104 protein-coding genes, 3 tRNA genes, 2 pseudogenes and 2 other annotated features (2 of these 111 running past the window's edge) are annotated in these 115,343 nt (G+C 40.7%); of the genes and pseudogenes, 9 read left to right on the forward strand and 100 right to left on the reverse strand.

Translation table 11 applies throughout. The annotated features are described in order from the left end of the window. The 18 genes and pseudogenes from CSV72_RS04570 to CSV72_RS04660 form a co-directional block, all read right to left on the reverse strand. Positions 1-638: pseudogene (locus CSV72_RS04570) on the reverse strand (S66 family peptidase) (it extends 394 nt beyond the left edge of the window). Between the two features lie 71 nt (positions 639-709). After that, entirely contained in the window at positions 710-1,060 is a 351-nt protein-coding gene (locus CSV72_RS04575; protein WP_099677329.1) for a hypothetical protein, read from the reverse strand. A gap of 29 nt (positions 1,061-1,089) precedes the next feature. Next, positions 1,090-1,344, reverse strand: coding sequence for a hypothetical protein (locus CSV72_RS04580; RefSeq protein WP_099677330.1), 255 nt, complete (start codon positions 1,342-1,344; stop codon positions 1,090-1,092). Between the two features lie 20 nt (positions 1,345-1,364). Beyond that, on the reverse strand, positions 1,365-1,850 hold the full coding sequence (locus CSV72_RS04585; protein WP_099677331.1) for a GNAT family N-acetyltransferase: 486 nt from the start codon (positions 1,848-1,850) through the stop codon (positions 1,365-1,367). A 201-nt stretch (positions 1,851-2,051) separates the two neighbouring features. Further along, positions 2,052-4,697: a valine--tRNA ligase gene (locus tag CSV72_RS04590; RefSeq protein WP_099677332.1), complete on the reverse strand. Its 2,646-nt coding sequence runs from the start codon at positions 4,695-4,697 to the stop codon at positions 2,052-2,054. Between the two features lie 53 nt (positions 4,698-4,750). After that, positions 4,751-4,969: a binding site (T-box leader), on the reverse strand. A gap of 227 nt (positions 4,970-5,196) precedes the next feature. Then, entirely contained in the window at positions 5,197-5,820 is a 624-nt protein-coding gene (locus CSV72_RS04600) for a hypothetical protein (protein ID WP_099677334.1), read from the reverse strand. 169 nt (positions 5,821-5,989) lie between these two features. Continuing rightward, positions 5,990-7,285, reverse strand: a complete 1,296-nt coding sequence (hemL, locus tag CSV72_RS04605) for a glutamate-1-semialdehyde 2,1-aminomutase (RefSeq protein ID WP_099677335.1) — start codon at positions 7,283-7,285, stop codon at positions 5,990-5,992. A gap of 1 nt (position 7,286) precedes the next feature. Further along, positions 7,287-8,267 (reverse strand): porphobilinogen synthase, encoded by a 981-nt coding sequence (hemB, locus tag CSV72_RS04610; protein ID WP_099662159.1) that lies wholly within the window; start codon positions 8,265-8,267, stop codon positions 7,287-7,289. After that, entirely contained in the window at positions 8,264-9,028 is a 765-nt protein-coding gene (locus CSV72_RS04615) for a uroporphyrinogen-III synthase (RefSeq protein ID WP_099677336.1), read from the reverse strand. Before CSV72_RS04615 ends, hemB begins: the two co-directional genes overlap by 4 nt. Further along, the gene (hemC, locus tag CSV72_RS04620; protein WP_099677337.1) at positions 9,021-9,950 is read right to left on the reverse strand and encodes a hydroxymethylbilane synthase; all 930 of its coding nucleotides are present in this window, start codon (positions 9,948-9,950) and stop codon (positions 9,021-9,023) included. Before hemC ends, CSV72_RS04615 begins: the two co-directional genes overlap by 8 nt. 15 nt (positions 9,951-9,965) lie before the next feature. Next, on the reverse strand, positions 9,966-10,796 hold the full coding sequence (gene ccsA / locus CSV72_RS04625; RefSeq protein ID WP_099677338.1) for a cytochrome c biogenesis protein CcsA: 831 nt from the start codon (positions 10,794-10,796) through the stop codon (positions 9,966-9,968). 221 nt (positions 10,797-11,017) lie between these two features. Next, positions 11,018-12,394: a glutamyl-tRNA reductase gene (gene hemA, locus CSV72_RS04630; RefSeq protein WP_099677339.1), complete on the reverse strand. Its 1,377-nt coding sequence runs from the start codon at positions 12,392-12,394 to the stop codon at positions 11,018-11,020. A gap of 130 nt (positions 12,395-12,524) precedes the next feature. Next, the gene (yihA, locus tag CSV72_RS04635) at positions 12,525-13,106 is read right to left on the reverse strand and encodes a ribosome biogenesis GTP-binding protein YihA/YsxC (RefSeq protein ID WP_099677340.1); all 582 of its coding nucleotides are present in this window, start codon (positions 13,104-13,106) and stop codon (positions 12,525-12,527) included. Continuing rightward, positions 13,103-15,424, reverse strand: a complete 2,322-nt coding sequence (gene lon / locus CSV72_RS04640; protein WP_099677341.1) for an endopeptidase La — start codon at positions 15,422-15,424, stop codon at positions 13,103-13,105. The genes yihA and lon overlap by 4 nt, the downstream gene beginning before the upstream one ends. 130 nt (positions 15,425-15,554) lie before the next feature. After that, positions 15,555-16,823 (reverse strand): ATP-dependent protease ATP-binding subunit ClpX, encoded by a 1,269-nt coding sequence (clpX, locus tag CSV72_RS04645; protein WP_099632945.1) that lies wholly within the window; start codon positions 16,821-16,823, stop codon positions 15,555-15,557. Positions 16,824-17,033: 210 nt separating this feature from the next. Beyond that, entirely contained in the window at positions 17,034-18,320 is a 1,287-nt protein-coding gene (gene tig / locus CSV72_RS04650) for a trigger factor (protein WP_099632944.1), read from the reverse strand. Between the two features lie 244 nt (positions 18,321-18,564). Next, positions 18,565-19,539 carry a tetratricopeptide repeat protein gene (locus tag CSV72_RS04655; RefSeq protein ID WP_158232151.1) on the reverse strand — a complete coding sequence of 325 codons (975 nt, stop codon included), beginning with the start codon at positions 19,537-19,539 and terminating at the stop codon, positions 18,565-18,567. Positions 19,540-19,853: 314 nt separating this feature from the next. Then, entirely contained in the window at positions 19,854-20,483 is a 630-nt protein-coding gene (locus tag CSV72_RS04660) for an SIMPL domain-containing protein (RefSeq protein WP_099677343.1), read from the reverse strand. Positions 20,484-20,625: 142 nt separating this feature from the next. Between CSV72_RS04660 and CSV72_RS04665 the strand changes: the two genes are divergently transcribed. After that, on the forward strand, positions 20,626-20,820 hold the full coding sequence (locus CSV72_RS04665) for a hypothetical protein (protein WP_099677344.1): 195 nt from the start codon (positions 20,626-20,628) through the stop codon (positions 20,818-20,820). Positions 20,821-20,858: 38 nt separating this feature from the next. Here CSV72_RS04665 and CSV72_RS04670 read toward each other — a convergent pair whose 3' ends face one another. Both CSV72_RS04670 and CSV72_RS04675 read right to left on the reverse strand, forming a co-directional pair. After that, the gene (locus CSV72_RS04670) at positions 20,859-22,166 is read right to left on the reverse strand and encodes a sensor histidine kinase (protein WP_099677345.1); all 1,308 of its coding nucleotides are present in this window, start codon (positions 22,164-22,166) and stop codon (positions 20,859-20,861) included. Continuing rightward, a complete protein-coding gene (locus CSV72_RS04675; protein ID WP_233191090.1) occupies positions 22,163-22,822 on the reverse strand; it encodes a response regulator transcription factor in 660 nt (219 codons plus the stop codon). The genes CSV72_RS04670 and CSV72_RS04675 overlap by 4 nt, the downstream gene beginning before the upstream one ends. 221 nt (positions 22,823-23,043) lie before the next feature. On the opposite strand from CSV72_RS04675, the gene CSV72_RS04680 reads away from it, so the two are divergent. Continuing rightward, positions 23,044-24,516 (forward strand): YfcC family protein, encoded by a 1,473-nt coding sequence (locus tag CSV72_RS04680; RefSeq protein ID WP_099677347.1) that lies wholly within the window; start codon positions 23,044-23,046, stop codon positions 24,514-24,516. A gap of 18 nt (positions 24,517-24,534) precedes the next feature. Beyond that, a complete protein-coding gene (locus tag CSV72_RS04685) occupies positions 24,535-25,635 on the forward strand; it encodes an NAD/NADP-dependent octopine/nopaline dehydrogenase family protein (protein ID WP_099677348.1) in 1,101 nt (366 codons plus the stop codon). A 307-nt stretch (positions 25,636-25,942) separates the two neighbouring features. Here CSV72_RS04685 and CSV72_RS04690 read toward each other — a convergent pair whose 3' ends face one another. From CSV72_RS04690 to CSV72_RS04700, 3 genes are all read right to left on the reverse strand, one after another. Continuing rightward, on the reverse strand, positions 25,943-26,569 hold the full coding sequence (locus tag CSV72_RS04690; RefSeq protein WP_099677349.1) for an HD domain-containing protein: 627 nt from the start codon (positions 26,567-26,569) through the stop codon (positions 25,943-25,945). A gap of 342 nt (positions 26,570-26,911) precedes the next feature. After that, positions 26,912-28,027, reverse strand: coding sequence for a peptide-methionine (R)-S-oxide reductase MsrB (gene msrB / locus CSV72_RS04695; RefSeq protein ID WP_099677350.1), 1,116 nt, complete (start codon positions 28,025-28,027; stop codon positions 26,912-26,914). A gap of 18 nt (positions 28,028-28,045) precedes the next feature. Continuing rightward, entirely contained in the window at positions 28,046-28,537 is a 492-nt protein-coding gene (locus tag CSV72_RS04700; RefSeq protein ID WP_099677351.1) for a redoxin family protein, read from the reverse strand. A gap of 414 nt (positions 28,538-28,951) precedes the next feature. Between CSV72_RS04700 and CSV72_RS04705 the strand changes: the two genes are divergently transcribed. Beyond that, positions 28,952-29,587 (forward strand): DUF1232 domain-containing protein, encoded by a 636-nt coding sequence (locus CSV72_RS04705; RefSeq protein ID WP_099677352.1) that lies wholly within the window; start codon positions 28,952-28,954, stop codon positions 29,585-29,587. Between the two features lie 23 nt (positions 29,588-29,610). Continuing rightward, positions 29,611-30,687: an LCP family protein gene (locus CSV72_RS04710; protein ID WP_099677353.1), complete on the forward strand. Its 1,077-nt coding sequence runs from the start codon at positions 29,611-29,613 to the stop codon at positions 30,685-30,687. A gap of 206 nt (positions 30,688-30,893) precedes the next feature. On the opposite strand, the gene CSV72_RS04715 is transcribed toward CSV72_RS04710, so the two are convergent. The 12 genes and pseudogenes from CSV72_RS04715 to CSV72_RS04765 all read right to left on the reverse strand — a co-directional run bounded on the left by CSV72_RS04715 (position 30,894) and on the right by CSV72_RS04765 (position 39,583). Then, complete coding sequence (locus CSV72_RS04715) at positions 30,894-31,868, reverse strand: quinone oxidoreductase family protein (protein ID WP_099677354.1); 975 nt, start codon at positions 31,866-31,868, stop codon at positions 30,894-30,896. A 13-nt stretch (positions 31,869-31,881) separates the two neighbouring features. After that, entirely contained in the window at positions 31,882-33,654 is a 1,773-nt protein-coding gene (locus tag CSV72_RS04720; RefSeq protein ID WP_099677355.1) for an acyl-CoA dehydrogenase family protein, read from the reverse strand. Positions 33,655-33,710: 56 nt separating this feature from the next. Further along, positions 33,711-34,487, reverse strand: a complete 777-nt coding sequence (locus tag CSV72_RS04725) for an SDR family oxidoreductase (RefSeq protein WP_099677356.1) — start codon at positions 34,485-34,487, stop codon at positions 33,711-33,713. A gap of 321 nt (positions 34,488-34,808) precedes the next feature. Beyond that, positions 34,809-34,873 (reverse strand) — tRNA-Arg (locus CSV72_RS04730). A 242-nt stretch (positions 34,874-35,115) separates the two neighbouring features. Next, entirely contained in the window at positions 35,116-35,307 is a 192-nt protein-coding gene (locus CSV72_RS04735) for a hypothetical protein (protein WP_099677357.1), read from the reverse strand. A gap of 406 nt (positions 35,308-35,713) precedes the next feature. After that, positions 35,714-35,787: transfer RNA gene (locus tag CSV72_RS04740), tRNA-Arg, on the reverse strand. Positions 35,788-35,845: 58 nt separating this feature from the next. Next, on the reverse strand, positions 35,846-36,244 hold the full coding sequence (locus tag CSV72_RS04745; RefSeq protein WP_099677358.1) for an SET domain-containing protein: 399 nt from the start codon (positions 36,242-36,244) through the stop codon (positions 35,846-35,848). Positions 36,245-36,466: 222 nt separating this feature from the next. Beyond that, a complete protein-coding gene (locus CSV72_RS04750) occupies positions 36,467-37,246 on the reverse strand; it encodes a DUF3885 domain-containing protein (RefSeq protein ID WP_233191078.1) in 780 nt (259 codons plus the stop codon). A gap of 72 nt (positions 37,247-37,318) precedes the next feature. Then, positions 37,319-37,534 carry a choline/carnitine O-acyltransferase gene (locus CSV72_RS04755; protein ID WP_158232153.1) on the reverse strand — a complete coding sequence of 72 codons (216 nt, stop codon included), beginning with the start codon at positions 37,532-37,534 and terminating at the stop codon, positions 37,319-37,321. Positions 37,535-37,545: 11 nt separating this feature from the next. Further along, positions 37,546-37,650 (reverse strand): hypothetical protein, encoded by a 105-nt coding sequence (locus CSV72_RS17265; RefSeq protein WP_369802881.1) that lies wholly within the window; start codon positions 37,648-37,650, stop codon positions 37,546-37,548. Between the two features lie 111 nt (positions 37,651-37,761). After that, positions 37,762-38,322: pseudogene (locus CSV72_RS17010) on the reverse strand (choline/carnitine O-acyltransferase). A 301-nt stretch (positions 38,323-38,623) separates the two neighbouring features. Continuing rightward, entirely contained in the window at positions 38,624-39,583 is a 960-nt protein-coding gene (locus tag CSV72_RS04765) for a ring-cleaving dioxygenase (protein ID WP_099677361.1), read from the reverse strand. A 190-nt stretch (positions 39,584-39,773) separates the two neighbouring features. On the opposite strand from CSV72_RS04765, the gene CSV72_RS04770 reads away from it, so the two are divergent. Continuing rightward, entirely contained in the window at positions 39,774-40,628 is an 855-nt protein-coding gene (locus CSV72_RS04770) for an Rv1352/Rv1906c domain-containing protein (RefSeq protein ID WP_099677362.1), read from the forward strand. A 45-nt stretch (positions 40,629-40,673) separates the two neighbouring features. Here the strand turns inward: CSV72_RS04770 and CSV72_RS04775 are convergent, their stop codons facing one another. The 17 genes from CSV72_RS04775 to CSV72_RS04860 form a co-directional block, all read right to left on the reverse strand. Continuing rightward, entirely contained in the window at positions 40,674-41,027 is a 354-nt protein-coding gene (locus CSV72_RS04775; protein WP_099632919.1) for a DoxX family protein, read from the reverse strand. Positions 41,028-41,196: 169 nt separating this feature from the next. Further along, positions 41,197-42,885: an FAD-dependent oxidoreductase gene (locus CSV72_RS04780; RefSeq protein ID WP_099677363.1), complete on the reverse strand. Its 1,689-nt coding sequence runs from the start codon at positions 42,883-42,885 to the stop codon at positions 41,197-41,199. A 106-nt stretch (positions 42,886-42,991) separates the two neighbouring features. Beyond that, positions 42,992-44,944, reverse strand: coding sequence for a hypothetical protein (locus tag CSV72_RS04785; RefSeq protein WP_099677364.1), 1,953 nt, complete (start codon positions 44,942-44,944; stop codon positions 42,992-42,994). A 272-nt stretch (positions 44,945-45,216) separates the two neighbouring features. Continuing rightward, complete coding sequence (locus CSV72_RS04790; protein ID WP_099677365.1) at positions 45,217-45,435, reverse strand: helix-turn-helix domain-containing protein; 219 nt, start codon at positions 45,433-45,435, stop codon at positions 45,217-45,219. Between the two features lie 15 nt (positions 45,436-45,450). Continuing rightward, a complete protein-coding gene (locus CSV72_RS04795) occupies positions 45,451-45,942 on the reverse strand; it encodes a DUF2975 domain-containing protein (protein ID WP_099677366.1) in 492 nt (163 codons plus the stop codon). A gap of 313 nt (positions 45,943-46,255) precedes the next feature. Then, positions 46,256-46,654 carry a VOC family protein gene (locus CSV72_RS04800; protein ID WP_099677367.1) on the reverse strand — a complete coding sequence of 133 codons (399 nt, stop codon included), beginning with the start codon at positions 46,652-46,654 and terminating at the stop codon, positions 46,256-46,258. Between the two features lie 71 nt (positions 46,655-46,725). Beyond that, positions 46,726-47,223, reverse strand: a complete 498-nt coding sequence (locus CSV72_RS04805) for an SRPBCC family protein (protein ID WP_099677368.1) — start codon at positions 47,221-47,223, stop codon at positions 46,726-46,728. Positions 47,224-47,376: 153 nt separating this feature from the next. Further along, positions 47,377-47,805, reverse strand: coding sequence for a VOC family protein (locus tag CSV72_RS04810; RefSeq protein WP_099677369.1), 429 nt, complete (start codon positions 47,803-47,805; stop codon positions 47,377-47,379). 122 nt (positions 47,806-47,927) lie between these two features. Then, entirely contained in the window at positions 47,928-48,320 is a 393-nt protein-coding gene (locus CSV72_RS04815) for a VOC family protein (protein ID WP_099677370.1), read from the reverse strand. A gap of 186 nt (positions 48,321-48,506) precedes the next feature. Then, positions 48,507-48,878 (reverse strand): iron chaperone, encoded by a 372-nt coding sequence (locus CSV72_RS04820; RefSeq protein WP_099677500.1) that lies wholly within the window; start codon positions 48,876-48,878, stop codon positions 48,507-48,509. A gap of 451 nt (positions 48,879-49,329) precedes the next feature. Beyond that, positions 49,330-50,874, reverse strand: coding sequence for an acyl-CoA carboxylase subunit beta (locus CSV72_RS04830; RefSeq protein ID WP_099677372.1), 1,545 nt, complete (start codon positions 50,872-50,874; stop codon positions 49,330-49,332). Positions 50,875-50,900: 26 nt separating this feature from the next. Then, positions 50,901-51,683, reverse strand: a complete 783-nt coding sequence (locus tag CSV72_RS04835; protein ID WP_099677501.1) for an enoyl-CoA hydratase — start codon at positions 51,681-51,683, stop codon at positions 50,901-50,903. Between the two features lie 13 nt (positions 51,684-51,696). After that, a complete protein-coding gene (locus tag CSV72_RS04840; RefSeq protein ID WP_099677373.1) occupies positions 51,697-52,602 on the reverse strand; it encodes a hydroxymethylglutaryl-CoA lyase in 906 nt (301 codons plus the stop codon). A 23-nt stretch (positions 52,603-52,625) separates the two neighbouring features. After that, positions 52,626-52,838 (reverse strand): acetyl-CoA carboxylase biotin carboxyl carrier protein subunit, encoded by a 213-nt coding sequence (locus CSV72_RS04845; protein WP_233190367.1) that lies wholly within the window; start codon positions 52,836-52,838, stop codon positions 52,626-52,628. A 26-nt stretch (positions 52,839-52,864) separates the two neighbouring features. Further along, positions 52,865-54,223, reverse strand: coding sequence for an acetyl-CoA carboxylase biotin carboxylase subunit (locus CSV72_RS04850; protein WP_099677375.1), 1,359 nt, complete (start codon positions 54,221-54,223; stop codon positions 52,865-52,867). A 97-nt stretch (positions 54,224-54,320) separates the two neighbouring features. After that, positions 54,321-56,288: an acetate--CoA ligase gene (gene acs, locus CSV72_RS04855; RefSeq protein ID WP_099677376.1), complete on the reverse strand. Its 1,968-nt coding sequence runs from the start codon at positions 56,286-56,288 to the stop codon at positions 54,321-54,323. A 42-nt stretch (positions 56,289-56,330) separates the two neighbouring features. Beyond that, positions 56,331-57,470: an acyl-CoA dehydrogenase gene (locus tag CSV72_RS04860; RefSeq protein ID WP_099677377.1), complete on the reverse strand. Its 1,140-nt coding sequence runs from the start codon at positions 57,468-57,470 to the stop codon at positions 56,331-56,333. A gap of 239 nt (positions 57,471-57,709) precedes the next feature. Between CSV72_RS04860 and CSV72_RS04865 the strand changes: the two genes are divergently transcribed. Continuing rightward, the gene (locus tag CSV72_RS04865) at positions 57,710-59,518 is read left to right on the forward strand and encodes a helix-turn-helix domain-containing protein (protein WP_099677378.1); all 1,809 of its coding nucleotides are present in this window, start codon (positions 57,710-57,712) and stop codon (positions 59,516-59,518) included. Between the two features lie 735 nt (positions 59,519-60,253). Here the strand turns inward: CSV72_RS04865 and CSV72_RS16850 are convergent. The 40 genes from CSV72_RS16850 to zapA all read right to left on the reverse strand — a co-directional run bounded on the left by CSV72_RS16850 (position 60,254) and on the right by zapA (position 104,076). Continuing rightward, a complete protein-coding gene (locus CSV72_RS16850; protein ID WP_199170052.1) occupies positions 60,254-60,664 on the reverse strand; it encodes an SRPBCC family protein in 411 nt (136 codons plus the stop codon). Positions 60,665-60,667: 3 nt separating this feature from the next. Beyond that, a complete protein-coding gene (locus tag CSV72_RS16855; protein WP_199170053.1) occupies positions 60,668-60,991 on the reverse strand; it encodes an ArsR/SmtB family transcription factor in 324 nt (107 codons plus the stop codon). A 334-nt stretch (positions 60,992-61,325) separates the two neighbouring features. Continuing rightward, positions 61,326-62,036: a dihydropteridine reductase gene (locus CSV72_RS04875; RefSeq protein ID WP_099677379.1), complete on the reverse strand. Its 711-nt coding sequence runs from the start codon at positions 62,034-62,036 to the stop codon at positions 61,326-61,328. Between the two features lie 126 nt (positions 62,037-62,162). Further along, positions 62,163-62,954, reverse strand: coding sequence for an ABC transporter ATP-binding protein (locus CSV72_RS04880; RefSeq protein WP_099632898.1), 792 nt, complete (start codon positions 62,952-62,954; stop codon positions 62,163-62,165). Between the two features lie 10 nt (positions 62,955-62,964). Next, positions 62,965-63,726, reverse strand: a complete 762-nt coding sequence (locus CSV72_RS04885; RefSeq protein ID WP_099677380.1) for an alpha/beta hydrolase — start codon at positions 63,724-63,726, stop codon at positions 62,965-62,967. Positions 63,727-63,742: 16 nt separating this feature from the next. Beyond that, complete coding sequence (locus tag CSV72_RS04890; protein ID WP_099677381.1) at positions 63,743-64,780, reverse strand: FecCD family ABC transporter permease; 1,038 nt, start codon at positions 64,778-64,780, stop codon at positions 63,743-63,745. Continuing rightward, positions 64,773-65,780: a FecCD family ABC transporter permease gene (locus CSV72_RS04895; RefSeq protein WP_099661197.1), complete on the reverse strand. Its 1,008-nt coding sequence runs from the start codon at positions 65,778-65,780 to the stop codon at positions 64,773-64,775. Before CSV72_RS04895 ends, CSV72_RS04890 begins: the two co-directional genes overlap by 8 nt. 11 nt (positions 65,781-65,791) lie before the next feature. Beyond that, positions 65,792-66,802 carry an ABC transporter substrate-binding protein gene (locus CSV72_RS04900; protein WP_099677502.1) on the reverse strand — a complete coding sequence of 337 codons (1,011 nt, stop codon included), beginning with the start codon at positions 66,800-66,802 and terminating at the stop codon, positions 65,792-65,794. 733 nt (positions 66,803-67,535) lie between these two features. Beyond that, positions 67,536-68,225 carry a 4'-phosphopantetheinyl transferase family protein gene (locus CSV72_RS04905; RefSeq protein WP_158232155.1) on the reverse strand — a complete coding sequence of 230 codons (690 nt, stop codon included), beginning with the start codon at positions 68,223-68,225 and terminating at the stop codon, positions 67,536-67,538. A gap of 50 nt (positions 68,226-68,275) precedes the next feature. Beyond that, positions 68,276-69,685: an MDR family MFS transporter gene (locus CSV72_RS04910; protein ID WP_099677383.1), complete on the reverse strand. Its 1,410-nt coding sequence runs from the start codon at positions 69,683-69,685 to the stop codon at positions 68,276-68,278. 2 nt (positions 69,686-69,687) lie between these two features. Then, positions 69,688-69,909: an MbtH family protein gene (locus CSV72_RS04915; RefSeq protein WP_099632892.1), complete on the reverse strand. Its 222-nt coding sequence runs from the start codon at positions 69,907-69,909 to the stop codon at positions 69,688-69,690. 3 nt (positions 69,910-69,912) lie between these two features. Beyond that, positions 69,913-77,088 (reverse strand): amino acid adenylation domain-containing protein, encoded by a 7,176-nt coding sequence (locus CSV72_RS04920; protein WP_099677384.1) that lies wholly within the window; start codon positions 77,086-77,088, stop codon positions 69,913-69,915. Positions 77,089-77,109: 21 nt separating this feature from the next. Continuing rightward, entirely contained in the window at positions 77,110-78,003 is an 894-nt protein-coding gene (locus CSV72_RS04925; protein ID WP_099677385.1) for an isochorismatase, read from the reverse strand. A gap of 24 nt (positions 78,004-78,027) precedes the next feature. Next, positions 78,028-79,644, reverse strand: a complete 1,617-nt coding sequence (locus CSV72_RS04930) for a (2,3-dihydroxybenzoyl)adenylate synthase (protein WP_099677386.1) — start codon at positions 79,642-79,644, stop codon at positions 78,028-78,030. Between the two features lie 44 nt (positions 79,645-79,688). Beyond that, positions 79,689-80,903 (reverse strand): isochorismate synthase DhbC, encoded by a 1,215-nt coding sequence (gene dhbC / locus CSV72_RS04935; protein ID WP_099677387.1) that lies wholly within the window; start codon positions 80,901-80,903, stop codon positions 79,689-79,691. Between the two features lie 18 nt (positions 80,904-80,921). Next, complete coding sequence (locus tag CSV72_RS04940) at positions 80,922-81,707, reverse strand: 2,3-dihydro-2,3-dihydroxybenzoate dehydrogenase (protein WP_099677388.1); 786 nt, start codon at positions 81,705-81,707, stop codon at positions 80,922-80,924. A 736-nt stretch (positions 81,708-82,443) separates the two neighbouring features. Further along, positions 82,444-82,517 (reverse strand) — tRNA-Arg (locus tag CSV72_RS04945). Between the two features lie 73 nt (positions 82,518-82,590). Next, positions 82,591-83,082, reverse strand: a complete 492-nt coding sequence (locus CSV72_RS04950) for a metallophosphoesterase (RefSeq protein ID WP_099677389.1) — start codon at positions 83,080-83,082, stop codon at positions 82,591-82,593. Then, positions 83,079-83,693, reverse strand: coding sequence for an XTP/dITP diphosphatase (locus CSV72_RS04955; protein WP_099677390.1), 615 nt, complete (start codon positions 83,691-83,693; stop codon positions 83,079-83,081). The genes CSV72_RS04950 and CSV72_RS04955 overlap by 4 nt, the downstream gene beginning before the upstream one ends. Continuing rightward, the gene (rph, locus tag CSV72_RS04960; protein WP_099677391.1) at positions 83,690-84,448 is read right to left on the reverse strand and encodes a ribonuclease PH; all 759 of its coding nucleotides are present in this window, start codon (positions 84,446-84,448) and stop codon (positions 83,690-83,692) included. The genes CSV72_RS04955 and rph overlap by 4 nt, the downstream gene beginning before the upstream one ends. Before the next feature lie 129 nt (positions 84,449-84,577). Beyond that, positions 84,578-85,366 (reverse strand): glutamate racemase, encoded by a 789-nt coding sequence (gene racE / locus CSV72_RS04965; protein WP_099677392.1) that lies wholly within the window; start codon positions 85,364-85,366, stop codon positions 84,578-84,580. A 9-nt stretch (positions 85,367-85,375) separates the two neighbouring features. Further along, on the reverse strand, positions 85,376-85,783 hold the full coding sequence (locus CSV72_RS04970) for a MarR family winged helix-turn-helix transcriptional regulator (RefSeq protein ID WP_099677503.1): 408 nt from the start codon (positions 85,781-85,783) through the stop codon (positions 85,376-85,378). A gap of 192 nt (positions 85,784-85,975) precedes the next feature. After that, positions 85,976-86,188 (reverse strand): helix-turn-helix domain-containing protein, encoded by a 213-nt coding sequence (locus CSV72_RS04975; protein WP_085428963.1) that lies wholly within the window; start codon positions 86,186-86,188, stop codon positions 85,976-85,978. A 75-nt stretch (positions 86,189-86,263) separates the two neighbouring features. Continuing rightward, a complete protein-coding gene (locus CSV72_RS04980) occupies positions 86,264-86,713 on the reverse strand; it encodes an acyl-CoA thioesterase (RefSeq protein ID WP_099677393.1) in 450 nt (149 codons plus the stop codon). A gap of 613 nt (positions 86,714-87,326) precedes the next feature. Further along, positions 87,327-88,121: a succinate dehydrogenase iron-sulfur subunit gene (gene sdhB, locus CSV72_RS04985; protein ID WP_199170054.1), complete on the reverse strand. Its 795-nt coding sequence runs from the start codon at positions 88,119-88,121 to the stop codon at positions 87,327-87,329. Beyond that, positions 88,118-89,872 (reverse strand): succinate dehydrogenase flavoprotein subunit, encoded by a 1,755-nt coding sequence (sdhA, locus tag CSV72_RS04990; RefSeq protein WP_099677395.1) that lies wholly within the window; start codon positions 89,870-89,872, stop codon positions 88,118-88,120. Before sdhA ends, sdhB begins: the two co-directional genes overlap by 4 nt. Positions 89,873-89,917: 45 nt before the next feature. Further along, positions 89,918-90,526, reverse strand: a complete 609-nt coding sequence (locus CSV72_RS04995) for a succinate dehydrogenase cytochrome b558 subunit (RefSeq protein ID WP_099677396.1) — start codon at positions 90,524-90,526, stop codon at positions 89,918-89,920. 420 nt (positions 90,527-90,946) lie between these two features. Continuing rightward, positions 90,947-92,749, reverse strand: coding sequence for an excinuclease ABC subunit UvrC (uvrC, locus tag CSV72_RS05000; RefSeq protein ID WP_099677397.1), 1,803 nt, complete (start codon positions 92,747-92,749; stop codon positions 90,947-90,949). Positions 92,750-92,801: 52 nt separating this feature from the next. Then, a complete protein-coding gene (gene trxA / locus CSV72_RS05005) occupies positions 92,802-93,116 on the reverse strand; it encodes a thioredoxin (RefSeq protein ID WP_029052960.1) in 315 nt (104 codons plus the stop codon). An 86-nt stretch (positions 93,117-93,202) separates the two neighbouring features. Then, positions 93,203-94,177, reverse strand: a complete 975-nt coding sequence (locus tag CSV72_RS05010) for an electron transfer flavoprotein subunit alpha/FixB family protein (RefSeq protein ID WP_099677398.1) — start codon at positions 94,175-94,177, stop codon at positions 93,203-93,205. A gap of 36 nt (positions 94,178-94,213) precedes the next feature. Then, on the reverse strand, positions 94,214-94,987 hold the full coding sequence (locus tag CSV72_RS05015) for an electron transfer flavoprotein subunit beta/FixA family protein (protein ID WP_099632877.1): 774 nt from the start codon (positions 94,985-94,987) through the stop codon (positions 94,214-94,216). A 23-nt stretch (positions 94,988-95,010) separates the two neighbouring features. Next, positions 95,011-95,784: an enoyl-CoA hydratase gene (locus CSV72_RS05020; protein ID WP_099677399.1), complete on the reverse strand. Its 774-nt coding sequence runs from the start codon at positions 95,782-95,784 to the stop codon at positions 95,011-95,013. Positions 95,785-95,810: 26 nt separating this feature from the next. Further along, the gene (locus CSV72_RS05025) at positions 95,811-96,395 is read right to left on the reverse strand and encodes a fatty acid metabolism transcriptional regulator FadR (protein ID WP_099677400.1); all 585 of its coding nucleotides are present in this window, start codon (positions 96,393-96,395) and stop codon (positions 95,811-95,813) included. 89 nt (positions 96,396-96,484) lie between these two features. Beyond that, positions 96,485-98,188 carry a long-chain-fatty-acid--CoA ligase gene (locus tag CSV72_RS05030; protein ID WP_099677401.1) on the reverse strand — a complete coding sequence of 568 codons (1,704 nt, stop codon included), beginning with the start codon at positions 98,186-98,188 and terminating at the stop codon, positions 96,485-96,487. A gap of 121 nt (positions 98,189-98,309) precedes the next feature. Then, positions 98,310-98,489 carry a hypothetical protein gene (locus tag CSV72_RS16690; protein WP_158232156.1) on the reverse strand — a complete coding sequence of 60 codons (180 nt, stop codon included), beginning with the start codon at positions 98,487-98,489 and terminating at the stop codon, positions 98,310-98,312. A gap of 132 nt (positions 98,490-98,621) precedes the next feature. Further along, complete coding sequence (locus CSV72_RS05035) at positions 98,622-99,035, reverse strand: DUF350 domain-containing protein (protein WP_029052954.1); 414 nt, start codon at positions 99,033-99,035, stop codon at positions 98,622-98,624. Between the two features lie 63 nt (positions 99,036-99,098). Beyond that, positions 99,099-101,456 (reverse strand): endonuclease MutS2, encoded by a 2,358-nt coding sequence (locus CSV72_RS05040; protein WP_099677402.1) that lies wholly within the window; start codon positions 101,454-101,456, stop codon positions 99,099-99,101. 16 nt (positions 101,457-101,472) lie between these two features. After that, the gene (gene polX / locus CSV72_RS05045) at positions 101,473-103,179 is read right to left on the reverse strand and encodes a DNA polymerase/3'-5' exonuclease PolX (RefSeq protein ID WP_099677403.1); all 1,707 of its coding nucleotides are present in this window, start codon (positions 103,177-103,179) and stop codon (positions 101,473-101,475) included. An 86-nt stretch (positions 103,180-103,265) separates the two neighbouring features. Beyond that, positions 103,266-103,805: a CvpA family protein gene (locus CSV72_RS05050; protein WP_099677404.1), complete on the reverse strand. Its 540-nt coding sequence runs from the start codon at positions 103,803-103,805 to the stop codon at positions 103,266-103,268. Between the two features lie 10 nt (positions 103,806-103,815). After that, positions 103,816-104,076: a cell division protein ZapA gene (zapA, locus tag CSV72_RS05055; protein ID WP_099677405.1), complete on the reverse strand. Its 261-nt coding sequence runs from the start codon at positions 104,074-104,076 to the stop codon at positions 103,816-103,818. A gap of 174 nt (positions 104,077-104,250) precedes the next feature. On the opposite strand from zapA, the gene rnhC reads away from it, so the two are divergent. Continuing rightward, positions 104,251-105,180, forward strand: coding sequence for a ribonuclease HIII (gene rnhC / locus CSV72_RS05060; protein ID WP_099677406.1), 930 nt, complete (start codon positions 104,251-104,253; stop codon positions 105,178-105,180). Between the two features lie 63 nt (positions 105,181-105,243). Here the strand turns inward: rnhC and pheT are convergent, their stop codons facing one another. From pheT to CSV72_RS05075, 3 genes are all read right to left on the reverse strand, one after another. Further along, complete coding sequence (pheT, locus tag CSV72_RS05065; protein WP_099677407.1) at positions 105,244-107,655, reverse strand: phenylalanine--tRNA ligase subunit beta; 2,412 nt, start codon at positions 107,653-107,655, stop codon at positions 105,244-105,246. A 12-nt stretch (positions 107,656-107,667) separates the two neighbouring features. Further along, positions 107,668-108,705: a phenylalanine--tRNA ligase subunit alpha gene (gene pheS, locus CSV72_RS05070; protein ID WP_099677408.1), complete on the reverse strand. Its 1,038-nt coding sequence runs from the start codon at positions 108,703-108,705 to the stop codon at positions 107,668-107,670. Between the two features lie 73 nt (positions 108,706-108,778). After that, positions 108,779-109,016: a binding site (T-box leader), on the reverse strand. 53 nt (positions 109,017-109,069) lie between these two features. Continuing rightward, positions 109,070-109,840 carry a TrmH family RNA methyltransferase gene (locus CSV72_RS05075; RefSeq protein WP_099677409.1) on the reverse strand — a complete coding sequence of 257 codons (771 nt, stop codon included), beginning with the start codon at positions 109,838-109,840 and terminating at the stop codon, positions 109,070-109,072. A gap of 82 nt (positions 109,841-109,922) precedes the next feature. Here CSV72_RS05075 and sspI point away from each other — a divergent pair, with 82 nt between their 5' ends. Next, positions 109,923-110,138, forward strand: a complete 216-nt coding sequence (sspI, locus tag CSV72_RS05080) for a small acid-soluble spore protein SspI (protein WP_099632866.1) — start codon at positions 109,923-109,925, stop codon at positions 110,136-110,138. A gap of 288 nt (positions 110,139-110,426) precedes the next feature. Here sspI and CSV72_RS05085 read toward each other — a convergent pair whose 3' ends face one another. From CSV72_RS05085 to CSV72_RS05105, 5 genes are all read right to left on the reverse strand, one after another. Continuing rightward, complete coding sequence (locus tag CSV72_RS05085; protein ID WP_099677504.1) at positions 110,427-112,049, reverse strand: long-chain fatty acid--CoA ligase; 1,623 nt, start codon at positions 112,047-112,049, stop codon at positions 110,427-110,429. Positions 112,050-112,273: 224 nt separating this feature from the next. After that, positions 112,274-112,732 (reverse strand): small multi-drug export protein, encoded by a 459-nt coding sequence (locus CSV72_RS05090; RefSeq protein ID WP_099677410.1) that lies wholly within the window; start codon positions 112,730-112,732, stop codon positions 112,274-112,276. A gap of 105 nt (positions 112,733-112,837) precedes the next feature. Then, positions 112,838-113,803: an ornithine carbamoyltransferase gene (gene argF / locus CSV72_RS05095; RefSeq protein WP_099677411.1), complete on the reverse strand. Its 966-nt coding sequence runs from the start codon at positions 113,801-113,803 to the stop codon at positions 112,838-112,840. Between the two features lie 147 nt (positions 113,804-113,950). Continuing rightward, on the reverse strand, positions 113,951-115,036 hold the full coding sequence (locus tag CSV72_RS05100) for a M42 family metallopeptidase (protein ID WP_099677412.1): 1,086 nt from the start codon (positions 115,034-115,036) through the stop codon (positions 113,951-113,953). 48 nt (positions 115,037-115,084) lie between these two features. Then, positions 115,085-115,343, reverse strand: the 3' end of a protein-coding gene (locus CSV72_RS05105) for a diaminopimelate dehydrogenase (RefSeq protein ID WP_099677413.1). The gene runs 728 nt beyond the window's last position; 259 of the gene's 987 nt are visible here — the last part of the coding sequence; its start codon lies off the right edge, out of view; the stop codon is at positions 115,085-115,087.

A 115,343-nucleotide genomic window follows, 5' to 3' on the forward strand; every position in this document is an offset into this window, starting at 1 on the left:
ATCAATTGTCCTTGCACAGTACCTGAGCCTTGAAGTAGTTCGTATCCAGTATTCTGATTCATCGTACGTCACGTATCCTTATTAGGCTCAATCCATTCCAACCGTTCGCTTGTCCACTTTTCAGCTGGTCGTATCTCACCAATGGTTTCATTAGAAAAAAGAGTTCGATTCACGATCTCAACCGTGTAGGAATCCATCTCAATATTTTCAGCGAAATCGGTTAATATAGCTGGTCCGTAGAATGACGATATTCCCGCTTTATGACAAAACAAATGAGATATCGTAACGTCAGAATAACCCATAAAAATTTTCGGATTTTCTTGTATTACGCTAAAATCGATATATGGAAGTAAGCGGATGCTGTCCTCTCCTCCGATATTCGCAATGATCCCTTTAATATTCGGATCCTTAAATGCAGTCATCAGATCTTCTGCACGCGCTTTCGGATTTTCATAGAGAAAGTCTGCTCCCTTTAAACTATTTGGCATCGGCACAACAGTTAAGCCGAATATATCTTCCAATCTCTTTACGCCTTGCTCATACCGCCACCTGATTTCTGGTTCTCCCGCTCCTCCCCACGATGGACTCACTGTTGCGACTTGATCACCACGCTGCAATTTCTTCGGTTTAATTAACATTCGATTTCCCCCTTTTTTCTATTTAGCATCCATTGCTATACCTTTTTTCGAGTACCTATTACGCTCAATTACTACTCACCCAGTTGCAGTAAATAGCGTTTCTCTACTTTCATATAGTCAACAATCAAAACATCGCCCCGTTCCTTCGATTCATAAATCTCAGCTCCAATCGGGATATGCGATGCCATCCCCCTTGAAACTTCCCCAAGCTTCGACCCCTTTGTGAATTTCCCCATATCAGACCAATCGATATTACTTTTGTATACTTTGCCTTCAAATTTCAGCCAATCCGCTTTTGGGTCCAACTTTACCATCTGTTTTTCTGTCAAATACCCACCTCGGTTTTGTTCAACACTATTGGTACAGCCAAACAATACAAATGACAAGCAGAGAAAAAGTAATAAAGTAGTGATCTTCCGCATAGTGAACCTCCCAATACCTGGCTTCTGCATTACATATTCATAGCTGTAAAGTAAATATACAAGATAAATAGTACCGGAATAAACGTGATAACAAATCCAAAAACTCGAATCTTTTTGCTTAACTGCAAAGCTAAGCCAACTACCCATACTACGATTAAACCAAGTATGGCAATATTATGAGTAGAATTCTCTCCCATTCCGCTAATTCCATAGCCTACAACACTATTAATCAGCACAAATAAACCAGTAAAAATATTTACTACAATGAACAGTATTCTATTCAAGCAAATCCCCCCTATTACTCTTAAAGAATCCATTTCATTTGAATCGTTTTCAACATATGGCCGTCAAAGTGATCATCATATTCTTTGACCGTCTCAAATCCTATCGCTTCATAAAACTTCCGCCCAACTAGATTTTCCTTTTCCACTTCGACGACAATTTCTCTCATCTCTCCCAGAACTTCAATCCCCTTTTGTATAAGAGCCGAACCCAATCCCTTCCCTTGTCGATCAGGATAAAGATAAATAGCACGCAGTTCGGATTTGTCGCCTGCATCTACCTGTGAAAAATCAGCAAATCCAACTACTTCATTTTCATCTTCTACAACAAATAGATTAGAATTTTGTAGACGGGTATTCATCATACTAGTACTATAAGCCGCATCCAAAAAGCAATCTTGAATCGCACGCGGAATCATCTCCTCATACGTAGCATGCCAACTCACTCTAGCAATATCCTGTACTCTCTCAATATCCTCACTTAACATCTCCCGAACAAAAAAACCCATAGAGCACTCTCCTAACATTCGTAATATCGTGATTCCAATTATACCCATTAGACTGGATGAATACTATATTTAAAATATAGTTTTAGCTTGGGGGCGTAAATGCCTATCTCTCTTCCCTTAATCCTCACCAACCCCAAACGACAAAAGCCCATCCTACAGCATCGCGCTGTCAAATGGGCTTTCAACTTCTTCATACTACCTTTAAATCTCCTTCAGTTCCGCAATACGACGTTCAACCGCCGCATACTTCTCCAAATAATCCTTCTCTTTCGCACGCTCTTCCTCAACAACTGACTCAGGCGCCTTCGCAGTAAAGCGTTCATTTGATAACTTGCCCTGAACCCGCTTCACTTCACCTTGCCACTTACCAAGCTCTTTCGTCAAGCGAGCCAATTCTTCCTCAATATCAATCAATCCCTCAAGCGGCAAATACAACTCTGCCCCCGTCACGACTGCCGACATCGTCTTACCTGGCGCATTCACCTTCACACCAATCGTCAATGTTTCTGGATTACAGAAGCGCACAAGATAGTTACGGTTCTCTTCCAGTACCGCAACCGTCTTCTCGTCCTTCGCCGAAATATACAAATCAACTTTACGACTCATCGGTGTATTCACTTCCGCACGAATATTACGTACTGCTTTGATAATATCCATCAACAATTTCATATCCGAAGCACGAGACTTGTCCATCATGGCAGCATCTACTTCAGGCCACTTCGCTACTGTGATCGACTCACCTTCATGTGGAAGGTTCTGCCAGATTTCTTCAGTAATGAAAGGCATTAATGGGTGCAATAAACGCATCGTCTGATCAAGAACATGCGCAAGAACCGAACGTGTCATTTTTTTGGCTACTTCGTCTTCACCGTATAGTGGCAATTTCGCCATTTCGATATACCAGTCACAGAAATCATCCCAGATGAAGTTATATAATGCGCGGCCCATTTCACCGAACTCATAACGGTCAGCTAAATTGGTTACCGAATCTATCGTTTCATTTAGACGAGTTAAGATCCATGCATCTGCAACAGACTTCTTACCTGATAAATCGATTTCTTCATACGTCATACCGTCCATATTCATTAAGGCAAAACGGGAAGCATTCCAAATTTTATTGGCAAAGTTCCAAATCGCTTCTACTTTTTCTGTAGAGTAACGTAGATCTTGTCCTGGTGAAGAACCGGTTGCTAGGAAGTAACGCAATGCGTCTGCACCGTATTGCTCGATTACGTCCATTGGATCTACACCGTTACCAAGAGATTTAGACATTTTTCGCCCGTCTTCCGCGCGTACTAATCCATGGATCAAGACATCCTTGAAGGGACGCTCTTCCGTGAATTCAAGTGCTTGGAAGATCATGCGGGACACCCAAAAGAAGATAATATCATATCCTGTAACAAGGGCATCTGTCGGGTAATATTTTTTGAACGTTTCACTGTCAACATCTGGCCAGCCCATAGTCGAGAACGGCCATAGAGCAGATGAGAACCAAGTATCCAATACGTCATTGTCTTGTGTCCAGTTTTCTTCATCGGCTGGTGCTTCTTGACCCACATAGATTTCGCCTGTTGTGTTGTGATACCAAGCCGGAATTCGGTGACCCCACCATAGTTGACGAGAAATACACCAGTCGTGGACGTTTTCCATCCAGCTCAAGTACGTTTTCTCGAAACGTTCAGGTACAAACGTTACTTTTTCTTCTTCATTTTTCTGAAGATTGATTGCTTGCTCAGCAAGTGGCTGCATATTGACGAACCATTGTGTAGAAAGGTAAGGTTCCACTACTGCACCGCTTCGTTCCGAGTGTCCGACAGAGTGCATATGATCTTCAATTTCAAATAGCACATTCATCTCTTGCAAATCTTTAACGATTTGTTTACGGCATTCGAAACGGTCCATGCCTTCATACTTGCCTGCTAATTTATTCATCGTACCGTCTTCATTCATCACCAACACACGTGGTAAGTTATGACGGTTACCAATTTCAAAGTCATTCGGGTCATGCGCTGGTGTAATTTTCACTGCACCGCTTCCGAAATCCATTTCAACGTAGTCATCCGCTACGATTGGAATCTCGCGTCCCACGATCGGTAATTTGACCATCTTGCCGATCAAATGCTGGTAGCGCTCGTCATCCGGGTGAACTGCAACAGCTGTATCACCAAGCATCGTTTCGGGACGTGTTGTCGCTATTTCAATCGAACCTGTGCCATCTGCCAACGGGTAACGCATATGATAGAATGCACCTTGCACATCTTTATGGATAACCTCAATATCAGATATTGCTGTCTTCGTTGCAGGATCCCAGTTGATGATATATTCGCCACGGTAGATGAGCTTCTTCTCATACAATTTAACGAATACTTCATTTACTGCTTTTGATAATCCTTCATCTAACGTAAAACGCTCTTGTGAGTAATCGAGGGCTAAACCAAGTTTCGCCCATTGCGCGCGGATATGGCTCGCGTATTCTTCTTTCCATTTCCATGTTTCCTGTATGAAGTTTTCGCGGCCAAGATCATAACGTGTTTTGCCTTCAGCGCGAAGTTTTTCCTCTACTCTGGCTTGTGTCGCAATTCCAGCGTGGTCCATTCCCGGCAACCACAACGCGTCATACCCTTGCATACGTTTCATGCGGATGAGCATATCTTGTAATGTTGTATCCCAAGCGTGCCCTAAGTGAAGCTTACCTGTGACGTTCGGTGGTGGAATCACAATCGTATACGGTTCTTTTTCACTTTTTACATCTGATTCAAAATACTTACCTTCAAGCCACCATTCATAACGTCCTTTTTCAACTGCTTGCGGATCGTATTTAGTCGGCATCGTCAATTCATCAGTCATTTCAGTTCCTCCTTCAAATAAAAAGGGATACAAAAAAGCCCCACTCATCCCGGTAAAAGGACGAAGGAGCTCGTGGTACCACCTTTATTTATGAACGCTAAATAGCATTACATCTTCATGATTTGGTAACGGTCTTCACCGGATTCTGCTACTATAATTTCACAGAAACTGCTCATAGGGGACTTCCATATGTTGTTTCCAGGTACGTTCCACCAATCGCACCCTCTCTAAAGAAAACGGTTCACATGTACTTTCCTACTCTTCGCATTTATATTCATATACCCATTATTATAAGCGAAACATGTAGCGTCCGTCAACTGAATAGTAGTCTATAGAGAAAGGATGGTGAACGATGCGAAGAGGATATAATCCCTACTTGTTACCGCCATGGCTTCGGAAAACGAGATTTTATTGTAAAGGCTGTATCATTCCGTTAACCGTTTTTCAGTTGATTAGATTACTCATTATCCCGACGACTGGTGACTTTTTAGTATTTTGCTTACTCGCTGCTTTGTCTTTCTGCTTCTACAAAAACATTATTTGAATGGAAGATCTTTCTCGTTACATCGTCATCCATCTCGGCGATGTATAGGAGAAAGTCTTCCATTTCATTAGTTACTTGCTCTATCGCACGATCCGCATTTGCAAGAAACTCCATATGAGATGTCGATGCAGCTACGAACTCTGGCGCAGCGGGCTCTTCTTCGATTACGACCGCTTCTTGTACAGGCTTATCCTGTTTCAAATGAACAGTCCACTCGAGCTTCAATCCTCCGTCTTCCTGTGGTGAAGTTTTAATATCCTGCACTTCAAGTTGCAAGTCTCCATCGAGTTCTACTGGCAGATCAACATTCAGAGGGACAGCATACTCAAAATACCCTTTATTGTTTTCTACTTCCACGTCATTAATAACTAATGCATCTTCAGTTGCCAATTCCACTTGCTTGTCTGCATCAAATACAACGTTTGCCGCGATATGATAGATCCCTTGCAAGCGGATCGCTTCCTCCGTACGCTCTTCCGTAAACCCTGGCGTCACCTTTACCTCAGCCGATTCAGCAAATGCCCCGTACTCAGCAGGGAAATAAAAAGACTCTTGCAATGTCCATTGATGCGTCGTCATTTTCGCTTCACTCCTTTTCTTAACTCAGGCTACTATATGAAGAAATGGAGGAGTTTAGAAGTAAAGTATAGTGTAGATTGAAAGGGAAGTAATCGTAACCCTGCCATCCTCCCTAAAATAATGAACATAAAAAAACGCCAAGCAAACAAATTTGCCTGGCGCTTCATAATTATCGTTTTAACTTCTCAAATACCGTATGGAATGCTTCCACAGTTTTCGCGATATGCTCTTCTGTGTGAGCCGCTGACAAGAACATTCCTTCGAATTGGGAAGGTGGTAAGAAAATACCTTCTTCCGCCATCAGACGGTAATATTCTGCGAATAGTTCCAAATCGGATGTCTTCGCTTTATCATAGTTATTGACGCGTACGTCTGTAAAGAAGAAACCGATCATAGAACCTGCTCGGTTAACAGTATGTGGAATATTATTAGCTTTCGCTGCTGCGCGGAAACCTTCTTCCAACTGATCGCCAAGTTTGATGAAGTGTTCGTATGTTTTCGGTGTCAACTTTCTCAACGTTTCGATACCAGCTGTCATGGCTATTGGGTTACCAGACAATGTACCCGCTTGATAAATAGTTCCCGCCGGCGCGACATGCTCCATAATCTTGCGTGAACCGCCATACGCTCCTACAGGCAGTCCGCCACCGATTACTTTACCTAGACATGTAATGTCCGGTTTGATGTTGAAATGACCTTGTGCGCATTTATAACCCACACGGAATCCAGTCATGACTTCATCAAAGATGAGTAATGAACCGTTTTCTTCGGTCAAATCACGTAAGCCTTTAAGGAAGCCGTTATCCGGTCCTACAACACCCATGTTTCCTGCAACCGGTTCTACAATAATTGCAGCAAGGTCGTCTCCGTACTCTTTAATAGCTAATTTAACACTTTCCAGGTCGTTATATGGAACCGTAAGAGTGTTTTGCGCAATCGATTCAGGCACTCCCGGGCTATCAGGTAAACCTAATGTAGCGACACCCGATCCCGCTTTAATAAGCAAAGAATCAGCATGTCCGTGATAGCAGCCTTCGAATTTAAGGATTTTATTACGCTTCGTATAGCCCCGTGCTAATCGAAGTGCACTCATCGTCGCTTCCGTACCTGAAGATACCATACGCACCATTTCAATCGATGGTACACGGTCGATGACAAGCTCTGCCAATTCATTTTCAAGAAGAGTAGGCGCTCCGAAACTTGTACCTGTTTCAGCTACTTTTTGAATTGCCGATACTACGTCAGGGTGTGTGTGTCCTAGGATTAGAGGACCCCAAGATAAAACATAGTCAATATATTCATTGCCATCAATATCCTTAATAATCGCACCTTTACCACTTTCCATAAAGATCGGATCCATATTGACTGATTTGAATGCACGAACTGGTGAGTTGACGCCACCCGGCATTAAATCTACTGCTTTTTTGAAAGCTTCTTTAGAGTTCGTATTTGTTTTTTGTCCCATATTACTTCTCCTCCAACCAGCGAGCAGCATCTTTTGCATGATACGTCATGATGATATCTGCGCCTGCACGCTTCATACTTGTTAACGTTTCTAATACAATTTTCTTCTCGTCTACCCAGCCATTTAACGCTGCTGCTTTAACCATTGCGTATTCCCCACTGACGTTATACGCTACGACAGGCAATAGCACATGATTCTTCACATCGCGAATGATATCTAGGTAAGACAATGCCGGCTTAACAATTAAGAAATCTGCGCCTTCAAGAATATCGGATTCCGCTTCACGCATTGCTTCCATACGATTTGCTGGATCCATTTGATACGTTTTACGATCACCAAATTGTGGTGTAGATTGCGCTGCTTCACGGAATGGACCGTAATAAGCAGATGCATATTTAACCGCATACGACATGATCGGAATGTTTTGGAATCCTGCATCATCTAGCGCTTGACGAATAACTGCCACAAAGCCGTCCATCATATTTGATGGTGCAATAATATCCGCTCCAGCTTTCGCTTGGCTGACTGCTGTCTTCGCAAGCAATACGAGACTTGCATCGTTATCTACATCATTGTCGTGAATAACGCCACAGTGACCGTGGTCTGTGTACTCACATAGGCAAGTATCTGCTACTACGACTAATTGTGGATGACGTTCCTTCACTGCGCGTGTTGCACGCTGAATGATTCCTTCATCGTCATACGCTTCAGAACCGGTTGCATCCTTTTCGGAAGGTATACCAAATAAAATAATAGAAGAAATACCTAACTCGACTACTTCATCGGTTTCTTTCAATAATAAATCAATTGAAAACTGATCTACTCCTGGCATAGAAGCAATTGGATTACGTACGTTCTCACCTTCTGTAACAAAGATAGGATAAATGAAATCCGCTGCTTTAATTTCTGTCTCTCTTACCATCGCTCGAACGGTAGGATGTGTACGAAGTCTACGATGACGCTTAAATTCTATTGGATTCACTTGAATTCTCCCTTTCGTTTGGCCAGTTCATGGACGAGCTCGACTAATGTATACGTTTCAGGTTTGACGTGAACGGGCGCGCCTACTTTTAATAACGCACGTTCCGTAACATGTCCAATTGCGCAAACCGTAAAGCCAAACCACGTTGTTTTCGGCGCAATACGTGAAGAGAATACTTCAACCGCCGATGGGCTTGCGAACAAAACAGACACCTGATTTTTATGGAGTATAAAACGACTCAATTTATCTATTTCACTCGTTGCACTCTTGGTCTCATAGACTGTCCATTCCGATACATGGAACGGTAACTCTTCACGAATCAAACTGCCCGCGAGAGTGCCTTTCAAAAAGACTACATGTAATCGTTCTGACTTTTTTGGATTAAACTGTTTGACGAAAACATCTGCACTAAAAACGCTCGGAATGAAAGACACGGCAAAGCCTAGTTTATCTAACGCAGCCGCTGTTCGAGTTCCGACCGCGGCAACTTTTCCGTTGAACGTATCAGCCGTTACATTGAACCGCAACATCTTCGCACGGAACGCAGCAACTGCCGATTGGCTCGTAAAAATGAGCCAATCAGCCTTCATTGCTTGTTGCAATTTTTGCTGATCAGCCTTTTTCTGTATTTCTCCGACTTCAATAAGCGGAATCGAAACCGGAATGCCACCGTACTTTTTCACAAGTTCGGCAGCTTCCGCAGATTTTGGTGTTCCGGTGAAAATAACCGTTTCTCCTGCTAACGGTAATGCGTTACGCATCCATTTCCGCCTTCACTTTCTCGATTACTTCAGCAGCACCTTGGTCGCGTAAAATTCTACTGACTTCTTTACCGACTGCAACAGGATCTGTTCCTTTCACAGTTTCACGGAACACTTGAACTGCATCCGGAGAAGCGATGAAGCCAGTCATTTCCACTTCATTACCATCAAACGTTGCAAACCCTCCGATTGGCACTTGGCAAGAACCATCCATTTCATTAAGGAATGTACGCTCAGCCTGTAGTTCAATCCAAGTATTCTTATCTGTTAATTTCGCAAGTTCATTCAGTAATTCTGTATCGTCTTCACGACATTCAATCGCTAATGCACCTTGTCCTACTGCTGGAATACAATCTTCAAGCGATAGGTGTTCTGTGACGATATTGTCATCCCAGCCCATACGCTTAAGTCCTGCTGCCGCTAAAAGAATTGCATCATATTCACCATCTTGAAGCTTACGTAGACGTGTATCAATATTGCCGCGAATCCACTTAATTTCAATATCCGGACGTAACAGCAATAACTGTGAACTGCGACGAAGACTGGATGTACCGACAACCGCTCCGATCGGTAAGTCCATGAAACGCACATGGTCGTTTGCGATGTACGCATCACGTGGATCTACACGTTTAGGAATACAGCCGACTGTCAAACCGTCAGGAATCACCGCTGGCATATCTTTCATGCTATGTACGGCAAAATCAATTTCTTTATCAAATAAAGCTTGTTGAATTTCTTTTACAAATAACCCTTTACCGCCAACTTTTGACAACATGACGTCCAAGATTTGATCGCCTTTCGTCACAATCTCTTTCACTTCAAACTCAAAAGGTGCACCTGCCTGCTTCATTTGTTCGATGAACCATTTCGTTTGAGTTAATGCTAGTTTACTTCTGCGTGAACCTACAATAATTTTTCTCACAAAACTCTCCCTTTCTTATATCCATAAATGAAACTGTGACAGCGTACTGCCTAAAAAGAAATTAATGACCGTTAAGAGAAATGCAAATATCGTCATCCAGGCAAACTCCACTGATTGAAGCTTTCCCTTATAATTGAAATAAATAACCGAAGAATAGATGAGTAATACTGCAAATGATCCCATAATTTTCACATCAAACGGAGACCAATCTTCAAGCGCTACATACGCCCACTGAACACCAAATAACAAACTGACGAATAAAATCGGAATCCCGGTATAGATCGACATTTTCATTCCCATCATCGTCTGATGTAAATTGGGTAGACTGGAAAAGCGCTTTCCAAAATTCTTACTTTTTAATACGTTATAGACAATCAAATATAATACCGCAAAAACAAATGCTAATGCGAACACTGCATACGAGAGGATTGCTGACGTAATGTGAACAAATAGTACTTCTGAAATGAGCGAATCACCAACTGTGGACGCTGTGTATTTCAAATTGGAAAAGACATGAATCATTAAAAATCCAAAACCAATGATATTTGTGAAAAACACCATAAAGTTCACTTTATAAATCAACTGGAACACAATAGATAATGTAACCAGCAACCATACATAAAAATAAATTCCTTCAACTAGCGATAATACTGGAAAGCGTTTCATCTGAATAATATAAAGTGATAAAATCGCGGTTTGTGTAACCCATACGGTAACAATGAGCCAAAAAGCAATACGTTGGACAGCTTTTGACTTCTTCAAGTAATCAATAAAGTAGAAAACGAGACCGAGGGCATAAAGGACAATCATGAATTCCTGTAGTCTTGCGACGGTTAAATCAACCATATGCTATTCTCTGCCTTTCAAGCGAAAACCTCTCTTTTGCTAGTAAGGAGTGTTCGTCTACATTGTCTCAAATGAGAGGGTGTTACTGCAAATAATTGCATCCATAGTAAGCATCTTTCTGCTATTGATATGAACAGTTATACATTTACTGCTTATTTAACCGCAATAAAAAAGTGGCCCTGTATCGTTCTTGTGAAAGACAGATACAGAACCACCTGGGATTAGTGTTGATAATTTAAGTTCGTCACATCAACTACGTCTGATTTTTGATCAGCCCGTTTTTGAAGACGCTCTTTTGCCTGTAATGCCAGCTGTTCCTTTTCTGTTACAACATCTTCTGAGATACCAAAGATTTGTTCAAAAAGTGCGAGTTTCTCTGCTGCTTTTTTATCAGTAGATAATTCTTTAGCCTGTAAAATAGGTTCTTTTAATAATTGGTTAATAATCGACTTTGTATGCTTGTTCAGAACTTTCTTTTCACGTTCTGTTAAATCCGGCATTTTATTTTCGATGCTAGCCATCGTTTCATTCTGAATACGACTTGCCTTTTTACGCAAAGCAGAAATCATCGGCACGACACCAAGTGTTGTTAACCATTCTTTAAATGCAACAACTTCTTGTTCGATCATCAAACCGATCTCATCAGCTGCACGCTTACGTTCAGCTAAGTTTGCTTCAACTATGCCTTGCAAATCATCAATATCATACAAGAATACACTACTCAGTTCACCAATTTTTGGATCGAGGTCACGTGGCACAGCAATATCCACCATAAATAGTGGCTTGCCTTTACGTAGTCTCTCTACAAAATCCATCAATTCATAATCGATGACATATTCAGTAGCTCCTGTTGAACTAATCAAAATATCTGCTTCGAGTAACAAACACTGCAACTCTTGCATAGATTTCGCTTCACCATTAAATTTCGCCGCTAGAATTTCTGCCTTAGAGAATGTCCGGTTGATTACAGTAATCTTCCCAACACCGCTTCCTTGCAAGTTCTTGACTGCTAATTCACCCATCGTACCTGCTCCAAGAATGGCAATATGCTTATCCTTGAGAGAACCAAAAATCTTTCTCCCAAGTTCTACTGCTGCATAGGAAACTGACACGGCATTTTCTCCAATTGCAGTGTCGGTATGCGCTCTTTTTGCTGTCGTAATCGCTTGTTTGAACAATTCATTGAATACGGTACCTGTTGTACCAATATTTTGTGCAGCAAAAAAGCTACTACGAACTTGTCCTAAAATTTGCGTTTCACCAAGTACCATGGAATCAATGCCTGCAGTTACACGTAATAAATGTTCCACTGCACCATCTTCTTCATGAATAATCAAATGACTGGAAAATTCCTCTATAGGAATAGAAAACCAATCAGCAAGGAATTTTTTTATATAATATCGTCCAGTATGAATCTGATCCACCACCGCGTAGATCTCGGTGCGGTTACAAGTAGAAATAATGATGTTTTCCAAGATGCTCTTTTGCTGTTGCAATGTTTGCATCGCTTGAGGTAAATCAGCTTCGACGAATGATAGCTTCTCTCTAATTTCGACAGGGGCGGTTCGGTGGTTAACACCGACAACGACTGTATACATTAGGTGCTCACACCTTTCGGAATCTTTTTCGTACATTCATTATAACATACATAGCGCTTTAGTCGGAATGCAAATTGTGAACATCGTTTGAAGTCATAATGTAGCATTTCCATCAAAAATCACACGTTATTTACATGCGGCTTTCAATTTCACGCCATGCTTCATCCATACCCATTCCCTTTTCAGATGAAAACAGTATGAGCGGCTCATGTATTTCCATGTTAAATGTTGTGCGAACGACTTTCTTATGCTTTTCCCATTTACCTTTAGGTATTTTATCCGCTTTTGTCGCAATGACAATTGTCGGGATATTATAATGAGAAAGGAAATCGTGCATCATGCAGTCGTCTTTTGTCGGTGGATGACGTAAATCAACAATCTGCACTACCGCACGCAACTCTTCGCGTGACGTAATGTATTGTTCGATCATACCGCCCCATTTTTCTTTTTCTGTTTTCGACACTTTCGCATAGCCATACCCTGGTACGTCTACGAAAAATAATTTTTCTTCAATTTTATAGAAGTTGAGCGTTTGGGTCTTCCCTGGTTTTGAAGATGTACGAGCCAAGCTTTTGCGTCCAATCATTTTATTAATGAAGGAAGATTTTCCTACATTCGAACGACCGGCTAACGCAAATTCAGGATAACCTTCTGTTGGATATTGTTCAGGTCTAACCGCACTCATAATCATTTCAACGTTATGGACTTTCATTTCTTTTCCTCCAAAGCGATATCGAGTACTTCATGAGCATCCGACACGAGTTTAAATGTTAATTCTTTTCTTACACTATCTGGAATATCATCCAAATCACGTTCGTTATCTGACGGGATGATGATCGTGTGCAATCCTGCACGGTGAGCACTAAGCGTTTTTTGTTTTAGTCCACCAATCGGCAACACACGCCCACGTAACGTTACTTCTCCTGTCATACCAACTTCACGGCGTATCGGACGTTCCGTCAATGCGGATACTAGTGCCGTTACGATCGTTATACCGGCGGAAGGTCCGTCTTTAGGTGTAGCGCCTTCCGGAACGTGAATATGAATATCCCACTTTTCATGAAAATCAGGATTTATATCAAATGTCATGGCTTTAGAACGCACATAGGATAATGCCGTTTGTGCTGATTCCTTCATGACATCCCCAAGTTTACCTGTTAGCAATAACTTACCTTTACCTGGAGATAATGAAACCTCAATTTGCAATGTATCTCCACCGACTGACGTATAAGCAAGTCCAGTGGCCATCCCTACTTGATTGACCGTTTCTGCCTGTCCAAACCGGAAACGCTTTTTACCAAGTAAGGCTTCTAAAGACTTCGGACTAACTGTCAGGCTTTTCTTATCGCCCGCCAAAATTTGGCGCGCAGCTTTACGACAAATGCTAGCGACTTCTCGCTCAAGTGAGCGCACTCCAGCTTCACGTGTATAGTATCGTACGACTTCCAGTACTGCTTCATCCTGGAAACGTAGTTGTGATTTCTTCAGGCCATGTTCCTTCATCTGTTTCGGAATCAAATGATTAATAGCAATAGATTGTTTTTCCTGTTCTGTATAACCAGGAATCGAAATAATTTCCATACGATCACGCAACGGCCCAGGAATAGACCCTAGATCATTCGAAGTTGCAATGAATAATACACTCGAAAGATCATACGGCTCTTCTATATAATGATCACTGAAATTACTGTTTTGTTCAGGATCCAGTACCTCCAGCATAGCAGACGACGGATCTCCTCGGAAATCATTCGACATTTTATCAATTTCATCAAGTAGGAAGACCGGATTGATAGTGCCTGCCTTTTTCATACTTTGAATAATACGCCCAGGCATCGCGCCTACATACGTCCGACGATGACCACGGATTTCGGATTCGTCACGGACACCACCTAGTGACAGACGAACAAATTCACGTCCTAAAGACTCAGCGATAGAACGAGCTAACGAAGTTTTTCCGACTCCTGGAGGACCATCTAGGCATAGAATTGGTCCACGCAGAGAATTTGTCATCTGACGTACAGCGAGATACTCTAAAATTCGTTCTTTAACGTTTTCTAAACCTTCATGGTCACGGTTCAATATCTCTTCTGAACGAGACAAATCTAACTGGTCTTCTGTCGCATGCGTCCATGGCAGCATAATGAGCCACTCAATGTAATTACGAATGATACCACTTTCAGCTGAAACGGAAGGAATCTTTTCATACCGTTCCAATTCACGCTCGGCAGTCTCTCTAACTGATTGAGGCATATTAGCTTCCTCAATTTTCTTCTTCAACTCAGACACTTCAAGACCTTTACCATCTTTATCGCCTAGTTCGGTTTGAATCGCCTTTAACTGTTCACGTAAGTAAAACTCTTTTTGCGTGCGTTCCATGGCTTCTTTCACACGTTCATTAATTTTTTGTTCAAGCTCCATGATTTCCTGTTCATTGTACATTCTACTGATTAGCCATTCCAAACGCTCAGGTACATCCAGAATTTCAAGCACTTCTTGTTTAGCTGTTAATTTTAATGGTAAGTTCGATGCGATCATGTCAGCTAATCTACCCGGTTCTTGAATGCTTTCAACTGTCTCCAGTGTTTCGTCGGAAATTCGTTTGCTATTCTTGGCATATCGTTTGAACTGAGCTACAAGTGAACGCATCAACGCTTCTGCTTCCGCGTCTTTTTCATCGCTCTCTTCGTAACATGTGACATTGACAACTGGATATAGATCAGCTTCCTGATAACTGCTCCACTTTGCTCTATGTATGCCCTCGATTAATACGCGATACGTACCATTCGGTAATTGAGTCATGGATTTGATGTTCGCCAGAGTACCTATTTCATGTAAATCATCTTTTTCAGGGTTTTCTAAACTTAAATCTTTCTGGGTCGCAAGGAAAACCTGATGATCACCTGCCAATGAATGTTCAATCGCGAAAATTGAGCGTTCTCGGCCAACATCAATATGTAAAAGCATCGTCGGATAAACAATCACTCCGCGAAGTGGCAATAATGGGATGTTCTGTTTTTGAATCGTCGGCATGATAAGCCACCTCCAAATAAATTATGTCTATGTATGTGTAGTGCTCAAATGAAATCTTATGTAACAAAAAGCCGACTGCCGAACGTATAGGATACGCATCGGTGGAGCCGGCCTTTTTGCCTTTTCGGCGTTATGCGGTATTTTTTTCGTTATCTGATTCGTATACAGATCCGTCTTCTCTATACAAGATCGGAGTAGACTTACCAAGAACAGAGTCCTTCGTAATGATACACTTTTTCACTTCTTCAAGTGAAGGAAGATCGTACATTACATCCAACATGATGTTTTCGATAATCGAACGAAGTCCACGTGCACCCGTCTTACGAGCAATCGCTTCTTTCGCGATTTCAATCAATGCATCATCTTCAAATTGAAGTTCTACATCATCCAGTTCAACCATCTTCTGGTATTGTTTGACGATCGCATTTTTCGGCTCAGTTAGAATTTGATACAATGTATCTGCATCTAATGTATCGAGTGTTGCGATAACCGGCAAACGACCGATGAATTCTGGAATTAAACCGTATGACTGAAGATCCTCAGGAATCAACTTAGACAATAAGCTCTCTTCTTCATTGATTTCTTGCTTGGATTCAGAACCGAAACCGATGACTTTACGTCCGATACGGCGTTTAACGATATCTTCGATGCCGTCAAATGCTCCACCTACAACGAATAAGATATTCGTTGTATCGATTTGCAGGAACTCTTGATGAGGATGCTTACGACCGCCTTGTGGTGGTACGCTCGCAACCGTTCCTTCAAGAATTTTCAGCAAGGCTTGTTGCACACCTTCACCGGATACATCACGAGTAATCGACGCGTTCTCAGATTTACGAGCCACTTTGTCGATTTCATCAATGTAAATGATACCCTTTTCAGCTTTATCGATATCGAAGTCCGCTGCTTGAATCAATTTCAAGAGAATATTCTCTACGTCTTCCCCAACGTAGCCCGCTTCAGTTAATGAAGTCGCATCTGCAATCGCGAATGGTACATCCAAAATACGAGCCAACGTTTGCGCGAGTAATGTTTTACCGCTACCAGTTGGGCCGATTAAGACGATATTGGATTTAGCCAGCTCGACTTCATCAATTTTACTGCCTGAATTTACCCGTTTGTAATGATTGTATACCGCTACTGCGAGTGATTTCTTTGCGCGATCTTGCCCGATGATATAATCATCGAGGATACCTTGGATTTCTCTTGGTTTTGGAACGTCTTTTAGCTCGAAGCCTTCTTCAAGACCGACTTCCTCTTCCACGATTTCCGCACAAAGTTCAACGCATTCATCACAAATATAAACACCTTGACCTGCTACTAATTTGCGGACTTGTTCTTGAGATTTCCCGCAAAAAGAACAGCTCAGGTTATCGTTTTCATCATTAAATTTGAACATTATGCTCACCCCTATTCAAGTGAATATACTACAAGATTACCATGACTTAATCAACTATTTAGAACTTAATGACCGATAACAACCAGCCGGATATGTATCATTATTTATGTTCTAGCTTATGGAGTTTCCGAAAGTCTATACATGAAGTTCTGTTATTTAAGAAAAACAAGGTACGGACAAACCGTACCTTGTTACTTTCATATAAAAAGATTAGTCGATGATTTTTGCACTGTCAACAAGTAGTTGTACTGTTTTGTTGAAACGAAGATCGTTCTCAAGTACAGATGTGCCACCAAGAGTCGTCTTGATTTGCTCAACGTCCATACCGAATTGCTCTGACATTTTTTCAAGTTCAGCATTTACTTCTTCTTCAGGAACTTCTACTTCTTCAGCAGCACCAATTGCTTCAAGTGTTAATGAAACACGTACGCGGCTTAGTGCATCGTCTTTCATTTGGTCGCGAAGTGTTTGCTCGTCTTGACCAGAGAACTGGAAGTAAAGATCCAAGTTCATGCCTTGCATTTGTAGACGTTGTTCGAAGTCCTGCATCATACGATCCGTTTCTGAATCGATCATCGCTTGTGGAATTTCCATTTCAGCGTTACTTGCAGCTTGTTCTACTAAATCGTCACGAAGAGCTGTTTCAGAATCATTCTTTTTCACTTCTTCAGCTTCTTCTTTCAACTTCGTGCGTAGCTCTTCTACTGAAGATACACTCTCGTCGATTTCTTTTGCTAACTCATCATCAAGTTCTGGAACTTCTTTAGACTTGATTTCATTAACTTTCACTTTGAATGTAGCAGGCTTTCCAGCTAATTCAGCAGCGTGATATTCTTCAGGGAAAGTGATTTCAACTTCTTTTTCTTCTCCTGTTTTCATGCCCACTACTTGCTCTTCAAATCCTGGAATAAATGAACCAGAACCTACTTCAAGTTCATAGTTATCCGACTGTCCACCTTCGAATGCTTCGCCATCAGCGAATCCTTCGAAATCGATTGTAGCTGTATCGCCATTTTCAACAACGCCGTCTTCTTTGACTACCATTTCTGCTAGTGCTTCAGCACGTTGTTCAAGTTGTGCGTCTACCTCTTCGTCTGTTACTTCAACTGCTTGACGAGTTACTTCAAGACCTTTGTATTCTCCAAGCTTTACTTCAGGCTTAAGCGCTACGATTGCAGTGAAGACAACTGGTTCGCCTTTTTCCAGCTTTTCGATGTCGATTTCAGGAGCAGCGATTGGATCTACGTCTGCTTCATCTACTGCAGCAGAGTATGCTCCAGGTAGTACGATATCGATAGCATCGTTGTAAAGTGATTCTTCACCGTACATTTTATTGAACATTTTGCGTGGCATTTTCCCTTTACGGAAACCTGGTGCCTGTACTTTCTTTACTACTTTTTTGAACGCTTCATCCAACGCTTCGTTGAAACGATCTACAGAAACTTCAAACGTAAGTTTCCCTTCGCTACCTTCTAATTTTTCCCATTTAACTGTCATATGTATGACCTCCAAATCATTTGCAATACTTTTATTTTTATTTTAATCAATTATACCTTCGCATGATTGTATCTGAATTTTTTCTGTACATCCTAAAAAATCTTCGACACTCTTTGAAGGCTTTACCTGAATCAGCTCATTTTGTTTCGCCTGTAAGAAGCGACAACGTTGCTGATGACAGATAAGCAGTTGACAACCATTTTAGTATAACATAGTCTATTCATCTTTCAAGAATTAATCACTGTCAGCTTTCCATTTCTTCATCCACCGAACGTATGAACGACAGCAATGACGATTCCTCTGTCTCCTTGCCATACAATAACTGTTTTGTATATGCGACGTAAGCGCCCGCCACCTCTTCCGCTGTATAAGGTCCCCAGTGGAACGGAAACAGCAAGACACTGTACTTAAGAATCAGGTTAACAACCAGTTCACTAGCTGTTGGATCTTTCTCGAATTGTGCTTTCGCAAGAAACTGTACTTCCCCGATAAATTGATCTTCTTCAGGTGACACGAGTCTCGATGGATTGGCTTCAGTCTCAAAGTGATATTTTCGAACAGCTAAAGACTCTTGATATCCCGTTTGTTGCAATAACATCAATGCATACGTCTTGACTACTGGTAACATATCCTCTGTTTCAATTACATCTACCAGCAACGGAATATACGGCTGTAATCTCTGATGTTGTAACGATAATAAGAATTCCTGTTGCTCCATCGATCCCATCTGATGAAATTGCTCGCTTGTAATAGAAGGCTCCTCTATAGAAGGTTCTTCATAACGATCGGATAATCGACTGTTCAATTCCCGCAAGTATTGAAACTTCTGCAAGCTATGTTCAGGAATGATTTCTTTCTCTAATAAACCTTGTATCGTCAGCTCTACCTCATCGTATTGTTGTAGTTGGATTGAAATTGAAAGATAAAGCTCCAGCAATTCTATGTAATCGCCTGCTTGGTTTTGCATAGCTAAAAGGGCGAATTCTTTCGCTCGTCCATACTCTTTCATTTCATATAAAGAAATGGCAAGACCATCGAAAACTGTGTAATCTTCGGGGTCAATTTCCAATACAGATTCGAAATTCTGAACTGCTTCTTCATGAAGATCACGCTCCATTGCCTGTCTACCTTCTCGATGAAGACGTTCAAGTGTTCCAGGAAAGACGACCACATTCCCTTTTCTAATGACTTGTCTGCGCTTCTTTTGCACTGTACTCACCTGCCTGCTTTGTTACTTTCACTATAGCACAGCACTCTAAACCGATTCCACCTTGACGCTAAGAATGACATTAAGCAATTACACTATCGATTTATTCACTACATACCACTACGGTTGATCCACTTCGCAAATGTCTGGCCGTACAATAGTTTCTCCAAGTTTTTCCCATCAGTATGGCAACCTGCTACTCAATCCGTTTCAATGATGAATTGGGTATGTTTATACATAGAACCCTTCTTATTTTCGTATAACCCGCACTGATAGCCTTTTCATCATAGTAGCCGACTACCAATTGATATACTTAACTATAACAATTAGACGATTTGATACTTCACTTGCAAACTTGCGCTGATTGTAATCGTTCCAGACTCAATTGGTGTTCTGCTGGTATCTGCTAAAGCCATTGCTCGGAATGCTACCGGTTGGGATGTATGCTGTTCTTCAATCTTCAAAGGAATAGGTCGATTCTGTAATTTCAAAGAAGTTCCAATCGTAATCATTTTCGTTTCTGCATCTTGCAAGGCTAGTACCAATGCTTGCTGATATTGTTCATCTTGATCAGGCATCGTGAATTCAATTGAGCCGATTTGATTCGCACCGTTTTTGACCGCAAGATCGACAAGTTCACCTGTTCGTGAAAGTTCGTTACTTGTAATGCGGATGGAATTAATCACTTCATAACCTTGAAAGCGCTGTTCCCCATTAACATATTCATAGACTGGACGAATTTGAAAATCAATTGTTTGAATAGATGATTCCGCAATTCCCGCTTTTTGAAGTGACTGTACCACTTGATTCATACGTCTAGCATTTTCTTGCTGAATCTCCTCGAGTTCCGTCCCTCTTGATGTGACAGATAATACAATATGAACCGTAGTAGGCGCAACCTTCACTGCCCCTTCACCAAATACAGTAATCATCCGTGTTTCCTGTTCTTTATACATATAGAACACTCTCCTTTTTACAGTATTATCATGTCTATGCCACACTCGAACCTAGTTAGACCTCTTTTTTATTTGTTCACACACTTGAACGAGAATAAAGACTTCATCATAACTTAAAGAAAACGGCTATGGAGGGTTTCCTATGCGTGAAAGCGAAAAACAAATCGCGAAATTAGCACTGCTCGGTGAATCTATCGGCTTATTCGGCCAAGCGATTACGACGCTAGCGGCTTATCTTGCATTAGTAGATGAGGAAATCGAAGAAGATAAATTTATTAAAATGCAGAGACAGATTGATGATTTGCTGGGCGAGGTAGACAGAAAAAGCAATGCATAAAAGAGCTGTACATAAACCATCAGCTCTTTTCTACAACTTCATATGCAATTTCTTATAATAATTTTAAATGTGACTCCACTTGACTGCCTTAACAACTCGATCGATCCTTGATGCTTCTCTGCAATCTCTTTAACAATTGAGAGGCCTAGACCATGCGCTCCGGTCTTGCCTTTTGTAAACGGAGTAAATAGTTCATCTTTAAGCGAAGAGTCAATAGCTTGTCCATCGTTATGAAAATAAAGCACAGCTTTACCATCTTCCTTTACACAACGGATCAACAGTAGAGATTTTGCATATTTCATTTGGTTGTTCAGCATATTTTCGATTAGAATTTCTATTTCATGCTGATAACCAATCACTGTCAACTGCTTAGCAAGTTGCAAGTCGACCGTTAAGCCGGATGCATATACGTTTAGATCTTGGGCGACCTGTTCAATCAGTTCATCCAATTGAACAAGCTGGATATCTTGACCGTTCTGAAAGTCCTCAGCATTTGACTTCGCAATGAATAATAAATCCTCTACTCTATTTTCAATCCTAGCCGTTTGCTTGGTAATGGTTTCTAGTGTTTCGTCTATAGTTCCCTTCGGATAAATTCCGTCTCTTGCAGACTCGGCATAACTGGATATAATCATAATCGGGGTCTTTAGTTCATGGGAAATATACCTCAACATAGACTGCTGTGCCAAATCCTTCTTTTTTAGATTGTATTTCATAGAGGAAAATGATGAAGCCAATTCTTGAATATCGGCATCTTCTGTTTCCAATACCAGTTCTGTGTCCCAGTTTTGCGTGTCAGTCTGCATAATATACCGCTTCAATTCATGAATATTATAATAGAGCTTGTTCGTGATCATTCGTGTGAGTAGTACAGACAGAATAAAGATGAATGCGGTAATAGCCAAAAACCACAATAACATTTTAGGTAGAATTTCACGGTAAATATCTTTAACAACAGAATACTTATATACTTTTTCACCATTTTCATAATCCAAATCGATTTTGTATAACAAGTATTTACCATCAACTTTTTCACGGTACACTTCGCTTTCCTCCATCTGCTCAACCGCATGATCCATGATATACTTCGCCGTGGGCTGACCATGAATAGCTTCAACTATATCGATACTATGCGCTGTTACACCTAAAATCCACTCATTATAGACGCCTCGTTCGTCGTTCTTTTCATACGTATATTCATCAATAATACGATCTTCAAATATCTTCCCGAAATAATAGTACGACCAAAAGTAAACGATTGCGACACTTGCAATACTCATAAGCGTAATGAAAACAGCCATTAAAATAGTGATTTTCGACGCAAGCCATGTCTGACGTTTTTTCATACATTGCACCTATATCCAAAACCATAGATAGTTTCTATATGAAATAGCGGCATTTTCTGACGGATTCTTTTGATGTAATTATCGACAACTCGTTCACTACCAAAATAATCCTCCCCCCAAATTTGTTGCAACAATAACTCCCTAGGGATTGCGGCTCGATTATGTTTTATAAAGAATTGTATAATATCAAATTCCCGACTCGTCACATCTAACTCTTGATCGTCCATTAAAATTAACCTTCGATTCTTGTCTATTTTATAAGGACCTACTACTTTGAAATCAGTAGGATTTTGCATAGCTGTAACTTGTAGGATTTTCTTTACGCGAAGAACTAATTCCGCCGGCAAAAAAGGTTTCGTAATGTAGTCATCACACCCAATTTCAAAACCAATAACCCGATCTATACTTTCACCTCTTGCAGAAATCAAAATGACTGGGGTATTAATCTCGAGCTTTTTAATCTCTTTCAACAATTCAAATCCACTACCATCCGGGAGCATGATATCTACTACCCAACAATCTATCTGGACATGTAGTTGAACAAAAGCTTCGTGTAGATCACCGCATTTCACCACATTCCAGCCATTTTTCTCTAAATAAATTGAAAGTACCTGAAGTAGATCCTGTTCATCTTCAACAAGACAAATCGTTTTCATCTCGCTCACTTCCCTCATTATATGTAGTACTTAAAGTATACAATCCTTCTATACGAATGTAGAGCCGTTCTAATCCGTGACACAATCAAACACATTCCAAACATAAACGAATACATTTTCATGAAAATGTAGACACATTCCCTCTCTATCATAAGAAATAGTTAACTTGATGCACTTTAAAAGTAAGCGCATACAAAAAATAAGATACATGGAGGTTTCCTATGGAAAAGAAGAAGTTCAAATTGCCGACGGCCTTTACTACATTGCTCATTATTACAGTAGGGATTGCATTCCTGACGTTTATCATACCCGCTGGAGAATATTCTTACAATGAAGATGGAACACCCATTGTCGGTACATATGAACAAGTCGAATCGAATCCCCAAGGTTTGTGGGACATATTCTCCGCTCCGATCAACGGGTTCTTTGATGCAATCGATATTATTATTTTCGTTCTTGTTCTGGGTGGATGTTTAGGTATCGTATTTGAAACGAAAGCAATCGATGCAGGTTTATCTAAAGTAGTGTTTTCATTAAAAGGGCGCGAAAAATTAATGATTCCTATTTTAATGACTATCTGTGCCATCGGTGGTGCTACGTATGGGATGGCGGAAGAAACGATTGCATTCTATCCCATTGTAGTCCCGATTCTTCTATTAGCCGGTTACGATGTCGTTACAGCCGTCATGGTAATTTTCTTAGGTGCCGGAATTGGTGTGGCGGGTGGAATCACAAATCCATTTTCTGTTGGGATCGCATCCAACCTAGCAGGCATTTCTATAGGGGACGGAATTTTTCACCGTTTATTACTTTTCTCATTGTTCCTCGCTTTTGGCATTACCTTTGTTATGCGGTATGCGGCAAAAGTGAAGATGTATCCCGAAAAATCAATTGTCTTTGATATCAAAAATAAAGTAGAAGAGCCTTTTAAGAAAATCGATCCGAATGATGTAGCGGACCTTACGGGAAGAAGAAAAGCGGTACTCGCAGTATTCAGCAGCTTCTTCCTCATTATGGTTGTTGCTCTAATCCCCTGGCAGGATAAGTTTGGGATTTCATTATTCAATACTTTGCATGACACCATACAAAAAACACCTATACTCGGTGTGGTAGTGGGACATATTAGTCCACTTGGGGAATGGGGTTTTGGAGAATTAACAGTTTTATTCTTCCTTGGTTCCATTATTATCGGAAAGATGTATTCATATAAAGAAGATGAAATAGTTAGATTGTTCCTTAATGGAGCAAAAGATTTGATCAGTGTTGCACTCATTCTTGCAGTGGCAAAAGGTATTTCTGTCATTATGACAAACGGAATGATCATTGGGACTATCCTGAATTTCGGTGAACATCTATTGGCAAATGTCAGTAGCTCTATTATTGCACCGCTTGCTTATCTCTTGTATATACCGCTCGCGTTCCTGATTCCATCTTCATCTGGATTAGCCACAGCGACAATTCCTATACTGGCCCCTCTCGCGGACTTCGCAGGAGTTGACCGGGCCTATATTGTAACTGCCATGCAAACTGGTGCAGAGACAATGAATTTGTTCTCTCCGACACAAGCCGTTTTAGTTGGCGCTTTGACATTGGCTAACATTCCGTACGAACGCTGGCTTAAACACATTATTCCATTCGTGCTCGGGATTATATTAATTACCACTGTTGTATTAGTCACTTTGTCTATTATATAAATTATAGGAGGATTTTATATGAATAAAATTTCAATTATTGGTGCAGGTAACGGCGGCTTAACCGCAGCTTATCATTTATCAAAACTCGGACACAGTATTTGTCTATACGATTCCCCTCAATTCGATACACAGATCAATGCGGTAAATAAACAAGGCGGGATCAAAGCACTACCAGAAGATCATGGAGCCGAGATGATGTTTCCAGGTTTCGAGGAAATCACGCATGCGACAACTGATATTAAGAAAGCGATGGAGTTTGCGGAATTGATTGTAATGATTTGCCCTTCATTCGCACAAGAACTTTTATTTGAACAAATGCTTCCTCACTTACAAAATGGGCAAGTTATTTTCTTAATGCCTGGAAACTACGGCGGACTAGTCTTAAATCGCATGAAAAATGAATCCAATCAAAAAAATAAAGATATTACGTTTGTGGATGGAATCAGTATTCCATGGGCAACGCGCATTGTTGAACCTGGTGTTTTAACTATCATGGGCTTAAAAGAGTTTTTATCTGTCAGCATTTTTCCGTCAGAAAATGCGACTGATGAAGTGAAGCAACTGATTACAGAATCCCTTCCAGTTCCAGTATATTTTCTAGATAACCCATTAGTAGCAGGGTTGGAAAACATCAACTTTGGTGGTCATCCATTATTGACAACGTTAAATATGGGACTACTTGAAAACTTTAACGGAGATTTTAACTATTATCGAGACTGCTGTAGTCCAGCTACTGCGAATGCGGCAGCGAAAATGGATCAAGAACGGCTTGCTGTTGGAGCAGCTCTTGGATTTTCATTGAAGACTGAATTACAAGCAATGAATGCTCTGTATGATTCAAATTATGAATCAGTATACGATTTCAATCGTGACTCTACAACACATGGTAAAATCAATAGCGCACCAAATAGCTCTAAAAACCGTTATGTAACCGAAGATGTACCTTACTTACTCGTTCCCTGCTTCGAATTAGCACAAGCAGTCGGTATTCGTGTACCTATTGTAGAGTCTTGTATCCATATAGCCTCCGCTTATAATAATACAGACTATTTTAAGATTGGCAGAACATTAAAAGATATGGGTCTAACTACAGATGAATTAAAGATTCTTATACAATAACTATCGAAAACCCAGATATCTCTTGTTGATATCTGGGTTTTGTTTAAAATCTAACTAATTAATCCAAATAAAAAAGCTCCCGATCCATTACGACCGAAGAGCTCTGAATATTTGTTTTGCTATTAGAAAGTGATGAATCCTTTTTGTACTGCGAATCCACCTAATGTAAATAAGGCGATGACAACGAGTGTAATGATGAATAATCGATTATTTCTGTCCAAGACGTCACCTTTTTCTCTATCGGATAGACTATGATTGCTAGTTACTTCATTCTATCCTATCGAGTTCAGAATTAGCAATCTAATTTTCAATCGATTTCTTTACTTAGTTGATGTAAAAAAACTTCCATGAAGTCATGTCTTTCTTTCGCCAAACGTGTGCCTTCTTTCGTGACCATCAATTCTCTTAGCAATAATAACTTCTCGTGAAAATGTGTAACCGTAGCCGTTTCTTTTTTACGGTATTCTGATACAGACATATCCTTTCGAGCTTCTTCTTGCTGATCGTAAAGTTTCCTGCCACGCGCTCCACCAAACGCAAATGCACGCGCAATGCCTACCGCGCCAATAGCATCCAAACGGTCAGCATCTCTGACAATAGCGCCTTCAATGGAGGTAATATCTTTTGCGTTGCCGCCACTGAATGATACACTTTCAATCGCAGATATCACGTTTTCTGTGATCTGTTGTGTCACACCTATTTTTTCAAGAAGCTCCACCGTAGTTGCTTCATGCATCTCTTTATATTTCGCATCTTCCACATCATGCAACAGCACTGCTAAACGAACGACTAATTCATCAGCACCCGGCTCAGTCGCTAAAATTTTCTCAGCATTTTTCATTACACGATCTATATGGTCGAGATCATGGCTCGCATCGAATTTATTATAAATACCTTCTACTTCCGATCTGCACTTCGCTACCATTTCTTGCATTGAATCCCTTCCCCTCTTTTACATTAGTTATATGCGAATACAGCCTGTAAAATCAGTCTTCTTACCTGACGAATGAAATTCATTTCACTGGATTATCGAGAAAATCGTTACAGTCGTTCCTAATTAAGAAGCAGAATTTACTGCAGCTTGTATTCCTCACCGTAATAGAGTTTAACATGCTCTTCAATGGTATGAATACCTTCTTTTGTTGTACTACATGCTAATTGGACAACCAAATCCAATCATCCGCAGAAACTGTCACGACCTGCAGTTCACCTCGACATGTAAAAAGGAAAGGTAGCCAAGGTGAGCCCCCTTTCCTTCTATTATATACCGTGTATTTTATTTAACGTAACTTGTTAGATAGCCGTAACCTGTAGCTTCCATTTCTTCTAGCGGTACGAAATCGATTGATGCGCTGTTAATACAATATCGTAACCCGCCACGATCTTTTGGCCCGTCTTCGAAAATATGGCCAAGATGGCTATCTCCTGCACGACTTCTGACTTCAGTTCGTACCATATTGAAACTTTTATCTATATGTTCCGTCATTACTTCCGGAACGATTGGTTGCGTAAAACTTGGCCAACCGCACTGTGAGTCATATTTATCGGCACTTGAGAATAACGGTTCACCTGTTGCCACGTCTATATAGATGCCGTCTTCAAACGTATCCCAGTATTCATTCGAGAATGCTGCTTCTGTATTATTGTCCTGTGTCACTTGATACTGAGCTTTCGTCAACTTTTCTTTCAATTCTTTATCGCTTGGCTTAGGATAGTCTGCTGGATCGATTACAGAGGGAATTTCCTGATCTTCGAGCGTATCGAATTCAACATGGCAATAGCCGTCTGGATTTTTCTCCAGGTAATCCTGGTGATATTCTTCAGCTAATGTATAGCTCGTCAACGGTTCTACTTCCGTCACGATATCTGCATCATAACGTTCCTGCTCAATAGCAACGACTTCGTCAATAACAGCTTGATCTTCTGGTTTAGTGTAATAAATGCCCGAACGATACTGTGTACCACGGTCATTTCCTTGTTTATTCAAAGATGTAGGATCCACAATCATGAAAAAATGTTCCACAATGGTTTTCAGATCCGTATGTGCTGGATCGTATTGAACATGAACTGTTTCTGTGTGGCCGGTCTTTCCTGTTATTACTTGATTATATGTTGGATTTTCCGTTGTACCATTTGCAAAGCCGGAAGTCACATCATATACGCCATATACTCTTTCCATATATGCTTCCACTCCCCAGAAACAACCACCAGCCAAATAGATGTCCTGTAGATTTTCTTCGTCAAATTCTACATCTTCATTGGGATTGGCGGGATACTTGGACCCTGAAGAAGCAGTCAGTGAATCAAGGCTGGATGATGACTCCGGATTACTTAAGCCACACCCTGCAAGCAGTAAAATACCGAGTAAACCGAGTATGAATTTTAACTTCATAATAGTGAGCTCCCTTCATTAATTAATTTGTGACATGGCATCGATAATTTGATCATTTGATAAGTGGCCTGGTTGTGAGCGGACCAATTTCCCTTTTGTATCAATAAAAGCCGACGTTGGATATCCTTTAACATTGAATTCTTGCACGAGACTGCCACCATCATTTAATAATACCGGCAAAGCGTCGACATGTTGAACACCTTTGAACCATTTGACAAATTCATCGTGTGGCTTTTCATTATTAAAACCAGGGGCTACGACAGTAAGCACTTCAAAATCCGTGGATTCTTTAGCAAGCGTATTGACTTCATCTAGACCTGCCAAACAGATCGGACACCAAGAAGCCCAGAACTTTACATACACTTTTTCGCCTTTATAATCTGCAAGACTGACGGTTTTTCCATTAAGATCCTGCAAAGCAATACTATTTGCGTCACTATCCGTTCCAGCAGACGAACAAGCACCTAGAACTACAACGACGGCCAACAACATAACGATTTTTTTCAACATGGTAGTTCCTCCTCTTATTGTGGAAATCGTGTTGTAAACCAGTTAAAATTATTAATAATGATGATGATCAACATCCCACTAGTTTGACCTATTTTCGCAAAGTAGTAATTCAGTTATTTCCTTTTAAACAATAAAAGATCAAAGAAAGTAGTAAAAATGATGGGTTACGTTTCAAATACCTGTTGCCCAATCATGAGTAATCCTCTCTTTTTTCATTTATACTCCTATTATAAATTGAGGACACTCTAAAACCTATCGATTGAGACTTTTAAAAAAATTGATACGACCAAATCCATACGTTTTTCGACAAATAATGATCCTTGCCTTTAACTGTTGACAATTTGCCAACAACCATTTATTCTTTTAAAGAAGTATATATTTTTACCGTTGTCGTAGAAATGGAGGGGTAGTGTCATGTCAGAAGGTAGTCTTGGTCTGTCTATCGGGCAATTATTGCGTGATGTTTTAGAAGAACGTTCATTGTCCATGCGCAAACTAAGCGAACTCACAGATATTGATACTTCAACTATCTCTAGGATCATCAACGACAAACGCAAAGCAACACTAGATCACCTGGAGAAATTTGCGATCATTTTGGAAATACCATTAGCCGATTTACTTCAGGCGGCAGGCTATCCAGTTGATCATAAAAACACGATGCATTCTGCTTATGATGATACGATTCAACAACTAGTCGAAACATCAGAACTTCTATCTGCAGATATTTCCATTGAAAAGGTAGAACTTCAGCTTGCAAGTTATGAAGCGTATGTTCAGACTACTGAAGGTAGAAAAAGAATTTTACATGATTTCGATAAGAAGTTAAAACTGACAGGCGGAGTAGGTCCATTCGTTGATCAAATGAAAGAATTATTTACACGGTTTAAAATGCAAGATGTTGCAAAGCGTGATCTAGCCATTATCGGCAGCGCATTATTATACTTTATCATTCCTGTGGATGTCATCCCGGACTACATTTTTGCGGTCGGGTATCTGGATGATGCGATCGCGGTCCAAATTGCTTCAAGCGTACTAACAAAGAATTCATAATTAGATGAGTAGGTGTGACATTAATGGAAAACAGAGTGACTGAAAAGCGTCGCAAGAAAAAACTTAAGAGAAAATATAAACGGTTAATATTCATGGTATTCACTTTGCTACTTTTAGCGGGTGGAGGATATGTCGCTGCGCAATATTCAAACGGCTTATCCTTTGCGAACGGCGGCAAAACAAATGAAATACATACAGAACTCAGCGATAGTAGCAATACATTTTCCGAAAACAATTCCGCTTTTGACGACTTTGAAGGTGGCGAATCACAATTTGGCGAAATTAACGTATTGTTAATTGGTGATGACGCAAGGGGCGACGAAGATGACACTCGTTCAGACGCTTTGATGATTGGTCACTACGATCAGACAACAAACCAAGTGAAGTTAATCTCTCTTATGCGTGATACATACGTCGATATTCCAGGTCACGGAATGGAAAAGATCAATGCCGCTTATGCACTCGGAGGACCTGAATTAGTGCGACAAACGATTAAGCATAATTTCGATGTGGATGTGCAATATTACGCGATTGTTAATTTCGAAGGTTTCTCAAAAATCGTCGATGTTATCGCGCCTGACGGAATTGAAGTCGATATTCCATATGAAATGTCACACGGGCTAGGTTTAACGCTCTATCCTGGTCAACAAAAATTGAACGGGGATCAATTACTTGGTTATGTAAGATTCCGCCACGATATCCATAGTGATTACGGTCGCGTAGAACGTCAGCAAGAAGCTCTAGGTAAACTGAAAGATGAAGCGATGAGTTTACAGACACTCGTCAATATACCGAAATTAATGGGCGTTATTGATCCATATATTGATACGAACATCGACAGTAAAACTATCTTTACAATTGCTAAAGGTATGTTGACTGGTGGAAAGAATAACGAAATGGAATCCCTACGTATTCCGGTAGAAGGATCATTTGGCGACTTGCGCACAGACGTTGGTGCTGTTCTTGAGATTAACCTAGAACAGAATAAACAAGCATTACGAGAGTTTTTATCATTAGAGGATGAATCACTCGATGATGGAAGAGAACAAGACGTAGAATATGCGGAAGATCAAGAATATAGTCAAGACCAGCCATACTAAACGAAATACATCCATACAAAAATAAGCTGTTCCAGTCTTTCAAACGACTAGAACAGCTTATTTTTACGTTACACTATTTATATGGTAAAAGGAATTTCACTTTTACTAAGCCTTTTCCATTTAGTTGTCGAATCATATGAAACATTTCTTATAATCACAAATGATGCTATTCATTAAATGATAGTACACTATAACTTTATGTTTTATTACGTTGTCAATACTAATTTCCCCATCGTCTTCCTACCCTGCAATTGTCTCTGGGCTTCTGCTGCCTCTTCCAAATCAAATGTACCACCTATTGTTAATTGTAAATCTCCGTTTTGTACATATTCTAATAGTTCTTTAAAGCTATTCTGATAAACTTCATAGTTTTTCATGATTTGAGGCAAGAAAAAACCAACAACTGATTGATTTCGTTGCATCAATTCTCCAGCATCCATTGGAGACCGTTCTCCGCTTGCCGCACCAAAGACTACCATACGTCCAAATGGTGCAAGACATTTCAGTGTTTTTCTGAACACATCTCCACCGACCATTTCAAGCGCCACATCTACACCTTTACCATCAGTCAATTCTCGGACCTTCGATTCCCAGCCTTCTTCTGTGTAGTTAACTAGATGATCTGCCCCCATCTCTTTTGCATGTGCTAGCTTTTCCTCACTACTCGCTGTTGCAATAACTTTGCCAGCACCAAATAATTTTGCTAATTGCACTGCAATCGCCCCTACACCCCCTGCCGCTGCATGAACAAGAACTGTCTCACCTTTTTGTAATCGCCCCATTGTCTTTAATATATGATAAGCCGTTTGACCTTGAAGGGGCAGCGCAACTGCGTCGGTATATTCCACACCATCTGGAATCGGTGCAAGCGTCATTTCAGGTATCGTTGCATATTCGCTATAACCGGCCGATTCAATGAGCGATACAACTCGCATACCTGGCTTAAAACGCTTTACGTCTTTCCCGACTTCCGTAATAATCCCTGCGACTTCAGCACCAGGAATAAATGGAAGTGGTGTCGGTACAACATACTTACCTTCACGACGTGCAACATCTGCATAGTTCACACCAATAGCTTTAATTTCTACCAATACATCACGATTTCCTACAACTGGTTTATCAATTTTCACAAGTTGAAGTACTTCCGGTCCACCATACTGCTCTAATTGAATCGCTTTCATATCATCTGCCCCTTTATGAAATATAGTTTTCTGCTTGATTCATTGCGTCAGCAATTTCACGCTTTGTTTCTACTGTATTTTCAACCGATAATTCACTACATCTATCGAATACATTGCTCAAAATGTATTTTTTTGTATCCCCCGAAGCAACACTGGAAAGTAGTCTTCTCGCATTCATTTCTACACGTAGTAACGTATCCGTAACAAGTGCTTCTGTTAGTTTAATTTTTAGCGAAGCAGACTTGTTATTTGAAGACTCTATCGCTTTCATTGTTCGTAAGACAGCCGATTCCATTGCATAAAGATCAATTGCTATATTAGCAAGTTCCATGAGAGCTTCCTGTTCGTTCACAATTTGTTCTTCATGCTTCTGATACGCGAGCCCAATACATACTAAGAAAATATTTCTTACTAATGTGACTGCTTCTTGTTCTCTTGAAAGTTCAGTGCTTTGCAGAATTGTTAGCTGACCCAGTGCTTTACTCGCTTCCTTCACTAATTCTAGAAGTGGTACCATTCCTTTAGAAGTATGATTTAGTAAGGACATGGGAATGAGCAACCGATTAATCTCATTCGTTCCTTCAAAGATTCGGTTAATACGAGAATCCCGGTACACTTGTTCAATTGCATAGTCTTTGATATAGCCATAACCACCATGAAGTTGCAGTGATTCGTCGGCTACTTGATCTAGCGTTTCGGATCCATAAACTTTACAAATCGCACATTCTACAGCATACTCCATCATCCGTTTAGCAATTAAACGATGATCTTCTGAATGCTCCAAATCACCAAGTGCATCTTCTAAAAGAGAAGCCGTTCTGTACTGGAGCGATTCTGCAGCATAGATCCGCGTCGTCATATCCGCTATCTTTTCTTTTGTAGCAGTAAATTCAGCGATAAGTTTTCCGAATTGCTTGCGCTCTTTTGTATAATCAATTGCTAGCTTCATACTGAACTTTGAAGCTCCCATTGTTGCAGAACCTAAATTAAAACGCCCTAAATTAAGTACGTTCAACGCAATATGGTGACCTTTTCCTACTTCTCCCAACAGATTACGTACAGGAACTTCACAGTTTTCAAAATACACCGCAGTCGTTGATGAACCTTTAATTCCCATTTTCTGCTCTTCTGGCCCAAGAGAAATCCCTGGGAAATCTTTCTCTACAATAAAAGCAGTAAACGCCTTACCGTCTACTTTTGCATAGACAATAAATGTATTAGAAAAGGCAGCATTTGTAATATACAACTTTGAACCGTTCAAAATATAATGCGTACCTTCTTTATTTAATTTCGCTGTAGTTTTCGCCGATAATGCATCAGAACCTGAAGTTGGCTCAGTTAAACAGTAAGCACCAATAAAGTCGCCAGATGCAAGTTTCGGTAAGTAGTATTCCTTTTGCCATTGCGTTCCGAAATATGTGATAGGTAGCGTGGCTATACACGTATGATTGGAATGCGCCACACTATATCCCCCGGCAGAGCCCAAATGCTCACCGACGAGCCCTTTAGTAATTTTATCAAGACCTAGCCCGCCATATTTTTCAGGTATACTGTGTGCTAATAATCCGAGATTTCCTGCCTTAGTTAACAAAGACTTCACAAGAGTAAAATCTTGCTTTTCAATCTCTGAATTTCGTGGATGTACTTCTTTTTTTATGAAGTTTTTGGCTGTATTCGCAATCATATGGTGTTCGTCAGTAAATTCCTCTGGAGTAAATACTTCATCTGGTCGTGATGGACGATATAGAAAAGCAGCACCTTGGTAGAGCTGTTTTTTATTAGACATGTATATTCTCTCCTTTATTAGAAATAGGTGTGATGTTTTATCTCGCTGTCCTTTGACTAGATTTGGCTACTCATGCCGCCATCTACCACTAATACGTCTCCAGTCATGTAATCAGATGCTTTTGACGCTAAAAAAACAGCTACACCTTTTAAGTCATCTTCGTTACCTAATCTATTTAACGGTGTTCCATTTAAAATGTAATCACGACCATTTTCGATTGTAACATTCGACATTTTCGTAGGGAAGAATCCTGGAGCAATGGCATTTACATTAATATTATGTCGTCCCCATTTTGCTGCTAAATCTTTAGTCAATACAATGACTGCACCTTTGCTAGTATTGTAACCAATCGTATCCATGAAATCTGGATGTGTTCCTCCAAGTCCTGCAACAGAAGCAATATTTATGATTTTTCCGCTATTTTGCTTGATCATGACCTTTCCCACTTCTCTGCTCATAATAAATGTTCCCGTTGCGTTGACGTTAAGCACCTTCTGAAAAGCTTCTATCGGCATATCTATTGTAGGCGCTCCCCATGTGGCACCGCTATTATTCACCAGAATATCAATGGTGCCAAATTCTCTTACCGTCTCTTCAACTACTCTTTTCACATCTTCTTCATTTGCCACGTCACAAGCCAAGCCTATTGATCTCACACCTAGATTTTCTAACTCTTGACTCATCTCAATACACGATTCCACTTTGCGCGAACAGACTACAACATTCGCTCCAGCTTCCGCAAAACCTCTTGCTATTTGAGCCCCAAGCCCTCTGCCACCTCCTGTAACTAACGCTGTTTTACCTTTTAAATTAAACAATTCAAGAACAGACATGTCTATTTCCTCTTTTCTATAGTTTGCTAGGTTCCTTCATCACATAAAAACTACTATCACTCAATTGTTCATACTCCCCTTTATACATAAAGCTCATCTTTATGTACTAACCAGTTGGTATGTTCAGAATACAAAGATATAATTACCATAGTAAACGTTCAGCTTTTATTTAGCAAGACTTTACTTCCCCCTCTTACACTGTAAACACACAGGATACTATTGTTGAGATATCATTTATGTCTAAAATTGATGATGAAAATCCTTCTAACTTTATTACGTTAGAAGGATTTTTAAATGCGGTTTACGCTTCTTATTCGTACGTTCTAAAGGGATTCGAATCCCAGACCTACGCCTTAGGAAGGCGTTGCTCTATCCAGCTGAGCTACTGGGACAAAATGTGCTTGAAGCGTCGTGAATACAGCGCCTACAGGAATACTTGTTTATTTAAATTCAAACTTAGTCTTTTATTCGAACTAGAGTATTTGTCCAATCATCTTACTAGCCTTTTCATATATTGATTATAAGGTCGGCCGGCATTAAAAGTGAAATGGAGGTGAAAGATATGTGTTCTAAAAACAATAGACGGGGAAATCGGGTGGAATTGGTTTGTAAATGTCGAGAAGTAAGATCAAATCACGATAATAGGCACCACTGTGATCGTGACTTTAATGATCATGATAATAAACACCACTGTAACCGTGACTTTAATCATCATGATAATAAAGACCACTGTAACCGTGACTTTAATTGTAGAAATGAGTTCAGATGTCAATGTAGAAGATGTAATCGCAGACGCTTTAGATTTTTCTGGTAAATGCAATGAGATTAAGAAGGTAAAATAATAAATGTGTCTGCGCAGACAAAGTATAAGAAATGGAAAGGCGATTATTCTAAATTGAGTAATTGCCTTTTGAGGATTTGAAATGGTAAAGCGTGAAAATAGGTTATATATTCTGTTAATGCTTAAGGTGGTTATAAAGTGTGATTTCCTATCAAATCTCCACTTTTAGAAAATATTTTTACTAGATGAGGTTGACTATCGCAATATTTTAGAAGGTTTGGTGGATCTGCTGAGATATGTGTTCATGTTTATTACTCTAACAATGGCAAGTATTTTTTTTAGACCTAGTATTTGTTAAGTCAATTTAAGGGTCCATTCTAGTAATCAATTTCATGGATTTATTTAATATCAAAGTGTTCGGTTTCAGTAAAAAGTAACCAAATAACGTCCCAGAAGGGATTCGAACCCCCGACCTACGCCTTAGGAGGGCGTTGCTCTATCCAGCTGAGCTACTAGGACATGATAGAAATGAGTAACACTTCGATTCATCTGCTGATTCAAAGTGTTCTCATGCTTATTAATCGTTAGCCGTACCATCGTAATCTTCATTAAACCATAATTGCTCATCATCATCCACATCGCCATTATAGTTAATCAAAATCTCTTCTCCAGCTTTGATATCTCTATAGGCAAAGAAATCAAATGTATGGTGATCGAAATTAATATCATACGTCGCATTCGGTTCATAAGAATGATTGAATAACATTCCGTAGCCAAGAAGGACAGCGGTATGATTTTCTCCATACTCGAAAGCATAGTCAGCTAGAACAGTTTTTTCAATATGTTGATGTTGTTCATTTGGATAGGAGATAACAGGCGCTTCGTGTAACAACTGCCCTTTTTTAATATCGCATTTCGCGAATACTCCTCTATTGAATTCCCCTTCGCCAATTGGAGAAAGTTTTACTTCTATCATGTCTTTCACCTACTCGCTTGTAAATTATACTTGCCTAGTATACCATTAATTCCGCCCAATTGCTGATTTCTTTTCTCATAAAATAAAACACGACTTCAACAGCAGTTAGTTCCTTTTCAGAGATACATAGCAACCATACACTTTCGTACAAACAACCGTTGCTACAACTGACCTGAATAGACATTCGACTGAATACATTCCATACATAAAACCTCTACCTATCTACGCAAAGTCTTGATCCACTTCCTGCTTATCATAATCAAGAATCCAGTCAGAGTATTGTTCATAAAGAAATCTAATAGATTCTCTGTCAGCCGCTATGATATCACATCCTCGATCATCGTATAGATGATAAATAATATTTTTGGATAGGTTGATGAAGAATATATCATAACCGCTTTCAGGATTTCGTTTTAAAATCGTAGTTGAATCAGAGAAATCTTCATGACAAATCGCTTTCAGTAACTGCATATACCGAATATCCTGTTTCTTACAAGTAAGCATAAATCGATGTGTTTGAAGTTCTTCCTCCTCATCATCATCATGAGGATTAGGAATCGTAGAAAATCGCAAAGTATATAATAATTCTTTTCGTTTTATAAACTTGGAATAGACATTCAACGGTCTTTCGCGTAGAAAATGATTATTTGTATGGACATCAGTGACCATCATGATTTCATCATCTTCCCCAAACACCGCTTCGAATAATGTAATGGACCGATAAAATGCTTGTTTTAAGAAATCTGGCTCATCAAATCCAATAGATTCTGAAATTTCAAAGCGAATAGCTTTATTTGTTTCATAAAATAGAGCAGGTGCTAATTCAATCCCATTAAAATATTCAGCTAAATATACTTCTAAAGTTTTCATTAATTCACTCTCCATTATGGATGTTTTCATGATAGTTAATGCAATATCACGTAGTTCTTTCAATGCATCTTCAAAGTTTCCCGCAAGAAGCTTAGCATCTTGTTCATCACGGCTATAGCTAGAAAAATTCACAATTAGTTAATCCTTCAGTAAGACGTGAAAAATTCCATTGCCATCTTCCACTACTGGTGCAAACGTACAGTTTTAAACTTGTGGATGAGTCATATTTCTAGTAGAAATAAAATCATGACGCATCTTCAAATAGCTGGGATCAGTAAATAGTACAGGTAATAGTCCCATCTCAAGCTCTTCTTGATATAACGCTAATATTTTCTGTAATCCAAACAGATGCCTTTCCACTCCAAATCCTTTTTGTGCTTCTTTTAAACGGGCGGTATGAACAGAACCTGATTTTTGCATTAAACGATAGACTAAAGGGGCTCTTGTTGTTCCTCCATTATCGCTTTCGCCAGTACTAGATTTTCTGTATTTGAAGAGCGTATGCATTCGGTTCTTCCTTCATTAAACAAACGCATGGATACCGCTTCATTAGAATTTGTACTGTCTTCATCTATTGATATAACAACCAATGAATCTGCAATGCTATGTAAACATTCGGTATTCACTTGAGTGACTGCAAGTCGTTGTTAAATATCCGCTGCTTTATTTCTACTTGTAGTAGTGAAAATCCTGACATTAGGTCCTGCTGGTTCATTCAATGAAAAAATTTCTTCAATCACTTTTGACAATGCCCCACTGGAATACATCAAACCTTCTTCATCCGTTACAGGTATCGTGTAGATATTGCCATTAGTTAAAAAGCTAATATGATTGTCTACTTTAGAAAATTCAGCAACGCAGTGACCATCCCGTTGATGTGTAGGAATTCGAACTGAGCGGAAGAAGTTAGGATATTGGCTCATGTCTAGCGGTATTTCCCGCAACATTTCAGAGTAGGCTTTTTCATCAATGATCGCATGATAAAACTGCACCACGGATCGGCTCACTTTGCTAGCTAACTCAGCTATTGTACAAACTGGATATTGCTAATTATCAAGTGGAATATTGAAATTACTACCTATATGTAAAGGCTTACGAGATGTTAGATACAAATCATCCAAAAAAGGTTTTAGCCAACTACCCGCAATATCAACTTGCCAATTCTGTAGCTTTTCTTGAATCTTTTGTGCATCTCCGCCTTCTTCCAAAAAAACTGTTGAACGACTTTTTTTGCCTCTTTAAATTCTTTATTGCTGACCAAAGGTTCTATCGCTTCAAGTAGTTTTCACCTTGTTTCTTCCAAATCAGGAATTGAAATTGAGGGTAGATGTTCTCGGAATTTGTATGTCGTCATTACAGGTAGTAGACCCCTTCCAATTTTAATACCCGTATTTTACTTTACATAATATTATTATTGCAATTATATTCTTCAATATATACACCATATAGTAAATAATAGCATATAAAAAATCTCCCACCTATTTAGATGAGAGATTCACTTTCACTTTTTCACAAAGGTTCCAAACGACTTTCGATTTCTTCACGACGATGTTCGAGGAATGGTGGCAATGCCAAGCTTTCTCCTAAATGCTCTAACTCCTCATCGGTACCAAATCCTGGTCCATCTGTTGCTATTTCAATAGTTAAACCATTCGGATCTTTTAAATAGACTGAATGAAAATAATATCTATCAACATATTGTGAATTGGGAATCCCATTGTCATTTAACTTATGAATAAACTCATTTAATTCCTCTTCATCTTCAACACGTAATGCAATATGATGAACACTACCTCTTCCCGGACGTTCTTTAGGAAGATCCGCACGATGTTCTAGATGAATTTCAGCTCCCGTTCCCCCTTCACCCGTTTCATAGATTATGATATCGGGCTGCCCTTTCGTTTCCGAGGCGTAACGATCTTTTTCTTTAAATCCTAAAATGTTTGTAAGAAGTGCAGTCGTTTCCTCCACGTTTTGCACAGTAAAACGTGAAGGCCCTAATCCAATGATGCCATATTCTGATGGAATTGTACTTTGACTCCATGGAACGCCACCAGCTACGCCTGTATTGTGTTCATCTGAAATCAGTATTAGTCTTTGGCCTTCAAAGTCTTGAAATGGCAGAACTAATCTTCCCGCTTGCTCTCGTATATCTTCATACAGCACGTGAAATTCTTCAAATCTGGATTTCCAATATTCCAACGCTTGATCATTTGGTACACGAAGCGAAGTAGCCGATATACTATTTGTTCCCTCATATGTTTTTCCGGCACGTGGTATTTCGAAAAACGTCACGTCCGTTCCAGGATTCCCTTTCTCATCTGCATAAAATAAATGATACATAGAAGGTGAATCTTGATTGACGGTTTTTTTCACTAAGCGCATACCTAAAATATTCGTATAGAAATCTAGGTTTTTCTTCGCATCAGCTGTTATTGCTGACATGTGGTGAAGCCCTTTAATTTTCATCATAATTCCTCCTCATGATTTCATTCTTACTAGCTATTCCCCATTTTTGCATACTTTATTATGTATCAATTTATAGGTAATCTGAATGACAATCAACTACTCTGCTTATGAATCTACCTAATAGGTAGATTCTGTCAAGGACTTTCATGTATTATATAGATACAATGCAAAAAGTGAGGTTACATACGAGATGAATAAAAAACAATTGTGGTGGGCTGTAGTTGGTGCAGCCGTATTACTGTTAGCTCTAATCATTGCCATTGTGAGCGATAAAGAAACACCCGAAACTACAATAGAAAAGCCAGCGTTAATCGAAACTCCGATAGAAAATGAAGCAACAGAACCATCTGATAAGCCTAAACGAACAGAAGAACACGATAAGGAACAGCCTAAAATGAATGAAATCGAAAACGATGTAATAGAACCGGGCGAATCAAAAAAAGAACAAACAACAAAGCCAGCTACAGGGCCATCTAACACCGTTTCCGATGAAAATTCAACACAGCCGACAACAACAACAGCCAAGCCAACAGAAACGGAAAAACAATTGAACTCGTCCACTATGACTTCCATAACAGATGGAACCTATGAGGTAGGAACTGATATCGAACCAGGTGAATACCTCGTTTTCTCCAATGGCGTTACACTCTTGGAAAATACAACTGATCAATCAGGAAACCCTGACAGTATTGTGTTCAACGTTGCACTGGACGGACGTTCCCACACATACGTAACAGTACGCCAAGGTGAATACTTTACATTAAAAGGTGGAGAAATGTATCCGGTAGCCTCCTCGCCTAGTATTAAACCAGCCAATGGAATATATAAGGATGGCCAATACAAAGTGGGTACAGATATCCCCGCTGGTACGTATACTTTGTTGGTAGAAGATCAAAGCGACATAGGATTTTATGAGATTAGTAAAAACAGCCGACAAGATATGATGGATCTTCTCGTGAGTGATGTAGTAGAAGGTGAAACGTCTATAAATATAACAGACGGACAATATTTAACGATCCGAAATGCTTATTTGAAAGTACAATAAAAAGAACACACAAAACTCCTTTTGGTTTTGTGTGTTCTTTCATTTTTAGACCTTTCGTACTTTCAATACCCACCAAATTAACACAAATTGCAGTGGGAGCCTTAGCCACAATGCCGTTGCTGATACATCATAATTCTCAGCTGTAAAGGCCATATATATATTAACTGGGAATACAAGAACTAAAAATACCGCAATTAAAAAGCCCGTAACAAAGCGTGTCCGCTTCATGAACAATCCAATAGCCAATGCTATTTCCATTAGACCTGATATGTACACAACGGCTTTTCTAAACGGTACCCACTCGGGCATCATTCCTGTGAAAAATGATTCCATTGCGAAGTGACCGATTCCTGCCGCTAAAAATAACAGACAAAACACATATAAAGCAATTTTTCTCATACACGATAGTCTCCTAACTTTCCTCTACTCTGCTAGTGCCCATTTTATAATCTACGTAAACCTGATCACTTTTTAATATTATATTAAAAAAGCAAAGTGGTCTACAATTCAGTTCATTAATCAAAAAAACCTAAGCTCTCCAAATGGGAGCTTAGGTAATAAATTAATGTTAATTGAAGTTATACTCCGTTACAATTTTCTCTCTATCTGAGTTCACATCATTGAAATACTCATATAAACAAATACCAAGGAATGAACCCGATATATTCACGATGTTATCAAATCCACTGTTCTGCAAGGCCATCAATGCATTGTAACTACGTTGTGATGAGCGGCAATGAACATAGACGGGTACATCTTTAGGCACTTCTTCCATGCGGTCGCGCAGCTGACTGAGTGGTATATTCACCGCGTTCACTAAGTGTCCTTTCGCAAATTCATTTTCTTCACGCACATCAATAATCACTGCATTTTGTTCTACTAATCCACGCACTTCCGATACATGAACTTGCTCATAACGGCCGTATAGAATGTTAAGAGCTACAAGTGCAGCCAAGTTGACGACATCTTTAGCTGTACTGTACATAGGTGAATAGGTTAACTCTAGCTCTTTTAAATCTTCAAGCGTACCCCCCATCGAGATGAGTGTTGCAATGACATCAATTCGCTTATCGGCATTTCCTTTACCAATTGCCTGAGCCCCTAATATTTTCCCAGTCGGTACTTCAAATACTAATTTGAAGTGAAGCGGGTTACTGTTAGGCATCAATGCAACTTTATCGGATGCAATAATATAAACGCTGTCATGCTGTATTCCTGCAGAAGTCGCCAGTTTTTCATTGAGGCCTGTCGAAGCTGCTACTAGATCAAAAATCTGGATACTTGATGAACCGATGACTCCTTTGTTTTGATGTGGAATCCCATACATATGATCCGCTGCGGCACGTGCTTGACGTTGAGCAGGACCAGCTAAAGCCAGTCTTGTCGGTTTATGAAGTAACTGGTGATACACTTCAATGGCATCTCCGACTGCATAAATCGATTTATCACTCGTGCGGTAATTGGCATCTACTTTAATACCACCAAGCTCTCCGATTTCAAGATCGGCATCTTTCGCCAGCTTTGTCTCGGGACGAACACCAATTGCTAAAACTACTACTTGCGCATCAACTTGTTTACCAGAATTCAACGTAACGTTGTTATCAGTAATTTTAGCCAACCCATCGTTAACTATCACTTTGATCCCTTTATCCATTAATTCTTTATGCAAAATTTGAGCCATATCATAATCAAAAGGCATCATGACCTGGTTGGCAAATTCGATTAACGAAACATTCCGTCCAGCAAGCTTTAGGTTCTCTGCCACTTCTACACCGATGAAACCACCACCGATAACCGCTATATTGTCTATGTCTTTCGTTTGTACATAGTTGTTCAGACGCTCAATATCTTCCACGTTGCGAACGGTGAAAACATGTTTCGAATCTACACCTTCCAAATTCGGAACGATTGGACTGGCTCCTGGAGATAACACTAGTCGATCGTAGCTCTCCTCATAAGTTTCGCCTGTCAGCACATGCGAAATACTCACCGTTTTTTCTTTGCGATTAATGGTTATCACTTCTTGGCTAACACGCGCTTCGATATTATATTTGTTTTTAAACGCGACCGGATCCATTAACACTAGTTTGTTACTATCTTCTACAATTCCGCTGAGATAAAATGGTAAAGAACAGTTAGAAAAAGATACATGCGGTCCTTTTTCAAACATAATAATCTCTGCTTGCTCATCCATGCGTCGAATACGTGCAGCTGTTGAAGCTCCACCAGCTACTCCGCCAATTACAACAATCTTCATCTCGCCATCCCCTTATTTAGTAGTTATCTTAAATAAACTATATACCCCTCAGGGTATATAGTCAACGAATTGATTTAAGGTTCATAGTTTGTTTAAAGTTTGAGTTTTAATTCGCTAAGTCCGCAACCAAGCGTCTTAGTAGGACTAGTGTCTCTCTTCTTAAGACTTGTGCCGTTTCGATATTCAGCTCAACTTCTTTACTGAATGAGGATGCGCGAATACTGTTCACCCAGTGCGTGAAGTACGCTACCACATGTACTTTATCTACATTTTCTTTTAATAAACTCGTACCGTTTGCGCTAAGATAATGATAGAAACTCCCGAGCGTGACATAGTGATAATACTCTTCACTACCGATTTCGACAGAAGTTAATCCGGATTCAGGCATTGCTACGTCTACTAAAGGCATTGTCTGTTTATCCGCCCTAGCTTTAACTAGAACATGACCGAAAAACTCTTCCACAGCCTTTATATAATCCGCCATAATAAAAGTGGCTTTTTGACCGAATTGTTGATTTTCCCGTTGAAAGTCTTTTTCAATTCCTTGCCATTTCGCTTCAGCAGTCGTTAAAAGACGTTTCACTTCATTAGATTTTAATAAAAATGGCAATTGTCTTCCCGCTTTTTCAAAGCGCTCTTTCTCTTCCTCATTGAACAGTAGGGCACTTTGAGAAGTGAGTGATGTAAAGGTCTCTTCCAACAGCGTCGCCGCTTGATTAGAATCAATTGGTTCCAAATCATATTGGTCAGCCTTTTGTATCACCGCTTCAACTTCTGAAGATAAATCTTTCAAGTAAAACTCTGTCAGGAATTCATTTAATTGAATTAAAGCGTCCGTAACCATAATTTCGCGGTATTCGATTCCTTCGTCAGGCACCAATGAGAGAACTCGGTTTCTTAACTTCATGCCTTCATTGCCTAATTCCCAGCCAATCAATAAGTTTAAAGCTGGTTCTTTCACATTTCCTTCCTCTGAAGTTAATGTTTTATCTGCCTTATAAAAACAAATCATTGCGTTCAATAAATTCCTTAATATAGCGTCTTGATCTTCAAACGGCAATTCAGAGAAATTCGCCGTACACATTTCTTCTATTTCGCATTCGTAAAAGAAAAAATTGAAATCGGCTTGTATAAAGGAATCTTCCTGTATCTTGCCACCATGTTGTTCTTCAATAACATTTTTCATTCTTAATATGTACTCGGAAACCTTCGTTAGTTGCGAAACGATATCCCCTTTGTATTTCTCGATGCGATATTGAATTGCTTGCATATCACCATGCAAAACATGCACGGCGTGATAATCATAGGCAGACTTAGAAAGATTCACCAAGCTCATGACGGTTGGTATATCATTCAAATCGAATAGATCATTGAATGTGATATAGAATTCCAGACCGACACTGTGCATTTCCTTGTACTTCATCATATGAATCAAGCGTTCACAAAAACTTCGCTTCGTCGGAAAATCGATCAATGTATCGTTATGAACGACTTGTAAAAACAGATCATACAGATTCATAATGGTCTTTTTCGTTACGCTTTCTAAAATATCGGGATCGCGTGTTTTATCCATTAGCACACTAAGTTCATTGAAGTATCTAGCAAGTGTCTGCATATGATCGGCACGTGTGTTATTCAAGGTTGCACATAACGGGTATATTTTTGAATTAAACAGTTGCCAAGAATCCGCCACATGTCCTTCATTATTGAAGAAATAGAACCAAAGATGGTACCGCCAATCCCCTTTTGCTTTAGTATCCTGATCCAGCTCAAACGGATCGAATTCTTCACCGTAAGCTAGCGCGAGTAATGTTTCATTATACTGGCTCGCTAGCGTAATTTCACTGCCATACAAGTCAGATAGTTCTACGAGCAATGCATACCGTTCATCACCCCTGCATTCGTTAATCACTTTCGTAAACGAAGGATGGTCGATGACGTGACAAACATCTAAGTGACGCCCTTTAAGCAACCACTGACGCAGCATATAATCCAAGAATTCTTCCGAATCCAAATAAGCCCCAAAATGCCGGGCTGAAAACTCCTGATAAATATCCAAACCAATTCCCCCTTAAACATCTGACAACATATAGATCTGTACGAATAACAAACTTTATTCCATGAACAATAAAGTTTGAGCTATCCTTATCATATCGCGATTTCTCTTTTTTCTCTACCTAGAAATCACAGTTTCAAAAAAGCTAGGCCAACAGTGATATAAATTCATTTTATTATAGACAAAAATATAGAACATTCCATATTCCACGGAAATGCTCTATATCTTTAAACCTTTTATAAAACTTGTTACATTCATTCATTTTCTAATTTGGACTATACAGTATCTTCGTCCATTTTGTATTCTAATATATCGCCAGGTTGACACTCTAAAGCTTTACAAATCGCATCCAATGTAGATAGTCGAATCGCCTTCGCCTTTCCATTTTTCAGTATTGAGATATTTGCCATTGTAATTCCAACTCGCTCGGAAAGTTCTGTAACACTCATTTTCCTTTTAGCCAACATCACATCAATATTGATTATTATTGTCATGTTATTCACCTCAGCTCAGACTATTAAATCATTTTCCTCTTTTATATCTATTGCTTCTTTTAAAAGCCTTTGCAGAACAGCAGCAAAGACGGCAATCACTATGGATGCAAAGATAGGGATCATTCCGACTATTACGAGACCCGGAGCGTCGTCTATCTCCGCCATAATAAAGATGAATGGAAGAGCTACTACATACAAGCCGCTGATTAAGATTGCACAGTATTTAATTTTCTTTAGAGCCCTAACTGATAACTTAGAGAAGGCTTGATTTTTATCAATAAAGTTTAATAAGTTAAAGGTCTGATATAATGCGAAATAAAATGGAATCACCGAAATATACATGATTGCTAAAATACTATATACCACATAAGCAAAATCCCAACCTCTATCTGCCGCTTCACTTGCCTCACTCGCTATCTGCGGCAATAAAAATATGCATAAAGCTAGAACCGGAATTCCTATGAATATGACAGCTATCTTTAAAAATAGCGTTGTTCCTCGTTTCATAAAACGCACCTCATTTATCTTCTATATTGTAAATTTCACTTTAACACTCAATTTATCGATTAACAATAAATATACTCCAATTAAGAACACATTTTTATTACTTAGCATATCTATACATCTTCTTCTAGAAACTGAAACTACCTTCTTGAAGCTTTCGTATTATTGTTAATTGAAAAACGCTGGCTTCATTTACATTAAATAAATGGGGTCAGCGTTTAATTGTATATTATTTTGTTTATAAAATAAAAAGTGTGCCTAGGCTTTCAATTAAGCAACCGATTGTGAAATATCTCAGATTGCATTTACAACTACGTTACTCTGGTAAGTTCAACTGCCATGAAATTCCGAATTGGTCATTCAGCCATCCGAATTTTTTACTGAAGCCATAGTTATCTAAAGGCATGAGGGCTGTACCATTTTGCATCATTTTTTCATAAAGTCTGTCAATTTCCTCTTCAGAATCACATGTTAAATAAATAGAAAATGATGGCGTAAACGTAAATTCGTGATCGATATGGCTGTCGATACACATGAACTCTTGTCCTTTCAACGAAAATAACGCTTGTATAACTGTACCTTCTTCACCTGGCCCTTCCGCTCCGTATCGAGTAATACTTTTAATTTCTGATTCATCGATGAGTGAAGTGTAGTATTTCATAGCTTCTTCTGCGGTACCGCCTTGAAACATTAAAAAAGGTTTGACGTCTTTCATATTTAACTTCCCTTTCTTTACATAAACTTTATTTTTGATTGAACTATTTTAACTAGCTACTTCAACATTTATTACCCTTTGTAGCTAACTTCACCTGTTTCAACTAATTCCTCTAGTCCCATAAACATATAATTCCAACCTACTTCAGTACCATCACGCATTTCGTCAAGTGCTTTTTCAATCTCAGAATCTGTCCAATTCGATTCTTGAGCAACATGGATCAATTGTGTGAATGTCATCTCGCAGCCTTGCTCGAGCTCTTTTAGCTCAACTGTTATCGTATCTTCTAAATCGCTCATTTCTGGCATCTTAAAAGTGAGCTTGATTTTTTTAGGAGAATCAAGTTCAAGGTATTCGCCAATCGCACGGTAATCTTGTCCTCCTCTGTGGTCAATAATTTCCCAAGTACCGCCTACTTGAGGATTATTTCGAGTCACTTTATTCGTTCCTTCCAACGTGAAGAACCATTTTCCCATCATTTCTGGTTTTAACCAAGCATCAAATACTTTTTCAGGAGCTACTTCAAAATTTCTTATCATTTTCAAACGAGTAGATGAAACTTTACTCATACTTACACCCCTTATACTTAATTATCGTATTGCTCAATAGCAATTTATCGTAAACATAATTTTTTCATTCACTAATGAATGTATGAAATATAGTTGAAACAGCTAATCAATACAATTAATCATGAATTATTAAGCAGTTTAAATTGAGCGCTATTAAAAAGCTGCGTCTTCTTTGTTTACACTCAATTGCCAAATTACACCGAATTTATCAGTGACACTACCATAAAGATTTGCCCAGAACGTCTCTTGGAGCTCCATCCCAACAGTTCCACCTTCTTTTAGTTTTCCGTAAATCTTTTGTAACTTTTTCGCTTCGGCGCATTGGTAAGCTAGGCTTATATTGTTGCCAAGCGTGAAAGGAGAACCAGGGAACGTATCTGAAAACATCACAGTGCTTCCTTCGATAGCTAAACGAGTATGCATAATTAAGTTTTTGGCTTCTTCTGGAAGAGGGTATTCTGGATTTGGTGATTGATCCCCAAAAGTCATAATATTAGGTTTTTCTGTTTCAAAAACCTCTGTGTAAAATTCAACAGCTTCACGGCAATTTCCATTAAACGTTAAATAAATATCGACAGCCATATTCCACCACTCCTTTAATTTAATCAAAACTAATGTAGTTGATCTGCAAATAAACCCATTAAAATCATTGCGGAACAAAACGTCTCTTTAGTTTAAGATTATATTCCCCACAAAAAAACTTGTCATTTTGCGTTTTTATCTGGTTGATGAAGCCCAAAAACATTACCCTCGGTATCCAAATAATAGCCTTGCCAAGCCATTCCTGGCAACGCGTATTTAGGTAATGCAACACTGCCTCCACCATCAATAATTTTTGCTTCCGTTAAATCGTAATTATCGATTCCTATAGTACAAGCATAGCCATTTAGTGGTTGGTTACGTTCTGGACGCGGACCTTGACGTTGCATTAATGCTCCATCCACTCCAAGCTCACTATCACCAGTCACTGCTCCATAATAAGGCATCCCTGCATACTCACTCCAGTCCTGAAAGGTCCATCCGAATACATCCCCATAAAACTTTTGTGCCCTTGCCATGTCGTCTACGTGAATTTCAAAGTGAACTACTCTTCCCATCTTTTTTCCTCCTTCTTTTTATCTAATTTTTTTAAATACAAATCTTATTTCAGTACATATATTCAAACATTACCATTCCATTAATTAAAAACAAACAGGTTGTGATATATACTCATTTTTAATTTGTCAGCAGTAATTAGTATGTCTTCCTCTTGTGCCTTCTATCCCTTGTTTAGTTTCGCTTGTCTATTTACGCCAAAAGCTCTTATCATTAATTTTATCTTCTATATTAAACTCAATAATTTTCTTAAGCAATTCGTAATTGATTGGCTTATTCCACTGAATTTTAAACAAGCCTTTAGTTGCGCTGTAGCCGAGTTCTGCAATATCATCTGCAAATTTCGCAATCCCTGCGTATTCGGGTGAAATGCTCATATGATGCTTTGCTACGGAAAAACCAATTATAAAAGTGCCATGATTAGAAAACATTGGCGTATTCCATTTGATGACCGGTTCCAAATCGGGAAATTCATTAGCAACCCACTTCAACACTTCTTCCATCCGTTCACGATGGTCGGGATGATCGATACTTGCCAGATATTTTGAAAAAACCATTATGTGACCTCCTTTAAAATAATTAATAATATCATCTCTATTAACGGGAATGTATGTTCTGATTATAGCAGATGAATACATACTTTGGCTAGTGCCAACCGACATTCTTCTCCCGCTTACTCAAGGGGCTATACCTGAATCATTCTTTGTAGCGGGAGTCTTCTGCCAGAAGTCATTTTTTTGTGAGGGACCCAATCTCATTAACAGCAAAAGTTTCAAATTCCGGTATATGTTGAATCATCCAATCTAAGACAGAGTAAACACTAGGATTTAAATCTAACTGTCTACGTCGATGTTCATTGAAAATTATTTTACTCATATAAAACGCTTCTAGCTGAATAGTTACTTTCAGTTTACAAAGGAAGTGCCATAAAAAACCCCAAATGGAGTCACTTTTTAAAGTGTCTATCATTTGGGGTTCAGTTCATGATGACGCGTAGGCTGTCGCCTTCGATCACACCGGATAAACCGGATGCTTGCGGTCTGTAACCTGGACATATTTTGTCGCATACGCTTCGTAGCGCGTAATCAACTCATCACGCAGTGAGTCTGCCGGGACGATCCCGTCGATAATCATTTCAGAAGCTAAGTGGTAAATATCGATATCTTCTTTGTATTCATTACGCTTCTCTTCAATATAAGCTGCGCGCTCTTCTTCAGGCAACGCAGCGATTTTATTTGCGTAGACTGCATTGATAGCTGCGTCTGGCCCCATGACCGCGATGGAAGCAGTTGGCAGCGCTAAACACGCATCTGGTTCAAATGCCGGGCCTGCCATTGCGTACAATCCTGCGCCATATGCTTTGCGGACGATGATAGAAATTTTCGGCACTGAGGCTTCTGACATCGCAAAAATCATTTTTGCACCGTGGCGGATGATGCCTGCACGTTCTACTTTTGTTCCAATCATGAATCCAGGCACGTCGACTAAGAACAACAGCGGGATGTGGAATGCATCGCAGAGATTGATGAACTTTGCCGCTTTGTCGGCAGAGTCGTGGAATAGCACGCCGCCTTTAACGCGCGGTTGGTTCGCGATAATGCCGACCGCTTTTCCATCGATGCGCGCAAGGCCAGTAATGAGCTCGCCTGCAAACAGTTTCTTAATTTCGAAAAATGAATCTTCATCAATAATCCCTTTGATCAAGTCGTGCATATTGAACGGAGCGTTTTCATTTTTCGGAATGATTTCCTCCAGTGTCTTATCCAGCTGTTTCGGTGCCACAGCATCATGTACAGGAGGCTTTTCCGAAAAGCTTGCCGGGAAATACGATAAATATCTCCGCGCCGCTGCGATTGCGTCTTCTTCATTTTTGGCGAGCACATCGCCGCACCCTGAAGTTGTGCAGTGCATGCGCGCGCCGCCCATTTCTTCGAGCGTTACTTTTTCACCGATGACCATTTCTGCCATGCGTGGTGATCCGAGATACATCGAAGCGTTTTTATCGACCATAATGACGATATCACAAAACGCTGGGATATACGCACCACCCGCAGCAGACGGTCCGAACAAGACACAGATTTGTGGAATGCGGCCGGATAACTTTACTTGATTTTGGAATATCCTTCCTGCACCCCGGCGACCTGGGAACATTTCGACTTGATCCGTAATCCGTGCGCCTGCTGAATCGACTAAGTAAACGAGTGGCACATTTAATTTTTCAGCGGTTTCCTGGATGCGGATAATTTTTTCCACTGTCCGCGCACCCCATGAGCCTGCTTTAATTGTGGAATCATTCGCCATGACACAAACAACTTGGCCGTTAATCTTCCCCATGCCTGTCACAACTCCGTCAGCAGGAAGATCGCCCGCCATGCAGTTCGCAAATTGACCGTCTTCGATTTTAAGATCCGAATCGAATAATAATTTCAAGCGGTCCCGGACAAACATTTTCCCTTGATCTGCATTTTTCTCATGGTATTTCGGCGCGCCACCTTTTTTAATCTGTTCTACTCTTTCATTCAATGCTTGCTGCAAAGATTTCGTATCTGTTGTCATCGTCCTGCCTCCCTTATGATCATTCATCATTCGCCAGTATAAACAGGCTTGCGTTTTTCCTTGAATGCCTGCAGTCCTTCGAGCCGGTCTTGTGAAGGAATCGTCACTTCATAGGCGTTCTGTTCAAATGCGAGCCCTGTCTGCAGTTCGACATCATAGCCGTGGTCAATCGCGAACTTCGCCTGCGCGACAGCAAGCGGGCTATTCGATGCGATTTGTCCCGCGACAGCAAGTGCTTTAGCCATCAGCAGATCAGGTGCCACAATGTATTCAGCGAGCCCGATTTCCGATGCTTCTGCCGCTTCGACTCTGCGCGCTGTGAAAATAAGCTCCTTCGCCCGTCCTTTGCCTATCAATCTGGGCAGACGTTGCGTACCGCCTGCTCCTGGAATAATGCCGAGGGAAGTTTCCGTTAATCCAAACGCTGCCGTCTCTGCTGCAATGCGGATGTCGCATGCCAGCGCCAATTCTGTTCCGCCCCCGAGCGCAACACCGTTGACTGCGGCAATGACCGGCTGAGGAAGTGATTCAATGCCGTTAATCGTCTGGCGGATCAATGAAACCGTCTTGCGCACATCAACCGGGTTCATTCCTGCACGTTCTTTTAAATCAGCGCCCGCACAAAAAGCTTTTTCACCGGCGCCTGTTATAATAACTGCGCGGATTTCCCGATCGTAGCGGCATTCTAGCAACGCATCGTAAAGCCCGTTTAGCATCTCGACTGACAATGCATTCGCCGCTTCCGGACGATTCAATAAAATGACCGCAATTCCGTCGCCACGCTTCTCTACTACCACTTTATGCCCCATCCACTCACGTCCTTCACCTATCATGCGCACCGGCAGCCTGCAAGTTTTTACTTGGAAGTGCCTGGCCGATTTTTTCTTGAATAAACGCGGACGCCGCTAAAATCTTCTCTTCATCGACGCCGGTATGAATCCCCATGCCGTGTAGCATATACAATACATCTTCTGTCGCCGCGTTGCCTGAAGCACCCGGTGCATACGGACAGCCGCCGAGCCCGCCAGCTGAACTGTCGAACACCGTAATGCCCATATCAAGCGAGGCTAGGACATTCGCTAAAGCTGTCCCGTGCGTGTCATGGAAATGCATCGCTAATTTGTCCGCTGGAAAACGTTTCAGCAGCACGTCAAGTACTTCCTGGACTTGCCTCGGATTCGCAACGCCGATCGTATCGCCCAACGACAACTCATCAATACCCATTTCAAAAAGAGATTCCGACACGCGGACGACTGCTTCTGTATCGACCACTCCTTCGTATGGACAGCCAAACACTGTAGACACATAGCCTCTTGTCCTCTTGCCCGCCGCATTCGCATCTTGGACAATTTCTTTTAATACAGGCAATGTATCCACGATCGTCTTATTAATATTTTTCAAATTATGCGTTTCGCTCGCCGACATGAACACCGCCGCTTCATCGATACCCGCCGCAAAAGCTCGTTCAAGCCCCTGGCGGTTCGGGACGAGCGCTGAGTAAGAGATGCCAGGCTGCCGCTTAATGCCCGCCATCACAACACTTGCGTCCGCGAGTGCCGGAATCCATTTCGGATTGACGAAAGACGTCACTTCAATCGATGTAAGACCGCTTTTGGACAGCTTATTAATCCAGGCGATTTTGTCTTCTGTCGGAATGAAGATTTTTTCGTTTTGCAGTCCGTCACGTGGTCCGACTTCTTTAATCGTAATCGTTTCAGGCCATTTCATCGTTTCATCTCCTTCTACAGGATTTATTCAATGATTGCGATGACGTCTCCTTCGTTGACGAATTCGCCTTCGTTCACTTTCACTTCTTTTACGACGCCGTCAAAATCAGTAGCAATGGGTATTTCCATTTTCATCGATTCCAAGATGGCGATGTCTTGATCTTCTTCTACTGCGTCTCCTGCTTTCACAAGTACTTTCCAAACGCTTCCTGCCATGCTTGCTGTAATTTCTGTCATACTAATTCCTCCCAGTGTCAATTCATCTACTTTTGTTTTATCTTTTTCTTCGTCAAATACTTTTCCACAAATTCCGTTGTCGTCTCCCCAGAACGGAATGCTTCATGCGCTGCTACTTCCTGTAGCATCGGAATATTTGTCTTGATACCTTCTATATGGTAGTTCGAAAGCGCTTCCTGGAGCCGGTCGATCGCTTCGTCGCGGTCTTTGCCTTTGACGACGAGTTTCGCGATCATTGGGTCGTAAAACGGTGTGACGACTGACTCGCCGTGGACTGCCAATTCGTGACGGATGCCCGGTCCTTCCGGTAGCTTCAGTTTCGTGATCGTCCCTGGTGAAGGGAAAAATGTTTTCGGATCTTCTGCGTAAATCCGCACTTCAATTGCGTGCCCATTGCGTTTGACGTCTGCCTGCGCAAATGAAAGTGTTTTTCCCGCTGCGATTTCAAGCTGCTCTTTCACTAAATCAAGCCCCGTAATTTCTTCCGTAATCGGATGCTCTACTTGCAGTCGTGTGTTCATTTCAAGAAAATAGAAGTTTTGATCTGCATCGACTAAAAACTCGATTGTGCCAGCGTTTTTATAGCCGATAGACTTCGCTGCTCTAACCGCCGCTTCACCCATTTTTTTTCGGGTCTCTTCCGAAATGAATGAAGACGGTGCTTCTTCCACAACTTTTTGGTGGCGGCGCTGGATTGAGCATTCGCGCTCCCATAAGTACACTGTATTTCCTTCATTGTCCGCTAAAATCTGAATTTCAATATGGCGTGGTTTTTCGACGAATTTTTCAATATACATCGCGCCGTCTCCGAAGAAATCAGTAGCTCGTTTTTGATTACCTTCGAACGCTTTGCCGATTTCATCTGCGCTGTGGACGACTTGCATACCGATTCCGCCACCGCCTGCAGATGCCTTCAGCATAACCGGATAGCCGATGCTTTCCGCCACTTCAATCGCTTCTTTCGCGTCTGCAAGCGAACGGGTGACACCCGGTACGACTGGAACACCGGCTTTTTCCATCGCCTTGCGCGATGCAATTTTGCTGCCCATTTCAGAAATGACTGCTGGTGAAGGCCCGATGAACACGAATCCTTCTTCTTCGCAGCGGCGCGCAAATTCGGCATTTTCAGAAAGCAGACCATAGCCTGGATGGATCGCTTCTGCTTTCGACTGATGAGCCGCTTCTAAAATTTTATCGATTTTCATATAACTTTCCGTTACACGGGGTCCGCCGAGCAAATATGCTTCATCCGCTTGCTTGACATGGACAGCTTCCGCATCTGCTTCAGAATAGACACCGACCGTCTTAATGCCTAGCGCTCTGCATGTACGCATAATACGGGCCGCTATTTCCCCGCGGTTTGCAATCAAAATCTTTTTAAACATGACTTTCACCCTTTCAATTTATCATGTAACAAGCTTTTATCAGTATCAATTTAAGAAAGAGAAGGACGGCCACAAAAAGACCGGCTCTGCTGTTCATTTATTTGCCCGCAGTATTCGCTTCCATGACGCTCTGAAGTTCCTTAACTGTCGATGGATCTTCAAGTCCCGTCACATCGCCTGCAACACTGCCTGTCGTAACGATTTCTTTAATCAGACGGCGCATAATTTTTCCACTCACCGTTTTCGGCAGTGAGTCGGTTATGACGATCTCTTTCGGTAGGGCTATTTTCCCGATTTGACGAATGATGTTTTCTTTAATCCGTTCTTTAACTTCCTGCCCGTCTGCTGCATTTTCAGAAAGGCGAACGAAAACTAAAGGCACTTCTCCTTTAATTTCATCCGGCACACCAATGACCGCGCATTCCGCCACGCCTGAACATTCGAGCACAGCACTTTCCATTTCCATCGTGCTCAAACGGTGACCTGCGACATTGAACGCATCGTCGGAACGGCCGACTACCCAAATATAGCCATCTTCATCGATCAGTGCGAGATCGCTTGCATAGTAGCTGCCGTCAACTTGGCTGTAGTAGGAACCGTAGTAACGTTCCGGTTCTCTCCAAATCGTCCGGCACAGCATCGGGAACGGCTGTTTAATAATCAAGTTGCCGAGCTGCCCGGCTTTCACGGGTTCGCCGACTTCATTGACGACATCCAGCACCGCGCCTAAAAATGGCTTGCCGGAAGAGCCGGGTTTCATCGGCGTCAGCCATGCTGCTCCTGAAATCGGTGAGCCGGCTGTTTCGGTCTGCCCCCAAGTGTTGTTAATATAAACTTTTTTCTTGCCGAGCACTTCATATGTCCAGTGCCATGTCTCCGCATCGAACGGCTCACCGACGAGTGCGATTACGTCAAGACATGATAAATCAAACTGCTCGATTGGCTTCTCACCCATGCTTTTCAACATGCGCAACGCTGTTGGAGCGGTAAATAGTTTATTGACACGATATTTTTCAATAATTTCATAAAAACGTGTCTTCTCGGGATAATCGATCGCTCCTTCGTAAACGACTGTCGTGACGCCGTTCGCAAGAGATCCGACGATGCCCCAAATATGCATCGTCAACCAGCCGATATCCGCTGTACACCAAAATACGTCGTCATCTCGATGGTCGAGATGGTATTTCGCGTAGACATAGTTCTGCACGACAAATGCCGTCCCTGAATGCACGATCCCTTTCGGCTTGCCCGTCGTGCCGCTCGTATAGAAAACAATGCCGCTTTCATTTGCTTCAAGGCGCTCTGGTTCGCAATGAATGCTCGCTTTTTCCGTCAGCTCATGCCACCAGTAATCACGACCTTCTTGCATATCGATATCAATGCCCATGCGATTGACAACGATGACCGCTTCCACCGACGAAGTAGAAGGCGCTACTTGATCGACTTTTTCTTTCAAACGGATTTCTTTGCCGCGGCGCACTGTTGCATCCGCTGTGACGATGACTTTCGGTTCAAAGCTTTCAAGACGATCGGACAAAGAACGCTCGGAATAGCCCGAAAATACTGCGTTGTAAATCGCCCCGACACGGAAACAAGCGAGCACCGCTATGACCGCCTCCGCCAAGTTCGGCAGATAAATCGCGACACAATCGCCTTTTTTCACACCAAATGACCGAAGCACATTGGAAAAACGGTTCACTTCAGCAAGAAGCATCGAATACGTGTAAAACTTCGAATCGCCGTTCTCACTTTCCCAAATGAGCGCTGTTCGGTTACCGGCGCCGTTATGTATATGCCGGTCGAGTAAATTGATACTCGGATTTGTAATGCCCTCAACGAAAAACTTGAAATCGGGAAGCGTGCCGCTGATCGTCTCTGTCCAGGGTTCATACCATTCGAGCTCACGGGCTTGCTGATCCCAAAATGCAGCCGGATCTTCTTGGGACTGCTGGAGAAGTTCTTGGAAAGCTTCTGCGCTACCAATTGACGTCGAGCGCACCTTTTCTTCACTAGGATAAATAAGTTTACTATTTGCCGCTAATTGTAAAACTCGTTCAATATCCATTCAATCGCCCCTTTGTCAATTCATTAAAAATCCTTTCACAAATCAGCAACCGATCTGTTTTGCAATGACCATGCGCTGAACTTCGGACGTGCCTTCACCGATTTCTAAAAGTTTCGCATCGCGGAAGAAACGCTCAACTTGGTATTCTTTAATATAGCCATAGCCACCGTGAATCTGCACTGCTTGATCGCAGACCCGCATGCACATTTCAGAAGCGAATAATTTTGCAAATGCCGCTTCCTTTTTGAATGGACGGCCTTGATCTTTCAGCCAAGCTGCTTTATACACCATATTACGTGCCAGTTCTATATTCATCGCCATATCCGCGAGTTTGAACTGAATCGCTTGGAAGTTCGAAATGCTTCTACCGAATTGCTTTCGTTCCTGCGCGTAATTTAACGCCTTCTCGTATGCTCCCTGCGCGATGCCGACACCCATCGCAGCGATGCCAATCCGTCCACCGTCAAGCGTTGCCAAAAACTGTTTGTAACCGTTTCCAACTTCACCAAGAAGATTCTCTTTCGGCACACGGACGTTTTCCAAAATCAATTCCGTCGTGTTGGAAGAATGAAGCCCCATCTTTTCGTAGTTTGCGATTATCGTAAACCCTGGTGCATCAGTTGGCACGATAAATGCACTGATACCGTTCGTTCCTTTCGAACGGTCTGTAATCGCCGTTACAGCAAGATGTTTAGCATAACTCGCATTCGTAATGAAACATTTCGAACCATTAATGACCCACTCATCGCCTTCAAGTACAGCTGTCGTTTCTGTACCACCTGCATCGGACCCAGCATTCGGTTCCGTCAATCCAAACGCCCCGAACGATTCGCCCGTACAAATCGGCGTAAGATATTTCTCTTTTTGCTCCGGTGTGCCGAATAAATGAAGTGGCGCGCCGCCAAGTGAAATATGCGCAGAATATGTGATGCCTGTCGACGCACAGACACGGCTCAATTCTTCCGTAACGATCGCAAAACTCGTCGTATCCGCTCCGCCACCGCTGTACTCTTCCGAGAATGGTAGACCCATCAATCCGAGCTCTGAAAACTTTTCAAAAATCTCTTTCGGGAATTCCCCTGTACGATCGCGCTCATCTGCACCCGGCGCCACTTCCGCTTCCGCAAACTCACGAACCAGCTTGCGCACCATTTGTTGTTCATCCGTTAAATCAAAATTCATATCCAATACCCTCCATTCTTTCATTACATTCTGTCATTGCCGCAAATCGTGCTATTAACACTTGTATTGCAAACGCTTTCATCTATTCGTATACTTTCAATAGACACGCTTTCATTTTATTTCCAATTCACTTATAATTATAAACAATATAAAAAGTCAATTCCATGTGTGATTTTCCGAAAGAATTTGTGTGTTTTACACAAAAAACATAAAATACCATAAGGTTAGGATGATAGATTATGCAAGACACGTTAACTCACCGCCAGCTCAAATCTCTTGTACATGTTTCCACTGTCATTAACTCTTCATTAGATATTGAAACGATTTTCGACTTGATTATTGGTGAAGCAATTTCCGCAGTAGACGCAGCAGGAGGCGGTTCAATTTGGGTTTTCGACCAGCAGAAACAGCGCCTGATGGCCAAATCCGCGCATGGCTTGTTTTATCCACAAATCTTTAAATCTATTGAATTAAGCAGCGGCGAATCTATGACGGGTATGACGTTTCAAATGGAAAAAGGGCTAGTGTTTAAAAACGAAGAAGAAATCAAACAGGCGCTCGATACACTCACTCCTGACAACCGAACGCTTCTTGACGAATCGATTCCTGATAATTTCCATTTCACTTCGATAATTTCATCGCCGATTTTATCGAAAGGAACATGCATAGGCGTCATTACGCTTGATTCATTCGATAAATCACTTCATTTCAAAAAAGAGGATATGCAGCTGTTAGAGGCGATCGCCGAGCAAGCTGCCATCGCGCTCGAAAAATCGAATATTTATTATAAAGAAAAAAAGATTGTCCAGCAGCTGTCCCGCTCGATTGAAACGCAGCGCAACATCGCCAATCTCGTCGTCAACGGAGAAGGAATCCAATCCATTATCGACTATATTTACAAAACAATCGGCGAGCATATTTTCTTATTCGATGAAATAGGCGAACTGACCGCTTCTGCCTGCCGCACCCCTGTTTCAGAAGAGATGAAAAGCGAAGTACGACGCTTTGCGAAACAGAACGACCAGTCGCCCAATAGGCCGTACAGCGTCTCTAAAATCACGCTAGGCCCCGAAACGTATCAATTCATCGCACTGTCGCTACAATCGAAAATGAAGTCGCTCGGCACGCTCATCATCGTCTCAAAAGTTCCAATCGGAGAAGCCGGAATCAACGCGCTCGAACACATCTGCACGGTCATCATGCTCGAGCTCGTCAAAGTACAAGCTGTCTTTGAAACACAGCAGCGTCTGCAGGGCGAATTCATGACAAAAATATTATCCGGTCAAGCAATCGATGAAACATTAATGAAGCAGGCAAAAAATCTACAATTCGACTTGAACCGCAACTACATCGCCGTCAGTATCAACGTCGAAAACAAAGACAAATTGCAGCACGGTGCTATCAGCGAAAACGTCATCAACAACCTGCTCCATATGACAAATAAGTACTTCCTGGAAAAAAACTCGCAAGGCGCTGCGCTCATCGATCAAAACAAGCTTGCCGCCTTATTCTCCTACCCTGCCAAACTGCAGACAGCAAACCAAGTAGGTAGCATTAAACAACTCGCCTTGCACTTGCAGCAGGAAATCGAAAAAACATACAGTGAACTCGACATCACTATCGGCATCGGCAGAATGAAATCAAACCTTTCCGCCGCACATGAATCGTTCAAAGAAGCTGAAAAATGCATCACATTCATGAAAAGCTACCATTTTGAAGAACGCGCCCTGTCCTACACAGATCTCGGCATCCAGCGTTTCATCTTACAAAATTCAGAAGAAGAACTGCTCGATTTCGTCCACGAAGTCATCGGCTCGCTCATTCATTACGAACAAACTCGCAAAGGGGACTTGTTGCAAACACTACTTACCTATTTGCGTCAAAACCAAAACATCAAACGAACCGCTGTCGCCCTTCACGTCCATACCAACACGCTAAACTACCGCCTAAAACGGATTGAAGAAATTCTTTCAACCGATCTGACAGATGGCCAGCAATTATTTAACATTCAACTGGCGGGGAATATTTACCACTATATTAAACGGTGACAAGGGTATGGGCTCCATATCACTGTTTTCATCCAAATAGCTGAGTTGTATAATTATCCGGTTCCTTCGTATCATGAAGTTTGTAAGCAAAAGCTTAAAGTAAAGTTAGTATGGGATTTTGATCCGAAATCCTAAAGATCTATTAATGCATAGTAGAGAATTAATCGGTTGTTGCATTCGTCACTGACAACAACTGCTGAATCAGATGAACTTGGCGAAGCGAGCTATTGTGAATGCTGATAAAATCCCTATAGACGTAAAGTTAAAGACTTTGAAATTTTTACCGATATCTGAACAAATATAGGTCAAGCATTCGTATCATGGGGCTAAGTGATCGACCACTATCTCTGGACAGATATCGCGATGATGTTCAAAACGTTTTTGTCGTACAAATTAAATTCTGCTTGAATTAGCTGAATACGAACAAAGAAAAACACCGCGAACGTCAATTTTCTTAACGTTTACAGTGCTTTTCATTCTATCTTCTCTTAAGAATTTCATAACGCAGTAGTAAGGATGCAAATATCCAACCATCTACACTTTATTTTATTTGGCTTTATTTTATTTCAATAAAAATGATTGGTTACTATTCAAGTGGAGCAGATGTATAATTTCTAATTCTCCTTAATTCGAAAAACAGAATACTAATTGGAAATGACGCCCATTTAGTGTTCTGTTTATTGTTACTTATTATACGCTACCAAGGCTTGTTCTGTTAGCTAAAGCCACAAGCAATCATTGTTCCACTATTTTTTTAAGTTGCTCTCCAAAATTCGTCCAACTGTATTTGGCTCCTTCAATAGCGCCTTTGGTTGCTTTTGTTTGTTCACTGAAACCAGTTTGTTGAAAATGTACATGCGTATTACCATCTGAACCTGTTTTTAACGTCCATGTGATCGTAGTCGTTTCACCAGCACTTGCCCAAGTGTATGTTAATATGTGAGGTTCCTCTACTTCGAGAACCTCACCATTAACGATTCCATCCCACCATTCATTTGGCTCAGAACGAAATTGGAACTTTTCTCCGATTACTGGTGAAAAGTCATTTTGCCATATCCATTTTGCCAGCATATCTGAATCTGTTAACGCCTTCCACACTTGCTCAATCGAACTTGTAAATTGAAAGTCTAATGATACATCTGCCATTGTCTATTCCTCCGATACCTTTTGTTTTACATGTGCTACTTTTTCTATCCAGAAATTCTCATGAAGTGATACCCAGTCTTTAATTTCTTGCAATGGGGTAGCATTTATTCGATATCTTGTTTCTCTTCCTACTTTACGTACAGTAACTAGGTCAGCCCCTTTAAGAATAGCCAAATGTTTAGATATGGCAGTACGCCCCATTTGAAATTCCGAAGTTAGCTCGTACAAAGGTAATTCATCTGCCTCTGCCAGCAAATATAGCAATTTACGTCTTGTTGGATCAGCGATAGCTACATACACATCACGTTTTTGTTTTCTTTCGCTCATAACCTCCCACCTCGCATATAGGACACCTAACAGTGACGTGTCAATGTTCATTCTTGACATAATTAATATACCTTTATTCACTCGTCGATAATTAAATTCAAAATCAACTTTTTTATTTGCATATTTCTTCATATTCCTTCATTTTACTAATAATCACAAAATACTCTCTTCAATTTTAAAAGACACAAATCCTTAGTTAGGACGTGTGCCAATTGGGAAAAGCTTTGTCAAAGTGATTACTTACTTCACTGGTTTCCTGCTAAAATCCATGTCATTATTTAAAAGTTTTTAAAGGAATATTACACAATGATCTTTATTAAAGTCTGACTAAATTTTACATATCAATCGATAAAAACTCAGGCAACGAATGTTCATGCTTGTCGATCATAATTTGTTCAGGTTTGATGCCCTGCTCACGTAGAACTGCAATGTTCTGCAATAGGAATTCGTCACTGCCGACAACATAGAAGAGTCCCTCTTTGTCTGCCGAAAGACTTTTCACTTCTTCATAATAGTCTTTACGAGTGTCGACGAATTGTGATGTGAAATTCTTGTCAGGTGCGGACTCAAAAATATTCGTGAATAAGAAATTATTTGATGAGTCGATGTTCAACGAATGAATGTGATTGACGTGATCAGCACGATCGAAATAATCAAGTACAAGCGGTCTAAAAGTTGCCAGACCGACGCCTGATGACAGCAAGTAAACATTTTTGTCTTCTCTTTTAAGCGGTACATTTGAGTGTGTTTTAAAGATTGCAACCTCATCGCCAACCTCAAGTTTTCTTAATATGTTTTTAAACTCAGAGCACTGCTCTCTGATGCGTGTTGTGATACCGATGAAATTTTCGTGCGGTAAAGTGGAGATTGACATGTGACGAATCAAGCTACGGTTTGGTTTATCTCCCGCATTAAAACCTTCCAGTGCGAAGTGGGTGTGGGAACCTTCTTCCCATGTAAAGTCTTTCGGACAGTCGAGCATATACGTTTTAACCTCAGGTGTTTCTTCTATAATAGTATTAATTTTAGTCCAGTATATTTGCATTATATATTCTCCTTAGCTAATTATATGTATCATTAATATAACTTTAATTAAAATTGAATACATCTCTCTAAGAGGCTAAAATAAGCCTGTTGATCCCACATATACTAGTTAAATCACAACATGTATTCATAATACACTCGTATTTAATTTCCCATAAGATAAGCATATTGGCTTTTGACTAAAAGGACAAATCGATAGGATTGCTTGAATTTGAAAGATCTGCTGCAAATGTTCACAAGTAACGACGCGCTCTGGTATACCTTCTGTTACAATTTCACCATTATACATAGCTATTAAGAAATCTGAAAAACGAGAGGCGTGATTTATATCATGCAACACCATCACAATCGTTTTCCCTTGTTCTTTGTTGAGTCGTTCTACCAATTGTAAAACATCAAGTTGATGCGCCATGTCAAGATACGTCGTCGGTTCATCTAATATTAAAATATCTGTATCTTGAGCAAGCGCCATCGCAATCCATACACGTTGTCGCTGACCCCCAGATAATGCTTCAATGGGTCGCTCTTGAAATTCAGTTAAGTTTGTTGCTTCTAGCGCCCAATCAATCGCCTCAATATCTTCTTTTTTTAAACGACCAAAACTTGATTGATGTGGAAAACGACCATATGCCACGAGCTCATATACCGTTAATCCATCGGGTGCTTCCGCTGTTTGGGGTAAGATGGCCATCTTTTTCGCGATTTCTTTCGTGCTTGTCTCATGAATCGCTTTTTGATCGATAAAGACTGCGCCATGACTTGCTTGTAAAATACGAGAAATAGTTTTTAATAAAGTAGATTTGCCACATCCATTTGGTCCAATAATTGTCGTGATTTGTCCTTTAGGTATCGCGACACTTAGTTCTTCAATAATGATTTTCGAGCCATAACCGACAGTAATTTCTTCAACATCAATCATTCCATTCACCTCACTTATTTTTCATTAAAAATCGCAATGCTTGGCACATGCTGGCTGGAATGATGGACATGTGATTTTCATCCGGAGATGTAAACATTTCGACCGATTGCAGGGGCAAAGATTTCAGATGGTTATATAGAGATTGTACATTTTCAAACATCTTATGCTTTTCCTGTTGTTCTGACGCTATAAAGATCACACTTTCTATAGGAGTGATTTTCAAAGCATCCTGTAGTATTTGCTCTTGGTTCCACCAAAGAGATGGACTGCAAATATAATAATGTGTGAATAATTCCGGCTCCAAAATAAGCGTTTGAACTAGAAATAGTCCTCCCAACGAATGGCCAAAAACAAGTTGCTTGCGAACATCCATTTCGACTTCTTGTCGAACCATTCGTTTCACTTTTTTTAATACCTTTAAAAATTCTTCCGCACCGCCAGAGGTAGGCCACGGTACTCCCGATGGCCGTTCTGGTAAGTTGACAACTTCACTTTGTGGTGTGAAATCATATATACGTAAAGGTGAAAAGATTTCTTCTTGTGCATATCCTATCGATACAATTACCGCAAGAGGTACGCCTGTTTTTTCGGTGCGTTGTGCTTGCAACATCACAACACTTTCGAAAAGAACACCGTAAGCATTCCCATCCAATATATAAAACACAGGATACCCTTCCTCTGGTGCTGGTTCCTTAGGGATGGCAATTTTAATTCTATAGTCAGTCTCTGATATAGAATGACGTATTGACTTCACTATATGTGTATAAGCCATAACCAATCTCCATTCTTTATGCCCGTACTTTTCGGCTATTTCGCATTAATAAATAAATGAAATAAGGTACGCCAATAATTGAAATAACAATTCCAACTGGCAATTCAGCAGGTGCAAAGACCACCTTACCAATCCAATCTCCTGTTACAACAAGAATCATTCCGATAATACCGCTCATCGGAATGATATGTTGATGATGAATACCCACTAATCGCCTTGATATATGAGGAGCTAGTAATCCGACAAATGCAATGCTTCCGGAAACAATCACACTTGCACTGATCAATCCAACCGCCCCCATTACCAACAACACGCGTTGTCGGTTTATCCGAACCCCTAAACCAACAATCGTTATATCATGGAGTTGTAACACATTTAGAATGGGTGCTTTCCAAACGAGTAACGGAATGATTAGTAGAACCCAAGGTAACATAGATAATACTTGTTGCCATGATGCACTATAAATACTTCCTGATAACCAAACTGTCGCCATTTCAAAATCTTTAGGATCCATCTTCAATGAGATAAAAAGGGTAAGCGCACCAAAACCAGAATTCAATGCAATACCAACTAAAATCAAACGTTTTGGATCGAGCTGGCCTTGATGACTTGAAAGTATAAATAGCAGGAGAGTAGCGAGGACTCCACCAAGCCATCCCCATACAGACACCCCGACGATCGAGAGACTTGACATCTCATTCACATTCCCCTGAACAAAAAACATATAGAGAACCACCGTGAGTCCTACACCAGACTGAATACCTAAAATACCTGGATCGGCTAAATTATTTTTCGTCACACCTTGTAAAACGGCTCCTACTACTCCCAGTGATAAACCGACTAGAACACCAATTACTATTCTAGGCATCCTAAAACCAAAGATCACAAGTTCATGATTTGGAATATGATCGACACCAAATAACGTTCGGAACGTTTCAGATACCGTCAATGGGTATTGACCACTTGTAAGACTCAAATAAATAACGAGTAACGTAAATAGGATTCCAATACCTGCTACTACAAAGAAACGCTTATTTAGATTCAGCTTAGGCATAACGCTTCCCTCCCTTTGTTTGAATCAGATAAAGGAAAAAAGGTACGCCTACAAGTGCCGTAATGACACCGACTGGAGTTTCAAATGGTGGGTTAATCAAACGGCTTACTATATCCGCCCATGCAAAAAATAGCGCACCGAACAATCCGGCGTATAGAACAATCTTTTTATAATCTTCACCGACTAAAAAACGTGTGATATGCGGAATGATTAAACCAATAAAAGTAACTTTACCAACCAAAGCTACTGACACACCTGTTAACAGTGCGACACTCACTAATGTCAATGTTTTCATCACCACTAGGTTAATTCCTAAACCTTGTGCAACTTCATCTCCTAGGGAAATGGCTGTAATAGACTTTGAAACGTAAAATGCTAAGAAAAGTCCGATGATCGCTAAAGGTACAGACCATTGAAGCATGACCGGATCAATTTGATGAAGTCTCGTATTGTACCAAAAACTGATATTTTGTGATATTTGAAAATATGTTGCCAGAGCTTGTGATACGCCGTTCAAAAACATACCTAGAATTGTTCCGATAATTACAAGTGATAAAGGCGACATGCCACCTGGCACTAGCTTGGCGACTCCAAAAACAAACACTGCGCCCATTAAAGAACCTATAAATGAAAAGATTAGGAGGGTAGCAGGTTGAACGTTCGGAAGAAATATCATTGACAATGTGATAACAAAAACCGAACCGTCGGTCACACCCATAATGCCGGGGGAGGCCAAGTAGTTTCTCGTCATTCCTTGCATAAGCGCTCCAGATATCGCGATGAAAGCACCGATCAACAAAGCACCTAGCACCCTTGAGATCCTGGAAGATCGTATGATTAGATGTTCCATATTCGTTTGATCAAAATGAACCAAGGCTTGCCATATTGTTAAAACCGAATAACGACTAGCCCCATACATGATTGAATACGTTATTGTAACGATAAATAAAATCAATAGGAAAAGGATTAATACAATCTTATTCTTTCGAATTATGGACATCTAAATTCCCTCTATTTCTTTAACACGTTTTCTTCCAGAGCTTTTAAGAATTCGATTTTACTTAATACAGTTCCTCCTTCTAACAAAGAATCTACAATATTGATATAAGCAGCATCATTTTTGAAAGCGTTGATATTTTGAATGATTGGATTCTTTTTCAATTCTTCATATGCTTGCTCATTCTCCTGATTTCCACTTGTTTGAACTTGAATGAAAAGAACATCTGGATTTGCTTCTGCTAGCTGCTCAATCGAAATCTCTTCTTGAGCTTTTGCTTTCTGGATAACTTCTGGAACATCTACTCCTAGTTCATTGTATAAAGAAGGGTTAAAGAATACATCCTCCGGGTAGACAAACAAGCTACCACCACGAATGCGAATCGCCATTACCGTCTTGCCTTTAAACTCTTCCTTTATTTCTGTCGCAGCTTTAATATCTTTGTCATATTGGGCTAGAAGTGTTTTCGCTTCTTCTTCTTTATCTCCTAGTTGAGCCATCAGCATCAGATTATCTTGCCAATTCGTTGAAATATGGGAAACTAAAATTGTAGGTGCAATTTGTTCCAATTTTTCAACCACTTCATCTTTGAATTTTGTCGTTCCCAAAATAACATCTGGCTGCAATTCTAGAATTTTTTCAAAATTTGGTTGTTGCTTTTCACCGATTGACTCTGTATTTCCTACCACCGCTTTAAATGTTTCTGGGAATTCTCCTGCAACTGTAATTCCTCCAACTGGCTCTATATTTAAAACCGTTGCGTCTTCCATCGCTTCCATCGCCCCTGTAATGACAATGCGTTCTGCGTTTTCTGGTACAGAATAGGTCTCACCTAAGTATGTAATTTCTTGCATGCCATTTTCAGCTGCACTATCATCTGCAGATTGTTGGGTTGCTTCTTTGTCAACAGGGGATTCCTGTTTATCATTCTCTGTTGTTTTTTCCTCTTCTACTTTTCCTCCACATGCAGCAAGTACCAATATAGCCATCAATGCAAATACTAATAAGCTTAATTGCTTTTTCATCATTTATCTTCTCCTTTTAATTTAAGTATCGATGCCTAATTGTCCTTGAGACGGCAAACCTTCGTATTTTTTACGATTAAAACCACGCTCGGCGAGTAACAGCATAACTTGCACTAAGAATAACGTTGATGAAGTAGTCGATTCCCAGGTACTGCAATGCTGCCATCTGTGGCCCTCGCTTTATACCCATGAACTATTTCAACTACTACCTCTATCGAAATAGCAATTATTAGCCAATTCGCGGAGGAATCACCTCAGAATTATTCTAAATCCCTTTAACAGTCAGATAATTTAACTGAAAATATTTTTATAACAAATCACTCTGAGTTCGATGGATCTTTTATGCGTCTAACTTTGTATTTCAGACGAAGAAATTGCAACCGCGTAAAAACGTACATCATTTACATACAGTTAGCCTATCTTGTCGCATTCCTAATGTTAGACCAATTACTACAGATTTTCTTTTCATCCTTCCTATATTCCTTCCCTCCTTTATAACTGAGTACTAAAAAATGAGACTTCCTTTTTTACCGTAGTAATGAATCACCACCTTCTCAACTGAGAACAATTCTCATTTTATCGATAATGAGAATCATTGTCAATCATTAAATGAATTTTTTCCTAATGATGTAAATAGTTGTGTAACACCAATTGAGAAGTGTGGCTGCAAATGGATTTATCTACTACTAGATATAACTGCTTTTAAATTTTATTTGGAAATAAAAATAGTAATTCAACATAATTGATCGAAATTCATTTCAGTTGGATGTTCATGAAACATATTCTCTCCAGTCATACGCGCACACACAGTTAGCTTGTAATCTGTATGAATCGCATATTGTTTACATATGAAATTCGTTACTAGCTCCTTTTCTTCCGAGCTAACAACTTCCATAAGGTTACCTACGTGTTTTCTTATACAAATAGCATCTAGCGGGATAACTAGTCCCTTTCCTATTGCTTTTGTATAACTTTCCTTCATAGTCCAAATTTCGTAGCATGCATGATTTCTATCATTTGAATTAAGTATCATTTGGTATTCATCCACAGTAAACAGTTGTTTAGCCAAGAGTAAATCGAAAGTTTGAATTTCCTCAATATCAATGCCTACATCCTGATTGTGTACTGCACAAACTACGTATTTACCTGAATGAGATATATTAAACTGAATAAATGGATAATCAGGTAAATACGGTTTGCCATATGCATTTCTTTTTAAGGTTATTTCTTTTAATGTTTTCCCAGTCCGTTGCTTTAAAACATGATCTAATAAATAATCTCCTATAATAGTTCGGTATGCATCATCCAGATGGTAGAACCTTCGAATATGCTTTTGTCTTTCTTTAGGCACTTTTAAAAGTAATTTCCCCAATTTTGCTTGACTCTTTTCTTTAGGTAATTGACAGATATAGACTTCTACCACATGGAATGCTCCCTTCATCTTTACAGTTTGATTTATTTTATAATAGACCGCTATTCTGCTTTCTCAACCAGATTCAAGTGAAGTGTGGGATCATTTTCTGTCGTTTTATTCATTCTCACTGCTATTAAACATGCAACTATTAAAAATATCGAAGCGCCAAACAATGCATATTGATAGGTTAGCAAGTTAACCTGTTCCCCTGCTGACGTATTGGATGTTCCTAGTACTCCTGATAAGATAGCAACCCCAAGAACTGCGCCAAGTCTATTTTGCATATTAAATAGCATTGTAGCTCTGCCCATTGATGAGGAGTCTATATTCTTAAAAGCTGATATTTGCGCTGCCCCAACTGTTTGTCCTAAGAAAAACCCTATTCCAAACATTAAAAATCTAAGCAACCACGGATTAGATGCAACAAATAACGAAATAAGCATAAAAACAATGATTGTACCAATAAGAGAAAAAATAAGGAGTCGCCGCAAACCCATTTTCTTCAATGTCCAAGGCATTAGCTGGGAAGCCACCATTAATCCAAGTGCTTCTATGAATGTGGTTAGACCTGTATGAAAAGCACTAACGTTCAACCCATTTTGATACATTAGCGGGAAAACATATAGCATTCCAAGTAAACCCGCGGCGGAACAAAGACCGATAAAACTCATTGAGCGGAACATTGGATCCTTGAACAATCTCACATCTATCAATGGTTTATCCTCACGCAGTTCAAGGCGAACAAGTAAAACCATTAATACAAGCCCCAAACATCCCGTTACTATAATTTCAGGAGATGTCCACCCTTTAACAGTTCCCTGTGTCAATGAATAAATCGACAGCGAAAAACCTGTTAAGGATAATATAAACCCTTTATAATCAAATGCTCCGGCTGTTGGCTCAACATGTTCCTGTAAATATACCTTCCCAATGAATAAAGCCAGCAAGCCTATAGGTATATTTATAAAAAATATCCAACGCCAAGAAATTGTATCCACTAAAAAACCACCTATAATAGGACCAAGAGCCGGAGCTAGTGCGATCGGTATAATTAGCATACGTGACAGCTTGGGACGCTCTTCATGGGTAAATGTCCGAAATAGAATGGCCATGCCAACAGGGGTAATGAAACCTGCCCCAATACCCTGGAGAATCCTATATACATTCAACGTAAACATATTATGAGCAAATCCGCACAAGACAGATGCAATAGTAAATATGCCTATCGCACTCAAAAATATCCGTTTTGTTCCAAAACGGTCCCCCATCCAGCCTGCTGCTGGTAGAAACATGGCTAAACTAATTAGATATCCAATATTTATGGTTCCCATGGCTTCAGGAGGAACATGGAATGTTCCTCCAATAGCCGGCAATGCCACATTAACAATTGTACTGTCGAGAGCAGACATAAACATCGCTAATACATATACTGCACCTACAGCAAACTTCACACTTACACGTTTCTTCATGGTTAATTCCTATTACTAACATTCTCAATTGTCTTCACACTGTTCGGCATTAAATTATCCCATTTGGAATTTACATAATCCAAACATTCTTGCCTATTCGCCACTCCATAAACCTGATCCCAGCCCGATGGAATGTGAAGAAAACCAGGCCAAAGAGAATATTGTCCCTCACTATTGATTAATACAGCATAAGATTCCTCTGCGTTTTCAAAAGGGTTACTCATGTTCTATCTCTTCCTCTCTGAGTTTATTTTAGTCGATTCATACAACATACTTAGCTTTTTAGATAGAATCTCTCCGATTTCTGCTAATGGTTCCGGTTGGCACATATCTTTATGACGACAATGAATATCATATACTTCCAACTTGCCATCGATGTAAGGCTCCCATGTATTAGTGGAAATTGGATCAAACCACTCTGGGGTAATAGTCGATCTAAAAAACAAGACATCACCTTGATATATTTCCGGTTCAAATTCACTTAAGTTTTGAACAGATTGTACATATGTTTCCTTTAAATTAGTGATTGTTTTATCATCAAGGCTCGCTAACGCACTTCCATCCTTTCTTAACAACTCTATGGCATCTTCGAGCGTTAGTGCATCTCCATTTACGCTTTCAGGATCATAACCTCCCAATGCAAGCAAAGCAATAAGTGCTTCTTCCTCATCTGGAACATTCTTAATTGGGAGAAAATGATTTGGATACGAATCTAACATAGCAACTAGCGCAACCTTTTCACCCTTTTTCTGCAGTTTTGTCGACATGGCTTGCATGATATTACCTCCGAGTGACCATCCCAGTAAATAGTAGGGACCTTGTGGTTGAACAGATTGTATCTGTTCAACATAATCCTCAGCCATCTCATCTAATGAATGGGGATGATTATCTGGATCGGAAATACCTCGTGCCTGAAGACCGTAAATTGGATAATCTTTGTTCAATTCCTTCATCAGACCTGCGTAACACCAACTAAGTCCGCCAGCCGGATGAACACAGAATAAAGGAGATAAGCTTCCACTTGTTCGAAGTGGTAACAAAACCTCTAGCGCACTTGTATTGTCACCAGTTTCCAATCGTTCTGCCAGACCCGCAACCGTAGGAGACTCAAAGAGATTCCCAATACTTAGGTCAATACCAAATGATTCTTTGATTCGAGTCATTAGCTGGACAGCAAGTAACGAGTGTCCCCCTAGGTGGAAGAATTCATCATCAATTCCCACATATGGCAAATCCAATACTTCCATAAATAGATTACATAATATTTCCTCCTGTGGTGTTCTTGGTCCTTTGTCTGTTACTTCCTCAGAATAATCTGGATCAGGTAAAGCCTTGTAATCTAGCTTCCCATTAGGAGTTAATGGGAATATATCAATCATGATAAATGCGGAAGGTATCATATAATCTGGCAAACGTTTAGCAACCCATCGTCGGATATCAACACCATTTTCACTTGCATCGGAATTTAATATTATATAAGCAAGCAGTTGATTTCCACTCGATTGGCCCTCTCTGCTGACCACGGTTACCTGTTCGATGCTAGGGTGCTCGGATAGCACAGATTCAATTTCCCCTAGCTCAATCCTAAAGCCTCTTATTTTCACCTGTTGATCAGCGCGTCCGATGTAATCTAACATGTCATATTCTTTCCAACGGGCTAAATCACCCGTACGGTACATTCTAGATCCATTTTCAACGAATGGATTTGCCACGAAACGGTCAGCCGTTAAACCTGGTCTTCCTAAATATCCCCTTGCTAACCCTGGACCAGATACATACATTTCTCCAATAACCCCTATTGGTACTGGCTGTAAATATTCATCCAATATATATACATTTAAGTCTTTTATCCCCTGACCGATAATACTATTCGCTCTTAGTGATACAAGAGCTTCATTAATTTCCATATACGTAACATGTACGGTCGTTTCCGTAATTCCATACATATTAATTAGTTTAGGTGCGTCCTCTTTATGACGCTTATACCAATCCTCTAGTCGATTAAGTTCAAGCGCTTCTCCGCCAAAAATGACATATCGTAATTGCAGCTGTTTACCTACTTCCTGCTGTTCTCTGTCCGCCTGCATTAATTGATAAAATGCGGAAGGAGTTTGATTCAGGACCGTTACTTTCTCATTTACTAATAGTTGTAAAAACTCATACGGAGAACGGCTAGTCTCATAAGACACAATAACAAGTCTTCCACCATAGAGCAGAGCCCCCCACATTTCCCATACCGAAAAGTCAAACGCATAGGAGTGGAATAAAGTCCATACGTCATCCGCATTAAATTGGAACCATTCGTCTGTAGATCCTAGTAGACGATTCACATTTTGATGGGGAATCACTACTCCTTTAGGCAGACCAGTGGAACCCGAAGTATATATAATATATGCCGGATGAAGAGCTTGTAACGGCTCTGTACGCTCTGCATCTATTGGATTCGTATCTTTTTGTTTACTAAGTACTTCCTGTGTATCTTCTGCATCTAAAATAAGTTTTGGCACCGCATAATTATTAGGTAATTTATTTGTATACTCTTCATTTGTAATCACCATCAAAGGCTTTACGTCCTCTATCATAAAGGTAATTCGTTCACTCGGATAATTAGGATCAATAGGCACATATGCAGCTCCAGCTTTTATAATACCAAGCATAGCGATTACCATTTCCATTGATCTAGGTAAAGCTAAGACAATATATTGCTCCGGTCCAACGCCTTGTCCAATTAATAGATGCGCAAGTTGATTAGCCCTTTCATTCAATGTTTGATATGTCATTTGTTCGTTTTCAAAGATGAGCGCTATATTTTTTGGTTCAAGCATGGCCTGCTTTTCAAATCGTACTGACAAACTGGATTCTTCCTGTTCATCATTCACTTTTACATCTTGGACCAGCTCTTTCTTTTCATTTTGATCTAAAATCTCCAGAAGTCCGATTGGTTTATCCTGATCAAGCACAGCAGATTCTAACAAACGAATCAGTCTATTCATCATCGATTCTATTGTCTCTTCTGTAAACAAGTCTGTACTATACTCAAGGAATCCATCTAATCCTTCCGCATACCCCAATTCACTTACATTTTCTCGAAACTCTAACGTCATATCGAATTTAGAAGCTCCTACGCTATATAATGACAATTCACTCTTCATTTCAGGTAAATCTAACTTTGGCTCAGGTGTATTTTGTAATGCAAGCATGATTTGAAATAATGGATGCCTTGATCTAGAACGCGGAGGATTCAATTCCTCTACCAATCTTTCAAAAGGTAAATCCTGGTTTTCATACGCATTCAAATTTACCTTTCTCACTCTACCAAGTAACTTCTTAAAGCTCGGATTACTAGATGTATCAGTACGTAATACTAAAGTGTTAATAAACAACCCCACGAGATTTGTCAAAGCATCATCATTTCTTCCAGCTACCGGACTCCCTAAAGGTATATCATATCCTGCCCCAAGACGAGTCAGTAACGCCGTAAGACCGGCTTGCAACGTCATAAATAAACTAACTCCGTTTTGTGCAGAGATATGAAGTAACTTCTGATGAAGCCTCGCGTCAATCGTAAAGCGATACGTTTTCCCTAAATAGCTAGATTCCACTGGTCGTGGATAATCTGTTGGGAGTTCCAAATGATCAGGTAAATCCGCTAAGGTATTTAACCAATAATCAAGCTGTTCTTTAACAAGACTCTCTTGTCCTTGCTTTTCTTCCAATAAATTCTCTTGCCAATATGCATAATCCGCGTATTGTACTGGTAGATTTGTCCAATTCGGCTGTTTGCCATTAACGCGGCTCATATATGCCTTCTTCAAATCTTGTGTTAACGGCGTCAAGGACCATCCATCGCCAATGATATGATGGAGTAACAGTACAACAACATGTTCTTCTTCCGCGGTTGAAAAGAGCTCAACTCGAAATGCAGGTTCCTCATCCAATTGGAAGCAATATTTAACAGTATTATTCAATCCGCTTGTTAACTCGGATGCTTCTATTTGGTGTACATGTAAATCTGGCTTAACCTTTTCTGGGTTTAATACCTCTTGCCTGGCTGTCCCCGCATTTTCGGGAAAAATAGTTCGCAACGGTTCATGTCTTTCTATTACATCGCATATTGCTTCTTGCAATGCGTTCTTTTCTAATTTCCCTGATAATCGAACCACTAGTGGTATATTATATGTAGGGCTTGGTCCTTCTAACTGATATAGGAACCATAATCGACGCTGCGCAAACGATAATGGGATATCACCCTTGGATTCGACTCTTTGAACAGGGGGCCTTCCTTTCCGTCCTGCCTCTAACTGTTTAACAAGTCCTACTACAGTCGGTGTTTCAAAGATTTTCCCTATCCCAACCTCCACTTCAAAGACTTCACGAATACGATTCGCTAACTGTACAGCAAGTAATGAATGACCGCCAAGATGGAAGAAACTATCGTCAATTCCCACTTGTGAAACATTTAACACTTGTTTGAATAAATCACAAACTATTTCCTCCTGTGGTGTTCTAGGATCCCGACTATCTTTACCTTTTTCGAATTCTGGAGACGGCAATGCTTTGCGGTCTATTTTCTTATTTGGTGTCAGCGGCAAATCGTCCATTATAATAAAGGCAGAAGGAACCATATAATCAGGAAGTAGTTCTTCCACATATTTACGTGTTTTAGCTAAATCAATAATCGCATTCTTTTCTGGCACGAGATAAGCTATTATACGGTTATCCCCTGGTTGGTCCTCCCTAGCAACAACGACTACTTGACTAACCTCCGAGGTTTTCGCTATGACGGATTCAATTTCTCCAAGCTCTATTCGAAAACCGCGGATTTTCACTTGATGATCTGACCTGCCAATATAATCAAGCTTTCCATCCGCATGCCAACGTGCAATATCGCCTGTTTTGTACATCCTTTCACCTGGATTTCCATATGGATTAGCAATGAAAGTATCTGCTGTTAAATCCGGACGATTAAAATAGCCCTGTGCTAATCCTTTACCTGCAATATATAAATCTCCACTTACCCCTGGGGGGACAGGCTGTAAACCGGCATCTAAAATGAATATTTGTGTATTATCGATCGGATAGCCAACAGAAGGAATACCCGTTTCCCCTGTATGTAAAGTAATAGCTGTGGACCAGATTGTCGTTTCTGTTGGTCCATACAAATTTGTCACTTCACAATCTAGCTCATGTAAAGATTTTACGAGTTTTTCAGGAAGCGCTTCTCCGCCAACCAAGATACGTATTCCACGAAGTGCTTCTGGATAGGTCGATACAAGCGCATTCCAGTGTGTGGGCGTTGCCTGCATAATGGAAATATTACGATCTTCAATCAATTGTGCTAATATTGCCGGGTCTTTGTTTGCGTTATCCTTTGCAATCACACAACATGCACCACTAATGAGCGGAAGAAATATTTCCAATGCTGAAATGTCAAAAGCAATTGTCGTAACTGCTAAAAGACGATCCTGATGACTCAAAGCAAACTTATTTTGCATCGAGCAAAGGAAGTTGGTTAATCCTTCAACTGTAACAACAACTCCTTTGGGACGCCCTGTCGATCCGGAAGTATAAATCATGTACGCTGGACTCTTGGGCGCTACTATTCTGTTCGGATAATCTATATCAGCATAAGCTGTTAGTTGATTACGAACAGCGGGATCATCCAACACGACATGATCTACATGACTGTCTAGTAATTGAGATTGTATGTCCTTATGTGTCAGGATACAAATCGGCTGTGCATCTTCCAAAATATAAGAAATTCGCTCAACAGGATATTCGGGATCAATTGGCAAATACGCTGCTCCCGCTCTTAAAACAGCCAACATTGCAATAACCATATCTACGGATCGGGGTAAAGCCAAAGCAGCAAACTTACCAGGTCCTAGTCCCTTTTCCTCAAGTAAATACGCCAGACAATTAACCCGTTTATTTAATGCTGCATAAGAAAGGCTTTCATCGTCGAACCTTAAGGCCTCGGCATGCGGTGTACGGGTAACTTGTTTTAAAAATATTTCTTGTACAGACATATAAGACAATTGTCGAGTTGTTTGATTCCAATTATTGATTACATTGTCAAACTCTCCAGGTAAGAGTATCCCTAATTGAGATATTGGCAAATCCGCATCTGCAGCAGCTATATTCTCAATCAAATTCACCAAACGATTTAGATGAAGAGTTACCTCATCCGGTTCATAAATATCCGCATTGGCATCCAAATCAATCCTTATCCCTTTTCCGTCTTGTTGATCATATATATTCAAGGATAGGTCATCTACTGGACCCGTATGGAGCTTATTTGTCGTTCCTTTACTACCAGCGAAGTCCAATCCATAATCAAATGGCATCATATTTATTTGAGGTCCGAACAAGCGTTGACCATCCCCTAACAACTTCAGATCATGCCGTAAATATTCATGACGATAATGCTGATGGGACCGCACTTGCTTCATTTCTTGATGAACTTGTTTTATCAACTCTATGAAACTCATTTTAGGTTGTATATTCAGTCTTAATGGTAGTAAATTCATCACCATTGCTGGGACATTTACTGAAGACGTGCCCATACGACACATCATTGGTAAACAAAGCACAATGTCCTCACTACTAGTTAAACGCTGCATATATACAGCAACAGCTGCTACAATCGTTTCATACCAGTTCCCCCCCCTGGAACTAGCTGTTTTCCTTAACCGCTCTATCGTATCTGCTTGCAAATAACTTGTCTTATGGATAATGCGTTTAGATAATCCTAACGATGAACCCTTTAAACTAACAATGTCTGGATGATCCTGGAATCGCCCCATCCAAAACTCACGGTCTTGAATAAATTTCTCCGAACGCACATACGATTGATGTTCATCCAATACCTTTTGAAAATCTCCCAACTCATTTCCCTTTATCGTTTCTTGCTTTACTAGGGCTGTATAAATCTGAGCAACACGTTGTACGATTAGAGAAAAACCGAAAGCATCTGCTGCAATATGATGAATACGCAAATACCAAAAACTTCGATTCTCGCTTATCTTAAATAGAGCCTGTTTAACAACGACATCTTTAGTTAAATCCAACGGTTTATCTATATCAGATTTCATCCATTTTTTTGCAGATTGATCTGGGTCCACTTCCCCAGTAAAATCGATAAGTTCAAGCGAAAAATCCCTTTTCCCGGAAATATGCTGCCATGGACCATTTTCGTCTGCTCCATATTTAGCATGAATGGAATCTGTCTCTTTCATTACTCGTTCTACAGCCTTCTTAAAATACTCCACATGTAGCTTTCCATTTATGTCAATATACTCCGCTGTATTATAAACAGGGTTATCCGACTCCAATTGCTGCGCATACCAAATTCCAGCTTGCGCACCCGTTAATGACTGATACTTCGTTAACACGCTAGACATACGATACCCCCTCCTTTATATTTATACTTTCACCATTCGGCTTTCCATTAAATCACGCCATTCAGCTAAAGTTTTTCTTTCCACTAAGTCCATAAAGCTTACTTCCAGACCTTGTTGTCTCCATGCTTCAACTAAACTCATAAGTCCAATAGAATCAAGCCCCATATAAAATAAATCATCTGTGTCTGATAGATCCTTCGCTTGTATATCCAGTAAGCAGGCAACTTGCTCATGAATTGTTTCAAATGTAAGGGATTCATTATTGCTATTTTCTGTACCTTTCGACAGTACTTTAATTAATTCATCTGTAGACGTCGTAACACCGCAACGTTTGGCGGCATAATCCAATGCCATTTTATGTTCATCATATGAAAAGTCGGCAACCGCATCTGCTACGAGGAAAGGCTGTATATCATACATGAATGCCTCTGCAGCCGTCATTAAACATCCTATATGGGCATAAACTCCACAAATAATTAGTTGGTCGCGCCCTTGCTTTTCTAATATATTCAAGAAATCTGATTTTTTAAACGCACTATAACGCCATTTAGTTAACATTAAATCATTTGAATCTGGTGCTAAATCTTTAATAATCCCTGTTTGAGCTGGATCATCGGATAATCCTTTTCCCCAAAAGTCAGTTAGGAGTGCCCGATCTGCCGCGTTCTGATTCCCTGGTTGCGCTGTATAGGCAACTGGAATCCCTTGCTTTTTGCACTGCTCTTTCAATTTTGCGATATTATGGATCAATTCTGGTATCGGTGATTGTTCCGTATCATAAAAGTTCAAAAAATAATTCTGCATATCATGTATGAGCAGAACTGCCCTCTCCGGATCCACCTGCCACGACACTTTATTTGTTGGATAAATAGATATATTCGGCATTTGATAAGATGGAATAGTAGGAATTCCCATGTAATCACTTCCTTTTCGTTTATTTTATTTATAGATAGGTGATAGTTTCTTTGTAATCATTTCACGCAATGCTTTTTTACTGACCTTTCCAAATGATGTTTGTGGAAAGGTATCCACTATTTCAACCCGGTCAGGAATCTTAAAATCCGCGATCCCTCTTTTTATTAGAAAATCCTTCATTTCAACTTTAGTTATCATCCCCTCATTAGGGATAACAAACGCACATGATCTCTCTCCAAGAAATTTATCCGGCATAGAGACGACAGCAACGTCAAATACATTAGGATGTGAAGCAATATGATCTTCCATTTCCTCAGCTGCTATCTTTTCACCGCCACGATTTATCTGGTCCTTAATACGACCTTCAACGACAATATTTCCCGCTTCGTCTAAGCTAACTAAATCACCTGTGCGATAAAACCCATTCGACGTAAATGCTTTAGCATTATGTTGTTCCGCCTTATAATATCCGCGAATAGTATATGGGCCCCTAGTTAACAATTCACCTACTTCACCTAGTTCAACTTCCCGATCCTCTTCGTCAACTACACGAATCTCATCGTAGGGTGACATCGGTCGTCCCTGCGTATTAATAATAGTCTCTTCTGGATCATCTAATCTTGTGTAATTAACCAACCCTTCAGCCATCCCATACACTTGTTGCAGCTTACATCCAAAGGTCTGTTGCATTCGTTTAGCTATTTCAGCATTGAAATGCGCTCCGCCAACTTGAATGATTTCTAAACTAGTGAAATCATATGAACGTGTCTTCAATGCTTCCAACCAAATAATGGCTATCGGTGGAACAAGTGCTACAATCGTTACTTTTTCTTTTTCGATTATAGGGAAAGCCTCGTCTGGACTAGATCCTGTTGCTAGCACGATCCTTGCGCCTGCATAAAGTGAACCGAGCACTCCCGGTGAACTCAATGGATAATTATGCGCAATTGCTAAAACTGCAAGGTACACACTATTCTCATCCATTCGACATATTTCATTACTCTTACGAAGACTATACATATACTCATCATGTGTTCGTGGAATTAATTTAGATAGCCCTGTACTACCACCAGATAATTGTAAAAATGCGATGTCATTTGGATAAACATTAGGCTGAATATACTCTTCTTCCAAATAAAGATCTGCTAACTGTTCCAACTCTTCAGATTCACCAAGTGTAATGATATGCTCTAAAGTACTTGTTTCACGCTGAATGGTCTTAGCCATTTCATGATAATGATATCCGGAAAAGTTTTCCGGCATTATATAAGCCTTTGCCTCGGACAACTCACAAAAATACTGTATTTCACTATACCGGTGCGACGGCAAAGCAAATACTGGCAACACTCCTAATCGGAACAAGGCAAAACAAACCTCAAAAAACTCAACTGTATTTGGAATTTGAATGACTACTCTATCTTCTTTTTTAAAACCAAGCTTTTGAAACCCGGAAGCAAGTTGATCCACTCTTTTATCCAAAGTTTCATAACTTACTTGTTTTCCCCCATCAGTTATTGCAATCTTATTACCGTGCTCTTCTGCTCTTTCTCGAAGCATCTGTCCAAATGTTTCTCCACGCCAACAATCCTTTTCACGATAAAATGCAGCTATTTCATCAGGCCATGGTTGACACCCTTCCATAAGTATTCCTCCCTGTTTACTTAGTTTTCGACATATCTATGCCCTTATAGTTTTTCAATACCCATAGCATCCAGCATTGTTTTGAACTTCGCTCCAGTCTCATTCAATTCTTCCTCGGGAATGGAGCCAGCAACTACACCTGCACCCGCAAATAATCGTATATCGTTTTCTTCAACTTCCGCACAACGAATCGTGACTATCCATTCTCCATTCCCATTTTCATCACACCAGCCGACCATTCCAGCAAAAAAACCTCTATTAAACGGCTCAATCTCATAAATGGCTTCACGTGCTAACTCTGTCGGATGTCCACATACCGCCGGTGTAGGATGTAACGCAATACCTAATTCTAAAGAAGATGTTTGTGCCTGTTTTAACGTTCCATATATTTCTGTTGACAGATGCCACATTGCTTCTGTCTTAATTAATGATGGTATTTCTGGAACATCCATCGATTCACAAAAAGGAGCTAATGATTCTTTTACCATATTGACAACCACAGCGTGTTCATATAAATCTTTTTCAGATTCCAAAAGTTCTAACGCTCTACGCTGATCTTCTATTGGATCATCACTCCGAGGTCTCGAGCCTGCTAATGGATTTGCGAATAATGTTGAATCGTTTTTAGACACAAGCAATTCTGGACTCGCACCAATTAATATACGTTTCCCATTTGTTGATACCGTTTCCTTATTACTAATCGTATTAACGTCTGATATATCAACAGCAAATGTGTATCCTTGCTTATTATGATGTTCCAACCTTTTTAAAATCTGTTTTACATCAATATGCTCTTTCGTTTTAAAATTCAAGGCTCTAGCAACAACTATCTTATCTATTAGTCCTGACGAAATCTTATCTAGGCCTTGATTTACACCTTTCATATATTCACTGGGCTCCGGAATATGCTGAATTTCATACGGCTGCAAAGGAATATTTTCCGGTTGGACACTATCTTTTACCAATGCGGTAGATACTTTTACATCCTCAGGTATGATCATTTTTGATGCTTCCGAGTAATCAAACGGAACTGCACCTACAACAATCGGATGCGGATGTCCTGCTCGTTTCGCCTGTTCAATCGCCTCTTCCACTCTATCCGGTAAACTACATATTTGATTTTTAGTCTTCCACGTCTCCTTTACAACTGAGAAAACGCCTTTCCCCATAATCGATCGCTTTGACGATGATAAAAAGAAATCTCCTAATTCATATTCATCTAAAATCGATTTTACCTTTGACATACTCACTTTACTCATATTTCTGTTTCCTCCTCGTTAAACACCTAGTGTGGCTCCACCATCAACAACCATATCGTGCATGGTTATATGTGATGCATCATCTGACGCAAAAAATAATACTGAATTCGCAATATCAGTTGGTGTTCCAATTTTACCAAGTGGAATACCTACTCGATATACCTCAGATTGTCCGTCTATCGTTTCTATTTCTCCCTCTTCATTACTCCAAAGTTTTCTTAGCATTTTTGTATCAGTAGATCCAGGCGAAATAACATTACAGCGTATATTATGCTTCGCCAGTTCCAAACCAAGACATTTTGTGAACATTGTTGCTGCCGCCTTCGAAGCTCCATAGGCCGCCATTCCAATTCTAGGAATGTGGCTGGCGTTGGAACTTACCGTAATAATCGATCCCTTTTCACGTGGAATCATTTGCCTACTGACTATTTTCGACATATGGAATACACCCGTTGCATTCACAGAAAAACTTGCATCCCAATCCGCCACATCCAAGTTATCTATTAAATCTAACTTCAGTAATCCTGCCACATTCACCAATATATCTATCGGTCCAAGCTTAGACTCAACTGTAGAAATAACTTCTTCTACAATCACTGGGTCCGTAACATCTGAAGGAAAAGCTGTAATTGGATATCCTCTTTCTTGCATCTTTCTAATACTTTTAACTAATTCATCTTTGTCCTTATCGATCGCCGCTATCACCGCCCCATGTTCAGCTAGCCGCTCAACTATTAATCGGCCTATACCGCCGGATGCTCCCGTGACAACAGCTATTTTACCTTCTAATTGACTCTCTCTCATTGTCCCATTCCTTTCGAGTTAAGGAGATGCAATTGATATTGATAATGATAATCGTTATCAATTACTAACCTCATGCTAATTTAATTAAAGACAACAATCAAGGCGTTTTTGAATTTTAAGAATTAAGACCTATATTTAGTTTTTGATATAGTTAACATTTTATTTGTATCTTTTACATAGGAAAAGATACATTAGAACAACTCTAAATAGTTAACGCCCTCATTAGGTAAAGGCTTTTTTACCTGGTGATCACCGCTCCATTGCCGGTATTCAACTCCTTGAACGCAATGATAATAAAATAAAAAGCATAAACAAAAAAAGCATTCCGAAAGTAAATATACCTAGCTCTTTGGCTCGATACCCTTTCAGTCTGCTTTTCTTTTCATGTTGCCGTATATTTTCACTTTTAGACGTTTTTTGAATATATCCATCGACTGTTATTTACCAGTTCATACTTTTTTCATTAACGAAGGCATAACCCGATTGCAAGGGAACCTCAACATTTTGCACACATTGTAAAGGAGTTAAGAACCGAAGATGCAATTAGCACAGTAAAGATGTTTGAGGACATTTGAATTCAAATATGCGTGAAATTTGAGTATAGAGTGTAATATATTTGAAAAAATTTCGCGATTAAGTGTTGCTAATTTAATTCCAACCAAAAAAAACACCGTAAACATTGATTTTGACAATGTTTACGGTGTTTTTTTATTCTTATCTAGATTTCATTTCATTACGTCCCAGGAGGGATTCGAACCCCCGACCGATGCCTTAGAAGGGCATTGCTCTATCCAGCTGAGCTACTGAGACAAACACCTGCAACCACAGGCACAAGAACTATTATATGCATAATCCAAAGATAAGTCAACACTATTTCATAAAACTATTTATTTAATATAATTTGGTCTCTTAATTCGTGGTTCATGCTATAAAAACTCACAGTATAAGCATCGTCGATTTCGATGACTGCGTATGTCGCTACCCTACCGCCACGTGGTTGAGTCGTGCTTCCCGGATTAATGAATAATACACCGTTGATCATCTCAGCCCCATATAAATGAGAATGTCCGAATAAAGCAATGGTTGCTTGTTGCTCAGCTGCTGCGTAAGAAAGGGTGAGCATAGAGCGCTTAACGTCGTGTTCATGGCCGTGGACAATGAATACAGTCTCATCGCCCACTTTCTGTACTATGGTTGCTGGAAACTGATCATCAGCGTCACAGTTACCACGAACAACATGAACTCCATTAAGCAATGGATCTTCTGCCGATAATTCGCTGTCGCCACAATGGAATATCGCGTCTGCTTGTAATGATTTAATCTGCTTTACTGTATTTACGTCGCCATGTGAATCACTTAAAACAGTCAGCTTCATTTTATTTCACCTAACCTCGTGATAAATTCTGGTAGCTGTTCTTTTAGCTGAGCTAGTGCCGCACCGCGATGAGAGATGGCACTTTTCTCTTGAGCGGATAATTCGGCCATCGTCTTTTCTTTATTAGGTACATAAAATATTGGATCATAGCCGAATCCATTCGTTCCTTGACGTTCATCCGTAATGATACCTTCACAGCTGCCAGAATAAGTAGTTGTCTTGATACCAGGACCGGCAATCGCCAGAACACATCGGAAACGTGCCTGACGCGCCGTTTCAGGCACTTCAACAAGTTTAGCTAGCAACTTATCGATATTCGCTTCATCGTCCGATGGCTCGCCCGCATAGCGTGCAGAGTAGACACCTGGCTCGCCATTTAGTACATCGACTTCTAGGCCACTGTCATCTGCAATTACTACTTTTCCTAGTAAATTTGCAACAGTTTCTGCTTTTAGTATGGCATTTTCAACGAAAGTGGTCCCCGTTTCTTCTACATCAATCGATTCTTCGATATCTTGCAATGTCAGCACGGTGATACCTAAAGGGCGAAAGAGAACTTCAAAATCTTTCGCCTTGCCTTTATTATTCGTTGCGATTAATACTTCATTCATTGTGCTTCGCCTACCTGTTGTCCGATCTTATCCGCCAATTCACCCAACACTTCTTTTTGAATTGCAATCAATTGCTCAATTCCCAATTCAGCCAGCGTCAATAAATCATTCATTTCCGCGCGGGAAAAAGTAGCTTCTTCGCCTGTCCCTTGCAGTTCCACGAATTGGCCTTGTCCCGTCATTACAACATTCATATCGACGTCAGCTGAAGAATCTTCTACGTAGTCAAGATCTGTGATCAATTGACCGTCAGCCAGTTTCCCTACGCTTGTAGCAGCAAGGAAGTCACGTACCGGGAATACGGGAAGCTTCTTTTCGATTTGTAATTTATTCGCAGCAATGACCAAGGCAACGAATGCACCTGTAATGGAAGACGTTCGCGTTCCACCATCTGCTTGAATGACATCACAGTCGATCCAAATCGTACGCTCACCAATAGCATCCAAATCAACCACTGCACGCAAAGCTCGTCCGATCAAACGCTGGATTTCCATCGTACGACCGCCTACTTTACCGCGGGAAGATTCTCGGATTGTCCGTTGTCCTGTGGCGCGTGGCAACATGGAATACTCAGCGGAAATCCATCCTTTTCCACTATTACGCATAAATGGCGGTACACGATCTTCAATCGTCGCTGTACAAATCACTTTCGTATTTCCAACTGAAATCAGTACGGAACCTTCTGGGTGAATCAAATAATCCTTCTCGATTGTTACTGTACGAATATCTTCTGTTGCTCTTCCATCATGTCGCATGCAATATCCTCCATTTTGATCCATTTATTTGGTGTGACCAGTTCTTCCAGTCTACGTTCAATCCATCTTACCATATTCACAGCAAAAAACCCGAAAACGACGTACTGTTTCCGGGTACTGCTATATATGTTAAAAAGTTAGCTTGCGTACGTCAGGATGAGGAATGGCAAGCCAATCTTCAACAATGACTTGAAACTTATCCATCGATCCTGTTGTATAAAATATCGGTTCTTCCGCTGAAATCGATAGTAATTGCTTCGCTTCAAGAATCCGTTCAACATCAATCACGGTCTCCGCCGCTGAAGAAATAACATTCTTTTGATTGGAGAAATGTGCTTCAATATGTTCTTGTAATAATGGATAATGTGTACAGCCAAGAATTACAGAATCAAACGAATAGCTATGCAAGGGCAATAACGTCTTGTCGACTATATTCCTTGCTGCCTGTGTACGATATTCTCCGTTTTCAACTATTGGCACAAATTCCGGACACGCAAGTGAATGGACTTTGGCTTCGGATTTCAGAGCTTGAATCGCTTGATCATACGCTTGACTTTTCACCGTGCCTTCTGTGCCTAGCACAGCAATTTCACCTGTTTGTGACGCATTGACAGCTGCTCTAGCCCCTGGTTCAATCACACCGACAACAGGAAAATCAAATTGTTTTCGTACTTCTTCTAGCGCGATAGCAGTCGCAGTGTTACACGCAATAACGAGCATTTTTATACCCATTTGCGCCAAACTGTTTACCATGTCCATTGTAAATTGCAACACTTCTTCCGCAGGCCGTGGACCATACGGACAACGTGCATCATCGCCAATGTAAATAATAGGTTCATTCGGTAGGTAGTTGCGCAACTCTCTTACAACTGTCAGTCCGCCAACTCCCGAATCAATTACTCCAATAGGTGCGTTCAATGTAATCCCTCAATCTCTTGTCATCTGTTCGTGTAGTGTAGCCAGCAATCCTGAGAATTGCTGAATTTCCTGCTCATTTGAATTCACAAGAACATCTTGCAAATACTCTTGTCTCTTCTGTATGACCTCTTCAATAATCCGTATTCCTTCAGGTAATAAATGAACACGGACAACCCGACGATCCTTTTCATCCCTCACCCGCTTCACTAGTTGACTATTTTCCATTCGGTCTACTAAATCCGTCGTGGTGCTAAATGCTAGGAACATTCTATTCGATAGATCTCCGATGGTCATATCACCATGTTCCAACAACCATTGAAGAGCGCTAAATTGAGGAGGTGTAATTGTAGATTTCTTTAATATTTTTCGACCTTGTTCCTTAATGATGGACGCAATGTATCGTAAGTCTTTTTCCATCTTTACGATATCAGTTGGTACGTTTTTCTGTTCATTCAACAAAAAATCAGCTCCCTGAAATGAGTCCTATCTTTTCATTGTACCGTTTTCATTGATGAACGCAACATTTTTTCCTTCGATTTTATGTTAGAGGACAAGTAATTGACACCGATTGCACAAAATTGGTCTATTATCCTAAGCAGGGCATCATTTTTAATTCAGCTGTAATTCTCCCAATCGCAATAATTCAACGATTGCCTGTGCTCTGCCTGATACACCTAGCTTTTGAATCGTATTCGAAATGTGATTTCGTACGGTCTTCTCACTAATGGTCAGCTGTCCAGCAATTTCTTTTGTTGTAAAATCATCTACCAGCAAAGTGAAAATTTGTCGTTCCCGATTTGTTAATAAAGAACGGTTTTGCATTTCATCCAAGATGCGCCCCTCCTCTTTACGCTTTCCCCTTAGGATATGTAAGCGTAAGGGCGGCTGTGTAGGCTTTTACGAGTTTTCTAGAAACATGCGTTTTTCTTCTTCTGTCCATGCAACAGGTCTTCCATCACCTTTTCCAATTTGAACGATAGCACTTCTACCTGTAAAGACGATTTCATCGCGTTCATTCTTAGCCATATAGTGCAGATCAACTGAACTCGTGCCCATACTATTAGCTTTCACATGGATCTGTAGCTTCTCGTCAAAGTACACTTGCTTCGCAAAATCGCATTGCAAATCCGCTACGATTGGAATGGTTGTGCCCTTCGGATCGATCCACTTTGCCATATGGTTTAGATGTTTCAAAAACTCAATTCTTGCATACTCAAAATAGGCAAATACTTTCGTGTTATTCAAATGTCCATACATATCCGTCTCTGAAAAACGCACTGAAACATCGGCATGAAAATGAAATCCTTCTATCCATTCCTCTAAATCATCAATATAACTTTCTCTCATTTACATGCACCCCTTCATAATGAATGATTATTCATTGCCTTATTATATCAAAATACAAATTAACGTCAAATGACATAACTAACATTACTGGCAATGATGAGTTAGCTAGTGAGTACGAAGGGATTGAAGCTCCAGCTGGCGGACACTTTCCCATGGGCTCGGCTTGAGCCGCTTCCTACGCTTCGCTTCGTCCAGAGTCTCAAGGCTTTCGCTGATCCATCGGGAGTCGCAGCCAGCTTCCGCTTCAATCCTACTTTTATAGTGGAAGGACGTAGAACACTCACTGACAATAATGTATATATTATTGTTGTCTTTGAACTTTGTTAAGATCAAGTACAGAACTAACTACAATTATCAACAAAAAGTAATATCCACTCGCAATGCAAGGATTTGCGCGTAGGATTGGCGACTCCCGCGGGATAAGCATGAACCTTGAGATCCCGCAAGTAGCGAAGCGGAAGAGGAAGCTCAAGCCATGCCCGCAGGCAAGCGTCCCCCTGAAGCGCAAATCCGCACCCCAACACCAATTCTCACTCTACTAATTCCAACGTCAAAAAAGCTGCCACAAAAAGTCGTAGAGTTACGACTTTCTGGACAGCTTTGATTATAGCAATTAATCTACTTGGTGGTCACTTCCGAAGAAGTTCTTGAACATTTGGATTGTTGTGGCTCTACCGATTGCACCGATAGAAGTCGTCAATGGAATCCCCTTAGGACAAGCAACTACACAGTTTTGTGAGTTACCGCACTCAGTGATTCCTCCGTCTCCCATAACAGTAGCCAAACGCTCATCTTTGTTCATTGCACCAGTTGGATGTGTATTAAATAAACGTACTTGTGACATCAATGCAGGACCCATGAAGTTTGTCTTGTCGTTTACGTTTGGACAAGCTTCTAGACATACACCGCAAGTCATACATTTAGATAATTCATACGCCCACTGACGCTTACGCTCAGGCATACGAGGACCTTCACCAAGATCATACGTACCATCGATTGGAACCCATGCTTTGATACGCTTTAGCGAATCGAACATGAATTCACGGTCAACAACCAAGTCACGAACGACTGGGAATGTACGCATAGGCTCAAGTTTAATAGGTTGTGTTAACTGATCTACCAGCGCAGTACATGACTGACGAGGGCGACCGTTTATAACCATTGAACATGCACCACAAACTTCCTCCAAACAGTTCATATCCCAGTTGATAGGAGTCGTTTTTTCACCTTTAGCATTTACTGGGTTACGTCTGATTTCCATTAGAGCCGAAATGACGTTCATATTCGGGCGATATGGAACTTCAAATCTTTCTACATAAGGGCGTGAAGTGGCAGTATCTTGACGATGAATGTCAAATACGACAGTTTTTGTAGCAGTTGCTGTTTGTTGTTCGCTCACTTTTGTCAATCTCCTTTCTTCGCTGAGTAATCGCGGATACGTGGAGGAATCAGAGAAGTATCTACTTCTTCATACGAAATTATTGGTGCAGATACTCCATCAAATTCCGCAATTGTTGTTTTCAAGAAGTTCTCATCATCACGATTCGGGAAGTCAGGCTTGTAGTGCGCACCGCGACTTTCATCACGATTCAATGCGCCTAAAGTAATTACACGTGCTAGATATAGCATGTTTTTCAACTGACGTGTAAACATAGCTCCTTGGTTCGACCATTGCTGTGTATCCGTAATGTTAATATTTTCATAACGCTCAAGTAACTCGACAATTTTGTCATCTGTCTGCTTCAACTTATCATTGAAACGAACAACCGTTACGTTGTCAGTCATCCATTCGCCAAGCTCTCTGTGAAGAACGTACGCATTCTCTGTACCGTCCATCTTAAGAGTGTCTTCCCATTTCTGCTGCTCTTCTTTCACTGCATCTTCGAAGATCGTCCCAGGAAGTTCATCAGCAGTACGCTTCAAATGCTTCATGTAATCGATCGCGTTTGGTCCTGCGACCATTCCGCCGTAGATAGCAGATAGTAATGAGTTAGCACCTAGACGGTTTGCACCGTGTTGTGAGTAATCACATTCGCCTGCTGCGAATAGACCTGGGATGCTTGTTTGCTGATGATCGTCAACCCATAATCCACCCATTGAGTAGTGAACAGCCGGGAAGATTTTCATCGGCAATTTACGTGGATCGTCTCCTGTGAACTTTTCATAAATCTCGATAATTCCACCAAGTTTAATATCAAGTTCTTTAGGGTCCTTGTGGGATAGATCCAAGTACACCATGTTTTCACCGTTGATACCTAGTTTTTGGTTTACACACACGTCGAAGATTTCACGTGTTGCGATATCCCGCGGAACTAAGTTACCATAATCCGGATATTTCTCTTCTAAGAAGTACCATGGCTTACCATCTTTATATGTCCAAACTCGTCCACCTTCACCACGTGCAGATTCACTCATTAGACGAAGTTTGTCGTCTCCAGGAATTGCTGTCGGGTGAATTTGGATGAATTCGCCGTTTGCATATTTTGCACCTTGCTGATATACGATGGATGCTGCAGAACCTGTGTTGATCACAGAGTTTGTAGACTTACCAAAGATAATACCAGGGCCGCCTGTAGCCATGATGACAGCATCTGCTTTAAATGCTTGGATTTCCATTGTCTTCATGTTTTGAGCTTTGATTCCACGGCATGTACCCTCTTCATCTTTAATAATTCCGAGGAATTCCCAGTGCTCATATTTTTGTACTAGTCCTGCTACCTCGTGAGAACGCACTTGTTCATCAAGAGCATACAGTAATTGTTGTCCAGTTGTCGCACCTGCATATGCTGTACGGTGGTGAAGTGTACCACCGAAACGACGGAAATCCAATAGACCTTCTGGCGTACGGTTAAACATAACACCCATACGGTCCAATAAGTGGATAATTCCAGGAGCTGCTGCCGTCATTGCTTGTACTGGTTTTTGATTCGCTAGGAAGTCTCCACCGTAAACTGTATCATCAAAGTGAATGTCGACAGAGTCGCCTTCACCTTTCGTATTTACAGCACCGTTAATGCCACCTTGGGCACATACGGAGTGGGAACGTTTTACTGGTACTAGCGAGAACAAGTCAACCGGTACACCAGCTTCTGCTGATTTGATGGTAGCCATTAGTCCAGCTAGTCCTCCACCGACGACAATCAATCTGCCTTTTGCCATTATTGTGTCACTCCTCATTTATACGTAATTTCATTAGTTAGTTTTTTACACAAAAGCTAGAAGTGCTTGAATTCCAATTACAGAAAGTATTAAGAATATAACTATTGTGATGTAAGATACGATTTTTTGTGATCTTGGTGATTGTGCAATTCCCCAAGTAACACAGAAAGACCATAGTCCATTTGCTAAGTGGAAAGTAGCAGAAACAACACCTAGGATATAGAATACAAGCATAAATGGATTCGACAAGATATCGGCCATCATGTTGAAGTCTACTTCAGTTCCAAGCGCCTTTTGAATACGAGTTTCGTATACGTGCCACGCAATGAAGATGACTAGGAATACGCCTGTGAACCGTTGGAGCGTGAACATCCAGTTACGGAAAGTACTGTAATGGCCCACGTTGTATTTCGCTGAGAAAGCTATGTACACTCCGTAAAAAGCGTGGAACATGAGTGGAATGTAAATAATAAACCATTCCAAGAAAAATACAAACGGCAAGTTCCCCATAAAATTAGATGCTGTGTTGAATGCTTCCTCACCGCGTGTTGCAAAATGGTTAATTACTAAATGTTGGGCAACAAAAAGTCCAACTGGAATTACACCAAGCAACGAATGTAGACGGCGTAAGAAAAAATCTGTTTCTTTCGACAAGTCTTTTACCCTCCCTTATTTCTGAGATTATACTGTAATGATGCGGTTCTCTATTTGGTTCGCATTCACCAGTATCTCTCTTCATGGTACAATATGATAACATGTATATTGTACTCCTCTGTATAGGACAGGTCAAGACGCTGTGTGCTTTTCATAGTAGATTATGATTTTTCTAAAAACGTCGAATCACACATTGCTTTTCCCTATGATCCGACAACACGTGACATAGTTCGAAGCCCATAGGAGTAAGGATTTGAGCATTCAGCTTTTCGTTTTCTTACACTACGTAACTTATTTATTCCTGAAATTTTTATCTCTAATTCCGTTAACTGGATATTCAAATAAAAAATACCGACAGTCAAATGTCTGTTAGTAATCTGAAAACTAAACTATATATATCAATGAAAGCCCCTTGACTTATTACTCAGTCAGGGGCTTTTCAGTTGTTTCAGGTTGCTGGAAGTGAGCGATTAACTCATCAGCTACTTTCTTCGGCATCCCTGCTTCTTTTAATTGTTCAGATGTTGCTTCACGAATTGCTTTCACTGTTTTAAAGTGTTTCAGTAATTGCTGTTTACGTTTCGGTCCAACACCTTCAATTCCATCAAGTGAAGAAGTGAGTGAAGATGCCCCCCGCCGCTGTCTGTGGAACGTAATAGCAAATCGATGCACTTCGTCTTGAACACGTTGTAATAAGTAAAATGCTTCACTTGTTTTCTTTAATTGGACTATTTCTGGCGGATGACCGTACAGTAATTGCGCTGTATTATGTTTATCATCTTTAGCCAGTCCAGCTATCGGAATAGAAAGCCCGAGTTCATCTTCTAGCACTTCACGAGCAATTTCCATCTGCCCTTTCCCACCATCAATGACAATTAAGTCAGGTAAAGGCAACTGATCTTTTAATACACGTGTATAGCGTCGTCTAACGACTTCACGCATTGCGCCATAATCATCATGGGCTGCAGCAGTTTTGGTTTTATACTTTCGATAATCTTTGCGATTAGGTCTTCCATCAACAAAAGATATCATCGCGGATACCGGTTCCACGCCATGTGTATGGGAGTTATCAAACGCTTCAATGCGAAGAGGCGTACTGATATTCATCGCTTCTCCAAGTTCTTCACATGCACCAATTGTACGTTCTTCTTGACGCTCGATTATTTGGAATTTGGCACTCAATGCAATAGACGCATTCTTGGCAGCGAGTTTGACAAGTTCTTTTTTCTTTCCACGTTGTGGTATTAACACAGTCGTATCAAGCAATTGATCTGCTAACGCAAAATCAACGGTTTCCGGAAGAAGTATTTCTTTCGGCAATAAATGTTGAGCTTCTCCATAGAAACGGCCGAGATACGTCAGTAATTCTTCTTCAGGATCTTGATAGGCTGGAAAAATGGATACATCGCGTTCTATCATTTTACCTTGTCTGACGAAGAACACCTGCACACACATCCAGCCTTTATCAACTGCATAACCAAAAATATCACGATCTGTAAAATCATTCGCATTCATATTCTGCTTTTCCATAACGGTTTCGATATTAGTTATTTGATCACGATATTCTTTCGCCCGTTCAAATTCTAATTCTTCCGCTGCTTCATTCATTTTTTGTTGAAGTTCTTTTTTCACTTCTTTATAACCGCCATTGAGGAATCGTGTAATGTCTGCAATCATTTCGGTATATGCATCGGCAGGCACTTCTTTAATACAAGGCGCAAGACATTGACCGATATGATAGTACAAACACGCCCTTGTAGGAATACTTTGACATTTGCGGTATGGATATAAGCGATCCAGTAACCTTTTCGTTTCATGAGCGGCCGTAGCATTAGGATACGGTCCGAAATATTTACCGGATTTTTTATTCACTTTACGTGTAATGATTAACTTCGGATGACGTTCGTTAGTGATTTTCAAGTAAGGATATGTTTTGTCATCTTTAAGCATGATATTGTATTTTGGATCGTATTTCTTAATCATGTTCAACTCTAAAATTAATGCTTCAATTTCAGAATTGGTAACTATATATTCAAAGTCCTCTATTTCCCCGACCAATCGCTGTGTCTTGCCATCATGGGAACCTGTGAAATAGCTACGTACACGATTTTTCAACACTTTTGCTTTCCCGACATAAATGACAGTACCTTGACGATCCTTCATAAAATAGCAACCCGGCAATTCGGGGAGGATCGAAAGTTTGTGCTCAATGATTTCATTCATTATTTTCACCTACTAAAAGACCGGGCTGCTCTTGCGGCCCGGTCTCTTGTATTTATGCGTGTTTTTCTACTAGTTGTGCAAGTGCTTCTTTAGGTTGGAAGCCAACTACCTTCTCAGCTACTTCTCCATCTTTAAAAAGAAGTAGTGTTGGAATCGACATGATACCGAACTGGCTAGCAGTTGCTTGGTTATCATCCACGTTCACTTTTACAATGTTCGCTTTTCCTTCAAGTTCACCTGAAAGTTCTTCAAGTACAGGAGCGATCATTTTACATGGTCCACACCAAGGTGCCCAAAAGTCCACTAGTACTACGCCTTCTTTTACGTTTTCAGCAAAGTTCGAATCAGTTGCATTAATAATTGCCATTCTTATTTCCTCCTTTAGTCTTTAACTATATTCGTATTGTATCATGGAGGTATAGAAGGAGCTAAAAAAATGCCTGTACCCATTCATTAGCTGACTTTGATCTTTTGAATTTCTTCAATCATGATCGGAATGATCTCGAAGATGTCCCCTACGATACCGTAGTCTGCAATTTTAAAGATGTTCGCTTCTGGATCTTTGTTGATTGCCACAATGACTTTCGAGTTGGACATACCTGCTACGTGCTGGATCGCTCCAGAAATTCCTGCTGCAATATACAAGTCTGGAGTAACTACTTTACCCGTTTGACCAATCTGTAGTGAATAGTCGCAGTAGTCTGCGTCACACGCTCCACGTGAAGCGCCGACTGCACCGCCTAAAAGATTTGCCAATTCTTTTAAAGGCTCGAACCCTTCAGGTCCTTTGACTCCACGGCCGCCAGCTACGATAACTTTAGCTTCAGATAAATCTACACCTTCTGTGGATTTACGTACTACGTTTTTAATAATAGAACGTAAGTTTGTAATATCCACAGTTTTCGCTGTTACGTCACCTGAGCGGCTTGCATCATGTGCTAACGGCTCAATGTTGTTCGGACGGATTGTGATAAATTGCAGACCTTCTTTAATTTCCACTTTTTCAAATGCTTTACCAGAATAAATTGGGCGGATGAATTCTGCATCATCGCCTTCTCCTTCAATCTTTGTCACATCTGAAATTAATCCAGTTCCAAGCTTACTTGCAATTTTGGGTGATAAGTCTTTACCCATAGCTGTGTGTCCGAATACAACACCGTCGGGAGATTCGTCTTCGTAGACTGCTAAGAACGCTTGGCCAAAGCCGTCTGGCGTGTAATGCTTCAAATGTGGGTGCTCAACCGTTACTACACGATCCGCCCCATAATGAATCATTTCTTCTCCAAGTGACTGAACTTGGTCCCCTATAAGAACAGCGACAACTTCTCCGCCACCTGAAATATTCTTTGCTGCTGCAATTGTTTCAAATGATACGTTACGTAGTTCTCCATCACGTGCTTCACCTAATACCAACATTTTCTTTGACATAATGTAGTCCCTCCTAATTACGGTTCTCTATATGAATTAAATTACTTTCGCTTCGTTACGCAATAATTTTATAAGTTCAGCCGCTTGATCTGCTGGCTCTCCTTCAAGTACACGCCCCGCTGCTTTTGCAGGTGGTAGGAAGACTTCTTTTGTTTCAGTCTTCGCTTCTACGTCATCTTCCTCTAAATCTAGATCATCGAACTCTAGGTCTTCAAGAGGTTTCTTCTTTGCTTTCATAATGCCAGGCAAAGAAGGGTAACGTGGTTCGTTCAGACCTTGTTGTGCTGTGACAAGAAGTGGCAGGGATGTTTCAATAGTTTCCGAATCCCCTTCTACGTCTCGTACAACAGTTGCGTTCGTTCCGTCTATCGTTAATTCAGTAATTGTCGTGACATAGTTAATGCCAAGCAATTCTGCTACACGAGGTCCTACTTGTCCTGAACCGCCATCGATTGCTACGTTACCTGCAAGAATTAGATCAGCATCTTTGTCTTTTAGGTAATCTGCAATGACTTTCGCTGATGTGTATTCGTCAATATCATCAATGTCGTCTTCAATATTGATGAGTACCGCTTTATCTGCACCCATCGCCAATGCTGTACGTAGTTGTTTCTCGGAATCTTCGTCTCCGATTGATAGTACAGTTACTTCCCCGCCGTGTTCATCACGTAGTTTAATAGCTTCTTCTACTGCGTACTCATCGTATGGGTTGATAATGAATTCTGCACCATCTTCAGCAATGGCACCGTTTGAAATTGAAATTTTTTCTTCCGTATCAAATGTTCTTTTTACTAATGCATAAATGTTCATTAATAGAACCTCCTATTCGATAATTACTTCCCGTTAAATGTAGGTTGACGTTTTTCAATAAATGCTTGAATACCTTCTTTGGCATCTTCAGAGACGAAAACTTCTCCAAATGATTTCGCTTCTTCTTCCACACCCTCATAAAATGACTTATCTTTTGAGTAGGAAAGCATACGTAATGCATGTTTCACTGCGATCGGGCTCTTCTGAGAAATCTTCTTCGCCATCTTCAAAGTTTCAGCTGAAAGTTCTTCGTCTGAATATGCATGATTTGCAAGTCCCCACTGTACTGCATCTTCACCTGAGATTGGATCACTCGTCAACATGATTTCTGCTGCCTTCGCTACACCAACCAAACGTGGCAAACGTTGCGTACCTGCAAACCCAGGAATAAGGCCTAATTGCAATTCCGGCAAACCTAGCTTTGCACTCTTCGTAACTAAGCGGATATGGCAAGCCATCGCAAGCTCTAAACCACCACCAAGTGCTGCTCCATGAATGGAAGCGATTACAGGTTTAGGGAAGTTTTCTAATCGCTCGAAAACTTCTTGTCCTTTACTAGAAAGGTTCGAGAATGCTGCGCCTGTGTCGACTGTTGTGAATTCTTTAATGTCTGCACCCGCTGAGAAGAATCGACCTTCACCATATAGAACAACAACGCGAACATCGTCGTCGTGCTCTACGCTGGTTAACAGCTGATCCACTTCTTCAATCAATTTCGAAGACAGTGCGTTCGCCGGTGGATGGTCAATTTTCGCTAATGCGACATGTCCGTCTTTCTCCAAGTTAATCAATGTCATCTACTATCTCTCCTTTAATGCAATGCTTACTGTTGTTCATAGCCATGCAATAGCATGTAGCTAACTTTTGGGGCTAAGCTAGTTAAATCAAATTTCTGTTCGTTCATCACCCAAGAGGTAATTGTCTCGTCCATTGTGCCAAATAGCATCTGCCTTGCTAGCCTAAGGTCAAGTTTAGGAGATAACTCTCCTTTCTCTACCCCTTCTTCAAGCAAAGTATCCAACAAAACCATATATTCTTTCAACACATTATTGATTTGGAATCGCAGATCTTTATTTGACTGTCTGAGTTCCAATTGTGTGACGATCGCTAAATGAGGATCTTCTTGTAGTACTGTAAAATGATTTTCTACAACTAATTGCAGTTTTTCTGCGATTGGAAGATCTTTCTTTAAAATTTCTTTAATGTTTTCTACAAAAATCGCCATTTTTTCTCTGAATACGGATATGAGAATGTCTTCTTTATTTTTAAAGTACAAATAAATGGTTCCATCCGCAACTCCAGCTTCTTTAGCTATTTTTGAGACTTGTGCTTGGTGGTATCCATTCTCTGCAATAACAATTACTGCAGCATCCACAATTTGTTTATATTTAGGTTTTGTTCGCTTCATTAATGATTCACCACCAAAAAGAAAATATGAATGATGATTCATTCATATTTTCATATTAATATTCTTTTGGGTTATAGTCAAGCATTTTGTTATGAACTTTTTAATGAATCTTGAACTTCCGTTAATTTTCTTCGTTCTTCCTCTACTAATGTTCTACGCAAGATTTTACCTACTGCTGTTTTAGGAAGATCTTCGCGAAAATCATAATGCTTTGGAACTTTAAATGCAGCAAGCTGTTTTCTGCAATACGTATCTAATTCTTTTTCCGTTATGGAATATCCTTCTTTTAAAACAATATAAGCTTTAACTGTTTCACCACGGTAAGGATCTGGTACACCTGCTACGATACATTCTTGAATTGCGGGATGTTCATATAGGACTTCTTCAATCTCACGTGGATAGACATTAAATCCACTTGCGATAATCATATCTTTTTTACGATCAACAACATAGAAATAACCGTCTTCATCCATATACCCTAGATCCCCTGTCAAAAACCATCCATCACGGAATGATTCCTGTGTGTCGTCTGGCCGATTCCAATAACCTGTCATTACTTGAGGTCCTTTTATCGCAATTTCTCCAATTTCTCCTATTGGCAACGATTCTGATGAGCCTGGTCCAAGAATACATGCATCTGTATCAGGCCACGGAACACCGATAGAGCCTCGCTTTTCTAGTCCATCCCACACAAAGTTCGCCATAGCTACTGGAGAGGTCTCTGTTAAGCCATAACCTTCTACAAGCTTTCCACCGGTTACCGCTTCAAACTTTTCTTTCACCTCAATGGGTAATGCAGCAGATCCACTGATACATGCTTTAATAGAAGAAAGATCGTACTTTTCCAAATCAGGATGATTCAACAGACCAATATAGATCGTCGGTGCACCTGGGAATAATGTGGGTTTTTGTTTATCAATATCTTTCAATGCAGTCTTAAAATCAAACTTGGGAATCAAGACCATTTTATGACCTTTCATTACTGCGAAAATCAAAACCGTCGTCATACCATATACGTGGAAAAACGGTAGAATCCCCATAATCGTTTCTTGGCCATCCGTTGTTTTGTATAACCAGGCACTACACATCTCAGTATTGCTAATTAAATTGGTATGAGTCAGTTCCACACCTTTTGGCGGTCCTGTAGTTCCTCCGGTATACTGCAATAATGCAATATCCCCTTTCTCATACGCTATATGAATCGGATCAGGTTGTGTCGTTTTCATTATTTCGGTATATAAATGGTGAATACCACGATGCTCCACTTTAACCGTCAACTTATGCTCTTTTTTCTGAATGAATGGATATACTAGATTTTTAGGGAATGGGAGATAATCTTTAATCCCCGTAATTATTATATTTTCAAGCGCAGTTCCATTCATTGCTTTCGTGACGCGAGGGAACAAAATATCCAGTGAAATAATCACTTTTGCACCTGAATCAGAAAGTTGGTAGTGCAATTCCCGCTCTGTATACAAAGGATTTGTCTGCACTACAATAGCACCTGCGTAGAGAATTCCAAAGTATGCGATAGCACCTTGTGGACAGTTCGGAAGCATGATAGCTACGCGGTCACCCTTCTCAACCCCTAATTTTTGCAAATAGGTTGCAAATTTTAGAGCAGACTCGTGAAATTCTCTGAACGTGATATCTTTCCCCATAAAATGAATCGCTGTGTTATTTGAATACTTTTTGCTGGACCTCGTTAGATAGTCTTGCAATGGAATATCTTCATATTCTAAAGTAGTCGGAATTTCTTTCGGATATGCAGCAAGCCAAGGTTTTTTTGTCATCTATACAACTCCTTTACGTCAATGTAATTGTTTGAACATTCCTTATTCATTAGTATATCGATAAACTAATTAGTTTACAAGATAAATATGAAAGCGCTTTATTCGTTTACATACATACCTCTTAGTCTATGTGAGAGTAATTACCTTTATACATTTTATAAATAGAGAGGTTAATATTATCTTGCGTTGGGATTTCCGCTTCAGAAGAGATGCGGTCCCGCGGGAAAGCATCCGCCACTTGAAGCTTCGATCCCCATGCAATACCTATGTAACTATCCTCTTTTTGTTTTTGTTCTCCCATATTTCAAATACTAAAAAACACCAAGACCGAGGTCAAGGTGTGTTGTTGAAGAGCCAGTAGACTCCGACGAGGACGAAGAGTACACAGACTACTAATAGTATTTTAATTAATCTTTCCATAATATGCGGTCTCCTATGAAATACTGGCGCCTATGACGAATGACAGACCTACCGAAATACAGAGTGAGATGAAGCCAACTGAGCGATTGTCCGCCTGAATCTCCTCATCTACCTTGAACTTCGGCGTTAGGAATTCGAACAGCAAATAGGCAAAGACGAGAAGTACGAAACCGAATAAGCCCCAACCCATCATCTGCGGCAGACTATTGTGCTGCTCGATAGAATAGCGAAAAATATTAGCGACACCAAATATTTTTCCACCAGTCGCCATCGCCACTGACAAATTCCCTTTACGGATCTCTTCCCAGTTTTTATATTTTGTTACGATTTCAAATAGCACCATCGACACGATCAAGCACAGTGTAACGACACTGAAATACCCAGCAGTCTCAACTAATGGATGACTCCAAAATCCCGTATGATTCATAATGCTACACCTTCTTTATGTTCTTTTGCTTGTCATACGGTACAAGCAGCTGAAAGGTTTCATTTATTTTAATTCTACTACGGTAACGCCACTGCCACCTTCGCCTGCTTCGCCAAAGCGATAGGATTTCACGCGTGAATGTTTTTTTAGATATTGTTGAACGCCTTGTCGAAGTGCCCCCGTCCCTTTACCGTGAATAATGTTCACTTGATGGTAGTTGGACAATAACGCATCATCAATATACTTCTCGGTTCGCACAAGAGCATCTTCATATCGTTCACCACGTAAGTCAAGCTCCATTTTCACATGTTCGGAACGATCCCTAACTGCTGAGACTGTAACATGTTTCTTTTCTTTTTCAGGCTTCGTATACTGCAATCCAGATTCCGGTAATTTCATCTTCAAAATACCAATTTGTACGATCCATTCTTTTTCTGATACTTTTTCGACAAGTGTTCCTTTTTGTCCATATGCGAGTACTTTCACTTCGTCCCCTTGTTGTAATGGACGAGGTCCTGCTTGAGCTTTAATGGTTTTCTTTTTCTTTTCTTCAGGTGCAGCGCCTTCCAAACGTTTCCGAGCTTCGATTAACTCATGCTCTTTCACACTAGCTCCTGCAGTCATTCGTAGAGCACGTAGATCTGAAATAACCGCTTCAGATTCTGTTTTTGCCTGATCTACGATTTTTTTGGCTTTCTCTTTTGCCGCATCTGTTAATCGGTCTTTTTGCTCTTCGAATTCTTGTAATTTATCGTGTAATTCTCTTTTCAGCTTTTCTGTTTCTAAAAGTACGTCATGTGTACGTTCAGCGTCTTTTTCGGATTGCACACGACTCGTTTCAAGGGAGGCAATCATAGAATCTACTTCTCCACGATTTTCTCCTGTAAAGCTCTTTGCACGATCGATTACATGACTTTGTAAACCTAGTCGTTTGGAAATTTCAAATGCATTACTTCGTCCCGGTACACCAATCAGTAAACGATAAGTCGGGCTCAACGTGTCGATGTCGAATTCAACACTTGCATTGGTTACACCTGGCCGGTTAAAGCTATACGCTTTTAGTTCCGGATAGTGTGTGGTCGCCATCACTCGTGCGCCAGTACCATGCACTTCATCTAAAATGGAAATAGCAAGGGCAGCACCTTCTTGAGGATCTGTCCCTGAGCCTAATTCATCAAACAATAATAGAGAGCGGTCGTCGAACTTCTTCAATATATCCACGATATTAACCATATGGGATGAAAATGTACTTAAGCTCTGTTCGATCGATTGCTCATCACCGATATCTGCGTATATAGAATCAAAGACTGCAATTTCAGAACCATCGAGTACTGGAATAGGCAGACCTGATTGCGCCATCAATGTACAAAGTCCAACTGTTTTTAGCGTAACTGTCTTACCACCTGTATTCGGACCGGTGATCACAATCGTTGTAACGTCGGTACCGAATTCAATTGTATTCGCTACTGCTTCATTAATTGGTAGAAGTGGGTGACGCGCTTTAGAGAGTCGCATATAGCCATCTGCGTTAACTGCTGGTTTTGTACATTTATTTGCAGTACCGTATTTGGCTTTTGCTAAAATGACATCTACTTCTGCCAATAGCTGCACTAATGTGAATAGCTCATGAGCGATTTCTTGAATACTGGCTGATAAGGCAAGCAAAATCTTTTCGATTTCTTCTTGCTCTTTGACTTTCAGTTCACGAATCTCATTATTCGCTTGTACGACTGCATCTGGCTCGATGAATAGTGTTTGGCCAGATGATGACATATCGTGAATTACACCGCCATAGTGAGAACGATATTCTGCTTTAACTGGAATACAATACCGATCATTACGCATCGTGACGATTGCGTCAGATAACATTTTCGATGCGTTCTTCCCTCTCGTATAACTTTCAAGACGTTCACGCACGCGACTTTCTTGAATACGCAAGCTCTGGCGAATTGAACGTAACGCGGATGAAGCACTGTCCATCACTCGACCATTATCATCGATTGCCGCATTGACCTCATGTTCAATTGCTGTCAGGATCGGCATCGCTTCTTTACGTGCGATTAAATGGGGAATAGAAATCTCACCTTCAGCCATAACAGCCTCTAAAAACTGACGTAGAATTCTACTCGCTCGGATCGTGTCTGCAATTTCCACTAGTTCCATGGCGCTTAACATTCCGCCAATTTGTGCTCGTTTAGCGTGGGATCGAATATCGTGGATTCCACCCATCGGGACATTGCCGCGAATTCGCAAGAGTGCCAACCCTTCGTCTGTTTCCTCAAGTAACCGATTGACATCTTCAAGGTTTGTTGAAGGTACTAACTGCTCTATATGTGCACGGCCCGCAATGGACGTACATTGTGCCGCTACTTGTTGAATGATTTTATCAAATTCAAGTGTTTTTAAGACACGCTTTTCCAATGTCTTACACTTCCTTTCATCTACGAATCACTTTCTCAATAAATGTTTCAAGTGCCCATGTGTTGACTACCTGTTCAGCAGGAAGCCAAGCTTTTTGGGCGTACTCTACGCCAATTGGCATAATGTCAAGTTGTTCTATCGCATGCGCATCTGTATTGATCGCAATATTGACACCAGCTTCCATCGCTTGGATTACGTGTTCTGTGCGTAAATCCAAACGATATGGACTTGCGTTCACTTCTAATATTTTGCCGTATTCGCTCGCCCACTTAATGAGCTGTTCGATATCCGGATTATATCCTTCACGCTGGCCTATTATACGGCCTGTTGGGTGGGCAATCATGTGCACGTGAGGATTCTGACAAGCAGCATGCAATCTCTCCATGATTTGCTCCTGTGGTTGATTGAAACTTGAGTGAATCGACGCAATGACAAAGTCTAGTTGCTCAAGAATTTCATCATCAAAATCTAATGTCCCATCCGGAAGAATATCCATCTCGGTTCCGCAGAATACTTCGATGTCATTATACTTCGCGTTCACTTCGCGAATTTCCTCAATTTGCTTTACTAAACGCTCAGGTGTTAAACCGTTAGCTACTTTTAAATACTGTGAATGATCGGTGATAACCATATGTGAATAGCCTTTTGCACGGCAGGCTTGCACCATTTCTTCTATGGAATGCCCGCCATCCGACCAAGTAGTGTGCATATGAAGATCGGAACGAATCAGTTCAGGTGTGACAAGTGTAGAAATCTCACTTGCCCGGTCGAGTTCCGTACCGTCTTTGCGAATACTTGGTGGAATAAATGGCAAATCAAAATGAGCGAGAAATTCCTTTTCACTAGAAAACGTCTGCACATGTCCTGTTTCATCTTCTACTCCGTACTCACTAATTTTCTGTTTACGATTTTTAGCCAACTGACGCATCCGTATATTATGCGCAGCAGAGCCAGTAAAGTGATGAAGTGCTGTCGCGAATTGAGCTTCCGTGACAAAACGAAAATCTGCATCGATTGGGTGTTCTGTATCAAGCGAAATCGATAGTTTAGCATCGCCCGCTGCGATTACTTTTTCGATCGGTAACGCAGCCAAGATTTTTTCACGAACGATTTGCGGTTCTTCCGTTACGAGAATCCAATCCACATCCGAACTTTCTTCTTCTCGCCTACGATAACTGCCCGCTACTTGATACTTCTGAATTTCATCGATCAGCTGTAATTCAGCCTGAACGATATCCACGATTTTTGTTACTTGCCAAATTGGCGTCTTGCCGGAACGACTTGAGAGTATTTCAATTTCACGCAATATGTTTTCTTCAGTCTTTTTGCCGAATCCCGGAATTTTACTTACCTCTTGTCTTTCGCAAGCTGCTTGAAGAGATTCAATCGAATCTATATTCAACGCTTCCCGTAGTTTGGCTATTTTCTTGCCGCCGAGTCCAGGAATATTCAAGAGAGGGATCAAACCTTTTGGAACCTTCTCTTCAAGTTCCGTCAAAACATCTGAAGTTCCTTTTTCCATTAAATCAGTAATGACTGCACCGGTTCCTTTACCGATTCCCTTCAACGACAAGATATCATCCATTTCAGCGAGACTTCTTGTGTCCAATTCCAGAATCGAAGCGGCTTTCCTGAACGCAGCTACCTTAAAATGGTTTTCTCCAAGTAACTCCATATACAATGCAATTTTTTCAAATGTACGAATTATAGTCTTTTTATTCAAGTCAGTATCCTCCCCACTCTGTTAAAAAAGCTTCCACGCGTTCGGGAAGCTTTTGGTTCATATGTACAGTACATTATTTACAAGCGTTAGCCTATATAAACGAACCACCAATTTTTTATTGCCGAGGAAATAATTGGCGTGTGTTCGAACATTGCTTTTGCCAGCAATGAATGACCTAATGAGTTTTGAATGACTTCAACAGGAAGCATCGCAAGTAAAGATAATACGAAAAAGATGATAACGTAGAATTCAATAAAGCCCAGTCCTGCGCCAATCAGACGTGCGCCGAAACCAAGAATTGGAATATGCTTGATAAAGTCCAGCATGGAACCAACTAATTGCAAAATCAGCTTCATTCCGACAAAAATCAAAATAAATGCAATCAATCGGTAAAACGTCATATCCATATCCAAGTTTTCAAACGACCAGCTCAGTGTATCTGCTGCAGTCGCCCCTGGATAAGGTATCCATAATATTAATTTTTCTGCAAATGGCTTGTAGAATTTATACGCCACGATTACCGATACAATCAATCCTAACATATGGATGAGCTGTACGATGAATCCGCGCCTAAAGCCTGCAATTAGACCGCCTACAAGCAGTAAAATAATGAGTAAATCTATCATATTTTGCCCCTCAACCCTTCAATTTTTTCACTTCATCTTCTAATTCTTTTACTCTTTCTTGTAGTTTTAGAAATTCATGCACATTATTTACCGCCGTCAGGACAGCAATTCTTTTACTGTCGAGATGTCGATTATGCTTACTGATTTCGCGCATTTTTTCATCAACGAGCGAGGCTACATAACGCACATGTGAAGATGGTTCCGTACCAACAACCGTATATGTTTGTCCGTAGATATCAACTGTCACTCTTGCTTTTTTATTGTCCGCCATTTTTATGCCCTCCCTCTAAAAACCCTCTCATAATCATACCATGAAAATCAATTACTTGTGAATCAATTATGCCTCAAACTGACACTAGGTTAGAATTTCAGACATTATCTTTCATTTGAAACTCTAGTTTCAGGTATACTGAGGAATAGATCATTTCAAGGAGTGTGTAAATAAATGAGTAATCAGGTCATCGTCCTGTCTGAAAAAGAAATGCCGGAAGTTGTTCGCTTCTATGAAACAAATAAAGTCACCCGTAATGCACCAGGTGTCATCTTCGCAGCCAAGATTGCTGACACCTCCATTACCGCTTACCGGTCAGGTAAAGTGTTGTTTCAAGGAGCAGGCGCAGACAGAGAGGCTGCACGCTGGGGGACTATAGGTACAGTAACGAAAGTGACGCCGTCTGGAGCAAAAGGAGATACATTACCAGCAAACTTCGCATCGTTATCCGTTCTCGGTTCGGATGAGACAGGTACTGGCGATTTCTTCGGTCCCATTACTGTAGCCGCCTGTTATGTTAGTAGTGACCAGATCGAATTGGTAAAAGAACTGGGAGTAAAAGATTCCAAACAACTTACAGATGCGTACATGCAACAAATCGCAGAGGATTTGAAACAAGTTGTAACCCACTCCGTCCTGACGCTTGATAACGTCAAATACAATGAAATTCAAAGCAGAGGATGGTCGCAAGGTAAGATTAAGGCTATTCTTCATAACCAAGCACTTCAGGAAGTACTGGACCAGATGCATCCCGTTTTACCGGAACATATTCTTATTGACCAGTTTGCGGAGCGACGTGTCTACTATAATTATCTAAAGGATGAATCTAGTATCATTCGAGACAAAGTACTTTTTTCGACAAAAGCTGAAAACCTACATGTATCGGTAGCTACAGCCTCTATACTAGCTCGCGTCGCTTTCCTTGAAGCAATGGATCAATTAAGCAGTAATGCGGGTGTAACATTGCCTAAAGGTGCTGGCCCCAAAGTTGACCAAGTAGCTTGTCAGCTCATCCGTAAAAAGGGAGAGCCATTTCTACAAACCATTACGAAAGTGCATTTTGCCAATACACAAAAGGCATTGAAACTCGCTTATAAAAAATAATGTGACTGCAGTAAAATAAAGCAGGCTACCCGTCAGAAAACTGATAGGTAGCCTGCTTATTTATTATGATCGGAGTTGTGCGTTCGCTTGTACAGTTAACGCGTCCAATACTTTACTATGCGCCTTGACGACGTCTTCATCCGTCAACGTACGCTCAGGATCGAAGTAGGTCAGAGAGAACGCAACAGATTTTGTTCCTTCTTCTACGTTCTTTCCTTCGTATAAATCAAACAACTGAACTTTCTTCAGTAATTTACCGCCTGCTTGCTGGATAATCTTCTCCAAGTTCGCAGCAGATGTGTCTCGATCCACAACTAAGGCAATATCACGAGAGATGGAAGGATAGCGAGGAACGGCTTCATACAACAGCTCTTCGGTCGCAGCTTGCATAATAGACTGCAAGTTCATTTCCATGACATACGTTTCCTGCAAGTCCCGCTGATTTTGAACAGTTGGATGCACTTGACCTATGATCCCTACTGACTGATCGTCTAACCATACTGTCGCCGTACGACCTGGGTGCATTTGATCCACTGTCGCTTTTGTGAATTGCAGTCGTTCAAGCAAACCTAACTGCTCAAATAATCCTTCTACAATTCCCTTCATGACGAAGAAGTCGACTTTTTTCGTTTCGCCTTGCCATGCATGATGAACCCATTTGCCAGTCAAGACTGCTGCAACATGTTCTACTTCTTTTGGCAAACCGTCTTCTTCGATACCTAGGAAAACTGATCCCGTTTCGTAAAGTGCAATCGAATCATTCCGACGAGCCACGTTATACGTTGCAGCATCAAGAAGGTGCGGAATTATGCTTTGACGAAGAACACTGCGCTCTTCACTCATCGGCATAAGCAATTTCGTTACAGGAGCTGTCTCCAGTGCGAAAGCTTGCGCATCTTTCGGTGAAGCCAATGAATACGTCAGAGCTTGAGATAGACCTGCCGCTTCAAGATATCTGCGGACAATGCGACGCTTCGCCTGATAAGGAGTCAAACCGCCTGGTGTACTTTCTACGATCGGCAACGTTTTTGGGATTTCATCATAACCATATAGACGCGCGATTTCTTCAATTATGTCTTCTTTGATTTTCAAATCTTGACGTCGTGTCGGGATATCCATCACGAGTTGGCCGTTGATTAATTCCGTCGGGATCTGCAAACGGTCCATAATCGTTTTCATTTCATCCATAGCAATCTTCATACCTAGACGATTATTTACATAGTCCGGTGAAAGAATGATTTTCTCAGATGTTTTGTCGAGTTCGTCGAACGTAACGGATCCTTCAAGAACTTCTCCACCAGCAAGTTCAGCCATCAATTGAGCCGCTCTCTCTGCTGCTTCTGCTACACGATTCGGATCGACACCTTTTTCAAAACGTGTGCTCGCATCACTGCGTAGGCCTACTTCTTTAGATGTTTGACGAACAGAACCTGGTGCGAAATAAGCTGACTCAATGACAACAGTTGTAGTACCTTCATACACTTCTGAATTAGCGCCGCCCATTACACCCGCTAGTGCAACCGGCTCTTTGCCATTCGTTATGACTAGTTGATGATCATGTAAAGTACGTTCTACTTGATCAAGTGTCACCATCTTTTCGCCTTCACGGGCATGACGCACGACGATCTCTTTCGTTTCGAGACGGTCATAGTCGAATGCATGAAGAGGCTGACCATATTCCATCAATACATAGTTCGTGATATCAACCACGTTATTATGCGGTCGGATACCAGCAGACATTAACGTGTTTTGCAACCACTGAGGTGATTCCGCAACTTTTACGTTTTTCACTACTTTTGCCACGTACATAGGATTGTCTTCAGCTGCTTCTACGGAAAGCTTCAACAAATCTTGTGCTTTCTCAGTAGATGCTGAATAAGAAATTTCCGGCAGTTTAATATCTTTCGATAATATTGCCCCTACTTCATACGCAACACCGAGCATACTCAGTGCATCAGATCGGTTTGGTGTTAAATCAAATTCCAAAATACGATCGTATAATCCAAGATGCGTCAATGCGCTATCTCCAGCACGCACATCATTTGGTAACACATAGATTCCTTCTGCATACGCTTTGGGAACCAACTTTCCTTCTATACCGAGTTCTTGCAGTGAACAGATCATGCCGTTAGACTCTTCGCCACGAAGTTTCGCTTTCTTAATTTTCATTCCACCAGGCAACACAGCTCCCGGACGTGCGACAATAACATTTTGTCCCTCTGCGATATTTGGAGCTCCACAAATAATTTGTGAAATCTCTCCACCTACATCGACTTGACAAATATGTAATTTATCTGCTTCAGGATGTTTTACACAGCTTTTTACGTGTCCAATGACGATATGATCCATACCGAATGAACGATCAATAATACCGTCTACTTCTATTCCGGCACGAGTGATTTTTTCTGCCAGTTCTTCTATGGAAAGTTCATTCCAATCTACGTAATTACTTAACCAATTTGTTGATACTAACATCAATATTCCTCCTTATGCCTCTGACCGGTGGAATTGTGAAATAAACCGAATGTCATTTGTATAGAAATGACGAATATCTTCCACTCCGTATTTTAACATCGCAATTCTTTCCGGCCCCATGCCGAATGCAAATCCTGTGACTTCTTCCGGGTTGTAGCCAGCCATTTCCAAAACGTTTGGATGGACCATACCTGCTCCTAAAATTTCGATCCAGCCTGTTTTCTTACACACGTTACAACCTGATCCGCCACATTTGAAACAAGAAATATCCATTTCAACTGAAGGCTCTGTGAATGGGAAGAAACTTGGACGCAAACGAATTTCACGCTCAGCACCGAATAATTTCTTTGCCAGTAAATCAAGTGTACCTTTCAAGTCGCTCATGCGAATGTTTTCGCCAACAACAAGTCCTTCGATTTGTGTAAATTGATGAGAGTGCGTCGCATCATCCGAGTCTCGGCGGTATACTTTACCCGGACAAATGATTTTGATTGCAGCTCCATCTTTTGCTTCCATCGTACGAGCTTGGACAGGAGATGTATGTGTGCGCAATAAGATGTCCTCTGTAATATAGAAAGAATCTTGCATATCTCGAGCTGGGTGACCTTTAGGCAAGTTCAACGCTTCGAAGTTGTAATAATCCTTTTCTACTTCGGGTCCTTCTGCGATTTCATAGCCCATACTAATGAAAAAGTCTTCAATTTCCTCTACTACTCGTGTTAAAGGATGATGATTACCAAGTTCTACTGGACGGCCTGGTAATGTAACATCAATCGATTCATTTTCCAATTGTTCTTGGATTGCTTGCTGTTCGAGGATTTCTTTACGTTCCTCAAGGATTGCCGTTACACTTTCACGGATTTCATTGACGAGCGCCCCCATCTTCGGACGTTCTTCAGCGGGAAGTTTACCCATCCCTTTTAGTAGGTCGGTAATCGGACCTTTTTTCCCGAGATACGCTACGCGCACATCATTCAATTCTTTGACAGTATGGGATTCTTTGATTTTCAGCATTACCTGTTCTTTCAGTTCATGCAACTGTTCTTTCATGTTTACTTGCTCCTCTCTCTATTTGGCGGTTACGTAGCTAAACTTTCCGGAAAACAAAAAAACTCGCCCCTATAAAAGGGACGAGGTCGATTTCGCGGTACCACCCTGATTAGTTTGCATCAAAAAACGACGATGCAAAATCACTTAAATTGGAATAACGGTCCTATGCCGGCACGCCTTTACATGTCTGGTCCAAGCGTGCAGCTCGCGGGGTGAACTTCAATGGAGCATCGTTTTTCACACTTTCAGTCAAGGTGTGAAATCCCTGATAACGCATCTCACCATTTACTTTTCCCGGTCATTGCTGTTTTCTTTCATTCGCTTTCTAGTATACCGTAAATCGATTACGCCTTCAATAGAGATGTCATTGCTGTCGAAGTGTGTACAGCAAAATACCTGTCGCAACTGCCACATTCAGTGATTCAGCCTGACCGTATAACGGAATTTTCACTACATGATCAGCTTGGGATAATAATTCACTATCAACACCACTTCCTTCATTCCCTACAAGCAGTGCAAATGAAGTTTGTGCCTCTAATTCGTTAAGAGAAACAGCTTGCTGTAAACCTGTGCCGATAATCGGGACTTGATTGGCTTTTAAACGATCTATCCACACTGTCAACTCTTCACGTACAACAGGAATATGGAAATGAGAACCTTGCGCAGAGCGAACCGTTTTTGGATTAAATGGATCCGCACATCCCTTCCCTAAAATTACCGCATCTAAACCTGCTGCGTCTGCAGTACGGATCATCGTACCGATATTCCCCGGATCCTGTACAGCGTCAATTAGCAACACTCGCTTCCACTGATGTTGATCTGTTTCTTCGTATTGAGGCTGTCTACAATAAGCAAAAACACCTTGTGTCTGCTCTGTTTCAGAAATTTCTTTTGCAACTGCAGTTGTCAGTTCAATAATCGGCGCAGTCCAATGTGTCGGAATTTCAATATCCTCGCGTACAAGTAATTGAATAACTAAATCCGGCTGTTTAATAGCTTCTTCGACAAGATGGAAACCTTCCACAAGAAACTCTTTCGTCTGATCTCGTTCCTTTCGAGTCGTAACTAATTTCTTCCAATGTTTCACTAATGAGTTCTGAGTTGATTCAATTCGTTTATTCAAGAGGCTGAACATCCTTTTTTCTTTTTAGTGTATCAAATCAGCGTATATTTAGCGACTTTTGTGGAAAAGATGAGAATAAAGGAGGCTGAAGAACATGAATTTCCAAATACGCGATGCCATCTCAGCAAACATGACAAACAATAGCTCCACTGACGTACGAGGTGTTATCGACGATGCCATACAACGAGGCGAAGAACATCTATTACCAGGATTAGGTGTGTTTTTCGAGCAACTATGGAAACGCGCAGACGAAACAGAAAAAGCAGAAATCACCAACGAACTATCCGAAGCATTCGCACAAGCACAATAAAGATAAAGATAAATTAAACAAAAGCCCTTCACTTCTATAATTTAGTGAAGGGCTTTTGATTTTTTGTTTTTGTTTTTGTTTTTGTTTTATCTAATTATAATCACACATAAAGAAAACTAAACTAGTTGATCGTAAGTGTAAGGCGGCGACTCCCGGAGGATCAGCGTGTGCCTTGAGACCCCGCAGGAACGCTAGTGACGAGGAGGCTCAAGCCACGCCCTCGGGAAAGCGTCCGCCTGAAACGTCGATCAACGGCGCCTTTCCCTATCCAGTCTCACTAATCTTTACTTACTTCTTCGTATAATGCTCCTTCAACTGATCCCGTAAAGCCGCTTTCAAAAACTTCCCGACAGACGTCTTTGGAATCTCCTTGACAAACAAAATCTCATCCGGAATCCACCAACTCGCAAACTGCACCTTTAGCGAATCTTTCAACTCCTGCACTTTCGCGTCATCCTCTGCCACATTCTCATTCAACACGACACAAGCCAACGGGCGCTCCATCCACTTTTCATGCGGAACTGCGATCACCGCTGCCTCATACACATCATCATGTGACATCAACGCGTTCTCCAAATCAACAGAAGAAATCCATTCGCCACCACTCTTGATCAGATCCTTCGTTCGATCCGTCAACTTCAGATAGCCGTCCTCTGTCATCACCGCAATATCTCCTGTATACAGCCAACCATCTTTAAAAGCTTCTTCCGTTCGCTCATCTTTATAATATTCACTAGCAATCCACGGGCCTCTGACAGTCAACTCACCCATCGTTTCACCGTCCCATGGTACCTCTCCGTTTTCATTGACTACACGAATATCGAGTCCAGGCATAACCAACCCTTGCAACGCACGCACATCGATTCTCTCATCTGTCGTCAAATTATCCATGGAAGATGTTAGCACTGATAAACTGACAAGCGGCGAAGTTTCCGTCATGCCATAGCCGACAATGAATGGAACTTTGTATTTCTCTTCAAATGTACGAATTAAGCCTTTTGGCGAAGCAGAGCCGCCACAAACAATACCACGCAGTGAAGATATATCTCGTGGATTCTGCTCCAATTCTTTCAGTACAGCGAGCCAAATCGTCGGAACGCCTGCAGTAATTGTCACCTTTTCACTTTCAATTAAATCGAGTAGAACGGCTGGATTAAACCCTGGACCTGGCAAGACTTGTGTCGTGCCATAGAAAACGCCGGCGAAAGGAATTCCCCATGCATTAACATGAAACATCGGTACAACAGACATGGCAATATCCCGTTCACACACACCCATTGCATCCGATAATCCAAGTGCGTAACTTTGCAGAACCAATCCTCTATGCGTATATATAACGCCTTTCGGTAATCCTGTAGTAGCTGATGTGTAGCACAGACCCGCTGGAGTATTTTCATCCAAGTCTTGTGGATAATCGTACTCATCTGACGCACTTTCTAAAAGCGCTTCATAGGAATGCACATTTTCTAATGTAGTCTCAGGTATATCTTTACTGTCGCCCATAATCACAAAATGTTTTACCGTCTTTAGCATCGGCGCCATTTTTTCAAGATGAGGGAAAAACTCTGCATCCACTAGCAAAATTTCATCTTCTGCGTGATTGATAATATACATAATATGTTCAGGCGATAAGCGAATGTTGATCATATGAAGGATTGCACCCGTACAAGGGACCGCGAAATAAGCTTCTAAATGCCGGTGATGGTTCCATGCAAATGTGCCAACTTTCGTACCATGCTCCATGCCTAGCTGCGTCAGTGCATTCGATAGTTTCCGCGTTCTCTTTGCCCATTCACGATACGTAAAACGCTGTATGCGCTGTTCTCCTGTTCGTGAAATGACCATCTTATTCGGAAAAAACCGTTCTGCCCGTGTGATAAATGTAGATAGAATTAGTGGTGTTTGCATCATATCCATCCGCTCCTCTTTCGTTAGAAGTCAAATTATCAATCCGTCGTGCACGTTTCAAAGCATGTACTATTCATTTCAATGAAATCAATGCGCAGATGGAATGATTCTCAGGATGTACTCTATGCGCAAACAAATTACTCTATGAATACTTACTAACGTTACTTTCTGAATATAGTATATACGTTGTCTAACTATTCTGTCTACATAAATCGGTAGTATATCGCTTATCCCACTTTTTGACGTGTCCAAAAGAATGCATCTACTCCGAGAACGGTTAGTGTACCAAATACAATTGACCAGATAGCTAGACTTAGCAACAACCAGATGGCGGTCTGTGATTTAGATGAGCCTAGGGCAAGTGCTAGGAACGCCGCCAGATGGGAGCCAATCAAAACAGGTCCAAGCAAAGCTAGACCTGGAACACCATAGCGTGTCCAAATTTTCTCCGCACGGGCTGTACGCTTTGAAGATGTTTTCACGTCGGTTTTCTTCTTACTTTCCCACCATTTTTTTAATTTCTGAAAAACTAAAATTTCCAGCACTATAGTTAAAGCGTTTCCTGCAAAACCAACCATAACAGCTGTCGCTAGGGACATACCACGTAGAATCCCTAAAGGAACCGCCACTAAAACTTCAAATCCCGGTGCTGCACCGGCAAGAAATACAAGCAAATATGTAATCAACTATTTTCCTCCCCTATTTCGATTCCATTCAGTATATCAAACGAAAGATAGCAGACCATAAAAAAACTGCTATCCAAATAAAATGGAAAGCAGTTGAATGATTTATTATAGTAACGATGCAAGGATCGCTTTTTGCGCATGCAGACGATTTCCGGCTTGCTGGAATACATACGAGTTATTACCGTCGATCACAGAAGTCGATACTTCTTCTTCACGGTGTGCTGGAAGACAATGCAAGAACACATAATCTTTCTTTGCATGACCGACTAATTGGTCATTAATTTGGAAATCTTTAAAATCGACTAAACGCTTCGCTGCTTCTTCTTCTTGCCCCATACTTGTCCAAACATCCGTATAAATTGCATCTGCATCTGTGGCAGACTCAACCGGATCATACGTTGACGTCACGCTTCCACCATTTGACTCGGCAATTTTCTTTGCTTTTTCAAACAAGCCTGAGTGGTATTCATAGCCTTTAGGTGTCGCCACAGAAACGTGCATGCCCATATGCGCACCAGCAATGACTAATGAATGTGCTACGTTGTTGCCGTCTCCAATATAGGAGAGTTTTAAGCCTTTCAAATCGCCTTTCACTTCTTTGATTGTAAGTAAATCTGCCATCGCTTGGCACGGGTGAAATAGATCAGTCAATCCGTTTATGATTGGAACTGAAGTATGTTCTGCCAACTCTTCCACCATTTTATGAGATTTCGCACGGATCATCACACCGTCTAGAAACTCGGATAATACTTTCCCAGTATCTGAAACAGATTCCCCGCGTCCAATCTGCAAATCTCGCGCATTCATGAACAGACCATGTCCGCCCAATTGAATCATGCCCACTTCGAATGAAATACGTGTACGAGTGGAGTTCTTCTCAAAAATCATGCCGAGTGTCTTACCTGCCAAGATGTCCGGCTTCTTACCGGCCAATGTATCTTGCTTCATGTCATATGCTAGTTGTATAAGATACGCAATTTCCTCACTAGAATAATCGAGTAATGTTAAAAAGTCGCGTCCTTTTAAGCTATCTTTGTCTATACTTGTAGTTGTTTGATTTGTCTTTACCATTTATTAATCCCCTACCATCCATTTGAAGTGTGTATAAACTAGTATACAATTGTATATTTATGAAGTCAAATGAATTTTTATAACTTATCATATTATTTCATTAAAAAACAGCGATGCTTTTTCGGCACCGCTGAGTGATCGTATAATTTATTCAAATGTAATGTTTTTCACTGCATCTGCGTCCAAACGCTTAACAATTTCAACTAACAGTTTCACTGTATTCTCAAAGTCTTGACGGTGAAGCATTGCCGCATGACTGTGGATGTACCTAGTTGGAATACAGATAGCCAATGTGGGGATCCCTGTTCCGCTCACGTGGATTGACCCACCGTCCGTTCCGCCACCGGACATCGTTGCGAATTGATACGGAATATTAAGCTCTTCTGCTGTATCGACTACGAAATTGCGTAATCCTCTATGAGATACCATTGAAGCGTCATACAACAAGATCTGTGGACCTTCACCCATTGTACCAACAGATTCTTTTGCTGTAATACCCGGTGTATCCCCTGCAATACCTACGTCAACCGCGAAGCCAATATCCGGTTGAATTTTATTCGTTGCGGTTTTCGCTCCACGCAAACCAACCTCTTCTTGAATCGCACCAACACTATACAAACGGTTCGGATGCTTTTCATCTTTCAACCGCTTCATCACTTCAATGGCGATGGCACAGCCGATCCGATTATCCCATGCTTTTGCCAGTAAGTAATTTTCATTTTTCATAACAGTGAATTCGAAGTAAGGCACGATCATATCACCTGGAAGAATGCCCCATGACAGAACTTCTTCTTTTGACTCTGCGCCTACGTCAATGAACATGTCTTTAATATCGACAGGTTTCTTGCGAGCTTCAGGCGGCAGAATATGTGGCGGCTTTGAACCAATTACGCCTGTAATCGTCTCACCTGAACGTGTCACGATGGAAACGCGTTGTGCCAGCATAACTTGTGACCACCAGCCACCTACTGTCTGAAAATATATGAAGCCTTTATCATCGATTCGTGTCAACATGAAGCCTACTTCATCCAAGTGTCCTGCAATCATGATCTTCGGCCCGTTTGCATCGCCTTCTTTGCTAGCAATCAGTGAACCGAGTCCGTCATGATCGATTTCATCTGCATAGGGTTTGATGTGCTTCGTCATGACGTCTCGTGCTTCGCGCTCATTGCCCGGAATTCCTCGTGCATCTGTTAAATCTTTTAGCATCTCTAATGTCTCATCCAGTTTCATAAAAGATTCTGCCTCCTCATTCTACATTCCAAAATAATTTACCAGGTATTACAGTAATTCTTTACGAATAACTGCAGGTGATTTAGGTGATAACAAGCCGGGTGCGATGTCATAAACTGTTTTCGCTCCAGTATCGCCTTTTTGCTGCAATTTATAAGCCGCTCTTGCATATGCGACTAGGACACTTGATGTGAATTCGGGATTGCTATCTAATTTAAGTGAGAACTCTATGACTTGATCTGTGTGTTTACCCGTGTTGCCACTGCGAATGACGAAACCGCCATGTGGCATTTTCGCATGGTCTAGA

This window comes from Sporosarcina sp. P20a, from assembly GCF_002743175.1.
Classification (GTDB): domain Bacteria; phylum Bacillota; class Bacilli; order Bacillales_A; family Planococcaceae; genus Sporosarcina.

Coding starts and splice junctions, on each gene's coding strand:
- CSV72_RS04575 (WP_099677329.1), bottom strand. CDS start 1,060: ATGCGGAAGATCACTACTTTATTACTTTTTCTCTGCTTGTCATTTGTA.
- CSV72_RS04585 (WP_099677331.1), bottom strand. CDS start 1,850: ATGGGTTTTTTTGTTCGGGAGATGTTAAGTGAGGATATTGAGAGAGTA.
- CSV72_RS04590 (WP_099677332.1), bottom strand. CDS start 4,697: ATGACTGATGAATTGACGATGCCGACTAAATACGATCCGCAAGCAGTT.
- CSV72_RS04600 (WP_099677334.1), bottom strand. CDS start 5,820: ATGACGACGCATCAATGGACATTGCAAGAGTCTTTTTATTTCCCTGCT.
- hemL (WP_099677335.1), bottom strand. CDS start 7,285: ATGGGACAAAAAACAAATACGAACTCTAAAGAAGCTTTCAAAAAAGCA.
- CSV72_RS04615 (WP_099677336.1), bottom strand. CDS start 9,028: ATGCGTAACGCATTACCGTTAGCAGGAGAAACGGTTATTTTCACCGGA.
- ccsA (WP_099677338.1), bottom strand. CDS start 10,796: ATGGTTGATTTAACCGTCGCAAGACTACAGGAATTCATGATTGTCCTT.
- hemA (WP_099677339.1), bottom strand. CDS start 12,394: ATGTATACAGTCGTTGTCGGTGTTAACCACCGAACCGCCCCTGTCGAA.
- yihA (WP_099677340.1), bottom strand. CDS start 13,106: ATGAAAGTCCATAACGTTGAAATGATTATGAGTGCGGTTAGACCTGAA.
- lon (WP_099677341.1), bottom strand. CDS start 15,424: ATGCCGACGATTCAAAAACAGAACATCCCATTATTGCCACTTCGCGGA.
- clpX (WP_099632945.1), bottom strand. CDS start 16,823: ATGTTCAAATTTAATGATGAAAACGATAACCTGAGCTGTTCTTTTTGC.
- tig (WP_099632944.1), bottom strand. CDS start 18,320: ATGACAGTTAAATGGGAAAAATTAGAAGGTAGCGAAGGGAAACTTACG.
- CSV72_RS04660 (WP_099677343.1), bottom strand. CDS start 20,483: ATGTATAAAGAACAGGAAACACGGATGATTACTGTATTTGGTGAAGGG.
- CSV72_RS04665 (WP_099677344.1), top strand. CDS start 20,626: ATGCGTGAAAGCGAAAAACAAATCGCGAAATTAGCACTGCTCGGTGAA.
- CSV72_RS04670 (WP_099677345.1), bottom strand. CDS start 22,166: ATGAAAAAACGTCAGACATGGCTTGCGTCGAAAATCACTATTTTAATG.
- CSV72_RS04675 (WP_233191090.1), bottom strand. CDS start 22,822: ATGAAAACGATTTGTCTTGTTGAAGATGAACAGGATCTACTTCAGGTA.
- CSV72_RS04680 (WP_099677347.1), top strand. CDS start 23,044: ATGGAAAAGAAGAAGTTCAAATTGCCGACGGCCTTTACTACATTGCTC.
- CSV72_RS04685 (WP_099677348.1), top strand. CDS start 24,535: ATGAATAAAATTTCAATTATTGGTGCAGGTAACGGCGGCTTAACCGCA.
- CSV72_RS04690 (WP_099677349.1), bottom strand. CDS start 26,569: ATGCAAGAAATGGTAGCGAAGTGCAGATCGGAAGTAGAAGGTATTTAT.
- msrB (WP_099677350.1), bottom strand. CDS start 28,027: ATGAAGTTAAAATTCATACTCGGTTTACTCGGTATTTTACTGCTTGCA.
- CSV72_RS04700 (WP_099677351.1), bottom strand. CDS start 28,537: ATGTTGAAAAAAATCGTTATGTTGTTGGCCGTCGTTGTAGTTCTAGGT.
- CSV72_RS04705 (WP_099677352.1), top strand. CDS start 28,952: ATGTCAGAAGGTAGTCTTGGTCTGTCTATCGGGCAATTATTGCGTGAT.
- CSV72_RS04710 (WP_099677353.1), top strand. CDS start 29,611: ATGGAAAACAGAGTGACTGAAAAGCGTCGCAAGAAAAAACTTAAGAGA.
- CSV72_RS04715 (WP_099677354.1), bottom strand. CDS start 31,868: ATGAAAGCGATTCAATTAGAGCAGTATGGTGGACCGGAAGTACTTCAA.
- CSV72_RS04720 (WP_099677355.1), bottom strand. CDS start 33,654: ATGTCTAATAAAAAACAGCTCTACCAAGGTGCTGCTTTTCTATATCGT.
- CSV72_RS04725 (WP_099677356.1), bottom strand. CDS start 34,487: ATGTCTGTTCTTGAATTGTTTAATTTAAAAGGTAAAACAGCGTTAGTT.
- CSV72_RS04745 (WP_099677358.1), bottom strand. CDS start 36,244: ATGATAGAAGTAAAACTTTCTCCAATTGGCGAAGGGGAATTCAATAGA.
- CSV72_RS04755 (WP_158232153.1), bottom strand. CDS start 37,534: ATGCAAAAATCAGGTTCTGTTCATACCGCCCGTTTAAAAGAAGCACAA.
- CSV72_RS17265 (WP_369802881.1), bottom strand. CDS start 37,650: ATGCGTTTGTTTAATGAAGGAAGAACCGAATGCATACGCTCTTCAAAT.
- CSV72_RS04765 (WP_099677361.1), bottom strand. CDS start 39,583: ATGAAAATTAAAGGGCTTCACCACATGTCAGCAATAACAGCTGATGCG.
- CSV72_RS04770 (WP_099677362.1), top strand. CDS start 39,774: ATGAATAAAAAACAATTGTGGTGGGCTGTAGTTGGTGCAGCCGTATTA.
- CSV72_RS04775 (WP_099632919.1), bottom strand. CDS start 41,027: ATGAGAAAAATTGCTTTATATGTGTTTTGTCTGTTATTTTTAGCGGCA.
- CSV72_RS04780 (WP_099677363.1), bottom strand. CDS start 42,885: ATGAAGATTGTTGTAATTGGCGGAGTAGCTGGTGGAGCTTCAACAGCT.
- CSV72_RS04790 (WP_099677365.1), bottom strand. CDS start 45,435: ATGACAATAATAATCAATATTGATGTGATGTTGGCTAAAAGGAAAATG.
- CSV72_RS04795 (WP_099677366.1), bottom strand. CDS start 45,942: ATGAAACGAGGAACAACGCTATTTTTAAAGATAGCTGTCATATTCATA.
- CSV72_RS04800 (WP_099677367.1), bottom strand. CDS start 46,654: ATGAAAGACGTCAAACCTTTTTTAATGTTTCAAGGCGGTACCGCAGAA.
- CSV72_RS04805 (WP_099677368.1), bottom strand. CDS start 47,223: ATGAGTAAAGTTTCATCTACTCGTTTGAAAATGATAAGAAATTTTGAA.
- CSV72_RS04810 (WP_099677369.1), bottom strand. CDS start 47,805: ATGGCTGTCGATATTTATTTAACGTTTAATGGAAATTGCCGTGAAGCT.
- CSV72_RS04815 (WP_099677370.1), bottom strand. CDS start 48,320: ATGGGAAGAGTAGTTCACTTTGAAATTCACGTAGACGACATGGCAAGG.
- CSV72_RS04830 (WP_099677372.1), bottom strand. CDS start 50,874: ATGACAACAGATACGAAATCTTTGCAGCAAGCATTGAATGAAAGAGTA.
- CSV72_RS04835 (WP_099677501.1), bottom strand. CDS start 51,683: ATGGGGCATAAAGTGGTAGTAGAGAAGCGTGGCGACGGAATTGCGGTC.
- CSV72_RS04840 (WP_099677373.1), bottom strand. CDS start 52,602: ATGAAATGGCCTGAAACGATTACGATTAAAGAAGTCGGACCACGTGAC.
- CSV72_RS04845 (WP_233190367.1), bottom strand. CDS start 52,838: ATGACAGAAATTACAGCAAGCATGGCAGGAAGCGTTTGGAAAGTACTT.
- CSV72_RS04850 (WP_099677375.1), bottom strand. CDS start 54,223: ATGTTTAAAAAGATTTTGATTGCAAACCGCGGGGAAATAGCGGCCCGT.
- acs (WP_099677376.1), bottom strand. CDS start 56,288: ATGGATATTGAACGAGTTTTACAATTAGCGGCAAATAGTAAACTTATT.
- CSV72_RS04860 (WP_099677377.1), bottom strand. CDS start 57,470: ATGAATTTTGATTTAACGGATGAACAACAAATGGTGCGCAAGCTGGTT.
- CSV72_RS04865 (WP_099677378.1), top strand. CDS start 57,710: ATGCAAGACACGTTAACTCACCGCCAGCTCAAATCTCTTGTACATGTT.
- CSV72_RS16850 (WP_199170052.1), bottom strand. CDS start 60,664: ATGGCAGATGTATCATTAGACTTTCAATTTACAAGTTCGATTGAGCAA.
- CSV72_RS16855 (WP_199170053.1), bottom strand. CDS start 60,991: ATGAGCGAAAGAAAACAAAAACGTGATGTGTATGTAGCTATCGCTGAT.
- CSV72_RS04875 (WP_099677379.1), bottom strand. CDS start 62,036: ATGCAAATATACTGGACTAAAATTAATACTATTATAGAAGAAACACCT.
- CSV72_RS04880 (WP_099632898.1), bottom strand. CDS start 62,954: ATGATTGATGTTGAAGAAATTACTGTCGGTTATGGCTCGAAAATCATT.
- CSV72_RS04885 (WP_099677380.1), bottom strand. CDS start 63,726: ATGGCTTATACACATATAGTGAAGTCAATACGTCATTCTATATCAGAG.
- CSV72_RS04890 (WP_099677381.1), bottom strand. CDS start 64,780: ATGCCTAAGCTGAATCTAAATAAGCGTTTCTTTGTAGTAGCAGGTATT.
- CSV72_RS04895 (WP_099661197.1), bottom strand. CDS start 65,780: ATGTCCATAATTCGAAAGAATAAGATTGTATTAATCCTTTTCCTATTG.
- CSV72_RS04900 (WP_099677502.1), bottom strand. CDS start 66,802: ATGAAAAAGCAATTAAGCTTATTAGTATTTGCATTGATGGCTATATTG.
- CSV72_RS04910 (WP_099677383.1), bottom strand. CDS start 69,685: ATGAAGAAACGTGTAAGTGTGAAGTTTGCTGTAGGTGCAGTATATGTA.
- CSV72_RS04915 (WP_099632892.1), bottom strand. CDS start 69,909: ATGAGTAACCCTTTTGAAAACGCAGAGGAATCTTATGCTGTATTAATC.
- CSV72_RS04920 (WP_099677384.1), bottom strand. CDS start 77,088: ATGTCTAGCGTGTTAACGAAGTATCAGTCATTAACGGGTGCGCAAGCT.
- CSV72_RS04925 (WP_099677385.1), bottom strand. CDS start 78,003: ATGGGAATTCCTACTATTCCATCTTATCAAATGCCGAATATATCTATT.
- CSV72_RS04930 (WP_099677386.1), bottom strand. CDS start 79,644: ATGGAAGGGTGTCAACCATGGCCTGATGAAATAGCTGCATTTTATCGT.
- dhbC (WP_099677387.1), bottom strand. CDS start 80,903: ATGAGTAAAGTGAGTATGTCAAAGGTAAAATCGATTTTAGATGAATAT.
- CSV72_RS04940 (WP_099677388.1), bottom strand. CDS start 81,707: ATGAGAGAGAGTCAATTAGAAGGTAAAATAGCTGTTGTCACGGGAGCA.
- CSV72_RS04950 (WP_099677389.1), bottom strand. CDS start 83,082: ATGAAGCTGACTGTTTTAAGTGATTCACATGGCGACGTAAATACAGTA.
- CSV72_RS04955 (WP_099677390.1), bottom strand. CDS start 83,693: ATGAATGAAGTATTAATCGCAACGAATAATAAAGGCAAGGCGAAAGAT.
- rph (WP_099677391.1), bottom strand. CDS start 84,448: ATGCGACATGATGGAAGAGCAACAGAAGATATTCGTACAGTAACAATC.
- CSV72_RS04970 (WP_099677503.1), bottom strand. CDS start 85,783: ATGGAAAAAGACTTACGATACATTGCGTCCATCATTAAGGAACAAGGT.
- CSV72_RS04975 (WP_085428963.1), bottom strand. CDS start 86,188: ATGCAAAACCGTTCTTTATTAACAAATCGGGAACGACAAATTTTCACT.
- CSV72_RS04980 (WP_099677393.1), bottom strand. CDS start 86,713: ATGAGAGAAAGTTATATTGATGATTTAGAGGAATGGATAGAAGGATTT.
- sdhA (WP_099677395.1), bottom strand. CDS start 89,872: ATGGCAAAAGGCAGATTGATTGTCGTCGGTGGAGGACTAGCTGGACTA.
- uvrC (WP_099677397.1), bottom strand. CDS start 92,749: ATGAATGAAATCATTGAGCACAAACTTTCGATCCTCCCCGAATTGCCG.
- trxA (WP_029052960.1), bottom strand. CDS start 93,116: ATGGCAATTATTAATGCAACTGATTCGAACTTTGCTGAAAACGTAAAA.
- CSV72_RS05010 (WP_099677398.1), bottom strand. CDS start 94,177: ATGTCAAAGAAAATGTTGGTATTAGGTGAAGCACGTGATGGAGAACTA.
- CSV72_RS05015 (WP_099632877.1), bottom strand. CDS start 94,987: ATGAACATTTATGCATTAGTAAAAAGAACATTTGATACGGAAGAAAAA.
- CSV72_RS05020 (WP_099677399.1), bottom strand. CDS start 95,784: ATGACATTGATTAACTTGGAGAAAGACGGACATGTCGCATTAGCGAAA.
- CSV72_RS05025 (WP_099677400.1), bottom strand. CDS start 96,395: ATGAAGCGAACAAAACCTAAATATAAACAAATTGTGGATGCTGCAGTA.
- CSV72_RS05030 (WP_099677401.1), bottom strand. CDS start 98,188: ATGACAAAAAAACCTTGGCTTGCTGCATATCCGAAAGAAATTCCGACT.
- CSV72_RS16690 (WP_158232156.1), bottom strand. CDS start 98,489: ATGGGAGAACAAAAACAAAAAGAGGATAGTTACATAGGTATTGCATGG.
- CSV72_RS05035 (WP_029052954.1), bottom strand. CDS start 99,035: ATGAATCATACGGGATTTTGGAGTCATCCATTAGTTGAGACTGCTGGG.
- CSV72_RS05050 (WP_099677404.1), bottom strand. CDS start 103,805: ATGATAGATTTACTCATTATTTTACTGCTTGTAGGCGGTCTAATTGCA.
- zapA (WP_099677405.1), bottom strand. CDS start 104,076: ATGGCGGACAATAAAAAAGCAAGAGTGACAGTTGATATCTACGGACAA.
- rnhC (WP_099677406.1), top strand. CDS start 104,251: ATGAGTAATCAGGTCATCGTCCTGTCTGAAAAAGAAATGCCGGAAGTT.
- pheT (WP_099677407.1), bottom strand. CDS start 107,655: ATGTTAGTATCAACAAATTGGTTAAGTAATTACGTAGATTGGAATGAA.
- pheS (WP_099677408.1), bottom strand. CDS start 108,705: ATGAAAGAACAGTTGCATGAACTGAAAGAACAGGTAATGCTGAAAATC.
- CSV72_RS05075 (WP_099677409.1), bottom strand. CDS start 109,840: ATGTTCAGCCTCTTGAATAAACGAATTGAATCAACTCAGAACTCATTA.
- sspI (WP_099632866.1), top strand. CDS start 109,923: ATGAATTTCCAAATACGCGATGCCATCTCAGCAAACATGACAAACAAT.
- CSV72_RS05085 (WP_099677504.1), bottom strand. CDS start 112,049: ATGATGCAAACACCACTAATTCTATCTACATTTATCACACGGGCAGAA.
- argF (WP_099677411.1), bottom strand. CDS start 113,803: ATGGTAAAGACAAATCAAACAACTACAAGTATAGACAAAGATAGCTTA.
- CSV72_RS05100 (WP_099677412.1), bottom strand. CDS start 115,036: ATGAAACTGGATGAGACATTAGAGATGCTAAAAGATTTAACAGATGCA.